Genomic DNA, 92441 nt, shown 5'->3' on the forward strand with positions numbered 1-92441 from the left:
TGCGGCGCGTGGCGCCGAGCCTGACCTGGCCCGAGGTCCTCGCGCCGGTGCTCGAGTTCTGCCGGGAGCCGCGCCGGGCCGCCGACGCGGAGCACCTGCCCCCGATCGCCACTCCGGAACGCCCGTCGCTGGCCGGTCGGGTGATCTCCGACGTGCGCGCCGTCGGCCACCACCTGCGCGCCGGCGGACCGCGCCAGCTGCTCGCGAAGGTCCGCTGGCGGCTGGCGAGCAACGCGTCGCGTCGTCGCGGCTAGCGGACCGAGCGGAGCTGGACGAACGGGTCGCGGTACGCCTCGGCGCGCCAGTGCGCGACCATGAAGTCCCGCTCGGCCTGCTCGACTCGTGCCGTGCGTGACGCCGACTCGTAGTGGAACAACCGCACGGACGGCGCGACGACCACGCGCCGTCCCGCGGCCCGCACCTTGAAGCAGAAGTCGACGTCGTTGTAGTTCAGTGGCAGGGCGGTGCACAGGCCGCCCACGTCGACGAACAGCCGGCGCGAGGTCAGCAGGCACGCGCCCGTCACGGCGGGGTAGTCCAGGTCCAGGCTGCCCATCCCGAAGTGGCCGGTGCCGTCCGTCTCGAACATGAACGGGTGCGAGGGTTCCCACACGTCGTTGTGCATGACCCCCAGGTGCTGGACCCGGCCGTCCGCGAAGACGAGCTTGGCGCCGACCACGCCGACGCTCGGATCGGCCTCGACCGCGACCATCTGCCGCAACCAGCTCGGGTCGTCGGCCTCGGTGTCGTCGTTGAGCAGCAGCACGAGCTCGCCGGAGGCGACCCGGACGCCCTCGTTGATCGAGCGGGAGAAGTTGAAGTCCCCGGCCACGTGGGTGACCGTGAGGCGGTCGCCCGCCTCGGCACGGACCTCGTCGACCACCTCGGGAGGGGTCCCTTCGCTGGTGACCAGCACGACGTCCCAGGACGGGTAGTCGGTCGTCGCGACGAGCGAGCGAACGCACCGGGTCACGAGGCGGACCCGCTCACCGCGGACCTCGCGCGACGTCCCGGCCGTGGGGATCACCACGCTCACCGTCGGGGGCTCGGGCACGGCGCGCCGCACCCGGACCCCGCCCGGCGGCTCCGCGGCCTCGACCCGCGCGTCGACGCCCGTGCGGCGCAGGTGGCGCTCGACCGCAGCGATGCACGCCGTCGGGTCGGGCTGGGGCGCGTGCGGTCGCGACACGCCGACGAGCGGCAGGTGCTCGACCGTCGCGCCCCGCTCGATGACCCGCAGCTGGGCGTCGCGCTCCTCGACCCCTTCGGTGCCGGACAGGAAGCCCCCGGCGTCCTGCAGCAGCTCACGCCGCACCAGGCACAGCCGTCCGAGGTAGCCCAGGGCCACGTGGTACGCGGGGTTCCAGTCGGGCTTGGTGAAGATCCCCGAGGCTCCCTCGCCCGGCCACTGCTCATCGGTGTAGAGCACGTCCACGTCGGGGTGCCGGGTGAGGTACGTCACCGCCGCCTCGAGCACGCCCGGCTCGACCAGGTCACCCGGCTCGAGGACGCCGACGTAGCGACCCGAGGCCCGGGCGAGGGCGGCGGCCAGCTCGTCCGCGGTGCTCGCGTCCGGCGTCCGGGGTCCGAGCACCTCGACCTGCCGGGCCGATGCGCGCACGGTGCTGAGCGTGGTCGTGACGTCCTGCGCGCGGCCCGGGCCCAGCAGCAGAGAGATGACGGGATGCGTCATCGGCGCCGCATCCGGCGCGCGAGCGCCCGGGCGCTGCGGACCGGGTGGCGCGCCGCGCGCAGCACGCGGCGCGCGTGGACGGTGAGGGTGCCCGGTGGCGTCGGTTCGGGCGCCTGCTGCCGGCGGTCGCGCTCGCGGAGCGCGACGGTCAGGTCGCGCACCATCTCGTCGCGCACCCGCACCGCCTCCCGCTGCACGTGCAGCTCGGCCATGAGCATGTCCAGGCGCCGCTCCAAGGCTTCGTTCTCGGCACGCACCGCATCGGCGTCGGCGAGGGCGTGGACCTCGCGGTCTCGTGCGGCGAGGGCCTCGTGCCAGGCCTCACGCGTCATCGGGTCCACCGCCATGGCGGACAGGTTAGTGGGCAGTGTGTGTTCTCCGGTAGGACGCCGTGAACGTTCCGGGTGCGCCGCGACCCCCGATCTAGAGTTGGGCGGTGCGCGTCGTTCAGGTGTCGGCTCACTACCCCCCCAACTTCGTCAGCGGGGGGACGCTGGTCCCTCAGCGGATCGCCCGACACCTGGCGGCGCAGGGCCACGAGTCCCTCGTCTACGCCGGTCACCTGGACGAGTCACGCGCACCGCTGGACACCTGGGAGGACGTCGACGAGCAGGGGGTCCGGGTCCGCTGGGTCGTCACGACTCCGTGGACGGCGTGGTCGGACCCGCTCAACACGCTGAACCCGGCGGTCGAGGCTGATGCGGAGCGATGGTTCGCCGAGGTCCGCCCCGACGTGGTCCACGTCCACGCGTTGCAGACGCTCGGCGGTGGCGTCCTGCGTGCGGCCAAGCGGTCCGGGGCGGCCGTGGTGGTGACGATGCACGACTTCTGGTGGACGTGCGCCCGGCAGTTCCTCATGCCCGCGGTCGGTCCCGAGTGCAGCCTCGTCGTCTCGTGCGGCTCGTGCCCGTGCGCCGTGGACCACGCCTGGCTCGAGCGGCGCAACAGCGAGCTGCAGGCGTACCTCGAGCACGCGGACCTCGTCCTCGCACCGTCGGAGTCGGCCGCACGCGTGCTGGCCGCGAACGGGGTGGCGGCCGACCGCATCGAGGTCGACGAGAACGGTGTGCAGGGCGTGTCCGGACCGGCGGCCCCGCGGGGGCCCCGGACCGGGCCGGTCCGCTTCCTGTACGCCGGTGGGGACGACCCGATGAAGGGCGTCGAGACGCTGCTGGCCGCGGTTCCGGGACTCCCCGACGACGCCGCGTGGACGCTGGACCTCTACGGCGTCGCGGGGCGGACCGGGCTGCCGTCCGGCGTCCGGGCGCACCCGCCGTTCGGCCGCGACGAGCTGGGTGCCGTGCTCGCCGACCACGACGTGCTGGTCCTGCCGTCGCGGCTGCGGGAGTCGCACTCGATCCTGACCCGCGAGGCCCTGCAGGCCGGCCTGGCGGTGGTCTGCACCGAGTCGCTGGGCCCGGAGGAGGTCGTCGAGCACGGCGTCACCGGGATGGTGGTCCCGATCGACGGCGCTGCCGAGCTGGCCGAGGCGATGGGTGTGCTCGCGCGCGACCCGGCGCTCGTCCACCGGATGGGCGAGGCCGGACGCCGCGTGCGGCTGCGGGACTGGCAGGACCAGCTCGACGGTCTCGAGCGCCGCTACCAGGAGCTCGCGGACGCCGGCGGCCGCTCGCAGACGGTCCTGCACGCGGCGGAGCTCGCCCTGCTGCACGACGTGGTCGTCATCACCGGCATCAACGGTGCGCCGCTGCGCTACCGGGGTCAGCTGCCGGCGGAGGCGCTCGCGCTGCACGGGCACCACGTCGAGGTACGGCACTACCGCGACCCCGAGCTCCCGGACCTGCTGGACAGCGCTGACGCGGTCGTGCTGTACCGGGTGCCCGCGACCCACCAGGTCCTGGACCTGATCGCCGCGGTCCGCCGACGCGAGCGGACGGTCCCGGTGCTGTTCGACGTCGACGACCTGATCTTCGACCCGCAGATGGGTCAGGTCGAGGGGCTGGGCAGGCTGAGCCGCGCCGAGCAGGACCTCTGGTGGCGGGGCGTGGCCCGGTACCGCACCACGATGGAGCAGTGCGACGCCTACGTGGGCAGCACCGCCTTGCTGTGCGAGCGCGCCACCGCGCTCACCGGCATGCCCGCGTTCCGGTTCGCGAACGGGGTCGGCACCGCGCTCGCGCGCGTCAGCGATGCCGAGGTGGACCGGCCCCGGGCCGACGGCCCCCTGCGGATCGGGTACTTCTCCGGGACCAAGACCCACGACGCGGACTGGGCGAGCATCGAGCCGGCCGTCGCCCAGGTGCTGCGGGAGCGCCCGGAGGTCGAGCTGTGGCTCGGCGGCCTGGTGACGCCTGGTCCGCTGCTCGACGACCTGGCGGACCGGGTGCGGCGGCTCCCGATGGTGCCGTGGCACACGTTGCCCGCCTACCTGCGGGACGTGGACGTGAACCTCGCGCCGCTGGTCCTGGGGACACCGTTCAACGAGGCGAAGTCCGCGATCAAGTGGCTCGAGGCGGCGCTCGTGCAGACCCCGACGGTCGCCTCGCCCACCCAGCCGTTCCTCGAGGCGATCACCGAGGGGCGGACGGGCCTGCTGGCGACCGACCACGACGACTGGGTCCGGGCCATCGGTCGGCTGCTCGACGACGACCTGCTGCGTCGCCGGGTCGGGGTGCTGGCCGAGCGCGAGGCCCTGCTGCGGTGGGGCCCGCACCTCCAGGGGCTCGCCTACCAGCGCATCCTGGTCGAGGTCGCCCGGATCCGGCGCGCGGACGGCCCACGCGTGACGTCGTGGGAGCCCGTGCTCGACGACGAGCCGCTCAGCGCCGCCGACGCCTGGGTGGAACCCCTCGTGGTCCCCCGGGTCCGGCAGTCCGACGGCCGGTTGCGGCAACGCTGGCGTGCGGTGCGCCGGGTGTACGCGGCCGGGGGCCCTCGCGAGGTGACGCGGCGCGTCGCTGCACGGCTCCGGGCCTGACGGGCTCCGGAACAGGACATCTCGGGACACCGCGACGGGGCGTCTTGGAGTGCCGCGGGTCGGCGCTTACGCTGGCATGACACCCGTCGAGCGAGGACCAGGATGACCCGAATCCGCACCGTGCTGTCGTCGCTGACCGCACTCGCACTGGCCGCCGTCGGCCTGCTCGTGCCCACGGCCGCCGTGGCGGCCGACCCGGAGGTGTACCCGGTGCCGGCCACCGGGGCGTGGCTGGTGCACGGGCACGGCTGGGGGCACGGGCGCGGCATGTCCCAGTGGGGGGCGCAGGGCGCCGCCGTGCAGGGCGTGCCGGCCGACCAGATCCTCGACTTCTACTACCCGAAGACCGCCACCGCCGACGTCGGCGACCCGACGCTGCGGGTCGGGCTGGCGGCGTACTCGCCGACGCTCTCGGTGACGCTGTGGAACCCCCCGGGCCAGACCGTCGTCACGTTCGTGGGCGTGGAGGAGGGTGACACGGCCGAGACGGCCTGGACCCTGATGGCGCGGCGCTACACGGTGTCGGTCTCCGGCCAGACCGTGACGATCCAGCCGCGCGACACGATCGGCGGCCCGGACCTCAGCCCCATGACGTACACGGGCCCGGTGACGATGTCCACGGGCGACGGCGTGGTGGTCGCACCCGAGCCGACCAGCACCACCGGCACCTGGTACCGCGGGCGCATCGAGGTGCGGCCCGCGACCACCGGCTTCAACGTGACCAACGTGGTGCCGATGGAGGAGTACCTGCGTGGGGTGGTGCCGCGTGAGTCGCCCGCGTACTGGAAGCCCGCGGCGCTCCAGGCGCAGGCCGTCGCCGCCCGCTCGTATGCGCTGTACAAGAAGGAGCACGCCTCGGGGGCGGTCGACCTGTGCGACACGACGGCGTGCCAGGTCTACGGCGGTCGGGCGACCGCGACCTGGAACGGGTCGGCGTCCGACGGCACCGCGACCGCCAAGGAGTCGGTCTCGACCGACCTGGCGATCGAGGCGACCGCGGGACAGGTCCGGACCTACGGCGGCCACACGGCCCTGACGGAGTTCTCGTCGTCGAACGGTGGCTGGACGCGGGCCGGGGGGGTGCCGTATCAGGTGGCGAAGGCCGACCCCTGGACGGGCAGCGCGCCCGGCGACCCGGTGTCGAGCTGGACCACGGCGCTCAGCGTGGAGCGCGTGCAGCGGTCCTGTCCGTCCGGCGGTGACCTGCGCCAGATCGTCGTGCTGTCCCGGGACGGCAACGGGGACTACGGCGGCCGCGTCACGTCGGTGCGGCTCGACTGCACGACCGGCTCCACGACGATCTCCAACCCGGCGTTCGGGATGCGGTCCTCCTGGTGGCAGATCGACACCACACCCCCCGCGCTCGACGGCTTCCAGGCCTCGGCGACGTCGATCGCCAGCGCGGGGTCCGTGACGGTCTCCGCCGTGCCCAACCTCAGCATGGACTACCAGCTGCGGGTCACCGACGAGCGCACCGGGCGGGTGGCGGCGACGGCGACGGCCGAGGCGGTCGCGGGGCAGCGGTTCTCCGTGACGTGGAACGGCCGCACCGACGGCGGGACCGCCGTGGGGGCGGGCCCGTACCGCGTCGCGCTGCGCGGCGTCGACCAGGCCGGACGGGTCTCCGCCTGGGTGTCCGCGCTGGTCCAGGTGGGTACGGCGCCCAACCCCGCCCCGGTCGCGGCGGTGCCGCTGGTGGGTGACGGCGGGTACGTCGCCGTCGCGCCCGTCCGCCTGCTGGACACCCGCGAGACCTTCACCTCGATGGGCGCCCGGCAACGGCAGGACCTCCAGGTCACCGGCGTGGCCGGCCTGCCGACCTCCGGGGTGACCGCGGTCGTGCTGAACGTGACGGCCGTGAACGCCTCGCAGGAGACGCACCTGCGTGCGTGGCCCGCGGGGTCCCCGATGCCCCCGACGTCGATCCTCAACGTCGGGCCCGGCAGGACGCAGGCCAGCATGGCCGTGGTCGCCGTGGGCGGGCAGGGCAAGATCAGCCTGTACAACGCGGCGGGCGTGACCCACGTGATCGTCGACGTCGTCGGGTACTTCAGCACGGCGCTGGGCTCGGCGGCCGGCTACCACGCGGTCGACCCGCTGCGCGCGTACGACTCCCGCGCGAGCGGCCAGTCGCCGCTCGCGCCCGGAACCCCGAGGGCGGTCGACGTCGCGGGCAAGCTCGGCATCGCCCCGACGCAGATCGGTGCCGTCCTGGTGAACCTCACGACCGTGGCGCCCCGTGGCCAGGGGTACGTCGTGGCCTACGGGGGGTCGGCCGTCCCGTCCGTCTCGACGGTGAACCTGCGGCCCGGGGTGGACGTCGCCAACCGCGCGGTCGTGCCGGTGGTCGACGGCCGCATCATGCTGGCGTCGCGGGGCTCGTCCACCGACGTCGCGGTCGACGTGGTCGGGTGGTTCGGCACCGCGGGCAGCGGCGACGGCTCGCTGTACACGCCGGTGCAGCCCGTCCGTCTGCTCGACACGCGCACGTCCTCGGCGCTGCCGCCGCACGGCACCGTCTCGGTCCGGGCGGGCTCGGCGGCACCGGCGGCGGCGTCGGCCCTGAGTGGTTCGGTCACCGTGGTGTCCACCACGGCGACCAGCACGCACCTGCGGACCTGGCCGAGCGGAACGCCGATGACGGCGGCGTCGGACGTCAACGCGGTGCGCGGTACCACGCAGAGCAACGCCGTGGTCGTCCCGCTGTCCAGCGGCAGCTCTCCGGCCGTGTCGATCTACAACGCCGCCGGCAGCACCCAGGTGCTGCTGGACATGACGGGGTACTTCGCGCCGCGGAGCTGAGGGCGCTCAGCCGCCGTGGCTGATGCCCGAGACGGCGGCGAGCACCGCGAGCGTGCCCGCGCCGCCCAGGGCGACCGCCGCCCACGTGCCCCCGCGCACCCGCTCGAGCACGATGGCCCAGCACGCGAGGATCAGCGGCACGAGGCTCAAGCCGTAGCGCGAGCTCACGTCGGGGAAGTACTCGGCCCCGCTCGTGTTGACGAACGCCTGGAGCTGGACCACGGTCGGGTAGGTCAGGAGGCCGACGAGGGTCGCTGCCGGGATCGTGAACGCCCGGCTGGAGGGCCGCAGCCGGAAGAGTGCGACGAATGCCCCGGACGTGACCAGGGCGGTGGCGAGCGGCGTCCAGAACGTCATGGCGAGGCCGGTGAAGTCCGGGTCGAGCAGCACGCGGGCGGACATCTGCAGGCCCTGGAAGAACGTCGAGGTCCACTCGGCCAAGGGTGTGCCGACGATCGGGTCGGTGCTGAAGCCCGCGATCGGGCTGACCCAGTTCGGGTCGCCGCGGTGGGACTGGAAGAGGTCCCAGGCGAAGTACACGACGGCAACCGTCGCAACGATCGAGAGGCCCACGACGGCGAGCGGCCGGGCCTGCGGGGTGCGTCGGCGCAGCACCGCGTAGATCACCGCGACGCCGGCCACGGCGAGCAGGGCATAGGCGTTGAGAGTCTTGGTCGAGGCGGCGAGCGCGGTGAGCAGGACCGGCACCCACAGGCCGTAGCGTTCCTCGCGGAACAGCCGCGCCGCGACGAGCAGCGCGAAGGCGCCGCCCAGGATGGCCGGGGCGTCGTTCGTCACGGTGGTGCCCGAGCCGAGCACCCACGGGGTGCCGACGGCGGTCGCGGCGATGCCCGCGGCGATCGCCGTGCGCACCCCCCACCGGCGCAGCGCGAAGAACAGCATCACGACGCCCGCGGCCAGCCACAACGAGCTGGCGAACCGCGCCGCCGGCACGAAGGTGACGCCCACCACGCTCGCAGCGCGGGCCAGGTAGCCGGTGACCAGGTAGTACACCGGTGGGTGAGCGAAGTTGTACTGCTCGCCGCGCGCGACGAAGTCGGCAGGGTTGGTGGTGCTGTCGCACGGCGGGAGCTTGAGGTTGAACTGCCCGCGACAGGTCCACTCGCGCAGGATCTCGGGCGGGATGGTGTCCCCGGCGGCGGGGATCTTGCCGTGCGAGATGTCCCACGCATAGCCGAGGTGGGTGTGCTCGTCGATCGGCGAGAGGTCGGGTGAGGCGAGCTGCCCCAGGGTGCCGATGACGACCGTGATGAGGCCGAGCCCGACCGCCACGACCGCCGTGATCCAGGTGCGCTCCCGCGCCGGACCCGGGCCGGTCGTCTCGGGCGGAACGGGTGGGGGGGAGTCGTCACCGTCGATGATCGTCTCGCCGTCCGCCGCCACCCGAAGCCTCCCTCGACCCCTGCACCGTGCGGGGTATCCTACGCAAGCCTCGCACAAGTCCCCGCGCCCACAGTCAGCGAGTTCGATGAAGGTCTTCGTCCAGATCCCGTGCCTCAACGAGGAGCACACGCTCCCCTTGGTCCTCGCCACCATCCCCCGCGAGATCGAGGGGGTCGACGAGGTCGAGATCCTCGTGATCGACGACGGCTCCACGGATGCGACGCTCGAGGTCGCCCGCCGCCTGGGCGTCACGCACTTCGTGCACCACACCCGGAACATGGGCCTGGCGCGCTCGTTCCGGGACGGGGTGGACTACGCGCTGCGGCACGGCGCGGACATCGTGGTGAACACCGACGGGGACAACCAGTACCCGCAGGAGCGCATCCCGGACCTCGTCGCCCCGGTGATCGCCGGCGATGCGGACATCGTGATCGCCGACCGGCAGACCTCCACGATCGAGCACTTCTCGCCGTTCAAGAAGCAGATGCAGCGGCTGGGCAGCTCCGTGGTCAACGCTGCCGCGGACACCGAGCTCCCGGACGCTGCCAGCGGGTTCCGCGCCTACTCCAGGGCGTCGCTCCTGCGCCTGAACGTGGTGACCGAGTTCTCCTACTGCATGGAGACGATCATCCAGGCCGGGCACAAGCGGCTGCGGATCGCGAGCATCCCCGTGGTGACCAACGCGAAGACCCGCGAGTCGCGGCTGTTCCGCAACATCTGGCACCACATGTACAAGTCGGCGTCGGCGATCACGCGCAGCTACCTGATGTTCAAGCCCCAGGTGGTGTTCACCACGCTGGCGCTGGTCTTCGGACTCCTCGCAGCGGTGCCGTTCGTCCGGTTCCTGGTGCTGTACGTCACGAGCGGCGGGGACGCGTCCGGCAACGTGCAGTCCCTGATCTTCGGCACGGTCATGGTGGTGGCAGCGCTGCTCTCGGTGGCTCTCGGTGTGCTCTCCGACCTGCAACGCACCAACCGGATCCTGCTCGAGGAGCAGCTCGAACGGCTCAAGGAGATCCAGTACCGGGCCTGACGCGCAGGGGGCCGGTGCGCCGCAGCAGCCCGTCCAGCACGCCCCTGACGGCGAGCCGCGCGCGGCGCCACCGCGGGGGGACCAGCAGCGCGTTGAAGGCGGTGAGCTTGGCCAGCCAGACCAGGTACCCGATCCGCCACGCGACCGGCAGCAGGCCGGACCGCACGAGCAGCACGGTGTTGCGCGCGAGGTAGTAGACCCGCGTGGGGGAGTGCACGTGCACCTCCTGGCGTCGGCCCGGGAGCCGGACCAGCCGGTCGCCCAGCCGGTGGTCGAGGCGGGCCGCGACGACCGCGTGCAGGGTCCAGCCACGACGGCGGGCGCGCAGGCCCCACTCGAGGTCGACGTGGTCGATGAACCATGCCTCGTTCATGCCGCCGACGTCGTCGAGCACGTCCAGCGGGATCAGGCAGCCCGATGCGAGCAGGAAGGTCGCCTCGACCAGGCCGTCGGTGTCGGGCGTGCACGGCGAGCGACGGGGCCCCCAGCGGCTGTCGCGGTAGACCATCACCTCGTCGGCGGAGCGGACGTCGACGCTGACCGGGCCGACCGCGCCCGGGCGGTCGCCGCGGCGCTCGGCGGCCCGCAGCCCGGCGAGCAGCAGCTCGACCATGTCCGCGGCCGGGACGCTGTCCTGGTCCGACAGCAGCACGTGGGTGGCGGCGAGGTCGCGCGCCGCGGCGATGCCCACGTTCTGCGCCGCCGCGATGCCGGTGTTGGTCGCCAACGGCTCGAACCGCACATCGGCCCTGGCGCACAGGTCGCGCAGCCCGGTGACGTCGGGGCTGCCGTTGTCCACCACCACGACGTGCTCGACCTGCGCGCTGAGCGAGCGCAGCAGCGTCCCGGTGAGCTCGAGGTCGGGCCCGAAGGTGACGACGACGGCGACGACGGTGGTCAGCCCAGGCTCCGGCGGTAGGCGAGGGCGGCCTCGAAGGTGGGTAGCGCCCCGGCTGCGGCGGCGTCGGCGAGAGTCGGGGCGGCGGCGTCCTTCTCGGAGAGCTGCGGCACGAGCGGCGCGCCGTCCCGCGCCGTGGTCGGCCAGGTGATCCCGATCTCGGGATCCAGCGGGTGAACGCCGTGCTCGCGACCGGGCGTGTAGGGCGTGGAGCACAGGTACAGCACGGTGGACCCGTCCGCGAGGGACATGAAGGCATGCCCCAGCCCCTCGGACAGGTAGATCGCGCGCCGGTCGACGTCGTCCAGGAGCACCGAGTCCCACTGCCCGAACGTCGGCGACCCGACCCTGATGTCGACCACGACGTCCAGGACCGCCCCCGCTGCGCACGTCACGTACTTCGCCTGGGACGGGGGCACGTCGGCGTAGTGCACGCCGCGCAGCACGCCCGCGGCCGACACCGAGCAGTTGGCCTGCGCGAGGCTCAGGTCGTGACCGACCTCGGCGGCGAACGCCGCACCCTTGAACCACTCGAGGAACACGCCCCGGGCGTCGCCGTGCTGCCGGGGGGTGATCTCCCAGGCCCCGGGGACGTTCAGCTCTCGGTAGGTCATCTGCTCCCTCTCCTTCGACGGGCCCCAGGGTAGCCAGCCAGTAGGCTCCCGGGGATGGCACGAGCGGGCGAGAGGGAGGACTGACGATGCGCTGGCTGGTGGTGGGCGCTCAGGGCATGCTCGGCCAGGACCTGGTCGACGTGCTGCGGGCGGCCGGGCACGAGGTGGTCGGCGTGGACCGGCCGGAGATCGACATCACGGACCCCGATCAGTGCGTCACCCACGTGGCCGGTCACGACGTCGTCGTGAACTGCGCCGCCTGGACGGCGGTGGACGCGGCGGAGGACCACGAGCCCGAGGCCTTCACCGTCAACGGGGTGGGAGCCGCGCACCTGGCCCGCGCAGCACACGGTGCCGGCGCGAGGATCGTCCAGATCTCCACGGACTACGTCTTCGACGGCGACGCCTCGGACCCGTACCCGGCGGACGCCCCCGTCGGGCCGCGGTCCGCCTACGGCCGGACGAAGGTCGCGGGCGAGTGGGCGGTCGCCGCGCACGCCCCCGACCACCTCATCGTGCGGACGGCCTGGCTGTACGGCGCTCGGGGCGCATGCTTCCCCGCCACGATCGCCCGGGTGGTGCGGGAGAAGGGTGGCGCGGACGTGGTCGCCGACCAGGTCGGGCAGCCGACCTGGACCGTGGACCTCGCCCGGCTGATCCTGCGCCTGGTCGAGGCGGAGGTCCCCGCGGGCACGTACCACGGCACGTCGGCCGGCCGGACCAGCTGGTACGACTTCGCCCGGGCCGTGGTCTCGGCGGCGGGCCTCGACCCCGAGACCGTCCGGCCGACCACCAGCGAGGCCTTCGTGCGGCCCGCGCACCGTCCGGCGTGGTCGGTCCTCTCGCACGACGGCCTGGCGGCCGTCGGCGTCGAGGAGATCGGCGACTGGCAGGAGCGCTGGGCCGAGGCCGCCCCGCAGGTGCTGGGGACCTCGACGTGAAGCTCGCGCTGGTCGGCCCGACGCACCCGTTCAAGGGGGGCATCGCGCAGCACACCACGAGGCTGGCCGGGGCGCTGCGGGACGCCGGCGTGAGCACCGCGCTGGTCTCCTGGTCGCGGCAGTACCCCGCGCGGTTGTACCCCGGTCAGCTCACGGTGCCCGACGGCCAGCCCGAGGTGCCCCCGTACGACCGGACGACACGGGACCTCGCCTGGAACCGTCCCGACAGCTGGCTCCGGGTGGCCCGGCGGCTGCGGGCCGCAGACGCGGTGGTGTTCGTGGTGGTGACCCCGCTGCAGCTGGTCGCGTACCACGTGATGCTCTCGGTCCTGGGGCGCGGGACCCGCACCGTCGCCCTGGTGCACAACGTCCTCCCGCACGAGCCCTCCCCGGTCGACCGTCCCCTGGTCTCGGCGTTCCTGCGCCGCGTCGACGCGGTCCTGGTGCACACCACCGAGCAGGCCGAGCTCGCCCGGGAGCTGGGGGCCGCGGACCCGGTGACGATCCTGCTGCCCTCGAACATCGAGGCCCATCCCCACCGGGCGGCTCCCGCACGCACGAGCCCCGACGACCCGCTCGAGGTGCTGTTCTTCGGCCTCGTCCGGCCCTACAAGGGCGTCGACGTCCTGGTGCGCGCGGCGGCCGAGGTGCCCCAGGTGCGCCTGACCGTGGCCGGCGAGTTCTGGAGCGACCCGGCCGAGCTCGCGTCGCTCGCCCACGAGCTCGGTGCGGGTGACCGGGTCTCGCTGCGGGCCGGCTACGTGCCGACCGAGCAGCTCGAGGAGCTGTTCGGCGCCTCGCACGTGGTGGCACTGCCCTACCGGGACGCGACCGGCAGCGGCAACATCCGTCTCGCGCTCGAGCAGGGTGTGCCCGTGGTCGTGACCCGGGTCGGTGACCTGCCCGAGTCGGTGGCCGGAGGCCTGGGCCTGGTCTGCGAGCCCGACGACGTCGCGTCCCTCGCCGAAGCACTCCGCTCGGTGGCCGACCCGGAGGTCCAGGCGGCGCTGGACCGCGCCGTGGCGGCCCGGCCCAGCAGCCACGCGGAGGAGTGGTCGCGCTACGTCGGCGCGCTCGTCGACCTCGCCGAGCCGTGAGCGCCGCGCAGCAGCCTCCGGCCCGGCGGTCGGTCCGGTCGGTCCTCGGCGTCCTGGTCCGCTGGGGTGCCCTGCTCGCCGCCCTCGTCCTGGCCGGGGTCGCCGTGCACGGCCGCTGGCCCGAGGTGCGCGGTCACCTGGCCGACCTCGGGTGGCCGGCGGTCACGGTGGCGGTCCTCGCGGCGATGGCCGCAGTGGCCTCCTCGGGCGAGCAGCAACGCGCGCTGCTCGCCGCGACCGGGGCGAACATCCGGCCGCGCCCGTGGGCCTCGGTCTTCTACCTCGCCCAGCTCGGCAAGTACCTGCCCGGCAGCGCCTGGGCCTACGTCGCGCAGACGGAGCTCGCACGCCAGCGCGGTGTGCGGCGCTCGGCCTCGGTCATGGTCATCGTGCTGGGAGCGGGCATGACGGTGGCCACCGCCGTGGTGGTCGCGGTGCCCGCCGTGGCGACCGGTCGGTTCTCGGACGTTCCCGCCTGGTTGCAGTGGTCCGTGGTCGCCGTGGGGGCCGCGGCGGTCGCCGTGCTCGCCGTGCGTCCCGAGCTCCTCGCCGACCTTCTGGCTCGCCTGCCCCTCGGGTTCCGCGGCCTGCGCCTGCCGGCCCTCGCACGGCATCGCGGACCCGTGCGCACGGCCCTGGGCTGGTCGTTCGTCGCGTGGCTGCTGTATGGGCTGCACTTCTGGTCGATCGTGGCGCCGTTGGGGCTGACGGGCGCGCGCGGGGCGGTCATGGCGCTGGGCACGTTCGCGCTGGCCTGGGTGTGCGGATTCCTGTTCTTCATCGCCCCCGCGGGCGCGTACGTCCGCGAAGCGGTGATCTATGCGGTCCTGGTCGGCGAGATCGGTGCGTCAGCGGCCACCGCGGCCGCCCTGGCCAGCCGGTTCCTCGTGATGGTCGCCGAGCTGATCCTCACCGGGGTCGGTGCCCTGCTCCGTGGGCGCGGCGGCGCACCGGCGAGCCAGGTCGACGCGGTTGACGGCCCGACCGAGGGGACCGACCGCTCGGCGACCTAGGCGTCGCACCGTGGGCGCGTCGCCAGGTTCATCCGTCCAGGTGAGCGGTGACCGAGACGGACCGTCTCGCCCGTTCCTGGTGGTAGGAAGAGCCGTTCGGCCATCGCTCGCTTGGGGGCCTCGTGCGCGCGCTCATCCTCGTCCTCGCTCTCGGTGTCGCCATCGTGCCCGCCGCGCCTGGTGCCGCCGCGCCTGGTGCCGCCGCACCTGGTGCCGCCGCACCCGGCGTCCCGGTCGGTGCCTCGGCGGCCGACGTCCCCACCCCCGACCGCGGCGCGGACCGCCCGGACGGGGCCTCGCCGACGCCGCACCGCACCGGGCTCGAGGAGATCCACCCGGCCGCGCCGCAGGACACCACGATCCCCGGTGAGGTGGTGGTGCGGTTCGCACCCGGCGTGAGCGCCACGCGGCAGGCCGCCGCGCTGTCCGCCGCCGGTGTGAGGACCCGCCGCACCGCATCGCGGGACGGCGCGCTGACGACGACCGTCACCGTGGCTCCCGAGCGGGCCGAGCAGGCGGCGGCCGCGCTGGCCGCCGCGCCAGGGGTGGTGGCCGCCCAGGTCGCGCACCGGAGGTCGGTCGCCGGTTGGACCGACGACCCGCTCCTGGACGAGGCGTGGCCGTACTTCGCCCTGACCGAGCTCCCGCGTGCCTGGGACGCCGACCAGGGCGCCGGCGTCGTGGTCGCGGTCCTCGACACCGGGGTCTCGGCCCACCCGGACCTGGCCGGCGCGTTGCTCCCGGGCGTCGACCTGGTCGACAACGACTCCGACCCCTCGGACCCCAACGGGCACGGCACGGCCGTGGCTGGGGTCGTGGCAGCCCGGGGCGACAACGGTCTGGGGGCGGTCGGCTCCGCACCGGCCGCCTCCGTGCTCCCGGTGCGGGTCGCCGACGCGAACGGCCAGGCCGACGACGCGGTGATCGCCGCGGGGATCGACTGGGCGGTCGCGCACGGCGCGGACGTCATCAACATCTCGCTGGGCGGCCCGTCGGAAGCTCCCGTGCTGCTCGCAGCCATGCGGGACGCCGTCGCCGCTGGGGCCGTCGTGGTGGTCGCGGCCGGAAACGACGGCACCGAGGCGCCGGAGTACCCCGCGGCCTACGCCCCGCTCGTCGACGGCGTGATCGCCGTCGGTGCGACGGACGACGCCGGCCGGATCGAGCACTTCTCCAGCTCGGGCGACTGGGTCACGCTCGCCGCGCCCGGCCGCCAGCTGGGTGCACCGGCGCCCGGCGGCGGATACGTCTGGGCGACCGGCACGTCGTTCTCCGCCCCGCTCGCGGCGGGCGTCGCCGCGCTGGTGGAGGAGGCCGGGACCACCGACCCGGCGGCCGTGCAGCGGGCCCTGACGCGCAGCGCACGGGACGCCGGACCGCGCGGCCTCGACCCGTGGTACGGCGCCGGCGTGGTCGATGCCGCCGCGGCGCTCGGGCTGGTCACGGCCGTCCCGCTGGACCGGGCCACCGGGGACGGCGGACCCGAGGACGGCCTGCCGGGTCAGGCGCAGCCTCTCGCGGCCGGGACCGACCACGAGGCGACCCTCGCCCCCGAGGGCGACGTCGACTGGTACCGCGTCGAGCTCGGCGCGGGCATGTACCAGGCCGTCGTCACTCCCGGTCTGGACCCGGTGACCGGCATCCGGGCCCAGCGCCCGGTCGTGATCGTGCTCGACGCCGCCGGGCACCGGATCGAGTCGACCGCTTCCGCCCCGGCCCAGCCCGTCAGTGCCGCCTTCGCGCTGTCCGGCCCGGGGTCCGTCGACGTGGGCGTGCGCGACACGAGCGGCGTGGTCACCCGCGCCCCGTACGACATCCGCGTGGAGCCCGCATCAGCCGTCGCGCCCTTCACGCGCGATGACGTCCGCACAACCGTGATCGACCCGCGGCTCGCCGTGGCGGACGTCACGGGTGACGGGCGTCCGGACGCGGTGGTCGCCCAGCCCGGTGCCGTGCCGGAGGTGCGCGCCGGACGTGACGGTGGTGCCTTCGGTGACGCCGTGGCGGTCGCCGGGTCGCTCGCCGCTTCGGCCGCCGACCCGGTCAGTGCGGACGTGGACGGTGACGGCCGGCCCGAGGTCCTCATCGCCACCTCCGCCGGCGTCACCGCCATCGACGCAGGCGCCACGGGCCCGACCGCGACGGCGCTGGTGACGGTCCCCGGGGGCGCGAGCGCGATCGTCGCGGGCGACATGGACGGCGACCACGACCCGGACCTGCTCCTCGGCACGGCAGACGGCCTGGTCGTCTACCGCAACGACGCGGGGACCTTCACCCCGGCGGGGACCGTCGGCTCGGTCACGGACCGGTTCGCCGTCGGCGACCTCAACGGCGACGGACTCGGGGACGTCGTCGACGTGACGGGCCAGGTCTTCCTCCAGCGCGGGGACGGCAGCTTCAGTGGACCCACGCCGATCCCCGAGACCTCGACCCAGTTCTGGGGGGTCACCTGTGACATCGCGGTGGGTGACGTCACGGGTGATCATCGCGCGGACATCGTCCGGTCGAGGTTCAGCGACGTCTACGTCAGCGCGGGCCGCGGGGACGGGACGTTCGACGCACCGATCGGGTACTCGGCGGGTTACACCGCGGACGCCATGGCCCTCGCCGACATCGACGGTGATGGGCGCACGGATGTGGCCGTCGGGGACGGAGGGTGGTCCGTGGTCTCGTTGCTCTACCAGCAGGCCGACGGGAGCCTCGGCGCACCGGTGATGGCCGAGACGCCGTACAGCTCGCAGTACTGGCCCGGCTCGCTCCAGGCGGTCGACCTGAACGGTGACGGGGCTGTCGACCTGGCTCTCGCCGGCGCGTACCTGCTGACGGCACTCATCCAGCAGCCTGCCGACCCCGCGCCCTGGTTCGTCGACGCCAGCACAGCCCCGCACCGCGCCGGGCTCGCGGTCCGACCCACGCTGCGGTTCGAGTCCGGCAGAGACCTCGATCCGGCGAGCGTGGCCGGCGCGACGCGCCTGGTCGCCGACGACGGCAGCGCCGTGGCGGTGCACGCGTCCTGGGACGCGACCGCGCACACACTCGCGGTCACCCCGGTCGCCGACCTGCTGGCGGGCCACCACTACGAGCTGGTCGTCGACGGGCTGCGCGACCTCGGTGGCGACACGCAGGCCGAGCCGTACCGCACGTGGTTCACGGTCGCGGCCGGCGGCGACCGGTTCACGCCCGTGACGCCGTGGCGCGTCCTCGACACGCGCCACGGCACGGGCTTCTCCGGCGCGCTCCAGCCCGGGGTGCCACGCACCCTCACCCTGGGGGGCGCCTGGGTGCCACCCGGCACCGACGCCGTCGTGCTCAACGTGACGGCCGTCGCACCGAGCGGGACGGGCAACATCCGGGTCTACCCGACGACCCCGGGCGGGTCGCCGCCCACGGTGTCCAACCTCAACGTCGTGCGCGGGGTGGACCAGCCCAACCTCGTCACCGTGCCGCTCGGTGACGACGGCACGGTCACGCTGCTGGCCTCGGCCGTGCAGACCCACGTCGTGGCGGACCTGGCCGGCTACTACAGCCCGGGCGGGGCCGCGGGGTACACCCCGGCGACCCCGGTGCGGCTGATGGACACCCGCTACGGCACGGGCGGCGTCCCGGCCCGGCGCCTGGCGGCAGGCCACTGGGTCGACCTCCAGGTCACCGGTCGCGCCGGCGTGCCCGCGGACGCCGTGTCGGTGGTGCTCAACGTCACGGGGGTCGCACCCGGCGGCCGCACGAACATCCGGGTCTACCCGACTCCGGCGGCCTCGGAGTCGCAGGACCCGCCGACGGTGTCGAACCTCAACGTCTACGCACGCCAGGACCAGCCGAACCTCGTCACCGTCGCCGTCGGGGACGGCGGCCGGGTGCGCTTCTACACCCAGAGCGCGGACGTCCACCTCATCGCGGACCTCGCCGGGTACTACTCGGCCCACGGCACCACGGGCTTCGTGCCCGTGGACCCGAGTCGGATCGCCGACACCAGGCGCGGGACGGGCATCGCGCACCAGCTGCAGCCCGGTGCCGTGGTGGACCTTGCGGTCGCCGGGCGTGGTGGCATCGCCCCCGACGCCGAGGCAGCCGTGCTCAACGTGACCGCCGTGAACCCGGGCGGGTCCACGAACGTGCGGGTCTTCCCGGCGGGCACCGCCCAGGTCCCCACCGTGTCCACGCTCAACGTGGTGGCGCACCGCGACCAACCGAACCTCGCGGTGCCCCGGCTCGGACCGGGCGGCGGCGTGAGCGTGTACAGCCAGACGGCGCCGCTGGACCTGGTGGTCGACGTCGCCGGCTACTTCACCCGGTGAAGCCCGTCGGGCCTACCGGCCCTGCTCGAGCAGGCCCAGCAGGTACGCCCCGTAGCCGGACTTGACCAGAGGCTCGGCGCGCTCGCGCAGCTCGTCGTCCGTGAGGAAGCCGCGCCGCCAGGCGACCTCCTCGGGCGCACCGATCTTCAGGCCCTGGCGGTGCTCGATGGTGCGCACGTAGTCGGACGCCTCGAGCAGCGAGTCGAACGTGCCCGTGTCCAGCCACGCGGTGCCACGCGGCAGGACGTCGACCTGGAGCCGACCCTGCTCGAGGTAGGTGCGGTTGACGTCGGTGATCTCGTACTCGCCGCGCGCCGAGGGCGTCAGGTCCCGGGCGATGGCGACCACGTCGTTGTCGTAGAAGTACAGGCCGGGGACCGCGTAGCTGGACCGCGGGTGGGCGGGCTTCTCCTCGAGCGAGAGGGCCGTGCCCTGCTCGTCGAACTCCACGACGCCGTACGCCGTGGGGTCCGCCACGCGGTAGGCGAACACGGCGGCGCCGTCGATCTCGTCGAACCGGGACAGCTGGGTCCCCAGGCCGGGGCCGTAGAAGATGTTGTCGCCGAGCACCAGCGCCGAGGACTCCGACCCGACGAAGTCCGCGCCCAGCACGAAGGCCTGCGCCAGACCGTTGGGCTCGGCCTGCACGGTGTACTGGATCGAGATGCCGAACTGCGACCCGTCGCCCAGCAGGCGGTGGAACTGTGGCGCGTCGTGCGGTGTGGTGATGACCAGCACGTCACGGATCCCCGCGAGCAGCAGGGTCGACAGCGGGTAGTAGATCATCGGCTTGTCGTAGACCGGGACGAGCTGCTTGCTGACGCCGAGCGTGATCGGGTGCAGACGCGTGCCGGAGCCGCCGGCCAGGATGATCCCTCGCATGGCAGGTCAGTCTGCCGCACCGGGCGGGCGCGGTCACGCCGTGGTTCGGCGGTTCGACGGGCGCGCCGCGCCCGCGGCTACGATCATGGCTCCCAGGCGTCGAACCCAAAGGGGAACACCGTGATCCGCCTCCGGCCGACCACGCGCGACTACGACTGGGGTTCGCGCACCGCACTTCCCGAGCTGCTCGGCGTGCCCGGCGACGGGCGACCCGTCGCCGAGGCGTGGTTCGGCGCCCACCCGGCCGCCCCCGCGACGGTGCAGACCGCGCCCGGCACGTGGCGGTCCCTGGCCGAGCTCGTGGCCGAGGACCCGACGGGCGCCATGGGGGCCGACGTCGTCGCCCGGTTCGGGGCGTCGCTGCCGTACCTGCTCAAGCTCATCGCCGCCCAGCACCCGCTCTCGCTCCAGGTGCACCCGGACCGCGACCAGGCGCGCGCCGGCTTCGCTGCGGAGGAGGCCGCCGGGGTCCCCCGCACCGCAGCCCACCGGGTCTACCCGGACGCCAACCACAAGCCCGAGCTGCTCTACGCGCTGACCACGTTCGAGGCGATGGCCGGCTTCCGGGCGCCGCGCCGCGCGGCGGAGCTGCTCGCCGACCTCGACACGCCCCTGGTGCGGCGACTGCGGGACATCCTTATGGCGCGACCGGACGCCGAGGGCATGCAGCGCGCGTTCTCGCTCCTTCTGGACAGCGCGACGCGGCCGACGGGGGAGGAGGTGCGTGAGGTCGCCGAGGCGTGCCGCGCACGCCTCGTGGTCGGCTCGCCGTCGCCGCGCGCGGACGGCACGGTGGTGCGGCTGGCCGCCGAGTACCCCGGCGACCCGGGCGTGGTGACGTCCCTGCTGCTCAACCCGGTCACGCTGCAGCCGGGGGAGGCCCTGTTCGTGCCGGCCGGTGCCGTGCACACCTACCAGTCCGGCACCGGGGTGGAGCTCATGGCCAACTCCGACAACGTGCTGCGGGCCGGCCTGACCGGCAAGCACGTCGACATCCCGAAGCTTCTGGCGACCGTGGACTGCGTGGCCGCGCCGCCGATCCGCATCGCTCCCGAGGTCTTCCACGGCGCGACCCGGATCTTCTACGCCCCGGTCGACGACTTCGAGCTCTCGGTGACGGAGGTCTCCGACGGGGCCGAGCACCCGCTCCCCGGCCGAGGTCCCCGGGTGCTGCTGTGCCTGCGGGGCGAGGTCACGGTGCACGGCGCCGAGGACGGCAGCGTCACGCTGTCCCGGGGGCAGGCCGCGTTCGCACCGGCGTCGGACGGCACGCTCTCGGTCGACGGCGATGGCACCCTGGTGCAGGCCGACGTCCCCTGACGGAGGAGTGATGCTCGCCCTCACCCCGACCTCGCGGCGCAACGCGTGGGGGTCCCCGACGGCGATCCCGCACGCCCTGGGGCTCGCGCCGGACGGCCGCGCGATGGCGGAGGCGTGGTTCGGCGCCTACCCCACGGCGCCGAGCGTGGTCGAGGACGCCACCGGCGCCACCACGCTGCCGGCCTGGATCGCCGCCGACCCCGCCGCAGTGCTGGGCCCGGACGTCGTCGCGCAGTTCGGACCCCGACTGCCGTTCCTGGTCAAGCTCCTGGCCGCCGACTCGCCGCTGTCGCTCCAGCTGCACCCCGACGCCGAGCACGCGGCCGCCGGGTTCGCGGCCGAGGAGGCTGCCGGGATCGGCGTGGACGACCCCCGGCGCAGCTTCCCCGACCCCTACGGCCGCCCGGAGGTGCTCTACGCGCTGTCCGCCGTCGAGGCGGTGTGCGGGTTCCGCACGCCTCGGCGAGCGCTCCAGCTGCTGGACGGGCTCGAGACCCCGCTCGCGCGGCACCTGCACGCGATGCTCGCATCGACGCCCGGCGTGGCGGGGCTCGTCGCGGCCCTCGGCCACCTGCTCGACCCGGCGAGCCGGCCCGGCGCGGACCAGGTGCGCGAAGTGGCCACGGAGTGCGCCCGACGCCTGTGGGAAGGGTCCCCGTCGGTCCGCGCGGACCGCACGGTCGTCGTGCTCGGCGAGGAGCACCCCGGCGATGTGGGCGCCGTCGCCTCCCTGCTGCTCAACTCGGTGAGCCTGGCACCGGGAGAGGCGATCTTCATCCCCCCGGGAACGGTCCACGCCTACCTCAGCGGGCTCGCGGTCGAGGTCCTCGCCGCGTCCGACGACGAGGTCCGCGGGGCCCTGACGCTCAAGGCGGTGGACCCACCCGCCCTGCTGCGCGCCGTCGCGCCGGTCGCCGGCGCGCCCGTGCGGCTCGCCCCCGAGACCTTCCGAGGCGCCACGGACCTGTTCCGGGCGCCGGTGACGGAGTTCGAGCTCGCGGTCACGACGGTGGGTCCGGGTCCGGCCCGGCTGCCGGGCGGTGGCCCCCGGGTGCTGCTGTGCCTGGAGGGGGCGCTGACGCTCGAGGGAGCCGCCGGTGCCCTGACGCTCGAGCGGGGGTGCGGCGCGTTCGCGTCCGCGCGTGACGGCGCCGTCCAGGTCACCGGGCGGGGGCGCCTCGTGCAGGTCGCCGTGCCCTGAGGCGGCCGCCGCTCCTCAGGACGGCTGGGACCGCCGCACCTGGATCGCGGCACGCACCTGCAGGCCGATCCGCAGCGCGGTGCGCACCGGCCACTGGTACCAGCGCGGATAGCGCCGCGCGAGGTAGCGGGCCGCCGAGGCGTGGTGCGCCCGGATCATGGCCTCGGGCCGCTCGCGCCACGACGTGCCCTGCGCGTGGGTCACCACGGCCGACGGGACGAACACGCTGCTCCACCCGGCCCGGCCCAGCCGGTCGCCCAGGTCGACGTCCTCGAAGAACATGAAGTACCCGTCGTCGAACCCGCCGACCTGCTCGAACGCGGCACGCCGCAGCAGCAGGCAGGAACCCGACAACCACCCCGCGGTCCGCTCGGCATCGGGGTCAGCACGTTCGGCGTCGAGGTAGGCCGAGGTCCACGGGTTGCCGGGCCACGCCCGCCCGAGGAGCGCGTGCCCGATCCCGCGCCCCAGTCCAGGCAGAGCCCGCGCGGAGGGGTAGGTCGTGCCGTCCGGGTTGAGGACGCGCGGGCCGAGCGCGCCGGCCCCCGGGTGCCGCAGTCCGCCGTCCAGCAGCGCGTCCAGCGCCCCGGCCGCCCAGACCACGTCGGGGTTGGCCACGACGATCCAAGGTGCCGACGAGCCGGCGGCACCGAGGTTGGCGGCTCCTCCGTAGCCCAGGTTCCGCCCGGCGACGAGCAGCTGCGCGCCGTGCCGTGCCGCGACGTCGCCCGCCACCGTCGCGTCGGTGCCGTTGTCGACCAGGACGAGCTCCACCGGCCGGCGCGTCGCGTCGGCCAGCGACGAGGCGAACTCGTCGAGCTCGGGCCCGGGGTGGTACGTCACGCACACCACCCGGACCTCCGGAGCGCTCACGCGCGGCCGCCTGCGCCCGGCGCCCCGCGATCCGGGTCGTCGGGCAAGAGGTTGACGTCGACCCGCTCGGACTCGACCAGGCGGGCGCGGCGTTCCCGGTCCGCGAGCATCGTGGCGGCCCACTCGGCGTTGCCGAGGACCACCGAGCCGTCGGAGGCGAGCGCCGCGAGCGTGACGGCGAGCAGGTCCCTCGGGTCCGCGCCCGCGGCGAGCACGCGCGCCCCCGCGTGTACCCATCCGGCCCGGGCCGTCGCCCAGTCCACCAGCTCCGCGTGCCGCACCTCGGCCTCGGCCAGAGCGAGGCCGTCCGCCGGCGCCGGGGCCCAGGCGCCGGGCCGATCGGGGTAGGTCATGACGGCGGCGTTCGCGTCGATCGCGCCGGGCGGCACGGAGCCGGCGGTCCGGGCCAGGGCGGGCAGTGCCACGACCACGAGGTCGGCCGCGTCGGGCCACCGCTCCGGATCGTCGGTGACGACGGCGGCAGGGCCGTGGTCGACGAGCGTCCCGCCGGCGCGCAGCGCGGCGAGCGACCAGACCAGTCCGCGCCAGTGCGCTGGCAGGTCCACCCGCACCGGGCGGCCCGGGCCGACGTCGAGCTCGTCGACGAGCAGGTGCGTGGTCTTGGTCACCCAGTTCGCCAGGACGAACCCGGACAGCTCGACCCGCTCGTCCTCGGAGTACCAGGTCAGGCACGGGTTGCGGCGGCCCGCAACCCGGGTCAGCAGGGCGGGCAGGGAGGTCACGCGCCCAGGGTACGGGTATCTCTCACCCGGCCCGGAACCGGGCGCCGCAGACCAAATCAGGCAACTAGCACATCCGGGCTTGACTCTTGTGGATGACACGCGTGTAATTCCATGCATGGTGTTCGGCGCCGATCGGCGCGAGCCTGAGGTCTCGGAGGCTGGACAGATGTGGAACGTGCTCGATGACGACGCACCCTTCCCCAGCGACCTCGACGTCCCGGTAGCCCCCGTCCTACCCCTGTTCGGGTCGGACGACCCCGACGAGACCGCCCTGGACTGGCAGGAGCGCGCCTTGTGCGCGCAGACCGATCCTGAGGCGTTCTTCCCGGAGAAGGGTGGCTCGACGCGGGAGGCGAAGAAGGTCTGCACCGGCTGCGAGGTCCGTGCCGAGTGCCTGGAGTACGCCCTGGCCAACGACGAGCGCTTCGGCATCTGGGGAGGCCTGTCCGAGCGCGAGCGCCGCAAGCTCAAGCGACGCGTCGTCTGACCTCGCCGCCGAGGGCCTGACCGGGGATGGCAGGACCGTGGCGCATGATGGGACCCGATGAGAGCCACCCCCCACGACGTGGGCCGCACCACTGTGGTCGCCGTCGTCGTCACCCGGGGATCCACCGCGTTCCTGGCCGAGACGCTCGACGCGGTCGCAGCGCAGACCCGTCCGCCCGATCTGGTCCTGGTGGCGGCGGTCGACGACGTCGACCTGCCCGTCGAGACCGGCGCGCAGCTGGTCCCGAGCACGGTCGCGCGCACCTTCGGCCAGGCGGTACGCGTCGCGCTGGAGCACGCCGAGGCAACCGACGGCTGGCTGTGGTTGCTGCACGACGACTCCGCCCCGGCGCCCGACGCGCTCGCGGCGCTGCTCCGGGCGGTCGAGCTGGCGCCCTCGGTGGCGGTCGCGGGCTGCAAGCAGGTGGACTGGTACACCCCTGAGCTCCTCGTGGAGGTCGGGGTGTCGACCTCGCGGTTCGGGCGCCGGATGACCGGCCTGGACGAGGCCGAGGTCGACCAGGGCCAGCACGACGGTCGTGAGGACGTGCTCGCGGTCGGCCTCGCCGGTGCCCTCGTGCGGCGGGACGCGTGGGACGAGCTCGGCGGCCCGGATCCGGTGCTCGGACCCTACGGCGACGGTCTGGACCTGTGCCGCCGGGCGCGCCTCGCGGGGCACCGCGTCGTCGTCGTGCCCGGGGCCGTCGTCCGCCACGCCCGCGGGACGCTGCGGGGCGCCGACGTCCGTCCCGGCTGGGACGCCCGCCGCGCGGCCCAGGTGCGGCGGGAGGCGTTCCTGCACCAGCAGCTGGTCGGGGTGCCTCTGCCGCTCGTGCCCGTGGTCGCGCTCCTCGCGCTGCTCTCCTCCGTGGTGCGGGCGGCGATGCGCCTCGTGCTCAAGGAACCGCACCTGGTGGTCGCCGAGCTCTGGGCACCGTGGGTGGTGCTGGCCCGGCCGCGGCGGGTCCTGCGGGCCCGCCGGCGCGCGGCCCGCACGAGCACGCTGCGGCGGTCCGCGCTGCGCCCGCTGCAGCACACCACCCGTGAGGTGGTCCGCCAGTTCCGCGACCGCCGCCTGGCCGCCGCCGAGGCGCGCCGGACCCGGACGGCCCCCAGTGAGCTCGAGCTGCGCGAGCTCGCGGCGCTGCGCACCCGCCGCCGGGCCGGGCTCGTCGCGGTCGTCCTCGTCACGCTCGGGCTCACCGCCGTCGTCGTGGGCTCGCAGGTCTCCGCGGTGCTGGGCGGTGCCCGCCTGGTGGGCGGCACGCTGCCGTTCGGTGACGCGGACCTGGGCGGCCTGTGGAGCACGGTCCGGTCCTGGTGGGTCGAGACCGGCCTGGGCAGCCCGGCACCCCCGGACCCGTTCCTGCTGGTGCTCGTGCCGCCCGTCGCGGTGCTCGGGTCGGTGGGTCACGCCGGGGCGGCCCTGGTGCTGGGGGCGCTGGTGCTGTCCGGCGTCGGGGCGTGGTTCGCCGCGGGCGCCGCGACCCGGTCGGTCGCCCTGCGGATGTGGGCAGCGCTCGTGTGGACCGCCGCGCCGCCGCTGCTGACCGGGCTGGACCAGGTCCGGATCGGCGCACTCCTCACCCACGTGGCCTTGCCGTGGGCGGTGCTCGGCCTCGCCTCGGCGCTCGGGGTGGCACGCGTCGACAGCGTGCAGTCCGGCCTGGTCGACGCCCAGCGGGTGGCGCGCGGTGACGACGCCCAGCGGGTGGCGCGCGACGACGACGCCCAGCGGGTGGCGCGCGACGACGACGCCCAGCCGGTGCTGCGCGGGGACCGGGAGGCCGGGACCGCCGTCCCGGAGGAGCCGGAGACCGCCAACGACGATCCGGCGCTCGGCCCGGAACCCGCCACCGCCAAGCATGCGGTCGAGCTGGTCGCGTCGGTCCGACCCACCCGGCTGTCGATCGCGCCGACGCGCCCCGAGCCCGCCCCGAGCCCGGAGACGACCCCGAGCCCCGAGCCCGCCCCGATCCCGGGCCCGGAGACCACCCTGGGCGCGGCCGCCGCGCGGGACGAGGGTGCCCGCCGCCCCGCACCTGCCGCTCCTGCTCTCCCGCGGACCGCGGAACCTTCGTTGGCCGCCGCCGCCGGCGCCGGGCTGGCGCTGTGCCTGGTGACGGCCGGGACACCGGCCCTCCTGCCCGCGGTCCTGCTCGCCGTGCTCGTCGTCGCGCTCGTGCGGCCCCGGCGGCGGCTGTGGTGGGTCGTGGTCCCACCGCTCGCGCTGCACGCCCCCACGCTGGCCACGGTGGTGGCCGACCCGGAGCGGTGGCGCGTCCTGCTGGCAGCTCCCGGGCTTCCCGTGCCGGTGACCGGCGCTCCCGCGTGGCAGCAGCTGCTGGGCTGGCCGTCGGGCCCGGCCGGGCTTCCCGGCGTGCTGCCCGGCGACGCGGCGTGGGTGCCGGGAGGCGTGCTCGTCCTGCTGGCCGTCCTCGCCCTGGCCGTGCGCCCCAAGGCCGTCCGGGTGGTCCGGCTCGGGTGGGTCGCGGCCGCCCTCGGCCTGGCCACGGCGGTGGCGATGAGCCACGTGCTGGTCGTCCCGGCCGGTGACGTGCTCACCGCGCCGTGGAGCGGTGGCGCGGTGAGCCTGACCGTCGCCGGCCTGCTGACTGCGGCGCTCGTCGGCGCGGGCCGGGTCAGCCACCGCCTCAGCACGGCCCGGTTCGGTCTCCGGCACGTGGCGGTGGCGCTGCTCGCGGTGCTCGCCGCCGGCGCGCCCGCAGCACTGCTGGGCGCGTGGGTCGTCCAGTCCCGCAGCACACCCCCCGCGCTCACCGCCACCGAGCAGCCCGTGGTGCCTGCGGCCGGGACGCAGCTGCAGAGCTCGCCGGACGCGGTGCGCGTGCTCCGGCTCGAGGCGGGCGACGAGGTGAGCGCGACGCTGCTGACCGGGGACGGCCGGCAGCTGACCGGGACCCAGCGTGTGCCGATCGCCGACGGCGTGGTGGGTGCGCCTGGGCAGGCCCGGCAGGTGTCGCCGGACGACGCCGACACCGAGCTGGCCCAGGCGGCCGCCGACCTGACCGTGCGCACCGCGTCCGCATCAGGCGAGCTGGCCGACCTCGGGGTCGGCGCCGTCCTGGTACCTCCGGCCCCCGGCGGCGGTTCGGCGAAGCGGACCCGCCTGGTGGGGGTGCTGGACGCGACCGCGGGTCTCGAGCGTGTCACCGAGACCGACGCCGGAATCCTCTGGCGGGTGTCCACCGAGAAGCGCGCCGTCGCGTGGGCACGGCTCGTGCAGGGGACGGCGGACCAGTTCGGTCAGGTGCTGGGCCCCGTCCCCGCGGACGGGCGAGCCGTGGACATCGACGTGCCGTCCGGGCCCGACGGGCGGCTGCTGGTGCTCGCCGAGCGCGCCGATCCCGCGTGGCGCGCCTGGCTGGACGGCGCGCCGCTGCGCGCGGTGGAGACGGGCTGGCGCCAGGCGTTCGAGGTCGGGAGCGGCCGTGGCCACCTGGTGGTCCGCTACCAGCCGGCCGAGCAGCAGCCGTGGCAGATCCTCCAGCTCATCGTGCTCGGCGCCACGACCCTGCTCGCGGTACCGGTGCGACGTCGGAGGTCGCGATGAGACGTGCGGTAGCGATCGTGGTGGCCGTGCTCGGCGCGCTGGTGAGCCTGGCGCTGGTGGCTGGCGTCGTGGTGCTGCCCGGCTGGGAGCCGGTGGCTCCGGTCCCGGCCGCGCCCATGGCGATGACCGTCCCGGCTGCGCCGACCGACCTGGTCTGCCCGGGGCCGGCCAGGTTGGCGACCGAGGCGGAGCAGGGCGGCGACGCGGCGTACGACCCGCAGTTCGACCCGTCCCCGTCCGCCTCCACCACGCGGGTCGGGGCGATCAGCGTCGACCGGCCCGACGGAGTCGCGGTCCCCGCCCTGGTCGAGCCCCTGGGCAGCACGTCGCAGCTCGCCGATCTGACCCCGGCGGCGGGCGGTGGCGCGGTCAGCCTCACCAACCCCGAGGCCGGCGTCGTGGTGCACGCCCAGCCCGATGCGGGCGGGCCTGCCTGGGTCGCGGGCAGCGTCGGGGTCAGCACCGAAGCCGGCGACCTGCGCGGGCTCGCGGGCGCGACGTGCCGGCCCGCCGCCAACGAGGCGTGGCTGGTCGGCGGTGCCACGACCGTGGGGTCCTCCGCCCGGCTGGTGCTGCAGAATCCCGGGTCGACCCCCGCGCAGGTCAGCCTCGAGCTGTGGGGCTCCACGGGACCGGTGGAGCCGGTCGGCTCCGGGCAGTACCTGGTCCCTGCCGGGGCAGAGCGCGTCGTCCTGCTCGAGGGTGTCGCGGCCGAGCAGCCGCGGCTCGTCGTGCACGTGCAGGCTGCCGGTGGCCTCGTGGCCGCGTACCTGCAGGACTCCGAGCTGCGCGGGCTCACCTCCGCGGGACTCGACGACGTGGTGCCGGGTGCCGCGCCGGCCACCCGGCAGGTGGTGCCGGGCGTCGCGCTCGCCGGGTCGCCCGCCGACGGGGCGGATCCCGGTGTGCTCCGCCTGCTCGCCCCCGACGAGGCCGGCACGGCCGACGTGCACGTCCTGGGCCCGGACGGCGAGGTCCCGCTGCCCGGCGGTCACGTGAGCCTGGACGCGGGCTCCGTGCTTGACCTCCCGCTGGGCGGCCTGCCCGCCGGGGACTACACCCTGGTCGTGGACGCGGACGTGCCGGTGGTGGCCGCCGCGATGATCACGCGCGGTCAGGGGGTCGGGGCGGCGCAGGCGTCGGAGGAGACCCCGCTCGACCGGGCCTGGGCCGCGTCCGTCGAGCCGGGCACGGTCGGTCCCGTCGCGCTGCCCGGGCTCGGGACGTGGCACCTGGTGGTCGCGGTCCCGCCCGGTGACTCCGGCCCCGCGGACGTGACGGTCGACGCGGTCTCCTCGGCCGGGGTGACCACGACGAGCACGCCGGTGGTCCCCGGCACCTCCGTGACACTGCAGCAGTCCGACCTCGGGACGGCGTCCGTGGACGGGCTCGTGGTGCGCAGCGACGACCCCCGGGTGGCGTGGGCCGTGGTGCTCGACGTGCGGGCCTCCGACGGGGACCTCATCACCGTGCTCAGCCCGTTGGCCCCTCCGGCGCCCCAGCCCGAGGTCGCCGTCCGGCTCGGCTAGGGCCGATACCCGGGGTCGACGTCCTCCGGGGCCCGGGCCAGCAGGTGCGCGACCTGCTCGACGACCACATCGAGCACCAGGGCGGCCAGGTCGGCGTCGTCGACCGCGCGGATCTCCACCGGCCGCCGGTAGACCACGATCCGAGGGGGCAGGCCCGCATCGGCCGGGAAGTACCTGCCCAGCGGCACGCCGCCGTGCTCCCACGGGGCCGGGTGGGACGGGGGGACGTCCTCCACCGCGAACTCCGTGCCCTCGAGCTGCCGTGCCCAGCGCTGCTCGAGCCGCTCCACGGCGTCCAGCACGTAGTCGTCGAACTTCTCCGCCCGGGTGCGGTGCGCCGGCAGGTCGGGCGGGAGCAGGAGCCCGCGTGGTCCGCGGCCACGCCGATCCCGACGCCGCACCGGTGCCGTGCGGGGTTGACGCAGTCCCCTCCTCACCCGAGTCACTGTAGTCCGGGGGCATCGGCGTGGGGGATGGGGAGCTGTCGGGCCGGGCAGGTACCCTCCTGCTGTGAGGTCCGGACGGCAGTGCACGCGCAGCGCGTGCGGACGCCCTGCGGTGGCGACCTTGACCTACGTGTACTCGGACTCGACGGCCGTGCTCGGGCCGCTGGCCCAGTTGGCCGAGCCGCACTCGTACGACCTGTGCGCCGAGCACGCCGGACGACTGACCGCCCCACGCGGCTGGGAGGTCGTGCGTGTGACGCCGGAGTTCGTGCCGACCGGTCCGAGCCCGGACGACCTGCTCGCCCTGGCTGACGCCGTACGCGAGGCCGGACGGCCGCGCACCGTCCCCGTGCCGCCCGAGCCCGGGGAGGTCCGCCGCGGGCACCTACGGGTGCTGCCCGGCGAGGGGGGACGATGAGCGAGACCCGGTACGGGGTCCCGGACCGGTGCTCGTCGTGCGGGGCCGGGAGGCTCACGCGGCTCCCCATGGTGCTCACCGACGGGACCGACGTGGTGTTCGTCTCGTGCCAGGTGTGCGAGCGCAAGGAGTGGCTCGCGGCCATCGAGGGCGGGTGGAGCTCGCTGCCCATCGAGACGGTGATCGAGCGCACGTCGCGCAGGTCCTGACTGCCCCGGGCTCGCGAACTCTGGCTAGGCTGCGCGGGTGCCGCACACTCCTGATCTCTCATCCCTCGTCAAGGCCTACGACGTCCGCGGCGTCGTCCCGGACGACTGGGGGCCCGACACGGCCGAGGCTCTCGGTGCAGCGTTCGCCGAGGTCGCGGTCCTGCCCGGCGCTCCGGACGGGCCGTTGTCCGCCCGCCCGTCCGTGGTCATCGGGCGCGACATGCGCGAGTCCGGTCCGTCCCTCGTCGACGCGTTCGCCGCCGGTGTCGCGGCCCGTGGCGTCGACGTGGTCCGGATCGGGCTGTGCTCCACCGACGGGCTCTACCACGCGTCCGGGGTGCTGGACGTGCCCGGCGCGATGTTCACCGCGAGCCACAACCCGGCCGTCTACAACGGCATCAAGATGTGCCGGGCGGGCGCCAGGCCGGTGGGGGAGGCCACGGGCCTGGCGGAGATCCGGTCGCTCGCGCAGCACTACCTGGCCGATGGTCTGCCGGAGCCCGCGGACGAGCCCGGCACCGTCTCGGATCGCCAGATGCTGCCGGACTACGCGCGGTTCCTGCGGTCGCTCGTGGACCTGTCCGGCATCCGGCCGTTGAAGGTCGTCGTGGACGCCGGCAACGGGATGGCCGGCCTGACGGCTCCCGCGGTGCTCGGCACGCAGGCAGGCCAGCCCGAGCTGCCGCTGACCGTCGTCCCGTTGTACTTCGAGCTGGACGGGTCGTTCCCGAACCACGAGGCGAACCCGCTGGACCCGGAGAACCTGCGCGACCTGCAGGCCGCCGTGGTCGAGCACGGCGCCGACCTGGGTCTGGCCTTCGACGGTGACGCCGACCGGTGCTTCGTCGTGGACGAGACGGGCCGACCGGTCAGCCCGTCGGCGATCACGGCCCTGGTCGGACTGCGGGAGGTCGCCCGGGAGCTGGGCGAGGGCCGCACGCCGACCGTGATCCACAACCTCATCACGTCGCGGGCCGTGCCCGACCTGCTGTCCGCGGCGGGAGCCACGACGGTCCGCACCCGTGTGGGCCACTCGTTCATCAAGGCGCAGATGGCCGAGCACGAGGCCGTGTTCGGGGGCGAGCACAGCGCGCACTACTACTTCCGGGACTTCTTCTTCGCCGACACCGGGATGCTCGCGGCCATGCACGTGCTGGCGGCGCTGGGGACAGCGACCACGCCGTTCGGTGACCCGATCCCGCTGTCGGCCCTCGCCGAGGCGTACGAGCCGTACTCGGCCAGCGGAGAGATCAACTCGCGCGTCGCGGACGTGCCGGCAGCCCGGGCTCGGGTCGTGCAGGCCTACGTGACCGAGCAGGGCGCCGGCCCGGTGGAGGTCGACGAGCTCGACGGCCTGACGGTCGTGCACTGGGACGAGGCTCCGCGCTGGTGGTTCAACCTGCGGGCGTCGAACACCGAGCCGTTGCTGCGGCTGAACGTCGAGGCCGAGGACGAGGACATCATGGTCAAGCTGCGCGACGACGTGCTCGGTCTCGTCCGGCAGGAGCGGTGACCGTGCCGGGCTGGGCGCGTGACCTGCTGCGCTGCCCGGCGTGTCACGGCGAGCTCGCCGGGTCCGGCCCGCTGACGTGCACGGTGTGCCGCCGCAGCTACCCGGTGCGCGACGGCATCCCGGTGCTGCTGGTCGACGAGGCAACGGAGCACGGGAGCGCCTGATGTCCGAGTCCGGGGGCACCAAGGCGATCATCGCGGCACTGTCGGCGAACCTCGGCATCGCGGTGACGAAGTTCATCGCGTTCCTCCTCACCGGATCCTCGGCGATGCTGGCCGAGTCGGTGCACTCGCTGGCCGACTCGGGCAACCAGCTGCTGCTGATCCTCGGAGGACGGCGCGCGCGGCGCCAGGCCGACCCGGAGCACCCGTTCGGGTACGGGCAGGTCCGGTACTTCTACGCGTTCCTGGTCGCGATCGTGCTGTTCTCGCTCGGCGGCCTGTTCGCCCTGTTCGAGGCATGGGAGAAGTACCGGGATCCGCACCCGATCGAGGGGTGGCAGTGGGTGCCCGTGGCCGTGCTCCTCGCGGCGATGGTGATGGAAGGCGCGTCCTTGCGAACAGCCGTGCACGAGGCGAGGTTGCACAGCGTGGGCGGCTGGTGGCGGTTCATCCGCACGTCGCGCTCACCGGAGCTGCCCGTCGTGCTGCTCGAGGACAGCGGGGCGATCCTGGGTCTGCTGTTCGCGCTGTTCGGGGTCGCCATGACGATCGTGACCGGCGACGGCAGATGGGATGCAGTCGGTTCGGGCGCGATCGGCCTCCTGCTGGTGATCATCGCCGTGGTGCTCGCACGCGAGACCCGGTCGCTCCTTCTGGGTGAGGCCGCCACGCCGGCCCACGTGGCCGCGATCCGCGAAGCCCTGGTCGGAGACGGCGTTCAAACGGTGATCCACCTGCGCACGATGCACCTCGGGCCGGAGGACCTGCTGGTGGCCGCGAAGATCGGTGTCCCAGCCGCGTCGACCGCCGCCGATGTCGCGGCCGCGATCGACGCCGCCGAGACCCGGGTCCGCGAGGCCGTCCCGCTGGCGCGGCTGATCTACCTCGAGCCCGATCTCTCACGCGGGACCTGACGGTGTCGGGGCGCGCGGTAGTGCTGGCCGCCGCGGCCCCCGTGCTGCTCGCCTGCGCCCTGGCGGCCTGTGCCCCGTCGCCGAACGCTGACTCGCCGACGACGGACACTGCCCCGTCGTCGTCCGGCGTCGCCTCGCCGACGGCGCCGTCTGGCACCGCGGGGAGCGGTGATGCTGGGATCGTCGGACCCACCTCGAGCCCCACCTCCGCGTCGCCGTCCGGCTCTCCGCGCTCGGCGCCCTCCGGCTCGCCCGACGCTCTCGCCCCGTGGGCCGCGACGCGCCCGCTGGTCAGCATCTCGCGGATCACGCCGGCGCTCGCCGAGCGGATGTCGGCGTCCTGGCACTCCGGTTGCCCGGTGCCGCTGTCCGACCTGCGGTACCTGCGGGTCCCGTACCGGGACCCGGCCGGCGTCACGCGAACCGGAGAGCTCGCGGTGCACGCGGACGTGGCCCGCGACATCACCGACGTGTTCGTCGAGCTGTGGGAGCTGGGCTACCCGATCACGTCGATGCGGCTGGTCGACGACTTCGGGGGCGACGACGACGCCTCGATGGCCGCGGACAACACGTCGGGGTTCAACTGCCGGATCGTCACCGGCGGCTGGACCTGGTCCGAGCACGCCTATGGGCTCGCGCTCGACCTGAACCCGGTCGAGAACCCCTACGTGCGCGACGGCCGCGTGGCTCCTCCCGCGGCGCTCGCGTACATGGATCGGCCCGACGTGCCCGGCGTGCTCCACGCGAACGACCCCGTGGTCGCGGCCTTCGCGGCGATCGGCTGGACCTGGGGTGGCAGCTGGAGAGGGTCCGTCGTCGACTACCAGCACTTCTCGCTGCGCGGCCGGTGAGTGTGGGCGACGAGCCGGGAGTGGCCCTCGCGGATGTGGGTGGAGGTCGAGCTGGTGGTGGCGATGCCGCGAATGGGGTCGTCGGGCCGGCGCTGTTCAGGCGGTGGGTGCCGCAGGGTCTGGGGGCGGGGCCACTGGTCATGAGGTGGGCATCTGGACCAGGCCGTCGCCGTCGCGGTGTCGTCGGTGGATGGGCCAGGAGCGAACGGGAGGCGGCGGAAGTCGGTCTCGGTGACCACGATGGCCGAATCGTCCGGACACACGATGGCCGAATCGTTAGGGCACACGATGGCCGAATCGTTAGGGAACACGATGGCCGAATCGTCCGGGCAGCCGCCGTCGGAGGTGTGCGAGCAGTCCGGCGGGTGGGTGGGCGCAGCCACTGCCATGGACCGACCTCTCCACTCCCCGCCGGCGCCGTGCGCCATCCGCGCGGCCTTCACTGAGATCACGGGTTGCCGGCGCCGAGATCACGGGTTGCCGGCGCCGAGATCACGGGTTGCCGGGGCCGAGAGGGAGAGCGGGCTGGGCCGACTGACGCCGTGGGCCGCCCCATCGGCTAGGTCTGGGGCCCGCAGCGCCCGGTTCGTCCCACGCACCGCGGCCACCGGGCGGAGCTCCCTGCGTCGGTGTGCCCCCGGGCGGAGCTCCTTGCGTCCGTGTGCCACCGGGCGGAGATCCCCGCGTCGGTGTGCCACCGGGACGGGCGTCATCGCGTGACGCGACGTCCCCGATGACCGAGCCGTCCTCCCGGCGGAACTCCCACGCTCCTCGCGCCCGGCGGATCCGGATGCCGCGGCGGTGCACGAGGCCGTGGTGGAACCAGCACAGGAGGATGCCGTTGGCGACCGAGGTCCGTCCGTGGTCGACCCAGGACAGCACGTGGTGGATCTCGCCAAGGGTCGGCGGGGCGCCGCAGCCGGGGAACCGGCACGACACGTCGCGGGCGATGACGGCGAGACGCTGCTGCCCGGTGTACGTCCGCTGCGCCCGCCCGACGTCGAGGACCGCGCCGTCCGCCGCGAAGACCACGCGGGTCAGCTCGCCGTCGCACACCAGCCGCGCCAAGGCACTGGGTGGTAGGGGCGTGCCGTCGGACAGCTCGGCGGGCGGAGCGGCGTCGAAGCAGGCGGGATCGACTCGGCCGGCTGCGCCGTCCGGTGCGGCCGCCGCCGCGTCGCCCTGCTGGAGTCTCTCGAGCGTCTCGAGGGGGATGTGCACCATGAGGTGCGGTCGCACCTGGTTGCCGCCACCGGCGAGACCACGGTCCAGGACCAGGTGCGCGGCGTCCACGAGGGCGGCAGCCTGACGTTCCTCCTTGGTGCGGGTGTCGCCCTTCGCCGGGACGCCGGCCACGGCACGGAGCGCCGTGGCGACGAGCTCGGCGTTCTCGAGCGTGAGGAACCCCTGCAGCGCCACACCGTCGGGTCGGCGCGCGAGGCTCACGTACTCCTTGGCGCGCGCGGCGTCGTGCTCGGACTCCGCCGCCGTGGCGTCGACCGTGGCGGCCCATCGGTCCACGACCCGCCGGAACCGGTCGACCGGTGTCCGGGCCGCCTGGGCCAGCAAGGCGGCCTCGTTGCGCTCCGGGTCACCGGACGTCAGCGCAGCCCGGCGCGCGGGCGACGACCCCGCGGCGCGTGCCAGGACCTGCGCGTGCTCGAGGGTGACCTCTCCGTGCTCGACCGCCCGGGCCGTACGCGGGAGATCGCCGTCCAGCGCACGGCCGAGCTCCACCGCGCGGCGCACCGAGCCCCGCGAGGCGAGCTGCTGCCCGGCGACCCACTCGGGGAACGTGCGCGCGGTGCCGGCCGACCACCGGCCGTCGGCCTCGACCCGGGCGAGCACTCGTGCCGCGAGCCCGCGGAGCTGGTCGGCGGCGCGGCAGAGGTCGGCGTGCAGCGCGGGCCCTGTGTGGCTGTCCACCACCGGCTCCAGCGCGACCAGCTCGGCGATCTCGGCGCGGATCCGGCGAACACGCTCCCCGAGGTCCGACCTGCCGCTCGGCCATGCGGGGACCGGCCCCGACCCGGCCTGCAGCCCCGGGACGACGGCACGCGGGGCCGGCGTCGCTCCCGCTCGCTGGTCGGCCACGTGATCGCCCCCTCTTCTTCGCACAAGTGTACGAAGAGGACCTGACGTGGGGGTGCTGACAGCGAATCTGTGGACGACCAGCTCAGCAGCGTGTGTCAGTACGGGTCCGGCACGCCGTGCGGGAGCCGGGCGACCTGGCGCTCCTCCTCGGCCGCGGACGCGGCCCGACGCGCGGCGGTCGCGTACTCACGGTCCCGACGCTCGGCCAGGACGGCCGCGAGGAACCGCTCCGGGTGCGTCCCGAGCGGCGGACCGGGCGCCACGTACTGCTCCACCTGGGCGGCCAGCTCGGTGCCCAGCCTGCTGCGCGACGTGGGGTTCAACCCGGCCGAGCGTCCCAGGAACTGACGCACCGACAAGGCCAGCCCATCCGGGAGCCGCCGGATGTCGCAGGATCGTGCCCACGCCGCGAGCTCCGTCGGCATCACGACCGGCGGCAGGGCGCGTTGGCCGCCACGCACGCGGACCGCGTAGGTCCCCGCGAGCAGGTCGCCGACACGCTTGCCCTTGCGGTGCAGCATCGACGTGATCAGCGCAACGGAGCCCGCGGTCATCCAGAGCTCGAGCACCCCGACCAGCGCGCGGATGACCGCGTGGCGGAAGCGGACCGGGCCGCCGTCGTCACGCACGATCCGCAGCCCGAGCGCGAGCTTGCCCAGCGACCTGCCACGCGACAGCGTCTCCACGGTCGTCGGTATCCCGACCATGATCGCGACCATGACGGCCACCACGAGGGCTGTGCCCGCGGCGGTGTTGGCCCGCTGCCCCGCGGCGAAGGTGACCAGCACGATGACCCACCCGACCACGGCCAGCACGACGACGTCCACGAGTCCGGCGAGCACGCGGCTCGCGAACGAGGCCGGTCGGGCGTCGAGCACGACGCCCTCGCCGATGAGGATCTCGTCCGACATCCCGCCCTCCTTGCGCCCACAGGGACACGCTGCCCGCGGACCCCGCTGTGGCAGGCTACCGGTCGTGGACCTCGACGCGTTCTCCGCCGTGCACCGGGCGAGCTGGGCGCGACTGGCCACGCTGTCCAAGTCCCGGCGGCTGCACGGCTCCGAGGCCGACGAGCTGGTCCGCCTCTACCAGGAGGTGGCCACCCATCTGTCGATGGTGCGGTCCGCGGCGCCCGATCCTGCGCTCATCTCCGAGCTCTCGCAGCTGCTGGCCCGGGCCCGCTCGGCGATCTCCGGATCGCACGACCCCTCCTGGTCGGACCTGTCGAGGTTCTTCGTCGAGACCTTGCCGGCCGCGTTCTACCGCGTCCGCTGGTGGACGCTCGGCGTCGCGGTCGCCAGTGCGGTGCTCGCCGTCGTGGCGGGTGCGTGGCTGGTGCGCTCTCCCGAGGCGCAGGCGGCGATCGGGCCACCGGGCACCCTCAAGGAGATCGCCGACCGCACCTTCGCGCAGTACTACGTGCAGTACGACGGTGCGAGCTTCGCGGCGCAGGTGTGGACGAACAACGCCTGGATCGCGGCGCAGTCCGTCGCGTTCGGGATCACGGGGATCTGGCCCGTCATCGTGCTGTACCAGAACGCGGTGCACATCGGGCAGGTCGGCGGGATCCTCGTCATGCATGGTGGCCTGTCGGTCTTCTTCCAGCTGATCGTGCCGCACGGGCTCCTCGAGCTCACCGCCGTGTTCATCGCGGCCGGGACCGGGTTGAAGCTGTTCTGGACCATGGTGGACCCCGGCGGACGCCCCCGCGGCCGTGCGCTCGCGGCGGAAGGCCGGTCCCTCTTCACCGTCGCGCTTGGCCTGGTGGTCGTGCTCGGGATCTCTGGCCTCCTGGAGGGCTTCGTCACACCGTCGACGGTGCTGCCGTGGTGGCTCAAGATCGTCATCGGAGCCGTGGTCTGGCTCGCCTTCTGGTGGTATGTCGTCGCCCTGGGCAGGCGTGCCGTTCGCGCCGGCGCGACCGGGGACCTGCGTCGCGACCTCGCGGGCGACGAGCTACCGCTCGCGGCCTGAGCCTCACAGCCGCCCGGCGGCCTTGAGCGCGAGGTATGCGTCTGCGAGCCGAGGAGCGAGCTCGTCCGGCAGGGCGTCGACCACCTCGACCCCACGCTGGCGCAGACGCACGAGGACCGCGGCGCGCTCGATCTCGGTCCGCTCGGCGGCGGCGGCGTCGTACACGTCGCTCACCGTCCCCCGGTTCCGGGTCAGCTCGGCCACCTCGGGGTCGGCCACGGAGGCCAGCACGACCGTGTGGTCGTGGGCCAGCGGCCCCACGGCCGGCAGGAGCCCGGTGCTGACCGCCGCCGGGTCGAGCGAGGTCAGCAGCACCACCAGGGCGCGTTGGGAGAGCCGCTGCCGGATGGCGGCAACGGCAGCCGGCCAGTCCGCTTCCACCAGTGCCGGGTCCACGGGCGCGAGCGCGTCCGCGAGCGCCGGGAGCATCCTGCCGCCGGAGGTCCCCGTGACCTGCGCGCGGACCCGACGGTCGTGCGCGATGAGGTCGACGCGGTCCCCGGCGTGCGAGGCCAGGGCGGACAGCAGCAGCGCGGCCTCGATCGAGGCGTCGATGCGTGGCAGGTCGCCGATCCGGGCCGCCGACGTGCGCGACGTGTCCAGCACGATGAGCACACGCCGGTCGCGCTCGGGCCGCCACGTGCGGACCACGACCTCCGAGCGCCGCGCGGTGGCTCGCCAGTCGATCGAGCGGACGTCGTCACCGATGACGTACTCCCGTAGGGAGTCGAACTCGGTGCCGGCGCCGCGGATCTGCACTGCCGTCCGGCCGTCCATCTCGCGCAGCCTGGCCAGTCGCGACGGGAGGTGTCGCCGGGAGGCGAACTCGGGGAGCACCCGGAGGCGTCCCGGGACGTCGGCGGACAGCTGCCGGGCGGCCAGTCCCATCGGCCCGAACGAGCGCACCGTGACCCGGTCGGCAAGGCGGTCACCACGCCGGGTCGGCAGCAGCGGGGTGACCAGCCGCGCGGACTCCCCGGGGGGCAGCGAGACCCGGTGCCGGTTGCCGGTCGCGCCGGCCGAGGGCTGCCAGGCGTCGCGCACCTGACCCCGAAGCCGGCGTCGGCCCTCGTTGGTCACGACGAGCTCGGACCGCGACGGCTGCGTCAACCGGACCGATCCGGGCAGGACACGCCGCACGACGACATCCCGCGGTGAGCCCGCCAGCAGCAGGTCGACCGCCACGGCGAGCACCACGAGCAGCGCCCATCCGAGCACGATCGCGTACACCGGCACGAGCAGCACGGGGACCAGCCCCACAGCCGCCAGCGCCGCGGTCCGCCAGGACAGCGCCATGCTCAGCGGGGGACCGGCACTGCGGCCAGCACGGTGTCCAGCACGCTCTCGGCGGTCACGCCCTCGAGCTCGGCCTCGGCGCGCAGCTGGACGCGGTGCCGCAGCGTCGGGTGGGCGAGCGCCTTGACGTCGTCGGGGGTGACGTAGCCCCGTCCGGCCAGCCAGGCCCAGGCGCGTGCCGTCGCGAGCAGGGCCGTCGCCCCACGCGGCGAGACACCCAGGGACAGCGACGGCGAGGACCGCGTGGCGCGCACCAGGTCGACGGCGTACCCGAGCACCTCGGGTGCGACCTGGACCTGGCCGACCTCGCGGCGGGCCGCGGCGAGCTGCACCCCGTCGGAGACGGGGTGCACCCCGGCGGCCGCGAGGTCGCGCGGGTCGAACCCCGTGGCGTGCCGGTGCAGCACCTCGATCTCCTGGTCCCGCTCGGGCAGGGGCAGGGTGAGCTTGAGCAGGAAGCGGTCGAGCTGCGCCTCGGGCAGGGGGTACGTCCCTTCGTACTCCACGGGGTTCTGGGTGGCGATCACCACGAACGGGTCCGGCAGGTGCCTGGGCCGGCCGTCGACCGAGACCTGGCGCTCCTCCATGGCCTCGAGCAGGGAGGCCTGGGTCTTGGGCGGTGTGCGGTTGATCTCGTCGGCGAGCATGAGGTTGGTGAACACCGGGCCCTCGCGAAATGAGAACTCGGCGGTGCGGGCGTCGTACACGAGCGATCCGGTGACGTCCCCGGGCATCAGGTCCGGTGTGAACTGCACGCGGCTCGTGCGCAGGTCGAGTGCCGCGCTCAGGGCCCGGACCAGGAGGGTCTTCGCCACGCCTGGCACCCCCTCGAGCAGCACGTGCCCTCGGCACAGCAGGGCGATGACGAGCCCGGTCACGGCGGCGTCCTGCCCGACGACGGCTTTGCCGACCTCGGTGCGCAGGGCACCGAGCCCGGCTCGCAGCTCGGGCGACGGGGTGAAGTGCGGGTGTTCGGTCACGTGTGGTGAACCTCGCTCTCGAGCTGGTCGAGCGCCCGGGCCAGGGCCCGCAGCGCCGCGTCATCGGTCGGTGGTGGTCCGTAGAGCAGGTCGGCGACCTGGGCCGGGGGGCGCCCGGTCGCACCGGCGAGCGCATCGATGACGGTGCGCGCGTCGGCGCTGCGGGCCAGGCCCAGGCGGGAGGCCGCGCGCCTCGCGGTGCCCGCGCGCAGCGCGGCTGCGGCGTGACCGCGGGCCCTCGCCCCCCGGTAGAGGCGTCCGCGGCCCACCGTGGTCTCGGCGGCGCGCACCGTCACCGGTAGGGGTTCGGTGACCACCCTTCCGAAGGCTCGGGCGCGCCACAGCGCGACGACGAGCACCAGGAGACCGAGCCACGCAGCGACGGGGCCGGCGAACGGTGGCAGCGCGACACCGATGCCGGTACCGGCGCCGGTCGAGGGGGACAGCAGGGTCGGGCGGTACCACGTCAGCTGGTCGTGCTTGCCCAGCACGCGCAGGGCCAGCGCGGCGTTGCCGGCCTCGGTGACGTGTGCGTTGGTGAGGACGGCGCTGTCGGCGAGCACGCGCACCGTGCGGCCGCCGAGCTCGAGGACGGCGTAGGAGCCCGTGCCCGGGGTTCCCGGGTCGGCGAAGCACACCGTGGCGCGGGTGTCGAGCGCGGCGAGCGCGTAGTCGGACGACGAGACGGCGCGCGCCGCGACGGCGTCGGGGTCCTGGCAGTCCGCGTACCGCACGCCCGGCGCGTGGTCCCAGGCGTTGGCCACCGCGCCGTCGGTCAGCTCCTGGAGGGTCCGGTCGGTGCCGTCCACGACGACGAGATCGGCCGGCGTCCGGGCGAGCCGCTCCAGGTCGGCCTGGTCCAGCGGGAGCGTCTCGACGACCGCGAGGGTCGTCCCGGCCGCTGCGGCCGCGACGGCGGCGTCGACGCTGCGCACCTCCGTGACGTGCACGCCCTGTCGGCCGAGCACCTGCGCGACGGCGCGGACCCCCAGGGGCCCGGGGTTGTTGATCGCGAGGGGGTCGCCTGAGAGGTCGGGTCGGATGAGCACCGAGAACAGCACCGAGATCCCGAGCACCACCGCGATGAGGAGCGGGAGCCGCCAGCGTCGCCACCGCCGGGCGGCGGCGGTCCTGGCACGCTCGCCCCCGATGCGCACCGGCGCGGACTGGTCGGTCACGCCGGTGCCACCTCGAGGGTGCGGGCGTCCGGGCGCGTCCGGGCGATCTCGTCGTCCAGCCCGGCGATCCACCGGTAGCCCGCGCCGTCGGCGTGGGAGTCGCCGTAGCAGACGTCGTCGAAGAGCCGGCCTGCCGCGCGGAGGTCGGCCGCGCGCTCGGGGAAGCGGACCGCGCCGGCCTCCGCGGCCTCGTGGGCGGTTCTGCCCGGTCGCGGGTCGAGGACCGCCCGTTCCTCGAGGGAGCGGAGCAGGGCGCGGAACCGGTCCAGCACCGCGGCGTCGAGGCGGCCGGCCGCAGCGTGGGTGTCGGCGGCGGACCGCAGCTCCGCCGCGCTGCGTGTCTCGTCGGCCAGCACCTCGTGCGAGCCGCGCTCCGTGCCCCGGGATCGGCGCACGGGGCCGGCGACGAGCAGGGCGACGACCGCGACGAGCACCGCGACGCCGACGACGACGGACCCCGCCACCAGCGGGTCCACCCTGGCCAGCGCCGGACCGATGTTGGCTATCTGCTCCTGGACCCATGCCAGGAGCCGCTCGAGCAGGCTGGGTGAGTGGTGGTAGACCGGGTCGAGCAGCTCGGCCTCGAGCCACCGGCGCGCCTGGTCCGCGTCGGGGTCCACCGGCACGTCCGTGCTCAGGGCCGCGAGCAGGCCCGAGACCGGCGCGGTGGCGGTCATGACGCCTCGGCGGCCCGGGCTAGCTCGATGTCCAGGCCTTCCGAGCGCATCCGCACGTCGACGTAGAGCAGCGCGACCACCGGCGCGAGGAAGGCCAGAGTGATGACGACGCCGACCGCCTCGCTCAGCACAGTGAGCGACACCGAGAGCAGGCTGCCCTCGGAGAGCGCCGCGAACGCGGTCACGATCCCGAGCGGCACGGCGACGACCTGCTGGATCACCCCCACGATCAGCAGGGCCAGGAGGTAGATCCCGAGGAGGCGCCAGAAGTGCCCGCGGGACAGCCGCCAGCCGCGTCCCACGGCGGAGCGCAGGGACTGGCCCTCGAGCACGACGGCGGGCGGGATGAGCAGCGTGCGGACCATGAACCAGAGCGCGAAGACGACTGCGCCGAGGGCCCCGAGCAGCGTCAGCACGACGCCGGGCCCGGTGCTCCCCGTGGTGAGCAGCAGGATCCCGGGCAGCAGGACGAGGCCGACGCCGAGCGTCTGCACGACCCCGGCGGCGATCGCGTAGGGGACCAGCAGCAGCGATCGTGTCCAGTAGGACCGCCACACCTCTCCGATGCCGATCTTCTGGCCGATGACCGAGCGGCTCACCGACACGGTGAGGAGCCCGGTGAGCACGGTGTTGGCGACGAACGTCATGGGCCAGACGCCGACGCCCGCCCCCACGCTCGTGGAGTAGAGGTTGGCCATCTGGCCCGCGGAGACGTCGCCGGTGTCCCCGAGCGAGGTGAACAGGTCGGAGAACATCGGGCGGAGCACGGGCATCAGGGCATAGCTGATGGCGACGGCCAGCACGGAGCCGATGGCCACCACGAGCACCGGGAGACCGAACATCACCCGGGGGTTGTCCCGGATCGACCGGAACGCCCCGTCGTAGACCTCCCCGAGCCCGAGGGGCCGCAGCGGCACGATGCCTGGTTGCAGCGGCGCCGGCTGGTAGCCGACGGGTTGCCCGTACTGGGGCTGCCCGTACTGGGGTTGGCCGTACTGGGGCTGCCCGTACTGGGGTTGGCCGTAGGCGGGCTGCTGCTGCGGTTGCCCGTACTGCGGTTGCCCGTACTGCGGTTGGCCGTACTGGGGTTGCCCGTACTGCGGTTGGCCGTACTGGGGCTGGCCGTACTGGGGCTGGCCGTACTGCGGTTGGCCGTCCTGGGGTTGCTGCGCGTCCGGCGGTTGCTGCGCGTCCGGTGGCGGTGGCACCGGCGTGTCGTAGCCGGGGATGCCTTGGGGTTCCCCCCAACCGGACGGAGCCGTCGGGGCCGGTGGCTCACCGGGCTGGCGGTCGTCCGCGTGGTCGCCGGTCGGCTGCGACACCGGTCACCCCCGTTCTTCTCGTCGTGCACGGCCGGCGACCATCGTGCCACGACGCACCCTGGAACGGGCGTGGGTGCACTGGTGATCCTGGGCAGGTGACACCATGGGGGCATGAAGGGACGCATCCTTGTGGTCGACGACGACGTCGCCCTCGCCGAGATGATCGGCATCGTGCTCCGCTCCGAGGGGTTCGAGCCGCAGTTCTGCTCCCATGGCGACGAGGCCATCGGGGCGTTCCGCTCCGGTCAGCCCGACCTCGTGCTGCTCGACCTCATGCTGCCGGGCAAGGACGGGACCGAGATCTGCCGGATGATCCGAGCCGAGTCCGGTGTCCCGATCGTCATGCTCACCGCGAAGAGCGACACCGTGGACGTCGTCCTCGGCCTGGAGTCGGGCGCGGACGACTACATCGCCAAGCCGTTCAAGCCCAAGGAGCTCATCGCGCGCGTCCGGGCGCGTCTGCGTCACACGGACGAGCCGAGCCCCGAGCACCTGACCATCGGAGACCTCGAGGTCGACGTCACGGGGCACCGGGTCTCCCGTGACGGTGAGCTCATCCCGCTCACCCCCCTGGAGTTCGACCTCCTCGTGGCGTTGGCGCGCAAGCCGTGGCAGGTCTTCACGCGTGAGGTGCTGCTCGAGCGGGTCTGGGGATACCGGCACGCCGCCGACACCCGGCTCGTCAACGTGCACGTGCAACGCCTGCGTTCCAAGATCGAGCACGACCCGGAGCACCCGGAGATCGTGGTGACCGTGCGCGGCGTCGGCTACAAGGCGGGCCCGGCCACGACGTGAGCGGGACCTTCGTGCCGAGGCTGAGGCGCACGGTGCGCCTCAGCTGGTGGCGCACCCTCGGCGCGTTCCGGTCCGGGGTGCACCGTTGGCGCGCGTCGCTGCAGATCCGTGTCGTGACCTCGACCCTCGTCGTGGGCACGGTGGCGCTGCTCGTGCTGGGCGGGTACCTGTCCGGGTGGATCCGCGACGGGCTCTTCGACGAGCGCGTGGGTCAGCTCCTCGAGGAGAGCGCTCGAGCGGCCCAGCAGGCGCAGAGCAACTTCAACGCCGCCGGAACCCCGACGCCGGCGGAGGTCAGTGCCCTCATGCGGGACCTCGTCTACCGTCTCCAGTCCAGCGGTTCGGGACAACCGGAGGTGTTCCTGCGCCGGGCACCCGGTGACTCGCCGATCCTGGTGAACGACCAGGTCACCAACGAGGCCTTGACCGGCTTGATCACCCCCGAGCTCCGAGCGGCGGTGCAGTCCTCCGACAAGCAGACCTGGATGTCGGTCGCGATCCCGCAGCCTGACGGCGTTCGCGACCCGGGGATCCTCGTGGGCTCCCTGGTGAACGTGCCGACGGCAGGTACGTACGAGCTGTACTTCCTGTACAGCCTCGCAGCCGAGCAACGCACCTTGGCGTTCGTCCAGCAGGTGCTGGCCGCTGCGGCGGCCGGTCTCGTGGCGCTGATCGGCGTCATGACCTTCCTGGTGACCCGGCAGGCGGTGCGCCCCGTGCGCGGTGCGGCGAGGGTTGCCCAGCGGTTCGCCGACGGGCACCTCTCGGAGCGGATGACCGTCAAGGGCGTCGACGAGATGGCCACCCTGGCGCGCTCGTTCAACGACATGGCCGGCTCGCTGCAGGACCAGATCGGCCGGATGGAGGAGATGTCGCGCATGCAGCGCCGGTTCGTGTCCGACGTCTCGCACGAGCTGCGCACCCCGCTGACGACCATCCGGATGGCAGCCGAGGTGCTCTACGCGGCGCGCGTGGACCTGGACGCAGGTGCGGCCCGTTCCGCCGAGCTGTTGGCCACCCAGCTGGACCGGTTCGAGGAGCTGCTGGCGGACCTCCTGGAGATCTCCCGGTTCGACGCGGGCGCGGCAATGCTCGATGCGGAGAGTGTCGACGTGCGCGACGTGGTGACCACGGCCATCGAGCAGGCGGGACCGTTGGCGCAGCGCAAGGGCGTGTGGCTGCGTGTCGAGCTCCCCGCAGAGCGAGTGGTCGCAGACGTGGACCCGCGCCGCGTCGAGCGCGTGCTGCGCAACCTCCTGGTCAACGCGATCGAGCACGCCGAGGCGCGGCCGGTGGAGGTCCGGCTCGCGCAGGACAACCGCGCGCTCGCGGTGAGCGTGCGTGACCACGGCGTCGGCATGACCCCGGAGGAGGTGGCCCACGTGTTCGACCGGTTCTGGCGCGCCGACCCCGCGCGGGCCCGCACCACCGGGGGCACCGGGCTGGGTCTGGCGATCTCGATCGAGGACGCCCATCTGCACGGCGGACGCCTGGAGGCCTGGGGCAGGGAGGGGCACGGTGCGGTGTTCCGCCTCACCCTGCCGTTGCGCGCCGGTCTGACGATCGGGGACCCCCCGCTGCCGCTGGCGCCACCCCGCGAACCACGTGAGGTCGCGCCCACCGACCGGCTCGGCCCGGCCGCGGTCCCGGACCTGGACCCCTTGGAGGCGCCGTGAGACACCGGTTGTGGGCCCTCGCGCTGGCCTGTGCCGTGAGCCTGGCCGGCTGCGCGGCGATCCCGACGTCCGGCCCGATCCAGACGGGCGACGTGGCCCTGAACGATCCCGGCCCGCCGATCCCCGTGGCCATGGAGCCGCCGCGGGACGGCACCCCGGAGACGATCGTCTACGGGTTCCTGGCTGCGAGTGCGGCAGGACTGTCCGACCAGTTCGTGGGCGCCCGCAAGTACCTCACCTACCAGGCCGCCTCGACCTGGGTGCCGACCTCGCAGCTGCTGGTGTACCCGTCGACCGGCAAGCTGACGGTGGACCCCGAGAGCGACGGCAAGGTCGTGGTGCGCGTCCCGGTGCAGGGCTCCCTGGACGACGCAGGCGTGTACACCGAGGCCCCGCCCGGCGGTGAGCAGGAGCTCGCCATGGAGCTGACCCAGAACGTCGACGGCCAGTGGCGGATCTCCAGCCTGCAGAACGTCGTGGTGATGTCCTCGATCGACTTCACGACGTACTACCGCCAGGTCCCGGTGTACTTCGCCTCGAAGGACGCGACGCACCTGGTCCCCGACGTGCGCTGGGTGCCGGCCAGCGGGGCGGCCAGCGCGGCGGCCCGCGCCCTGCTGGCCGGGCCCTCGCCGTGGCTGCGCGACGCGGTGGTGTCGGGGGCTCCGGAGGGGACCCGGCTCGGTTCGGCCGGCGTGGAGATCGGCGCGGACCAGACCGCGACCGTGGACCTGAGCGCGGCCGCCGGGACGGCGAACGCCGACCAGCGCAACCTGCTCATCGCCCAGCTCACCGCGACCCTCAGCGGGCTGCCCGCGGTGGTGTCCTCCGTCGAGGTGTCCGCCGGCGGCGGCAAGCCGTGGGAGGCCACCGGGCGCACCGACATGGTCCGCAACCCGGAGCCCGACACCGGCCCGTACGTGATCGCGGGGAACGCGCTCCAGGTGCTCGACGGGGACAAGCTCACCCCGGTGGAGGGTGTGGCGCCCCTGCCTGTCGGGGCGGCCGACCCGGCGCTGTCGCAGGACGGCGAGGTCCGGGTCGTCGTCGTGGACGGGACGCGCCTGCTGCGCCTGCCGGCCGACGGCTCGCCCCCCGTGCAGATCCTGGCGGGTCCCAACCTGCTGTCGCCCTCGATCGACCGGTTCGACTGGATCTGGACCGCCCGGTCCGACCAGCCTGGGCTGGTGGCGGTGTCCGCGTCCGGTGACGCGGTCCCGGTGTCGGCCGACTGGTTGGCGGGCTCGCAGGTGATCTCGATCGCCGTCGCGCGCAGCGGTTCGCGGATCGCGGTCGTCCACCAGGGGGATGACGGGCGTCCCGTGATCGATGTCGCAGCGATCCTGCGGGACGGGTCCGGGCGGCCCCAGCGGCTGGGCCCCACGTTCCAGGTCGGCCAGTCGATGAACGGTGCGAGCCAGGTCGAGTGGATGGACGAGAGCACCCTCGCCGTGCTCGGCCTGAGCGGCTCGCTCGTCGTGCCGACCACGCACATGGTCCCGGTGGGTGGGCAGACCGACCCGCTGCCGCTGGTCGACGGCACGGTCACGATCGCTGCCGGGCGCGGCGCGCGGGCGCTGTACCTCGCCGACTCCGACGGCCAGCTGCTGTGGCGGCAGGGTGCGGCGTGGGTGCCGGTCGCCTCGGGTGTGCAGGATCCCGTCTTCCCGGGTTGACCGGCCCGGGCCCGGTTGTGCATGACGGTCGATCGACCGGGCCGGTGGCGAGGATGGGCGGGTGCGCACCCGGCTGCTCCAGGAGGTTCTCGGCCTGGTGCTGCCGGTGTGCTGCGCGGGCTGCGGGACAGCGGAGGTGCCGTGGTGCGAGGGCTGCGCGGAGCACCTCAGGGTGGTCGGGCGACGTGAGGACGCCCTGCCCCGGCTGGCGCGCGCGGAGGGCAGCCCGCCGCTGCCGGTGTGGACCGCGGGGTCCTACGCCGGTCCCGTGCGTCGCGCAGTGCCCGCCTGGAAGGACGGCGGCCGCGCCGACCTGACCGACGTCATGGTCGCCGCCGTGCGCAGCGCCGCGGCGCAGGCAGCCGAGGCCCTGGCGGGCGTGGAACACCTGCGGGTGGTCCCGGTGCCCTCCCGCGCGGCCGCGGTGCGCCGGCGCGGCATGGACCTGGTGGGAGCGCTCGCGGCAGGGGTGTGTGCGGAGCTCGGCGCAGCACCGAGGGCCGCGGTGAGCCGAGCGGTCGGCCGCTACGGCGGCCGTGACCAGGTGGGCCTGGGAGCCCGGGCGCGCGGCCGGAACGCCACGGCGTTCCGACTGCGACACGCCGACGCGGACGTCCCGCACCTCCTGGTCGACGACGTCGTGACCACCGGCGCCACGCTCGCGGCCTGCGAAGACGTGCTCGCCCGGGCGGGCGTCCTGGTGGTGGGAGCCGTTGCGGTGGCCGCCACGCCGGGGATCACCCGCCCAGCGCTTCACCCTGGGCAGGAACAGGATTAACGTCAGTACATGGAGCAGCTCCGCAGACCGGGTCGGGTGACCCGGGGCGGGGCTGTACGTGTCTGGCCCGCCGTGCAGGCGTGGCCCCGAGCGTGTGGGGGGTGGTGCCTGCCGTCCGCCCCATGAGGGTCTCACCGTCGTTCCCCCCTGGACGGTTCGTCCGCCCTACCCCTGGAGGTTGCACCATGGAGATCGCCGTCGTCGGACGTCATGCCGAGGTCTCGGACCGGTTCCGGCGCCACGTCGAGGACAAGCTGGCCAAGGTGTCCCAGCTGGCACCCCGCGCCCAGCGCGTCGATGTCGAGATCACCCATGAGAAGAACCCACGCCAGTCCGGCACGAGCGAGCGTGTGGAGCTGACGGTTCGGGGGAAGGGGCCGGTGGTGCGGGCGGAGGCGTCCGCGGACGACCCCTACGCCGCGCTCGACCTGGCCAGTGCCAAGCTCATGGAGCGGCTCCGGCGGGCCCGGGACCGGCACAAGGACCGCCGCAAGGGGACCGGACTGCCGGACCTCGCGGCCCAGCCGGCGGTCGAGGAGGAGCCCCCGACCCTCGAGGTCGGCGCCGAGCCCACGGTGACGGCCGACGGCGCCGTGGAGATGCCCTGGGGTGACTCGCCGGTGGTGATCCGCGAGAAGCTGCACCACGCGGAGCCGATGAGCCTCGACGACGCGCTCTACGAGATGGAGATGGTCGGGCACGACTTCTTCCTCTTCGTCGACGCGGAGACGTCGCTGCCGTCGGTCGCCTACCGGCGCCGTGGCTGGAGCTACGGCGTGATCCGGCTCGACGCCCCTGTGGCCGTGCCCGCGGCCGCGGTCTGAGCCCCGCGTGTCGGTGGTCCACGGCACCATGACCTCGTGGCCCCCGACGAGCTGAGCCTGTCCCAGGCGCGCCGCACCGCGCTGCGTGCCCAGGGCCTGGACCGTCCCCGGCGGCCGCGCGCCGGGGACGGTCCGTCGATGCGGCACCTCATGGCGGTCGTGGAGCGCACCGGCCTGCTGCAGATCGACTCGGTCAACGTGCTGGCCCGGGCTCACCTCATGCCGGCGTTCTCCCGACTCGGCCCCTACGACGTGTCGTTGATCGACCGCGCGTCCGGACGGCGGCCCCGTCGCCTCGTGGAGGCCTGGGCGCACGAGGCGTCCTACGTCCCGCCGAGCACGTGGCCGATGCTGGGGTGGCAGCGGCGGTCCTGGCGGGACCGGTGGTGGGGGGAACGGGACGGCTTCGTCCGGGAGCACGCGCGCGAGCTGGACGAGGTCCGCCGGATGGTGCGTGACGAGGGGCCCGTGACGGCCTGCCAGGTGCACGCGCGGTTCGCCGACCACCACCCGCACACGGGGGGTGGCTGGTGGGACTGGTCCGTGGCCAAGCGGGCGCTCGAGCGGCTGTTCTTCGTCGGCGAGGTCGCCGTCGCGGGCCGGACCACGTCGTTCGAGCGCCGCTACGACCTGCCTGCACGTGTCCTGCCGCCCGACGTCCTGGCAGCCCCGGAGCCCGCAGAGGCGGACGCGGTGCGCGCCCTGGTGGAGATCGCGGCGCGGGCGCACGGCGTGGCGACCGTCGGGTGCCTGGCCGACTACTTCCGGATGAGCACGGCGCGGGCAGCGGCCGCCGCGGACGAGCTGGTCGAGTCCGGCGTGCTCGTGCCGGTGCGAGTCCGCGGGTGGGCGCGACCGGCCTATCGGCACCGCGACGCCACGGTGCCGCGCCGGGCGACCGGCGCCGCGCTGCTGTCCCCGTTCGACCCGCTGGTCTTCGAGCGTCGGCGGCTGCAAGAGCTGTTCGGGACCCGGTACCGGATCGAGATCTACACGCCGCGGGACAAGCGGGTGCACGGCTACTACGTGCTCCCGTTCCTGCTGGGGGAGCGCATCGCCGCTCGCGTCGACCTCAAGGCGGACCGCCGGGCCGGCGTCCTCCTGGTGCAGGCGGCCCACCGCGAGGAGCACGACGACCGTGTGGTCCCGTCGCCCGGCGAGGTCGCGGCCGCGCTCGCCGCGGAGCTGGCGCTCCTGGCGCACTGGCTCGGTCTGGCGGGCGTCGAGCTCGGCGACCAGGTGCACGGGGACCTGGTGGGGCCGCTCGCCGCCGAGCTGGGGACGGCGGTCGGGCGGTAGCGGGCGACGGCGTCGTGACCGACGGCTCAGCCCCGGTGCGGCTCGCGCGCGGGCCACCACCCCCGGCCTAAGCCAAGCTACCCGGCGGGCCGCCGCGGTCACCACACCTGGGCCGGGTCCCGCACGGGGCCATCGACCCCGTCGACGCGCACCTGGCACCCGGCTCGCGAGTCCCGACAGGCGGTGGTGGGGTCCGCTGTGCGTCCGCGACGTCGTCGGGGCCCGAGTTGCGCCTACCATGGCTGCTGGTCCGCAACGGCAGCGATGGGTGCCGGGGCGGCCTCGTCGCGTGCCGACCGGTGCGCGGCACCGCCGACCATGGAGCGAGAGTGCCACTTCTCGACCGGATCCTGCGGATGGGTGAGGGCCGGGTCCTGCGGCGCCTGGCCGGGATCGCCGACCAGGTCAACGCCCTCGAGGACGGTTTCGTCGCGCTGAGCGACGCCGAGCTGCGCGAGGAGACCGATCGGTTCCGCGCGCGGCTGGCCGACGGCGAGGACCTCGACGCGCTGCTGCCCGAGGCGTTCGCCGCGGTGCGCGAGGCCGCGAAGCGCACCCTGGGTCAACGGCACTTCGACGTGCAGCTCATGGGCGGCGCGACCCTGCACCAGGGCAACATCGCGGAGATGAAGACCGGTGAGGGCAAGACCCTCGTCGCGACCCTCCCGTCGTACCTGAACGCGCTCACCGGCAAGGGTGTGCACGTCGTCACGGTCAACGACTACCTGGCGAGCTACCAGAGCGAGCTGATGGGGCGCGTGCACCGGTTCCTCGGCCTGACCACCGGCTGCATCCTGTCCGGGCAGACTCCGGAGCAGCGCCGCGTCGAGTACGCCGCGGACATCACGTACGGCACGAACAACGAGTTCGGGTTCGACTACCTGCGCGACAACATGGCCTGGCGCCCCGAGGACCTGGTCCAGCGCGGCCACCACTTCGCGATCATCGACGAGGTCGACTCGATCCTCATCGACGAGGCGCGCACCCCGCTGATCATCTCGGGTCCCTCGTCCGGCGATGCGAACAAGTGGTACTCCGAGTTCGCCAAGCTCGTCCTGCGCCTCAAGCGCGAGGAGGACTACGAGGTCGACGAGAAGAAGCGCACCGTCGGTGTGCTGGAGTCGGGGATCGAGAAGGTCGAGGACTACCTCGGCATCGAGAACCTCTACGAGTCCCTCAACACCCCGCTGATCGGCTTCCTCAACAACGCCATCAAGGCCAAGGAGCTGTTCACGCGGGACAAGGACTACGTCGTGATGAGCGGCGAGGTGCTGATCGTCGACGAGCACACCGGGCGCATGCTGCCCGGGCGGCGCTACAACGAGGGCATGCACCAGGCCATCGAGGCCAAGGAGGGCGTGCAGATCAAGGCGGAGAACCAGACCCTCGCCACGATCACGCTGCAGAACTTCTTCCGGCTCTACGACAAGCTGGCCGGGATGACCGGTACCGCCCAGACCGAGGCGGCCGAGTTCATGAGCACCTACAAGCTCGGCGTGGTGCCGATCCCGACGAACATGCCGATGATCCGCGCCGACCAGTCGGACCTCGTCTACAAGCACGAGGAGGCCAAGTTCGACGCCGTCGTGGCGGACATCGTCGAGCGGCACGCCAAGGGGCAGCCCGTGCTCGTCGGCACGGTCAGCGTCGAGAAGTCCGAGTACCTGTCCAAGCTGCTGCGCAAGCAGGGTGTCCCGCACGACGTGCTCAACGCCAAGGCGCACGCGCGCGAGGCGTCGATCGTCGCCCAGGCCGGCCGCAAGGGCGCGGTCACGGTGGCGACGAACATGGCCGGCCGCGGCACCGACATCATGCTGGGCGGCAACGCCGAGTTCATGGCCGTGGAGGAGATGACCCGTCGCGGTCTGGACCCGGCCGCGCAGCCGGAGGAGTACGAGGCCGCCTGGCCCGAGGTCCTGGCGGCCACCCAGAAGTCCGTTGCGGACGAGCACGAGGAGGTCCTCGAGCTCGGCGGGCTGTACGTGCTCGGCACCGAGCGGCACGAGTCACGGCGCATCGACAACCAGCTGCGCGGACGCTCCGGACGACAGGGCGACCCGGGGGAGTCCCGGTTCTACCTGTCGATGACCGACGACCTCATGCGGTTGTTCAACTCCGGGCTGGCCGAGTCGATGATGAACCGGGCCGGGTTCCCCGACGACCTGCCCATCGAGTCCAAGATGGTCACCCGCGGCATCCAGAGCGCGCAGTCGCAGGTCGAGGCCCGCAACTTCGAGATCCGCAAGAACGTCCTCAAGTACGACGACGTGCTGTCCCGCCAGCGCGAGGTGATCTACGACGAACGCCGTCGGGTGCTCGAGGGCGAGGACATGGCCGAGCAGATCCAGCACTTCGTCGCCGACGTGCTGACCGGCTACGTCCAGGCGGCGACGGCCGAGGGCACCCCCGAGATGTGGGACCTGGACGCCCTGTGGACGGCCCTGCGGGCGGTCTATCCCGTGTCGATCACCGCCGACGAGGTGATCGAGGAGGCCGGCTCGCTGCCGCGCCTGACGCCCGAGCTCCTCATCGAGGAGATCACCTCCGATGCGAAGATCGCCTACGCCGCGCGCGAGGAGGAGATCGGCGAGGAGAACATGCGCACGCTCGAGCGGCGCGTGGTGCTCAGCGTCCTGGACCGCAAGTGGCGCGAGCACCTGTACGAGATGGACTACCTCAAGGAGGGCATCGGCCTGCGGGCGATGGCCCAGCGCGACCCGCTCGTCGAGTACCAGCGGGAGGGCTTCCAGCTCTTCGAGGCGATGAACGACGCGATCAAGGAGGAGTCGGTCACCTACCTGTTCAACCTCGAGGTGAAGGTCGCCGAGGAGGGGGAGCAGGCCGAGGGTGGCGCGCCGGAGCCGTCGGCTGAGGTCCAGGCCGCTGCTCCCGCGGGGCCGGTCGAGGAGCGCGCGGCGCCGGAGCCGGGCGAGGCGCCCGGCGCACCCCCGGCTGGCCGGGCTGCCCCGACCCGGGCCCGGAGGGCCACCCCGACGCTGATCGCGCAGGGCCTGGACGGGCCCGAGCGGCGGGTGCCGCTGTCCTACTCCGCGCCGAGCGTGGACGGTGACGCAGCGCCGGAGGTGCGCGCAGACCAGGGCGCCCAGTCGCCGGAGAAGGATGGCCAGACCTACCCCGGGACGCCGCGCAACGCGCAGTGCCCGTGCGGGTCGGGCAAGAAGTACAAGCTCTGCCACGGCAAGAACGAGGCTTGAGCGCGTCAGCCGATCTGCAGCACGGTGGCCCGCCACCGTCTCCGGTGGACCTGGAGGCGGAGGGCAGCGGCGCGAACCCGCGCGCCGTCGTGCACCACGACGCACGCCTCCGCCGCGCGCGGTGACACGCGGTACACCCGGGTGGACCGTACGGTGGCGCGCCGGCGGTGCGGCGGCGCGCCGGCCACGCGTGCGCTGAGCTGGTCGAACACCTCGGGTGCCAGCCACCGGGCCAGCTGAGCCACCGGGCGCGTGCCGGACAGCGCCTCGACGGCTGCGAGGACGATCGCGCCGGCGATCGGGGCCGGATCGGGCAACCGGGTCCGGGTTGTGGGGTCGGACGGGGGCACGGGCCAGTCCTCCTCGGCCGCGGGCATGAGGACGGAACGCGTCACCGGGTGGCGCAGCACGACCTCGCGCGGGTCGGGCTGCGTGCGGGGCTCGCAGACCGGGGGCAGCAGCAGGTGGGGGCGGCGGATCGCCGTGCTCACGCGCGGCACCGCGAGGGTCGTCGCCCCGGTCACGCCGGTTCCCCCACGGGCTGCACGAGCACTTGCCCGGGCAGCAGCAGACCCGGGTCAGGACCGATCGTCGCGCGGTTCGCGGCGTACCAGGCGGGCCAGGCGGCGGCGACCTCGGCGTCGGACGCCCCGGGCGGGAGGTGCGAGGCAGCGATCGACCACAGGCAGTCCCCGCGGCGCACGGTGACCCTCGCGCGCTCCGCGGCCTGCGTGGCCGACCGTGTGGTGGCTGCGCCGGCGGGCGTCGGCCGGGTTGCCGAGACCGGGTGTGCCGGTCGTCCGGACGCCTGGGGCTCCGGCGTCGTCGAGGTGTGCGGGGCCGGGACCGGGTGTGCGGTCGGGACGCCGTGGGCGGTGGGTCCCTCAGCGGAGGCCGACGCGGCGGTCGGGGAGCTCGCTCGCCGGCCGAGCGGCTGGTCGACCAGATCGGGGGCCTGCGCGGTGATCTGCCATCCGAGGTCCGGCGGGGTCTCGGCCAGCGCCGGCGCGGACAACCCGCTCAGGCCCAGGCTGATCCCGACCACCAGGACGCGGCGCAGCCCGCGCGGGGTCAACCGGGCGCCCACGCGCTCGACGGCCACCCACCTCCGGCCGACGGCGCCCGACACGGCGCCGAGCAGCACGGCCGTCATGCCGACCGCCAGGACGAGTGCCGCAGCCGTTCCCAGGCCGAGGACGGCCGTGGCCACGCGCTCGTCGATCGTGGCGGTCCGCGGCGCCGCGTTCACGAGCGCGCGCGTCAGCGCCGTGGCGGCCGCGAGCGCCAGCGCCCACGCCGCGACTGCTCGCGTCAATGAGAGGCGTCCCGACTTGATCGTGTTTGATCTCGTTTGAGGCATGAGGCGCAGGTTAGCCGCACTCGGCCCGTCATGTGTGGGTTTGTGGACGGAGCCGTCGCGGGGCGGTGCCGCGTCAGACCTCGTGCTCCGCCAGCTCCCGGAACTCGTCTGGCATGCCGCGGTGGGTCAGCAGCGCCGGGGCGTAGCCCACCGCGTCGCGGCCGAACCTGGTCCGGATCGCGTCCATCGAGGCGTCGACGGCCCACCGGGCCGCACCCGGGGGTGAGCCGGGGCGCCACGGGTCCGGAGGGTCGAGGTCGAGCTCCAGCTGGAGCACGCGCTGGTCGCAGAGCCGGGACACGGAGACGGCCAGGAGGGTGATCTCCGCACCGGCCTGGTCGGTGATCGCCGACCAGGCGAGGCGTTCCGCGACCTCGGTGAGCGTCAGCGTCGTCGCGACCGGCTGCGTGAGGGTCAGCGACCGGGTGACCGAGCGCATCGCGGTGAACCGCACCCGCACGGTCACGGTGCGCCCGGCCCGCCCGCCCTCGCGAAGGCGGCGGCTGACCCGGTCCGCCAGGTGGGCGAGGGTGGCCCGCACCAGCTCGCGCGTGGGCCGGTGGCGCCCGAGTGCGGACTGGGCCCCGACCGAGTGCGCGTGCCGCCCGCCGGCGACCCGGCGCGGATCCTCGTCCACGGCCATCGCGTGCAGCCGGTGCCCCACGGCGTGACCCAGCAGCCGCTCCACGACCGGGGACGGCGTCGCCGCAAGGTCGCCGATGGTCCGGATCCCGCGTGCGGCCAGGCGCTGCGCCGTGACCGGCCCGACGCCCCAGACGAGGTCCACGGGCAGCGGGTCGAGGAACGTCCGCTCGCCGCCCGGCGGGACCACGACCAGGCCGTCCGGCTTGGCCACCTGGGAGGCGATCTTGGCGAGGTGCTTGGTGCGCGCCGCGCCGACCGAGATCGGCAACCCGACCTCCTGCCGCACCCTGCGTCGCACGAGTGCCCCGATCGCAGCGGCGTCGCCGAACAGGTGCTGCGCACCGGAGATGTCGCAGAACGCCTCGTCGATCGAGATCCGCTCGACCAGCGGGGTGACGTCCGCGAGCACGTCCATCACGCGGTCGGCGATCGGCTGGTACTTCTCGACGTGGCCCGTCACGAACACCAGGTCCGGGCACAGCCGGGCTGCGCGCCACCCGGGCATCCCGCCCGCGACGCCGAAGGCCTTGGCCTCGTAGGAGGCCGCGAGCACGACGCCGCCGCTCGGGCTGCCGCCCACCGCGATCGGGCGGCCGCGCAGCTGGGGCGTGAGGAGCTGCTCGACGGAGGCGTAGAACGCGTCGAGGTCCGCGTGCAGGATCGTGGGTCCCGGGCCCATGGCTCCAGGATAGTCGAACACCTGTTCGATTCGCACGGTCTGAGGTTCGACCGGCTGTCCGCCGCTAGCGTGTCCCTGTGCGCTGGGATGCCCTGTTCGCTGATCTCGAGGCTCGGTTGGATGCCGCCGCGGTGGCGGACCGCGTGGACGAGATCGCCGAGCGCACCCGGGTCGAGCGTGCGACCGTGGGGGTGGTGGACCGCCTCCGGGCACAGTCCGGACAGGTGGACGTGCTGCTCCGGGACGGTTCGAGCGTCTCCGGTGCGGTCAGCGACGCGGGGCCCACGTGGTTCCTGCTGGCGGACGGCCCCCGCGAGCACCTCGTCCCTACCGCGGCGGCGGTGGCGGTCGGTGGCCTGACCGACCGCGTGGAGCCGAGCGCCGGGGCGGTGCTCTCCCGGCTCGGCCTCGGTCATGTGCTGCGTGGCCTGGCCCAGGACCGCACCGTGGTCCGGGTGCGAGCGGCCGGGCTCGTCCTCGTCGGCCGCGTGGACGCGGTGGGGTCCGACCACGTCGACCTCGCAGCGGTGGCCGCGGACACCCTGCGACCGACCGGGCACCGACGCGCCGTGGCGACCGCGCTGATCGACGTGCTCACCAGGGCCTGAGGGCCGCGCCGCCGGTCGTCGGGGCTGTGGTGCCGGGACCCGACGGCGCCCTCGCCGCGTGGGTCGCCGGGTGCGGGCTCCCCGCACCCGCCGCGGGCCGCGCCGGCGCCTCAGACGTCGTGCTGGCCGCCGTCCTCGTCGCCCCGGCCGTCTGGCGCCACCTCGGCGGTTCCCATGTCTCGTTCACGTTCGATGCGCTGCCGGGTCTCGGCGTACATCCGCTGGATGTAGGCCTCCAGCGCGTCGGCCTCCACGCGCCACTGGTTGCGACCGCCGATCTGGATCGCCGGTAGGTCTCCGGAGTTGACCAGCGCATAGGCCTGGGACGCAGAGATGTTGAGCACCTCGCACACGTCCGGGAGCTTGAGGAACCTCGGTGGCACGGCGCCAGTCTGGCACGGCATCGGCTGGCGCGATGAGCCGTCCACAACCCCCCACGCGTACCCGGCATACCCGGCATGATGTGCGTGGCACACGGAGGGGGCAGGCATGACCACGGAAAGTCCGGCAGCGGTCCGGCTGCGCAGGCCCGGGTGGCGGGACCCACGGCTGCTCGCGGGCCTGGCGCTGGTGGCGCTGTCGGTTGCGCTGGGCGGCTACGCCGTTGCGACGGCCGGGCGGACGGTGCCCGTGCTCGCCACGCCGCGCGCCCTGGTGCCGGGGGACGAGGTCGACCCGGGCGCGCTCACGGTCCGGGAGGTGCGCCTCGCCGAGGCGGGGGCGCTGTACCTGCGCGCGGACCGCGAGCAGGAGGACCACCTCGTCGCGGTGCGGGCGGTGGGACCCGGAGAGATCGTGCCGCTCGCGGCCGTCGCGCCCGCAGCCGCGCTCGACCTGCGCACCGTCTCCGTCACGCCGCGAACGGCCGTGCCGACCGGTGTGGTCGCGGGCTCGGTGGTGGACCTGTGGTTCGTGCCGCGTGCCGGGGACGGCGACGAGGTGCCGCACCAGCTCGCCGGCGGCCTGACGGTCGTGGACGTCACGGATGCACGCGGCGCCCTGTCCGTCGGCGGCTCGGTGACCGTGCACGTCCAGGTGCCGGTCGACCAGCTTGCCGACGTGCTGGGTGCGCTGGCCGCCGACGGCTCGGTCGAGGTCGTCCCGGTGGCCGGGGTGGTGCCCGCGTCGTGACGGCCGTGCTGTGCGCCGTCCGGGGTGCGGGCGAGACCGCCGTCGTCCGTGCGCTGTCCGCCGCCGGGGGCCTGACCGTCGCCCGGCGGTGCGCGGATCTCGCCGAGCTGCTGTCCTCCGCCGCCGCGGGCCACGGGCGGGTCGCGGTGATCTCGGCTGACCTGCCCGGGCTCGACCGCGAGGCGGTGCGGCACCTGCACGGCTCCCAGGTGTGGGTCGTGGTCCTGTCCGACGACGCCGTCGGGTGGGACGCCGGGCGGTGTGCTCGGCTGGGCGGGGACGCGGTCGCGCCCGGCGACCGACCCGAGGAGATCGTCGGCGCGGTCCGCGGGGTGTCGGGCCGTGGTGAGTCCGGGCCCGGGGCGCCGGATGCACCGATCGCGCGTGTGCCCGAGCCTGCCCGGGCCCCGGGGCGGGTCGTCGCGGTGTGGGGTCCGACCGGAGCCCCTGGGCGGACCACGGTGGCCCTCGGGCTCGCCGAGGCGTTGGCCAGGGAGGGTTGCCTGCTGGTCGACGCCGACCCGTACGGTGGCACGGTCGCGCCCGCGATCGGCATGCTCGACGAGGCGCCGGGCATCGCCGCTGCCTGCCGCACCGCCGCGACCGGGCGACTGGACCGCCTGGCCCTCGGGGCCCTGACCCCGGTGGTCGCCCCCGGGCTGCGCGTCCTCTCGGGCATCACCAGGGCCGACCGGTGGCCCGAGCTGGCGCCGGCGCACCTCGAGGAGGTCTGGACGGTGGCGCGGCAGCTGGACCCGTGGGTGGTCGTCGACTGCGGCTTCTGCCTCGAGCGCGACGAGGCCCTGAGCTACGACACGCGCGCGCCGCAGCGCAACGGCGCCACCCTGTCCGCACTCGCCGAGGCCGATGTCGTGATCGCCGTGGGCGCGGCCGACCCGATCGGGCTGCAACGCCTGGTCCGTGGCCTGATGGAGCTGGACGACCTCGATCTGGCCGCCGAGCGGATCGTCGCCGTGTCCAAGGTCCGGGCGAGCGTCGCCGGCAACCGGCCCGTGGAGGCCGTGCGGGGCGCCTTGGCGCGCTACGCGGGCGTCACCGACGTGCAGCTGCTGCCCTGGGACCCCGGCACCTGCGACGCGGCCGTGCTCGCCGGGCGTCTGCCCGGCGAGGTGGGCCGCGGCTCGGTCCTGCCCGAGGCGCTCGCACAGCTCGCCGGAGCGTTGCGCTCGCGCGTGGTGGCCGGCGCGGCACACTGAGGCCGTGCGCATCTACCTGCCTGCGACCGTGACCGAGCTCGGCGACCCCGACGGGCTGGTGGCCCGTGTCGTCCACGCCGTGACCCCCGCACTGCGGGCCGCACTGCCGGACGAGGACGAGGAGGGCCTGGAGTTCGCCGCCCAGCTGCTCGCCGCCGACGACTCCTTGGACCTGCTGGGCGAACGCCCGGACGCGCCGTTGCGTCGCGTGGTCGTGGCCGCAGACGTCCCGCAGGAGGCCGTGGCGCCCCTGGCAGACGACGACGCGGCGCCCAGCGCCGTCCGGCTGCTGACGGCGGTCCCATGGTCGGACGTCGCGTGCGCGCACGTCGACGAGGTGGCGGCCGCCGAGGACGTCACGGCCGCTCTGGCCGGTGACGAGGACGCCGCGGACCGGCTGGCAGACCGGGACCTGCTGTGGTTCGACGTGGGTGAGCTCGCCCGGCTGGCCGCCGGCCACGAGTGAGGCGTGGCCGGCCGCCGGCCGGGCGGTCGGTCACAGTGATGGCTGCAGCAGGTCCACGACCAGCTGGTGGAGGGCACCGTTGGTGGCCACGGCGTTGCCGCCGAACGGACCGGGCTCGCCGTCCAGCGAGGTGAACCGGCCGCCGGCCTCGACCACGATCGGCACCAGGGCGGCCATGTCGTGCAGCGCGAGCTCCGGCTCGGCTGCGATGTCGACCGCACCCTCGGCCACCAGGCAGTAGGACCAGAAGTCTCCGTATGCCCGGGTCCGCCACACCGTCCGAGCCAGGTGCAGGAACCCGGGCAGGCGGCCCGTCGCCTCCCAGCCGGTCAGCGACGAGTAGGACAGCGACGCGTCCGTGAGGTCACGGACGCCCGACACGTGCAGCTGGGTCGCCGCGGCGAGTGACCGCCCCGTCCACGCCCCCGACCCGGAGGCGGCCCACCAGCGTCGGCCCAACGCCGGCGCGCTGACCAGCCCGAGGACCGGCTCGCCGTCGTCGATGAGGGCCAGCAGCGTCGCCCAGACCGGCACGCCGCGGACGAAGTTCTTCGTGCCGTCGATCGGGTCGACCACCCACCGGCGCGCGCCGTGACCGGTGAGCCCCATCTCCTCGCCGAGCACGGCGTCCCGCGGCCGGGCTCGGCCGAGCTGCGCGCGCACGACGTCCTCCGCGCCGCGGTCCGCGTCGGTGACCGGCGTGGTGTCCGGCTTGGTCTCCACACGCAGGTCCTGGGCGCGGAACCGGCTCATCGTCAGGCCGTCGACCTGGTCGGCGATCACGTGCGCCAGCCGCAGGTCGTCGTCGTACCGGCGTGCCTGGGGTGGGCTCATGCCTGCACGCTAGCGTGCCGCGTCGCTCTCCCCGGCGCGGGAGGCCAGGAGTCGGCGCAGCGAGTCGACCCGGGTCTCCCGCCCGGCGCGATCCGGCTCCGTGCCGGCCTCGGCGACCCACTCGTCCAGGGCGCAGTCCGGAGCGTCGGCGGCGTGCGTGCACCCGCGCGGGCAGCGTTCCTCGGCGACGTCCGCCAGGTCGTCGAAGGCGGCGAGGATCCGGTCGGGCTGCACGTGCGCGAGCCCGAACGAGCGCACCCCTGGCGTGTCGATCACCCACCCACCGTCGTCCGGGAGCCGGAGCGCGACCGCTGACGAGGAGGTGTGCCGCCCCCGCCCCGTGACGTCGTTGACGTGGCCGGTGGCGCGGTCGGCGTCCGGCACCAGCGCGTTGACGAGTGTCGACTTGCCCACCCCGGAGTGCCCCACCAGCACCGACAGTCGTCCGGCGAGCCGTTCCCGCACCTCCTCGAGCCCGTCGATCGCGCGGGCTGCACCATCCGGGCGCCGCCCCACGACCACGGTGCGCACCCCGAGGGGTGCGTACATCGCCACCATCGGCTCGGGTTCGGCCAGGTCGGCCTTGGTCAGGCACAGCAGCAGGTCCATGCCGGCGTCGAAGGCCGCCACCACGCAGCGGTCGATGAGCCGGGTGCGCGGTGCCGGGTCGGCCAACGCCGTCACCACGACGAGCTGGTCGGCGTTGGCCACGATCACGCGTTCGACGGGATCGGTGTCGTCCGCGGTGCGGCGCAGGACCGTGGTGCGTTCGGCGACGCGCACGATGCGCGCCAGCGTGCCCGGTCGCCCGCTCGTGTCGCCGACGATGTCGACCTGGTCGCCGCACACCACGCGGGTACGACCGAGCTCGCGGGCCTTCATGGCCTGGACCTCACGCGAGCCGTCCGACATGAGCAGCGCGTATCGCCCGCGGTCCACACCGGTGACCGTGGCGCGCTCGGCATCGGCGTGCTCGGGGCGCTGCTTGGTACGCGGCCGGGAGCCGCGCCCGGGGCGCACCCGCGCGTCGCGCTCGTCGTACTCGCGCCCGCTCACGGGTGCGGAATCGCCGGTCGGTCGGTCATCGCCTCACGCCTCGAGCCCGAGCATGCGCGTCCACAGGTCCACGAACCCGGGCAGCGTCTTGCGCGTGGTCGTGACGTCGACCACCTCGACGCCCGGTACGCGCAGGCCGACGAGCGCGCCGGCGGTGGCCATCCGGTGATCGCGGTACGTCTCCCACACCGCGCCGTGCAGCGTGCGCGGGGTGACCACCAGGCCGTCAGAGGTCTGCTCGACCTGTGCCCCGACGCGAGTCAGCTCGGTAGCGAGCGCGGTCAGCCGGTCGGTCTCGTGACCGCGGATGTGCCCGATCCCGCGCAGCCTCGTGGGGGAGTCCGCGAGGGCGGCAAGGGCAGCAACGGTGGGCGCGAGCTCGCTCGCGGTCCGGAGGTCGACGTCGACCCCGTGCACCTGTCCGGTCCCCGTCACGGCCAGCGCGTCGCCGACCCGTTCGGCACGCCCACCCATCGCCTCGAGGAGCTCAGGCAGCATCGCGCCGGGCTGGGTGGTGCGTCCCGGCCACCCGGAGACCCGCACGGTCCCCCCCGCCACGAGGGCAGCGGCGAGGAACGGGGCGGCGTTGGAGAGGTCGGGCTCGACACGCAGGTCGCGGCCCGCCACGGGCCCTGGGTGGACCTGCCAGATGTCGGGACGCGAGTCGTCGACCCGGACGCCCGCCTCGTGCAGCACCTCCACGGTCATCGCGATGTGCGGCAGGCTCGGGAGGGTCGTGCCCGTGTGCCGGACCGTCAGGCCGTCGGGGAGCGCCGCGGCGCTGAGCAGCAGGCCTGAGACGAACTGCGAGGACGTGCTCGCGTCGACGTCGACGGCACCACCGTGCAGCGGCCCGCGGACGGTGAACGGGAGCGCGGCCCGCCCGCCGTCGTCGACCCGAGCGCCCAGCGTGCGCAGCGCGGCCAGGACGGGGCCCATCGGCCGCACCCGTGCCTCGGGGTCGCCGTCGAAGTGTGTGGTGCGACCGGTCAGGGCGGCCACGGGGGGCAGGAACCGCATCACGGTGCCGGCCAGGCCGCAGTCGACCCGCGCCTCACCGTCCGCCGCGAGCAGGGGACCTGCCCGGAGCCCCTGCGGGGTCCAGGTCATCTCCTGCGCCCCGAGGGCGGTGAGCCCCGCAGCCATCAGCTCCGTGTCCCGTGAGGCGAGCGCACCGCGGAGCATGCTGGGTCCGGCAGCGAGCGCCGCGAGGACCAGGTACCGGTTGGTCAGGGACTTCGAGCCCGGCACGACGACCACGGCGTCCAGCGGGGCGTCGGCGGTCGGGGCGTGCCAGGTCATGCGCGCAGGCTACCGGGCGCGCCCCGGCTGCCGAGGGTCTCAGGACGCCCGGGAGCGTGCCTGGGCCGCGAGAGCCGAGGCACGGGCGGCCGCCACGCGGGCCTCGCTGCGCGCGGCACGCGCCGCGGCCCGGGACCGCCGGGCGGCGTCGCGGGCGAGGAGGCCGGCCTCCTGCCGGGCCGCACGCGCGGCAACCCGCGCCTGGCGACGGGTGGTCGCCGTCGCGTGCTCCACGGTCCGCCGGGCGGTCGCCGCGCCGTGCTGCATCTCGCGCTGCAGGGCGCGATCGACGCGCGCGTGCTCGACGCGCCAGGCCATGGACGGCCGGCCTTCGTGGTCGATACCCGCGAGCAGGGCCCCACCGAGCATCGAGACCGCGCGGACCAGGTGCTCGCGCTCCTCCGCCGGCATCGACCGGAGCGCGCCGGGGCTGGTGGGCGCGTAGGCGACCACCAGGGGCGCGGTCAGGCCCGCGAGGGTCAGCGCGCAGGTCCGCGGTGCCTTGCCCGCGACGAGCAGGACTGCGGCAGTCGTCATGGCACCGCCGTGCGCGCGTGCGATGAGCCGCAGCCGCTTCTCGTCCGGAACCGGGGGCAGCCCGGCGCGCCCGGCGAGCCGGGCCCAGGTCGACCGGACCTTGGCGGTGTGTGAGGCGGGGTGGCGCAGTGCGCTCCACCCCTCGACGGCGAACCAGGTGGCGAACAGCGACCTGGCGACCCGGCGGACCACCATGGATGTGCCTCCCTCGTGTGGCGCGGATCACGATCAGGTTCCACGCTAACGCCTCCGGCCTCTGCGGGCACGGGAATGTGACCGCGCCGTGCCCGCGTTGGGCATGGCGTGAGCATCCTGTGCCCTGAGGTGCGCCGCGGCGGCGCGCGCGGTCTAGGCTCGTGGCCGATGAGCGAGGAGACCAATCGCGCGCCCGAGGTCGAGCCTGCCGAGGACCGTGCCGCGCGCTTCGAGAACGAGGCCCTGGCGTACGTCGATCAGCTGTACTCGGCTGCGTTGCGCATGACACGCAACCCCACCGATGCCGAGGACCTGGTCCAGGAGACGGTCGCCAAGGCGTTCGCCGCGTTCCACCAGTACAAGCCGGGGACGAACCTCAAGGCGTGGCTGTACCGGATCCTGACGAACACCTTCATCAACACCTACCGCAAGAAGCAGCGCGAGCCGCAGCAGTCCTCTGGCGAGGAGATCGAGGACTGGCAGATCGCGCGAGCCGCGTCGCACACCTCGACCGGGCTCCGCTCGGCGGAGGCCGAGGCGCTCGACGCCCTGCCGGACTCCGACGTCAAGGAGGCCCTGGCCGCCATCGGCGAGGACTTCCGGATGGCGGTCTACCTGGCCGACGTCGAGGGCTTCTCCTACAAGGAGATCGCGGAGATCATGGGTACGCCGATCGGCACGGTGATGTCGCGGCTGCACCGTGGCCGCCACCAGCTGCGTGAGCTGCTCACCGACTACGCGCGTGAGCGTGGCCTCGTCCCGCAGGGAGGTGACTCGTGAACGACGACCGTCCGGCCGACTGCGCTGAGGCGTTGGCCAGGTTGTTCGACTTCCTGGACTCCGAGATCGACGAGATCGACGGGGACCGCATCCGCCAGCACCTGGCCGACTGCGACGGGTGCCTGCACGAGTACGACATCGAGCACCACCTCAAGACCCTGGTGCGCCGGTCCTGCAGCGACGCGGCGCCCGCGGAGCTGCACGTGCGCATCCGTCAGCAGCTGACCGTGCTACGGGCCCGGATGGAGACCTCGGGCTGAGACGACGGCGGGCGGCGGACCGCCGGTCCGCCGCCCGCACGTCTCAGGCGTTGGGTCGCCTGCCGTGGTTCGCCGCGTTCCCCTTGCGGGAGCGACGCTTGCGGCCTCGCTTGCTCATCAGTGCTCCTTTCGAGCGGCGTCCATGGTCCCATACCCGCGGTGTCGACGCGTCCGCGACCCTCAAGTCGGACGCGTCGTCGTCCGATGGTGAGGTGTGACCGCGAAGCCTCAGTCCGTGATCCCGCTGCTGCACGCGTTGGTGTCCAGCGGAGGCTCCGACCTCCACTGCAAGGTGGGCTCTGCGCCCCGCCTGCGCGTCGACGGTCGCCTGCGTCGCCTGCAGGTCCCCGAGCTCAGCCCGGAGGACACGGCGGCGATGGTGGCCGAGGTGATGCCCGAGGTGCTCACCGCCGAGTTCGCCGAGCAGCACGAGGCCGACTTCGCCTACTCGCTGGCCGGCGTAGGACGGTTCCGCGTCAACGCCTTCCGCGCCCGTGGCGCCTCGGGTCTGGTGTTCCGGCGCGTGTCGGTGGGGGCCCAGAGCCTGGTCGAGCTCGGCATCCCCGAGGTGGTCGGCGAGCTGGCCCTCGAGCCGCGGGGCCTCGTGCTCGTGACCGGTCCGACGGGCTCCGGGAAGACGACGACGCTCGCCTCGCTCGTGGACCTGATCAACACCTACAAGGAAGTCAACATCGTCACGATCGAGGACCCGATCGAGATCCTGCACTCGGACAAGAAGGCGATCGTGTCCCAGCGCGAGGTCCGCTTCGACACCGCGGACTTCACCACCGCGCTGCGCGCGGCGATGCGCCAGGACCCCGACGTGATCCTGGTGGGCGAGATGCGCGACACGGAGACGGTGCGCGCCGCGCTGTCCGCCGCGGAGACCGGGCACCTGGTGATGTCCACCCTGCACACGATCGACGCGCAGGAGACCGTGAACCGGATCGTCGACTTCTTCCCCCCGCACGAGCAGAAGCAGATCCGTGGCGCCCTCGCGCAGGCGCTGCGGGGGATCGTCTCCCAGCGTCTGCTGCGCAAGGCCGACGGGACGGGACGGGCGGCGGCCATCGAGGTCATGGTCAACACGGGTCGCACCGCCGACGCCATCGTCGAGCCGTACGACAACCCCCCGCTGATCGACCTGATCGCCGAGGGCGAGTACTACAAGATGCAGACCTTCGACCAGCACCTGTTCCAGCTCGTCAGGGACGGCGTCGTCACCTACGACGACGCCTGCGGGGTGGCCACGAACCCCCAGGACCTCACGGTGGCGCTGCGCGGCGCCGGCGTCGAGTACTGAGGTCCCGCGCGCGTCAGACCGCGTCGTCCGGGAGGTCCAGCCAGCGGTTCCACCCCGCGTGCAGGACGAGCCAGGCCATCAGGCCGTACCCGGCCTGGCCCGGCGTCCGCCCGTCGCGTTCGGCGAGGTCGGCCAGCCACTGGTCGTGGCGCGCCAGCGGGCCATAGGTCTCGACGTAGGGCACCCGGCGCCGGCCGGCGACGTCGGCGAACGCCGCCGACAGCTCGGCCTGCGGGTCCGGGTCTCCGACCGCCGGCGGCGGCCCGACGACCAAGCACCGGATCCGCATCCCGTCGGCGACGTCCAGGATGTTGGCCAGGTTGAGCCTGCTGCGAGCCGTCGAGATCCCGGCACCCAGGTCGGCCTGCCCGAGTGCGACGACCATCCGGTGCCCCTCGGGCGGGCTGGGGTCCGGCAGCCGGAGGGCGACCTCGGCCTCCCATCGCGCGGCCAGCGCCGTCGTGGTCTCGTCGGGGACCGCGAGCGTGAGCATCGTCGGGCGCGGCTCGAGCGGCGTCCTGGCGGCCACGCGTCCGACCCAGCCCAACGCTCGGGGGTCACCCTCTCCGGCAGCCAGCTGGTCGCCGACCACCACGATGCGCTGCGCGCCGTCCACCGTCGCCTCCTCCACGCGTGCCGTAGCCCCCAGTCTGGCCGAGCCCGCCGCCCCGCTCCTGCGCGCCGCGCCGCTCGCCCCCCCGCCCGAGGAGCGCGGGCGGTCAGCGGGCGAACGCCTGGGCGACCAGGGCCTGCTGCTCGGCGGCGTGGACCTTGGCCGACCCCGCAGCGGGCGAGGCCGAGGACGGTCGCGACACCCGCCGCACGTCGCGACCCAGCGAGCGGGTCAGGCGCACCTTGACGTAGGTCCAGGCGCCCTGGTTGGCGGGCTCTTCCTGGACCCACACCAGCTCGGCAGGGCCGTAGGGCGCGATCGCCTCAGCGACGGCGGACCGGTCCAGCGGGTAGAGCTGCTCGAGCCGGATGATCGCCGTGCGGGTGTCGCCGGTCTTCTCGCGGTGCGCCAGCAGGTCCCAGTAGACCTTCCCGGAGCACAGCAGCACGCGGTCCACCGCGGCGTCGGCGGGCAGCCGCTCCTCGGGGACCACCGCGCGGAAGGTGCCATCGGTGAAGTCCTGCACCGCGGAGGTCGCGGCCTTGAGCCGGAGCATCGACTTGGGCGTGAACACCACCAGCGGCCGCCGCGGGCGCTGGTACGCCTGCTGGCGCAGCAGGTGGAAGTACGACGCCGGGTTGCTGGGCATCGCCACCGTCATGTTCTGCTCGGCGGACAGCTGCAGGAACCGCTCGATGCGGGCCGACGAGTGGTCCGGCCCCTGGCCCTCGAACCCGTGCGGCAGGAGCAGCACGACCGACGAGCGCTGCCCCCACTTCTGCTCCGCGGAGGAGATGAACTCGTCGACGATGGTCTGCGCGCCGTTCACGAAGTCGCCGAACTGCGCCTCCCAGAGCACGAGTGCGTCCGGGCGCTCGACGGAGTACCCGTACTCGAAGCCCATCGCCGCGTACTCCGACAGGGACGAGTCGTAGGTCCAGAACTTCGCCTGGTCGGCGGAGAGGTACAGCAGCGGGGTCCACTCCGCGCCGGTCTGTCGGTCGTGCAGGACGGCGTGCCGCTGCACGAACGTCCCCCGGCGGGAGTCCTGCCCTGCGAGCCGGACCGGGGTGCCCTCCATGAGCAGGGACCCGAAGGCCAGCAGCTCTCCGAAGCCCCAGTCGATGTTGCCCTCGCGGGACATCTGCTCACGTGTCGCGAGCAGCTTCTCCAGCTTGGGGTGCACGGTGAAGCCCTCGGGCGGCCGCACGTGCGCGCGGCCGATGCGCTCGAGCACCTCCGGTTCGACCGCGGTGCGCCAGCCGACCATGGTGCCCGCGTCCTCGAGCTGGGACTCGGGCTTCTCCAGGCCGGCGACCGGCTCGGACTCCGGGGACGGGGTGTAGACCTCGCGCATCTCGGAGAACACCCGCTCGAGCTCCGCCTGGTAGTGCGCGAGCGCCTCGGACGCCTCGTCGACCGTGATGTCGCCCCGGCTGACCAGGGCCTCGGTGTAGAGCTTGCGGGTGGACCGCTTCGCCTCGATGAGGTTGTACATGAGCGGCTGCGTCATCGACGGGTCGTCGCCCTCGTTGTGGCCGCGCCGGCGGTAGCAGATCATGTCCACGATCACGTCGCGGTCGAACTGCTCGCGGAAGTCGAACGCCAGCTCCGCCACCCGGACGCAGGCCTCCGGGTCGTCGCCGTTGACGTGGAAGATCGGCACCTGCAGGCCCTTGGCCACGTCGGTGGCGTAGTGCGTCGAGCGGGACGATGACGGCCCGGTGGTGAAGCCCACCTGGTTGTTGACGATGACGTGCACCGTGCCGCCGGTCCGGTAGCCGCGCAGCTGGGCGAGGTTGAGCGTCTCGTACACCACGCCCTGGCCGGCGAAGGCCGCGTCGCCGTGGATGAGCACGGGAAGCACGGAGAACCCGTCGCCCCCCAGGTCGATCCGGTCCTGCTTGGCCCGCACGATGCCCTCGAGCACCGGGTCGACAGCCTCCAGGTGCGAGGGGTTCGCGGCCAGGTAGACCCGGGTGGTCGCGCCGGACTCGGCGGTGAACACGCCCTCGGTGCCCAGGTGGTACTTGACGTCGCCCGAGCCCTGCACGGACCGCGGGTCGGCGTTGCCCTCGAACTCGGCGAAGATCTGCGAGATCGACTTCCCCGCCAGGTTCGCGAGCACGTTGAGGCGGCCGCGGTGCGACATGCCGACCGCGACCTCGTCCAGGCCGCCCTCGGCAGCGCGGGACAGCACGGCGTCCAGCAGGGGGATGAGGGCCTCGCCGCCCTCGAGCGAGAACCGCTTCTGGCCCACGTACTTGGTCTGCAGGAAGGTCTCGAACGCCTCAGCCGCGTTGAGGCGACGCAGGATGCGGAGCTGGTCCTCGCGCGGGGTGCGGGCGTAGCCGGCCTCCAGCCGCTCCTGGAGCCAGCGCCGCTGGCGCGGGTCCTGCAGGTGCATGTACTCCGCGCCGACGCTGCGGCAGTACGAGTCGCGCAGCAGGCCCAGGATGTCGCGCAGGGTCGACTTGCTCTGTCCGGTGAAGCCCGCGGTGGGGAACACGCGGTCCAGGTCCCACAGCGTCAGGCCGTGGTTCTGGATGTCCAGGTCGGGGTGCCGACGCTGGCGGTAGGCCAGCGGGTCGGTCTCGGCCATCAGGTGGCCGCGCGAGCGGTAGGAGTGGATCAGCTCGGCGATGCGGGCCGGCTTGGCGGCCTCCGCGTCGGCGTCGACGGTGTTGTCCCGTACCCATCGAACGGGCTCGTACGGGATCCGCAGGGCCGCGAACGCGCGGTCGTAGAAGCCGCCCTCGCCGAGGAGCTTGCCGGCCACCACGCGCAGGAACTCCCCGGAGTGGGCCCCCTGGATGATCCGGTGGTCGTACGTCGAGGTGAGCGTGAGGACCTTGGACACACCGAGCCGGGCGAGCTGCTCGTCCGAGGCGCCCTGGAACTCGGCGGGGTAGTCCATCGCCCCGACGCCGATGATCGCGCCCTGGCCTGCCATGAGGCGTGGCACGGAGTGCACGGTGCCGATCGTGCCCGGGTTGGTCAGGCTGATCGTGGTCCCTGCGAAGTCGTCGGGCGTCAGCTTGTTGTTCCGGGCACGACGCACGACGTCCTCGTACGCGGAGACGAACTGGCCGAAGTCCAGCTCGTCCGCGTGCCGGATGTTGGGGACCAGGAGCTGGCGCGTGCCGTCCGGCTTGGGCAGGTCGATCGCCAGGCCGAGGTTGACCACACCGGGGTCCACGACCGCGGGCTTGCCGTCCTCGAGCCGGTAGCCCTGGTTCATCGCGGGGATCTCGGTGAGGGCTTCCACCACGGCGTAGCCGATCAGGTGGGTGAAGGAGACCTTGCCGCCGCGGGTGCGCGCCAGGTGGTTGTTGATGACGATCCGGTTGTCCACCAGGAGCTTGGCCGGGACCGTGCGCACCGACGTCGCGGTGGGGACCTCGAGGCTGGCCTCCATGTTCGTCACGACGCGTGCGGCCGGGCCGCGCAGGCGCTGGACCACCGGCTCCGGACGGCTGGTGTGCTCGAGCCGCGCGGCCGGCGGGTTGGCGTAGGCCGCCGTGGCCGGTGTCGCGGCGGCGATCGGCCCGGTCGCCGGGGGAGCTTCCCGGGGCGTGCGGGGCACTGCTTGACCGGCGGCGCGTTCCGAGCGCGGCTCGGGCTCCGCGGACGCGACGGCGCGCTCCGAGCGCTGGGCCGGGTCCTGGCCACGGGGTGCGGCCGTGGTAGCGGGCCCTGCCGCGCCGCGCGCCGTGGCGCCCGAGGCGCTCTCGGTGGCGGCCCTCACGGGCTGCCCGTCGGCGTCCGGGGGCTCGAGCGGGCCGTCCTGCCCGTCGGCGGTGTCCGAGGTGCTTCCGTTGCGGGTGTCCCGGGCGGGCCGGTAGTCCTCGAAGAAGTCCCACCACGCCGGGTCGACCGAGTTCCGGTCGGCCAGGTACTGCTCGTAGAGCTCGTCCACGAGCCACTGGTTCGCACCGAACGCCGCTGCGACGGCCTCGCTGCCTGTCTGCTGGGACACCCGAGCGCCCTCTTCTCAACCCCGGACCTTCGGCCGTTGCGCGGCCGCTTGCGCATGTCCAGCCTAGGCCACCGCGGGAGTGGTCGCCTCCGTCACGCGGGGGAGCGGGCGGTGTCGGACGCGAGTCTCGATGAACCGTCGTGACCAGGCAACACGGCGGCAAAGACGAGTGCCGTGACACCAAGATCGGACCCGTGGACCGTCATGTGACGTCGCGGCGCACGGTGGTCACCCGACCGATGCCGGCGAGCAGCAGGCCGTAGCCGACGAGCACGAGAAGGCCCTGCCACCAGGGCAGCATCTGCCCTCCGGCCAACGAGGTGTACAGGCTGGCGCCCGTGATCGCCTCGCCGGCGGCCCCGGGCAGCCACTGGGCCACGCCGGGCGCATGCACGGCGACCAGGCCGATGCGCACGAGGGGCTCGACGAACTGCGTGAAGGCCAGCAGCACCACGATCGCCGCGACCTGGTTGGGCAGCACCGCGCCGAAGCCGACCCCGACCATGCACCACACCGTCATGGCGAGCACGGACAGGCCGATCGCCCTCCACACGGTCGGCTCCCCGAGCATCGTCGCGTCCCCGCGGATCCCGAGGACGGTCGCGCCGGCCAGGACGGTCGCCGCCGTCCCCGCCAGGCCGAACAGCACGCCCACCGGCAGGCTCGCGACGAGCTTGGCGACCAGGACCCTGCCGCGCCGCGGCTCGACCAGGTACGTGAGGGTCGTCGTCTTGTGACGCACCTCGCCCGTGATCGACAGGACGCCGACGATCACCGGGAAGACGTAGGCGAGGGCGGGTGCGAGCGTGTAGACCGTCCGGGCGATGTCGAGCGGGTCCAGCTGTGTGGTGGTCGTCGACCCGGTCACGCTCGTGGTGGTCCCGCCGTCCACCGTGAACGAGAACGCCATCGTCGCGCCGAGGAAGACCATGTAGGCCGCCATCGCGGCGAGCAGCACCCACCAGATCCGGGTCGTGACGAGCTTGCGGAACTCGGTGCGCAGCGTCGCGGTCACGCGGCGACCTCCTCGGCGGTGAGCTGGAGGAAGACGTCCTCCAGGCCCCGGTCCCGGGGGCTGAGCTCGTGCAGCTCGAGCCCGGCCGCGAACGCCGCCGAGCCCACCTCCGCGGCGGACACGTCGCGCAGCAGGACGGCCCCGTCGCGCCCGTCCACCGGCGAGGCTGCCGCGGGCCAGCGCCGCGCGACCAGCGCGCGCAGCCCCGCGGCATCCGGGGAGACGACCATCACCTGGCTGCCGGCGAGGTCGCGCAGCCCCGCCATGTCCGACGCGTGCACGAGCCGGCCCTTGGCGATGATCACGACGTCGTCCACGGTCTGCTGGACCTCGGACAGCACGTGGCTGGACACCAGCACGGTGCGCCCCTGGCCCGCCAGGTAGCGCAGGAAGCCGCGCAGCCAGGCGATGCCCTCCGGATCCAGGCCGTTGGCGGGCTCGTCCAGGATCATGACCTGCGGATCGCCGAGCAGCGTGGTGGCGAGCCCGAGCCGTTGGCGCATGCCCATCGAGAAGCCCCCGACCCGGCGGTGGGCCACGGGTGCGAGCCCGACCGTCTCGAGGACCTCGTCGCACCTGCTGTCCGGGACGCCGATCTGCGGCGCGTAGACGCGCAGGTGGTCCCGCGCCGAGCGACCCGGGTGGAAGCTGGTCGCCTCGAGGGCCGCTCCCACCACGCGGGCCGGGTGCTCGATGTCCGCATAGCGCCGGCCGCCCACGGTTGCCGTGCCCGAGGTCGGCGCGGCGAGCCCGAGCAGCACCCGCAGCGTGGTCGTCTTGCCGGCGCCGTTCGGTCCGAGGAACCCCGTCACGCGTCCCGGCGCGACGGTGAACGACAGGTCGTCGACGGCGCGGACCGGACCGAACGTCTTGACCAGGTGCTCGATCCGCAGCTCGCCGGGGGAGGTCGCGCTGATCACGCCGGACACTCTAGGGGGAGGTGGGGGCTCCAGGAGGCTGGATCGGGAGCCGGACCTGCATGTCGCAGCCCTTGTCGCTGTCGACCACCTCGACCGTCCCGCCGTGCAGCTGCACGGCCCACCGCACGATCGCGAGGCCGAGCCCGGTGCCGCCGGTGCTGATCTGTCCGGTGACCGCCGGCACGTTGCCGCGCGTGAACCGTTCGAACACCCGGGCCCGGTCCTCCCGGGGGATGCCCGGGCCCTGGTCCACGACGTCGAGCACGACCTCCCGCCCCTCGCGGCGTGCGGTCAGTGCGATCCGGCCGCCGCGAGGGGAGTGCCGGACGGCGTTCTGGACGAGATTGGTCACCACCTGGTCCAGCCGCTTGGCGTCGCCTGCCACGGTGAGGTCACCGGGCTCCACCTCGACGGCCAGGTCGAGCTCCTTGGCCGGTGCGATGAGCCGGGCACCCTGGACGACGTCGTCCAGGAGCTCGCGCACCTGGATCGGCGCCACCTCCAGGCCCACCGCCCCGGCCTCGAGCCGGGACAGGTCCAGCAGGTCGGCGACGAGCGAGCCGAGCCGTTCGGTCTGGTGCAGCGCGGCGCCGAGCGTCTCCGGGTCGGCGGGACTGACGCCGTCCACGAGGTTCTCCAGCTGCGCCTGCAGTGCGGCCACGGGGGTGCGCAGCTCGTGCGACACGTTGGCCACGAGCTCGCGGCGCAGCAGGTCGGCCTGCTCGAGGTCCTCGGCCATCGTGTTGAACGCGGCCGCCAGCCGGCCGACCTCGTCGTGGCTCGACGCGGTCACCCGGCGGCTGTAGTCGCCCTGCGCCATGGCCTGGGCGGCGGCCGTCATCTCCCGCAGCGGCGACGTCATGCCGTGCGCGAGCACCTGGACCGCGATGAGGGACACCACGACGGCGAGCGGCAGCGTGCGGGTGGGGCCGAGGTGGTTGTACAGGCCGATCCAGGTGATGAACGCGGCGAGCGTGACGGTCGCCGTGACCAGTACCCCCAGCTTGATCTTGATGGTGGTGAAGCGGTCCAGCGGCCGGACGTCGAGCCGCGTGCGGACTGCGTGCCGGGGGGCCGTCATCAGTCCTCGGCCGGCTCGAACGCGTAGCCCACGCCGTGCACCGTGCGGATGAGGTCCGGGCCGAGCTTGCGTCGCAGCGCCTTGACGTGCGAGTCGACGGTGCGGGTCCCGCTGGCGTCGATCCAGTCCCACACGTCCGCGAGCAGCTTCTCTCGCGTCAGGACGGTGCGCGGGCTCGACGCCAGCGTCACGAGCAGGTCGAACTCCGTCGGCGTGAGGTGCACCTGCACCCCGGCGCGGGACACCCGGCGCTGAGCGCGGTCGATCAGCACGTCGCCGAGCTGCTGCGGGGGTTGTGCGGGCGCGGCCGTGGCGAGCTGCTTGGCCCGCTCCACCCGGCGCAGCAGCACCTTGGTCCGGGCCACCAGCTCCCGCATCGAGAACGGCTTGGGCAGGTAGTCGTCGGCCCCCACGCCGAGCCCGATGAGCATGTCGGTCTCGTCGTCGCGGGCCGTGAGCATGATCACGGGGACCGGCCGCTCGGCCTGCACGCGGCGGCAGACCTCCAGCCCGTCCATGCCCGGCAGCATGACGTCCAGGACGATGACGTCCGGCTGGAGCCGCGCCGCGGCCTCCACCCCGGACGGGCCGTCCGCCGCCGTCTCGGCCTGCCATCCCTCGGCACGCATCCGGTGGGCGACGGCCGTCGCGATCGCCGGCTCGTCCTCCACCACCAGGACCAGCGGCGTCTCGCGCGTCGCAGCATTGGCATCCATGCGCTCAGCGTGGCACACCCCGTATGCTCGCCACACGACAACCTGCTGGAGGCCCGCCACGTGCTGAGCGAGTGGCTCATGGTGCTGCTCGGCGTGGTCCTGACGGCCGGGACGGCACTGTTCGTGGCCGCGGAGTTCGCGCTGGTCACCCTCGACCCCGGTGTCGTGGACCGCGAGCTCGAGCACGACTCGTCGGCGTCGGGCCGGGGCGTGCGCCGCGCGGTCGCCTCGCTGTCGACCCAGCTCTCCGGTGCGCAGGTCGGCATCACCGCCACGACGATCCTGCTCGGCTACACGACCCAGCCCGCGATCGCGGACCTCGTCGCGCGGCCGCTGGGGCGCACGGCACTGGCGCACTCGCTGGCGACCGGTCTCGCCGCGCTGCTCGCACTGGTCCTCGTCAACGGGTTCTCGATGCTGCTCGGCGAGCTCGTGCCGAAGAACATCGCGCTGTCCACGCCGCTGGTCACCGCGCGCGCGGTCGCGCCGGTCCAGCTCGCGTTCACCGCCGCGCTGCGACCGGTGATCGCGATCCTGAACGGCACGGCGAACGCCATCCTGCGCCGGTTCGGTGTCGAGCCCCGGGAGGAGCTCTCCGGGGGGCGCTCCGCCCAGGAGCTCGTCGCGCTGGTTCGCCGCTCGGCGCAGGCGGGCACGCTGGACCAGGGCACCGCGGTGCTGCTCACCAACTCGATCGAGCTCAACACCCTGACCGCGGTGGACGTCATGACGGACCGCACCCGGATGGAGGTCGTGGCCCGGGACGACTCCGCTGCGGACGTGGTCGCGGCGGCCCGGGCCACGGGCCACTCACGGTTCCCGGTGATCGACGGCTCGCGGGACGACGTGGTGGGCCTGGTGCATCTCCGGCGCGCCATCGCGGTGCCGTACGAGCGGCGCGCGGAGGTACCGGCGGCGGCGCTCATGGACCCGGCACCCCGGGTCCCGGAGACCGTGCGCCTGGGACCGCTGCTGGTCGAGCTCCGCGGGCAGGGCCTGCAGATGGCGGTCGTCGTGGACGAGTACGGCGGGACGGCGGGGGTGGTCACCCTCGAGGACGTGATCGAGGAGATCGTCGGGGACGTCGCGGACGAGCACGACCCGGCCGGCGCAGGCGTGTACCGCGTCGGGACCTCCTGGTCCGTGCCCGGCCTGCTGCGTCCGGACGAGCTCGCCGAGACGACCGGCGTCAGGGTCCCTGAGGACCCGGCCTACGAGACGCTCGGCGGCCTGGTGATGGCGCGCCTGGGCAGGCTCCCGGCACCCGGTGACGAGGTGGTGGTGGACGGGGTGCGTCTGCGCGTGCAGCAGATGGACGGTCGGCGGGTCGCGCGGCTCGGCGTCCGGCCACCCGAGCGTCCGGTGGCCCCAGCGGAGGCCGGCGGGTGAGCACGGCGACCGCCCTCGGTGTGGGGCTGCTCCTGCTGGCGGGCAACGCCTTCTTCGTCGGGGCGGAGTTCGCGATCATCTCGGCGCGGCGCAGCGCCGTCGAACCGCGTGCGGAAGCGGGGTCGCGCCGCGCCCGCGTCGTGCTGTGGGCGATGGAGCACGTCTCGCTCATGCTCGCCTGTGCGCAGCTCGGCATCACGGTGTGCTCGACGTCGCTCGGCGTGGTCGCCGAACCCGCCATCGCGCACGCCGTGACGGGCCCGCTGACCTCCGTGGGGCTTCCGGCGGCCGCGGCCCACCCGGTGGCCCTCGTGCTCGCCCTCGCCGTGGTGGTGTACCTGCACGTGGTGCTGGGGGAGATGGTCCCGAAGAACCTCGCCGTGGCGGGGCCGGACCGCGCGGTGCTGTGGTTCGGGCCGGTCCTGGTCGGCGTGGCCCGGGTGGTGCGCCCGGTCATCACGGTGCTGAACTGGCTGGCCAACCACCTGGTCCGACAGATCGGGATCGAGCCCAAGGACGAGGTCGCGTCCGCGTTCACGGCCGAGCAGGTGCACTCCATCGTGGAGCGCTCGCAGGCCGAGGGGCTCCTGGAGGACGAGCACGGGCTGCTGACCGGTGCCATCGAGTTCTCCGACCGGACCGCGCTCGAGGTGATGGTCCCCGTCGCGGGCCTCGTGTCGCTCGACGTCGGCGCCACGGCGGCCGACCTCGAGCGGGAGGTCGCGCGCACCGGGTTCAGCCGGTTCCCCGTCGTCGACGCCGCGGAGCCCGTGGGCTACCTGCACCTCAAGGACGTGCTGTACGCCGGTCCCGCGGAGCGCGAGCAGCCCATCCCGGCCTGGCGGGTGCGCGAGCTGGCCCTCGTCCGGCCGGACGACGAGGTCGAGGAGGCGCTCGTGGCGATGCAGCGCTCGGGGTCGCACCTGGCCCGCGTGGTCGACGCCGCCGGCGGCACGCTCGGCGTGGTCTTCCTGGAGGACATCCTCGAGGAGCTGGTGGGGGAGGTGCGGGACGCCATGCAGCGCGGTCGGCTGGGACGCCCCGAGGGTGGCGCGGCGTGACGCGTCCGTTGTGTGCGGATGTGACCTAGGCGACGTCGTGGCGGCTTGGTTCGGGACCGGCGCACCCGTTACCCTTTCGTAATCGCCTGCACGGTCGTCAGATCCCCCTGGCCGGGCGGGCCCCCAGGTGCGTGAGGTCGGAGGCGGAGTGCGGCAGGAGCAGAACCCCGTAGACGCTCCGGCCTCCCGTCGGGACCTGCACCCCCGGCGGGAGCGACGCACTCGGCGATCACGATTGAAGCCTCGGCCGCACACGCTTGCCCGCGCCCTGGTCGTCGGCGCGATCGGGGGCGCGACCATCGCGGTTCCGATGTTCGGGCTGACCGCGCCGTCCGCGGTCGGCACGCCCGTGGTGCGGGCCACTGCGGACGCCCCGTCGACGGCGGAGATCCTCGCGTCGGCGCCGCAGCAGACCACCCCGACCTCGGTGCTGGCCCCCGCGGCCACCGGGTTGCGCGACGTCGACCAGGTCAGTCGTTCGCTCACGCGCGACCCGCTGCCGAGCTGCACCGGCGTCGTGGTGGAGACGTCCGGGAACGGCCAGATCCCGGCCAAGGACCTGTGCACGCTGTGGGACGGCGTGCACATGCTCCGCGGCGACGCGGCCGTGGCGCTGACCGAGCTGAACTCGAACTTCAAGGCTGCGTTCGGACGTAACCTCTGCCTGACCGACGCCTACCGCACGCTCGCGGTGCAGCGCCGGCTCGCCTACACCAAGCCGGGTCTGGCCGCCATGCCAGGGACCTCCAACCACGGCTGGGGCCTGGCGATCGACCTGTGCGGCTCGGAGACCGGTTCCTCGTCCGCGATGGCGTGGCTGCACAAGAACGGGCCGGCGTACGGCTGGGACAACCCCGCCTGGGCGCGACCGGGCGGCTCCGGTCCCCACGAGCCGTGGCACTGGGAGTACGTGCCGGGCACCACCGCGATGGGCACCAACTACAGCTGAGCGTGCCCCCTCACAGGAGGGTCAGGCCCCAGGTCACCTCGTGGCTCGTGCCGGGCTCGAGGCGGATCAGGCGGTCACCGGTCCGGAACGCGTCGGCGATGCAGCTCATCGGCTCGGCGGCGAGCCCCGTGCGTCGCCACGCGACGGCGCTCAGGTGGTCGCCCGTGCACGCCTGCCAGGCGTCCATCGACTCGTCCATCCAGACCGCTGCGGTCCGCCCGTCGGCGCCGGTGAGCCGGGCCCAGGACAGCCCGTCCGCGTCACGCACGACATCGAGGTAGGCGTCGTCGAGGTCGAGCTCACGGGCAGAGCGGGGGCGGCGCAGGTCGAGGTCACCGTCCGCGGGCTCGGTCCCCACCGGGAGCAGCCGATCGTCGACGACGACCTTCGTGGCGGCGTCCAGGCTGAACGTGCAGTCGTCCAGCGACCCGTCCCCGGGCGACAGCCACGGGTGGAAGCCGATGCCGTAGGGGGCAACCCCGCTGCCCAGGTTGGTCGCGCCGGCCTGCACGTGCAGGCCGGCCGCGGTCAGGCGGTAGGTGACGCGGAGCAGCAGGTCGAAGGGGTACCCGCCGCTCGGGGCCAGGCGCACCTCCAGGCTCACGGACGACTCGTCGCGCTCCGTCACGGTCCAGCGCTGCCACATCACCAGGCCGTGCAGCGCGGTCATCCGGCTCGGCTCGGTGATGTCGAGCTGGTGCTCGACGCCGTCGAACGTGTAGCGCCCGTCGCGGATCCGGTTGGGCCAGGGGGCCAGGACGCTCCCGTGACCGGCCGGGGCGGGCTCGTCGGGCCCGAACGGCGTGATGACGTCGCGGCCGTCCACGCTGTAGGTCCGCAGCTTGGCCCCGACGTCGGTGACGGTCGCACGCTGGCCGTCGAGCGTCAGGGGGATCTGGATACCGGACAGCGGGGCAGGTTCGCGATTCACGGCCCTACGTTATCGGTCGCAGGCGCCGGGGTCGGTCGCTGCGAGGGCCGTGTGCAACCCTGCCGGCGCTCGTCCCTCAGGACGCCGACTGCGGGATCTCTGCCGCGAGCTTGTCGAGCTGGTCGGACAGGGCCTGCAGAGCGCCGGAGAGCTGTTCCGGCGCGTTCTTGGCGGCATCGGTCACGGCCTTCTTGGCCTGGTCGAGCGCCGTGCGGGCCTGGGTGAGGGCTTCCTGCCCTGCGGACTTGCCCTGGTCGGCGACGGTGCGGGCCTGGTCGATCGCGTCGGTGGCCTGGGCGATGGCGTCCTTGGCCTGCGCGCCGGCGGCGCCGAGCTCGTCGGCCTGGGTCTTGGCCTGGTCCACGGCGTCGCGCGCGGAGCTCACGCCCTGGCTGATCGACGAGCCGATCTTGGTCCAGTCGACCGAGCCGTCGTTGGCGCACCCGGAGAGCAGGACGGCGGTCGCGGCGGCGGCGGTCAGCACGGCGGTGAGTCGGCGGGGCATGGGACCTCCAGGTTCGGTGCTCCGCCCAGTCTGACAGAACGCGTGGCGGAACGACGGTGCCCCGCCCGCGGCGGCGGGCGGGGCACCGAGAGAGCCGGGCGGTGCCCGGGCTCAGGGGCGGCGAGGTGATACCGCCGGGATCACGGAACGGTGACCTCCTCGGCCTCCCGCGCCGCGCTGCGGACCCGGACCTCGCTCAGCGAGGTGCCGTAGTACGCAGCGGTCATCAGATCCTTCATGTCGTCGAGCATCGGCATGCGGGGGTTGGCCGGTGCGCACTGGTCCTCGTAGGACCGCATCGCCAGGTCGTCCAGCTTGCCGATGAACAGGTCCTCGGCAACCCCCTGCGCCGCGAAGGAGGCGGGGATGCCCACCTTCTCGCGCAGCTCCTCGACGGCCTTCGCGTACGACTCGACGCCCTCCTCCGGGGTGGCGGCCGGCAGGCCGAGGTGCTTGGCGATCTGCTGGAACCGCTCCGGCGCGACGTAGTGCTCGTACTTCGGCCAGCTCGTGAGCTTGGTCGGGACCGTGCCGTTGTAACGGATCACGTGCGGCAGCAGCGTGGCGTTGGTCCGGCCGTGCACCAGGTGGAAGGTGGAGCCGATGGTGTGAGCCATCGCGTGCACGATCCCGAGGAAGGCGTTGCCGAACGCCATGCCCGCGATCGTGCCCGCGTTGTGCATCTTCTCCCGGGCCAGCGCCGCGGACTCGCCGCCGGTCACCGACTCCTCGAGGTTCTCGAAGATCAGCTTGATCGCGTGCAGGGCCATGCCGTCGGTGAAGTCGTTCGCGTACACCGACACGTACGCCTCGGTGGCGTGGGTCAGCGCGTCGAACCCGGAGTCGGCAGCGAGGAAGCCGGGCATCTTGCCGGTCAGGACCGGGTCGATGATCGCCACGGTCGGGGTCAGCGCGTAGTCCGCCAGCGGGTACTTCACGCCCGTGTCCTGGTCGGTGATCACCGCGAACGGCGTCACCTCGGCGCCCGTGCCGGACGTCGTCGGGATGCAGACCAGCTTCGCCTTCTCCCCGAGGGTCGGGAACTTGAAGGCCCGCTTGCGCACGTCGAAGAACTTCTCGCGCATGTCGGCGAAGACGACCTCGGGGTGCTCGTAGCGCAGCCACATCACCTTCGAGGCGTCCATCGGGGAGCCGCCGCCCAGGGCGATGATCGTGTCGGGGCCGAACTCGCGCATCAGCTCGGTGTTGCGGTCCACCGACGCGATCGACGGCTCGGGCTCGATGTTGTCGATGATCTGCAGCGCCACCTTGTCGGGCCGGCGGTTGAGCACGTCGATGATCCGGTCGACGAAGCCCAGCTTGGTCATCGTCGCGTCGGTGACGATGGTGACGCGCTCGACGCCGTACATGTCCTCCAGGTAGCGGATCGCGTTCGGCTCGAAGTACGTCTTGGCCGGCACCTTGAACCACTGGAGGTTGTTGTTGCGCCGGCCGATCCGCTTGATGTTCACCAGGTTGACCGCCGAGACGTTGTTCGAGACCGAGTTGTGCCCGTAGCTGCCGCAGCCGAGCGTCAGGGAGGGGATGAACGAGTTGTAGATGTCGCCGATGCCGCCGTGCGACGACGGCGAGTTCCAGATCACCCGGATCGCCTTGACCCGGCTGCCGAACTCCTCGGCGAGCTCGGCGTCCTCGGTGTGGATCGCGGCGGAGTGGCCCAGGCCGTCGAACTCGACCATCTGCTCGGCCAGCTGCAGTCCGTGCTCGCGCGTCTGGGAGCGCAGGACGGCCAGCACCGGGGCGAGCTTCTCCCGGGTCAGCGGCTCGGCCGGTCCGACCTCGCCGACCTCGGCCACCAGGATCGAGGTGTCGGCGGGCACCGCGAAACCAGCCATCTCCGCGATCCGGACCGGGCTCTGGCCGACCACGGCGGCGTTGAGCTTCGCGCCCGCGCAGCTCGCGTCGTCGGCGGTGACCCCGAAGATGAGCTGTTCGAGCTTGGCCTTCTCCTCGGCGTCGCAGCGGTAGGCGTGCAGGCGGGCGAACTCGCCCATCGCGGCGTCGTAGATCTCCGTGTCCAGGATGGCGGCCTGCTCGCTCGCGCAGACCATGCCGTTGTCGAAGCACTTGGACATCACGATGTCGTTGATCGCGCGCTTGAGCTTGGCCGACTTCTCGACGTAGGCGGGCACGTTGCCGGCGCCGACCCCGAGAGCCGGCTTGCCGCACGAGTAGGCGGCCTTGACCATCGCGTTGCCCCCCGTGGCCAGGATCAGCGCGACCCCGGGGTGGTTCATCAGCGCGTTGGTGGCCTCGATCGAGGGCTGCTCGATCCACTGGACGCAGTCCTCGGGCGCGCCGGCGGCGACCGCGGCGTCGCGCACGACGCGCGCCGCGGCGACCGAGGACTGCTGGGCGCTGGGGTGGAAGGCGAAGATGATCGGGTTGCGTGTCTTGAGCGCGATGAGCGACTTGAAGATCGCGGTCGACGTCGGGTTCGTCACCGGGGTCACGCCGCAGACCACGCCGACCGGCTCGGCGATCTCGACGATGCCGTGCAGGTCGTCCCGGCCGACGATGCCGACGGTCTTGAGCTCGGCCATCGAGTTCGTGACGTGCTCGCAGGCGAAGATGTTCTTGACGGCCTTGTCCTCGAACACCCCGCGCTGCGTCTCCGCGACGGCGGCCTTGGCGAGCTGACCGTGCTGGTTCAGTGCCGCGACGGAGGCCTTCTTGACGATGTGGTCGATGTCGGCCTGGGTGAAGGACGCGTAAGCCGCCAGGGCCTTGGTCGCACCGGCGACCAAGGTGTCGATGGCCGACTCGAGCGTGGCCGGCTCGGCGGTGGACTTCGCGCGGGTGGGTCGTGTGCTCACTGGGAACTCCCGGTCGATTCGGACATGTCCGGATCGCCCTTGACCCACCGACGACGCTAGGTGCTTTTCGGCGCTGGAGGCTGTGCCAAAGGTCCTCGCCGCGCCACCTGAGCGGGGGGCGAAAGTCCTGGGCGTGTCGGCCGTCGGTGGGCCGGACCCCAGGTGAATGGCGGTTTTCTCGCGGTGCGCGAACGGCTGGCACTCATGCGAGACGAGTGCTGGCACTCTTGCCGAAGGAGTGCTAGAACAGGACTCGTGGACCGAGCCCGTCGGGCGCCCGCCCGGCGGGGACGTGACGAGCCCCGGAAGGTCCGGGGCGCTTCGAGGAGGTGCACTCGTGGCCACCCGTATGTTCCCCTTCGCCGACCCGACCCGGCTGATGGACGAGGTCTTCGGAACTCTGCGTGACGCGCCCACAGTCGCGTCGATGCCGATGGACCTCTACCGCACCGGCGACCACTACCTGCTGAACATCGACCTGCCCGGCGCCGACCCCGGCTCGGTGGACGTGGCGGTCGAGGACCGCACGCTGACGATCCGCGCCGAGCGCAGCGCGCGCACCGAGCCCGACGTGCAGTGGCTCGCGCACGAGCGCCCGACGGGCACCTACGTGCGCCAGCTGAACCTCGGCCGTGGGCTCGCGCTGGACCGGATCGAGGCCAGCTACAGCGACGGCGTGCTCTCGCTGACCATCCCGGTGGCCGAGGAGGCCAAGCCGCGCAAGATCGAGATCCAGCACGCGGCCTCGCCGACGTCGATCACGGCGGAGGCGTCGCACTGAGGCGCGTCACCGCGGGGCCGGTCCGGCCGGCCCCGCGGTCGTGCGCGCTGCCGACGGGCCGTGCAGCGCCGCGGCGATCCGGTGCGCTGCCTCCTCGACCAGGCTTGCGGGCATCGCGAGGTTGAGCCTGACGAAGCCGCGGCCCGCCGTCCCGCACCGCGCACCGTCGACGGTGGTCACCCCGCTGGCCCGGCGCAGCCAGCGCGCCAGCTCGCCCGGCGCCAGGTCGCCGGGCACCGCCGCTCCGCGCAGGTCGAGCCACGCCAGATAGGTGCCCTCCGGGGCCCGGAAGCCCACCTCGGGAGCCTCGGCAGCCAGGACCTCCGCGAGGAGCCGCCCGTTGGCGCCGAGGTACACCAGGAGCTCGTCGAGCCAGGCCTCCCCGTCGTCGTAGGCGGCCATGGCGGCGACCGCACCCAAGGTCGAGACGCCTTCCGCCGTGTGCGGCACCGCGTCCCACGCGGCGAGGTGCTCGTCCGAGGTGAGGAGCACCTGGGCGCACTTCAGCCCCGCGACGTTCCACCCCTTGGAGGCCGCCGTCGCCGTCACGCTGTGCTGGGCCGCGGCGGCGGAGACCGAGGCGTAGGGCACGTGGTGGTGCCCGGCGTGCACGAGGGGTGCGTGGATCTCGTCGGCGAACACCGTGGCTCCGCGGGCCTCGACCACGGCGGCGAGCGCGGCGAGCTCGTCGCGGGTGTGCACCCGGCCCGTGGGGTTGTGGGGGTTGACCAGGACGACCATGCCGCCCTCGGCCAGCGCGGCGTCCACCGCCTGCAGGTCCAGGACGGCGCGACCGCGGTCGTCGGTGACCATGGGCACCTGGACGACCTCGCGGCCCCAGGACGCCGGAAGGTCGACGAACGGCATGTAGGCGGGTGTCGGGAGCACCACCGGAGCGTCGGGCGGCATGAGGTGCGCGACCGTGAGCTGGAGCGCCTGGACCACGTCGGGCACCAGACGGACCCGCTCGGCGTCGACGTCCCAGCCGTACCGCCTGCACTGCCAGTCGGCGCAGGACCGGGCAGCGCCCGATCGCTCGTACGGCGGGAGGTAACCGGTCAGCCCGCGGTCGACGGCGTCGTGCAGAGCGGCCGTGACCATTGGTGCGGTGCCGAGGTCCGACTCGGCCACCCAGGCGGCGATCTCGCCCCTCGTCCCGGTCCACTTCAGGCTCCCGCGGGCGCGCAGGACGGTGGGGTCGTCTGTCAGGTCGAGAGGGGCCATGCCCTCAGTCTGCCCCGAAGGTGATCTTCCGTGACCAGCGCCGCGCACCGGGCGGACTCGTGCATCCGGGTGAATTCGGGCACGGATCCCTGCCGATGCCTTGCTCTCCGGCTCCGCCGGATGTGAGCGTGGTCGCGTCAGCGACAAAGGCAAACCCATCGCGAGGTGGGGACGCAAAGCCGACGGGACCCTCGCGGTCGGCCGGGCTACCGAACGACGAAGGAGAGCGCCATGTCCGCGCACACCACTGTTCCTGCGAGCCGCACCGAGCCGGGCCGCGGCGCCCTGCTCACGCCCTCCGAGGTCGCGAGCATGTTCCGCGTCGACCCCAAGACCGTGACGCGGTGGGCGAAGGCGGGCAAGCTCTCGGCGATCCGGACCCTCGGTGGCCACCGCCGCTACTCCGAGGAGGAGGTCCGCATGCTGCTGGCGGGCATCCCGCAGCAGCGCGACACCGGTATCTGAGCCACACCGGTATCTGAGCCACACGGCACCGCGCCCCCGGGCAGGATCTGACCGGGGGCGCCGTCGCGCGCGGCCCCGGACGGAGGTGTGATGGGCAGGGCACGGGACGCCGTGAGGCATGCTCGACGAGTCGCGTCGCCGGCGGCGTCGCGACTGCGTCGCGAGCTCCAGTGGCGCCGGGCGCGGGTGGGGCGGCTCCTCGTCGGGGACGGCCGGGCCCAGCCCTGCCGGGTGGCCGAGCACGCGACGCCGCTCTTCCGGCCGCTGGCCGGCCTGGACGAGGAGCTCCAGCGCGGCAAGGTGGTCAACCTGCGGCTCGCCGCCGCGCGGCTGGACGGCCTCGTGCTCCCGCCGGGCGCGGTGTTCTCCTTCTGGCGCCACGTCGGCAGGCCCAGCCGCTCGCGCGGGTTCGTCGACGGCCTGGTGCTCGACCACGGCTCGCTGTCCGCCGGGGTGGGTGGCGGGATGTGCCAGCTGACCAACCTGCTGTACTGGATGACGCTGCACACGCCGCTCGAGGTCACCGAGCGCTGGCGGCACAGCTACGACGTCTTCCCCGACGCCGGACGCACGCAGCCGTTCGGCAGTGGTGCGACGTGCTCGTGGCCGACTCTGGATCTCCAGGTCTCCAATCCGACCGCCGCCACCTTCCGGCTCGAGGTCGGCGTCACGGACACCCACCTCGAGGGGCGGTGGACGTCGGACCGTCCCGTGGGGCTGCGGTACGAGGTGTACGAGGCGGCTCACGTCATGGAGCCCACGATGACGGGTGCCTTCGTGCGGCGCAACGTGCTCAGGCGCCGCGTGTTCGACCTCGACGGTGCCCAGGTCGCCGACGAACCGGTGGCCGAGAACCACGCGCTCATGCGCTACCGGCCGTTCCTGCCCTCGGGCGACGCTTGAGCCGGCGGGCCCGGGTCAGCCCGGTTCGGCCACGGACGCCGGGGCCACCGACCGGCCGCGCACGTGTTGAACCCGGCTGAGCACGAGGTCCAGGACGACGCCGAGGACCAGACCGCCGACGGTGCCCACGACCACGGCGCCGCCGGGGTGGCCGCCGAACCAGGCCCCGGCGCCGGCCCCGAGCACCGCCGAGTACGCCGCCCACGTCGTGGACCCGATGCCGGCGAGCAGCATGAAGCTGCGCCTCGGGTAGCCGAGCGCGCCGGCCGACATGCTCACCGCCACGCGCGCGACGGGCACGAACCGGCCGGCGAGGATGAACGACCGCCCGCGGTGGGTCAGCGAGCGCTCGGCCCATGCCAGCGTCTGCGCGCCGCGGCCGCGGCGCAGGAGCGGCATGCGGTGCACGTCGATCCGCGCGCCGATCCCGTAGGCCACCAGGTCGCCGACGAAGGCGCCGGCAGCCGCGACGAGGACGACGAGGGCGAGGTCGGGGGAGCCGGTGGACGCCGCCAGCGCCGTCAGCCCGACGGCCGCGACCTCGCTCGGCATCGGGGGGAAGAACCCATCGATCAGGGCGAACACGAACATCCCCGGGTACACCACCCAGGAGGTCGCCAGGGACAGCAGCCAGGCGTCCATGAGGCGGCCCTCCCGCCGTCAGGCATCGTGACGCTCACCACGTCACCGCTGGTCACAGGGGTGGCTGGTTCCGGAAAGCCGGTGACCAGCCGCGACGTACCGCTTGGTGCGATCGCTCCACCGGCTAGCGGGTGGTCGCTCCACCGCCGAAGGTCAGGGTAGCGCCCGCGCCGACTGAGTGCCGCGAGCCGGGCCGGTCACACCGAGCGTCGAAGGCATGCGGCCCGCGGGCGTTGTGGGAGGCTCTCGGGTGGCGAACATTCGCTAGAGGCACGGGGGAGGGGCGTTGTCCAGGAGTAGGCGGCCATCACTGAAGGACGTTGCCCGTGAGTCAGGTGTGTCTTACCAGACCGTGTCTCGCGTGATCAACGGGGGCGGGCGGGTCTCAGACGCGACCAGAAGTCGCGTCCTAGCCGCCATCGCTGAACTGGGCTATCGGCGCAACGAGGCCGCCCGGGCGCTCGTGACGAGCCGGTCCCGCACGATCGGCATCGTGGCCGACGCGTCTCCGAAGTACGGTCCGGTCAGCACTCTGGCGGCAGTGGAGTCGGCGGCGCGCGATGCGGGGTGCACGGCCTTGGTCTCGACGGTGAGCTACCCCGCGCCTCGGGTCGTTGACGAGATGTTCGCGGGGCTCGTCGAGCGTGGTGTGGAGGGCATCGTGGTGATCGCGCCACGGGTGTCCCTGGCCAGCGTCACGCAGGAGGTCCGCGCCTCGATCCCGATCGTGATGCTGTCGCCGGGTGAGACCAGCCAGCCGGGGATCACGATCTTCTACGAGGACCAGGAGCTTGGTGCGCGGCTGGCCACCACCTCGTTGAGCTGGGCCACCGTGAGTTGGCGCACCTCGCCGGCAGCCAGGAATGGCTCGACGGCCAGGTGCGCTTGCGCGGGTGGCAGGCCGAGCTGCGCGCGCACGCGTTGCCTGCCCCGCCGGTGCGGTACGGCGACTGGACCGGTGAGAGCGTATGCCGGATCGGTCAGCGCATGGTGGCGTCAGGACTACCAAGTTCGATCTTCGTCGCCTCGGATCTCATGGCGTTGGGCTTCTTGCGAGCCTTGCACGAGAACGGGGTGCGGGTGCCCGAGGACATCTCCGTCGTGGGGTTCGACGACAACGAGTTCGCGCCTCAGGTCTACCCACCTCTGACCACCGTGCGCCAGTCGTTCGCGACCGTGGGCGCCCGATGCATGGAGATCCTGCTGGGGCGCATCGAGGGCCGCGACGTCGACAACACGCCGGCCGTGCCCGAGCTTGTCGTGCGCGCCTCGGCGACCTCACCGCGCACGGCCTGACACCGCCGGGCCGTCGGCCCGCGCGGTGCCCTCAGAGCGAACGCTCGCCCTACTCCCGCCACCCATGCTGAGAGCGTGACCGAAACGTTATGGGCGAACGTTCGCTCTCAGCCTTGACATGCGGCAGGGCGAACGTTCACACTCGTGGCGTCAGGCGGGCCCCAGATCAACCGTCGCTTCCTTCCCCAACGGGAGCCCGGGAGGTCACGCGTGAGTGTTCACGGCACGGCTCCGCAGATCTCGTCTCGAAGAGGAGTACGGAAGATGCGCAATCACAAGGTCGTGAGCGTCGCGTTGGGCGCGCTGCTCTGCGTCGTCTTGGCGGCGTGTGGCACGACAACCGGCGACAGCGCCAGCGACTCCGGCGGTGGCTCGGACCCGCTCGCGGGCCTCGACGCCAGTTCGCTCGTTCCTGAGCAGGTTGTCGCCAAGGGCCCCTACAACGAGACGTCGGCGACCCCCGACGACGTTGCGCTCACGAGCGACGACGAGGCGCGCATTCGCGACGCCCAGATCAAGGTCGGCATCGTGATGCAGACGATGGACATTGAGTGGTCTACGGAGCAGGTGCGGGGAATCACCGACCAGGTGGCACAGCTTGGCGGAGCGGTCGTGGGTACCTGCAACGGGTCGTGGGCCGTCGACAAGCAGACGGCGTGCATCGACGACATGATCACCAAGGCTCCTGACGCGATCATCAGCATCCCCGTCGACGATGTGGGAATGGCCCCGGCGTACGCCAGGGTCGCAGCCGCTGGCATCAAGTTGATCTTCATTGACAACATCGCCAAGGGGCTGGAGTTCCCAACCCAGTACCAGGGGCTCGTCACGGCCGACAACCGCGGCAACGGTGAGGCGGCAGCACAAGCTCTGGCTGAGTACCTGCCGGAGGGTGCAACGGCCGGCGTGCTGGACTACGGGGTTGACTTTGAGACGACAAAGGAGCGCACCCGGGGTTTCCAGGAATGGATGGCGGCCAACAGGCCGGACGTGACGGTCAAGGTCGCAGAGTTCCAGGATCCCGCCAAGGCAGGGGACATTGCTGCGAACTTCTTGACGGCCAACCCGGACGTCGCCGGGATGTTCACGGTGTGGGAAGTTCCCGCTATGGGCATCATCACGGCCCTGCGCGGCCAGGGCAAGACGATGCCGATCACGGTGGTCAACCTCGCGTCCGACATTGCGCTTGACATGGCCAGTGGCGGAATGGTCAAGATGATCGGTGCGCAGCGCCCCTATGACGAGGGGGTCGCTGAGGCAAACATGGCGGCTCGCGCCGTCGTCGGAATTGACAACCCGGCCTTCCTCGCCTTTCCGGCTACCCCAGTGATTCAGAACAACCTGCTCACGGCCTGGAAGTCAGTGTACAAGTCCGACGCGCCTTCCGAGATCGTCGACGCGTGCGCTGGAAGCTGCAAGTAGAAGATCGTCAGGCGGCTCACGTCCACGACACCAGTCCGCGAGAGGGGTGGTCCCCAATGTGCCCAAACAACCGTTCGGAGTTCCAGGCAATGGGTGCGCAGGTGACAGAGTCAGAGCCTCTCATCTCGATGACTGGGATCGTGAAGCGCTTCGGAACCGTTGTGGCACTTCGTGGGGTGGACTTTGAGCTGATGCCTGGAGAGGTGCACGGGCTCCTCGGCCAGAACGGCGCCGGCAAGACGACGCTGATCAAGGTTCTTGCCGGGATTGAGGCGGCCGATGCGGGCGAGTTCCGCATCGCTGGCGAGCGTGTGCACCTCTCCGGGGTCGCCGACAGCAAGGCCCGAGGCATCTCGGTCGTGCACCAGTCCCTGAGCCTTGTTCCAACACTCACGGTGGCAGACAACATCTTCCTCGGCTCTGAGTCGGTCCGCGCAGGTCATCTGCTCGATCGACGCAGGATGGAAGTCCGCGCGGCCGAGGTGCTGGAGCACTACGGGATCCCCCTCCGGCCGAGCCAGCCGGTCAGCACACTGACATTCGCCTATCGACAGCTGCTCGAGATCGCAAAGGCCCTGGCGGCAGACTCCCGGGTGTTGATCTTGGACGAGCCAACATCTTCCTTGACCAAAGCCGAAGAGCCCATCCTGTTCGGGGCGGTCCGAGAGGTTAGTCGCAGGGGGATCGGCGTAATCTATGTCTCGCACCGGCTGTCAGAGATCATGGAGTTGACCGACCGCGTGACGGTCTTCCGGGACGGGGCCAACGTGGGGTCGTTCGGGACCTCCCAGACGAGCATCCCGGAGCTGGTCGAGTCGATCGTTGGGTCTCGCCTGGACAAACTCGACACCAATCGTGCCGGTTCCCGCACGGAGGGCGACCCCAAGCCCGAGGTGCTGAGCCTGCGGGACGTGCACTCTCCCGGCGTCCACGGAGCCTGCCTCGCGGTGGCGGCGGGTGACGTCGTCGGTCTCGTCGGCACGACTGGGAGCGGGCGCACCGAGATCCTCGAGACCATCTTCGGTGCGCGGCCGATTCGCCGAGGCTTCGTCACCTACCGTGGAGAAAGCTTCGCCCCCCGGTCGATTCACGACGCAATCGCCAAGGGCATCAAGCTCGTCCCGGAAGACAGACACCGCTGGGGCCTCGTCCTCGGCCACAGCATCGAGCGCAACATCGCCATGGCGAACCTTCCCCGTTGGCGCCGGTGGCGCTTCCTGTTCCGCGGCGATGAGTCCCGGAGCGGTGCCGAGGGCGTCCGTCAACGCCTCAAGATCAAGGCGCCGTCAATCGACGTCCGCGTTGAAGATCTTTCGGGCGGCAACCAGCAGAAGGTAGTGATCGGAAAGTGGCTCGACGGGGGCACCGAGCTGCTCCTTCTCGACGAGCCCACGGCGGGCGTCGATGTCGGTGCCCGCGCGGACATCTATCGGATCATCCTTCAACTCGCCGACGAGGGGAAAGCTGTAGTGGTGAGCTCCTCCGACTATGACGAGCTGCTCCAGCTGTGCTCATCATTCGTCTTCATTGCAGATGGTCGCGTCTCGAGTCCCATTGATCGAGCTGACGTCGTTGACGAGCGCGATTTGCATCGCCGACTCGAAGAAGCCCGGAAGGAGTTCTCCCGATGACCGCACAAATCGCGCGAGTCGACTTGCCCACGGAGGGGACGGTGAGGCGGTGGATCAGAGAGACGGATCAGCCCCTGTTCTTGTATGTCTCGTTCGCAGTGCTCATCTCGGCGTTCTCCCTCGCAACGCCGATCTTCCTCACAGCCAGCAACCTGCTGAACATCGCGAATCAGACCGCCCTCGTGACCATCATGGCGATGGGCGTGGCGTTCGTCATCATCACTGCGGAGATCGACCTCTCAGTTGGATCGACACTTGCGCTGTCGGGAGTGTGTGCCGCACTCTTCATGCGTGACGCCATAAATAACTGGCTCCTCGCAGCAATTGTCGCGATCGCTGTCGGCGCGATGGTCGGCGCGGTGAACGGAGTGCTCGCGGTGCGGATCCGGATTCCTTCGTTCCTCGTGACGCTCGGCACCCTCTCCATGGCGCGAGGCATCACGCTACTCGTCACTGGCACCTCCCCCGTGCTCGTCAACAACGAGACCTTCTGGTCCGTGTTTGCCGAGGGAACCTTCATCGGTATCGCGGCTCCAATCCTCTGGACCGTCCTCGTCGTTGCTATTGCATGGGCGGTCTTGCACTACGGAATCTTCGGTCGACAGCTGTACGCGACGGGCGGCAACATCGACGCCGCGCGCTTCTCGGGTATCAACACGAGGCGGGTCAAGACGGTGGCGTTCATCGTCTCGGGCGCGCTTGCGGGACTGGCTGGAACAATTGTCGCGGCGCGAGGCCACGCCATACGGCCGGACGTCGGGGCGGGTGTCGAGCTCGACGTCATCGCGGCGGTGATCCTCGGCGGGGTAAGCCTCTTTGGCGGCAAGGGGAAGATCTACGGAGTCATTCTTGGCAGTCTGATCATCGGGATCTTGAACAATGGTCTCGTGCTCCTGGGTGTCGACCCATCGATCCAGCTCACGATTAAGGGCTTCCTCATCGTCGTCGCGGTGGCATTCGCCAAGCGCTGACCCATTGTGTGCCTGCGAACACGGAGTAATCCAACCAAGAAGAAGGGAACGAGAGATGCCTCTCATCACTGACCACACCGGTACCCCGGTCAAGCACGGTCGCGAGTTCGTCAACGGGGTGCGGCTCCACTACATGATCGCCGGCGCGGGAGAGCCGCTCTTCCTCCTGCACGGCGTGCCGAAGACGTCGTACCACTGGCGGCATGTCATCCCGCTGCTGACCCGGCACTTCACGGTGATCGCCCCGGACCTTCGGGGCCTCGGTGACTCCGAGCACACCCCCGACGGCTACGACATGAAGAACATGGCCGAGGACATCGCACAGCTGGCGAGCGCGCTCGGGTATGAGCAGTTCCTGCTTGCCGGTGAAGACTGGGGCGCCTCGACCGCCTACCAGCTGGCGGCACAGTACCCGGAGCGCGTCAAGAAGCTCATCTACCAGGAGATGGTGCTTCCCGGGTACGGGCTTGAGGACTACTCCTTCCTGACGAAGGAGAACGTGGAGTCGTACGTCTGGCTGTGGCACATCAACTTCTACAGCGTCCGCGACTTCCCGGAGTTGCTCATCACTGGCAAGGAGCGGGAGTACTTCGCCCACTTCATCAAGCACGAGACCGTCAACCCGGCCGCCATCACCCCTGACGCGCTCGACGAGTACGTCCGCTGCTACTCATCGCCTGGGGGGCTCCGCTCGATGTTCGAGATCTACCGCGCGACTCTCAAGGACGCTGACCAGAACCACGATTCGGCGAAGACCAAGATCACGATGCCGGTCCTGGCCGTCGGTGGCGAGAAGTTCATCGGGACCGACAACGAGCGGCAGATGAAGGAGGTTGCGACCGACGTCCGCGGTGTCGTGCTGCCGTGGGGCCACCAGCTCGCTGAGGAGTGCCCCGAACTGCTCGTTGAGGCCTACCTCGACTTCCTCAAGGACTGAAGGTTGGGGCGCTGTGCCCCTGAGCGTGGCTCGGGGCACAGCGCACGACCCTCTCGGCTCGCGAGGTGGCTCGAGCCAGCAGCAGGTCATCAGGGGCGTGATCATCGTGCTCGCGGTGGCGCTCGCCCGGAACAAGTAGCACTACCAACCCAGAAAGGAAGGGGAGCA

Annotated in this window: 82 protein-coding genes, 1 pseudogene and 1 riboswitch (1 of these 84 only partly in view); of the genes and pseudogenes, 47 read left to right on the plus strand and 36 right to left on the minus strand. The window is 73.2% G+C overall.

Annotation, left to right across the window (positions count from 1 at the left end):
• Nucleotides 1-254 carry the 3' end of a glycosyltransferase family 4 protein gene (locus tag Q6348_RS15245; RefSeq protein WP_304602245.1) on the plus strand. 1114 nt of this gene lie to the left of the window's left edge, so the window shows 254 of its 1368 coding nt (coding positions 1115-1368); its start codon lies beyond the left edge, outside the window; the stop codon is at nt 252-254.
• Here Q6348_RS15245 and Q6348_RS15250 read toward each other — a convergent pair.
• The gene (locus tag Q6348_RS15250; RefSeq protein WP_304602246.1) at nt 251-1693 is read right to left on the minus strand and encodes a glycosyltransferase family 2 protein; all 1443 of its coding nucleotides are present in this window, start codon (nt 1691-1693) and stop codon (nt 251-253) included. The two genes, Q6348_RS15245 and Q6348_RS15250, sit on opposite strands and share 4 nt — an antisense overlap.
• The gene (locus Q6348_RS15255; protein ID WP_304602247.1) at nt 1690-2040 is read right to left on the minus strand and encodes a hypothetical protein; all 351 of its coding nucleotides are present in this window, start codon (nt 2038-2040) and stop codon (nt 1690-1692) included. The genes Q6348_RS15250 and Q6348_RS15255 overlap by 4 nt, the downstream gene beginning before the upstream one ends.
• A gap of 89 nt (nt 2041-2129) precedes the next feature.
• On the opposite strand from Q6348_RS15255, the gene Q6348_RS15260 reads away from it, so the two are divergent.
• Nucleotides 2130-4631, plus strand: a complete 2502-nt coding sequence (locus Q6348_RS15260) for a glycosyltransferase (protein WP_304602248.1) — start codon at nt 2130-2132, stop codon at nt 4629-4631.
• A 102-nt stretch (nt 4632-4733) separates the two neighbouring features.
• Complete coding sequence (locus Q6348_RS15265) at nt 4734-7433, plus strand: SpoIID/LytB domain-containing protein (protein ID WP_304602249.1); 2700 nt, start codon at nt 4734-4736, stop codon at nt 7431-7433.
• Between the two features lie 6 nt (nt 7434-7439).
• Here Q6348_RS15265 and Q6348_RS15270 read toward each other — a convergent pair whose 3' ends face one another.
• The gene (locus tag Q6348_RS15270) at nt 7440-8837 is read right to left on the minus strand and encodes a hypothetical protein (RefSeq protein ID WP_304602250.1); all 1398 of its coding nucleotides are present in this window, start codon (nt 8835-8837) and stop codon (nt 7440-7442) included.
• An 85-nt stretch (nt 8838-8922) separates the two neighbouring features.
• Here Q6348_RS15270 and Q6348_RS15275 point away from each other — a divergent pair, with 85 nt between their 5' ends.
• Nucleotides 8923-9870, plus strand: a complete 948-nt coding sequence (locus tag Q6348_RS15275; RefSeq protein WP_304602251.1) for a glycosyltransferase family 2 protein — start codon at nt 8923-8925, stop codon at nt 9868-9870.
• Here the strand turns inward: Q6348_RS15275 and Q6348_RS15280 are convergent.
• A complete protein-coding gene (locus tag Q6348_RS15280) occupies nt 9845-10771 on the minus strand; it encodes a glycosyltransferase family 2 protein (protein ID WP_304602340.1) in 927 nt (308 codons plus the stop codon). The genes Q6348_RS15275 and Q6348_RS15280 overlap by 26 nt on opposite strands.
• Nucleotides 10768-11382: a dTDP-4-dehydrorhamnose 3,5-epimerase family protein gene (locus Q6348_RS15285; RefSeq protein ID WP_304602252.1), complete on the minus strand. Its 615-nt coding sequence runs from the start codon at nt 11380-11382 to the stop codon at nt 10768-10770. The genes Q6348_RS15280 and Q6348_RS15285 overlap by 4 nt, the downstream gene beginning before the upstream one ends.
• An 86-nt stretch (nt 11383-11468) precedes the next feature.
• On the opposite strand from Q6348_RS15285, the gene rfbD reads away from it, so the two are divergent.
• The 4 genes from rfbD (at nt 11469) to Q6348_RS15305 (ending at nt 18728) form a co-directional block, all read left to right on the plus strand.
• The gene (gene rfbD / locus Q6348_RS15290; RefSeq protein WP_304602253.1) at nt 11469-12323 is read left to right on the plus strand and encodes a dTDP-4-dehydrorhamnose reductase; all 855 of its coding nucleotides are present in this window, start codon (nt 11469-11471) and stop codon (nt 12321-12323) included.
• Nucleotides 12320-13420, plus strand: a complete 1101-nt coding sequence (locus Q6348_RS15295) for a glycosyltransferase (RefSeq protein WP_304602254.1) — start codon at nt 12320-12322, stop codon at nt 13418-13420. Before rfbD ends, Q6348_RS15295 begins: the two co-directional genes overlap by 4 nt.
• Nucleotides 13417-14433 (plus strand): lysylphosphatidylglycerol synthase domain-containing protein, encoded by a 1017-nt coding sequence (locus tag Q6348_RS15300; protein ID WP_304602255.1) that lies wholly within the window; start codon nt 13417-13419, stop codon nt 14431-14433. Before Q6348_RS15295 ends, Q6348_RS15300 begins: the two co-directional genes overlap by 4 nt.
• Before the next feature lie 122 nt (nt 14434-14555).
• A complete protein-coding gene (locus Q6348_RS15305) occupies nt 14556-18728 on the plus strand; it encodes a S8 family serine peptidase (RefSeq protein ID WP_304602256.1) in 4173 nt (1390 codons plus the stop codon).
• A gap of 12 nt (nt 18729-18740) precedes the next feature.
• Here the strand turns inward: Q6348_RS15305 and rfbA are convergent, their stop codons facing one another.
• Nucleotides 18741-19610: a glucose-1-phosphate thymidylyltransferase RfbA gene (rfbA, locus tag Q6348_RS15310; protein WP_304602257.1), complete on the minus strand. Its 870-nt coding sequence runs from the start codon at nt 19608-19610 to the stop codon at nt 18741-18743.
• Nucleotides 19611-19730: 120 nt separating this feature from the next.
• On the opposite strand from rfbA, the gene manA (Q6348_RS15315) reads away from it, so the two are divergent.
• Both manA (Q6348_RS15315) and manA (Q6348_RS15320) read left to right on the plus strand, forming a co-directional pair.
• Nucleotides 19731-20930, plus strand: a complete 1200-nt coding sequence (gene manA, locus Q6348_RS15315; protein WP_304602258.1) for a mannose-6-phosphate isomerase, class I — start codon at nt 19731-19733, stop codon at nt 20928-20930.
• Between the two features lie 10 nt (nt 20931-20940).
• Nucleotides 20941-22131 (plus strand): mannose-6-phosphate isomerase, class I, encoded by a 1191-nt coding sequence (gene manA, locus Q6348_RS15320; protein ID WP_304602259.1) that lies wholly within the window; start codon nt 20941-20943, stop codon nt 22129-22131.
• Between the two features lie 15 nt (nt 22132-22146).
• Here the strand turns inward: manA (Q6348_RS15320) and Q6348_RS15325 are convergent, their stop codons facing one another.
• Entirely contained in the window at nt 22147-23004 is an 858-nt protein-coding gene (locus Q6348_RS15325) for a glycosyltransferase family 2 protein (protein ID WP_304602260.1), read from the minus strand.
• Entirely contained in the window at nt 23001-23747 is a 747-nt protein-coding gene (locus tag Q6348_RS15330) for a TIGR03089 family protein (protein WP_304602261.1), read from the minus strand. Before Q6348_RS15330 ends, Q6348_RS15325 begins: the two co-directional genes overlap by 4 nt.
• A 166-nt stretch (nt 23748-23913) precedes the next feature.
• On the opposite strand from Q6348_RS15330, the gene Q6348_RS15335 reads away from it, so the two are divergent.
• From Q6348_RS15335 to Q6348_RS15345, 3 genes are read left to right on the plus strand one after another with little or no spacing between them, the layout of a single operon-like run.
• Nucleotides 23914-24234 (plus strand): WhiB family transcriptional regulator, encoded by a 321-nt coding sequence (locus Q6348_RS15335; RefSeq protein WP_304602262.1) that lies wholly within the window; start codon nt 23914-23916, stop codon nt 24232-24234.
• Between the two features lie 57 nt (nt 24235-24291).
• The gene (locus Q6348_RS15340) at nt 24292-27807 is read left to right on the plus strand and encodes a glycosyltransferase (protein WP_304602263.1); all 3516 of its coding nucleotides are present in this window, start codon (nt 24292-24294) and stop codon (nt 27805-27807) included.
• Nucleotides 27804-29336, plus strand: coding sequence for a DUF5719 family protein (locus Q6348_RS15345; RefSeq protein ID WP_304602264.1), 1533 nt, complete (start codon nt 27804-27806; stop codon nt 29334-29336). The genes Q6348_RS15340 and Q6348_RS15345 overlap by 4 nt, the downstream gene beginning before the upstream one ends.
• Here Q6348_RS15345 and Q6348_RS15350 read toward each other — a convergent pair.
• Nucleotides 29333-29695, minus strand: coding sequence for a metallopeptidase family protein (locus Q6348_RS15350; RefSeq protein ID WP_434062012.1), 363 nt, complete (start codon nt 29693-29695; stop codon nt 29333-29335). The two genes, Q6348_RS15345 and Q6348_RS15350, sit on opposite strands and share 4 nt — an antisense overlap.
• A gap of 151 nt (nt 29696-29846) precedes the next feature.
• Between Q6348_RS15350 and Q6348_RS15355 the strand changes: the two genes are divergently transcribed.
• The 6 genes from Q6348_RS15355 to Q6348_RS15380 all read left to right on the plus strand — a co-directional run bounded on the left by Q6348_RS15355 (nt 29847) and on the right by Q6348_RS15380 (nt 33848).
• Nucleotides 29847-30200, plus strand: coding sequence for a DUF3499 domain-containing protein (locus Q6348_RS15355; protein ID WP_304602266.1), 354 nt, complete (start codon nt 29847-29849; stop codon nt 30198-30200).
• Nucleotides 30197-30409, plus strand: a complete 213-nt coding sequence (locus Q6348_RS15360; RefSeq protein WP_304602267.1) for a hypothetical protein — start codon at nt 30197-30199, stop codon at nt 30407-30409. The genes Q6348_RS15355 and Q6348_RS15360 overlap by 4 nt, the downstream gene beginning before the upstream one ends.
• A 37-nt stretch (nt 30410-30446) precedes the next feature.
• Entirely contained in the window at nt 30447-31922 is a 1476-nt protein-coding gene (locus Q6348_RS15365) for a phosphomannomutase/phosphoglucomutase (RefSeq protein WP_304602268.1), read from the plus strand.
• Complete coding sequence (locus Q6348_RS15370; protein WP_304602269.1) at nt 31919-32086, plus strand: Trm112 family protein; 168 nt, start codon at nt 31919-31921, stop codon at nt 32084-32086. The genes Q6348_RS15365 and Q6348_RS15370 overlap by 4 nt, the downstream gene beginning before the upstream one ends.
• The gene (locus Q6348_RS15375) at nt 32086-32997 is read left to right on the plus strand and encodes a cation diffusion facilitator family transporter (RefSeq protein ID WP_304602270.1); all 912 of its coding nucleotides are present in this window, start codon (nt 32086-32088) and stop codon (nt 32995-32997) included. Before Q6348_RS15370 ends, Q6348_RS15375 begins: the two co-directional genes overlap by 1 nt.
• Nucleotides 32998-33356: 359 nt before the next feature.
• Nucleotides 33357-33848: a M15 family metallopeptidase gene (locus Q6348_RS15380; protein WP_304602271.1), complete on the plus strand. Its 492-nt coding sequence runs from the start codon at nt 33357-33359 to the stop codon at nt 33846-33848.
• A 492-nt stretch (nt 33849-34340) separates the two neighbouring features.
• Here Q6348_RS15380 and Q6348_RS15385 read toward each other — a convergent pair whose 3' ends face one another.
• Together Q6348_RS15385 and Q6348_RS15390 are read right to left on the minus strand one after the other, a co-directional pair.
• A complete protein-coding gene (locus Q6348_RS15385; RefSeq protein WP_304602272.1) occupies nt 34341-35942 on the minus strand; it encodes an HNH endonuclease signature motif containing protein in 1602 nt (533 codons plus the stop codon).
• Nucleotides 35943-36037: 95 nt separating this feature from the next.
• A complete protein-coding gene (locus Q6348_RS15390; protein WP_304602273.1) occupies nt 36038-36853 on the minus strand; it encodes an RDD family protein in 816 nt (271 codons plus the stop codon).
• Between the two features lie 64 nt (nt 36854-36917).
• Between Q6348_RS15390 and Q6348_RS15395 the strand changes: the two genes are divergently transcribed.
• On the plus strand, nt 36918-37916 hold the full coding sequence (locus Q6348_RS15395; RefSeq protein WP_304602274.1) for a stage II sporulation protein M: 999 nt from the start codon (nt 36918-36920) through the stop codon (nt 37914-37916).
• A gap of 3 nt (nt 37917-37919) precedes the next feature.
• On the opposite strand, the gene Q6348_RS15400 is transcribed toward Q6348_RS15395, so the two are convergent.
• The 5 genes from Q6348_RS15400 to Q6348_RS15420 are packed head-to-tail and all read right to left on the minus strand — an operon-like array spanning nt 37920 to nt 43255.
• Nucleotides 37920-39212, minus strand: a complete 1293-nt coding sequence (locus tag Q6348_RS15400) for a DUF58 domain-containing protein (RefSeq protein ID WP_304602275.1) — start codon at nt 39210-39212, stop codon at nt 37920-37922.
• 2 nt (nt 39213-39214) lie between these two features.
• Nucleotides 39215-40192 (minus strand): AAA family ATPase, encoded by a 978-nt coding sequence (locus Q6348_RS15405; protein WP_304602276.1) that lies wholly within the window; start codon nt 40190-40192, stop codon nt 39215-39217.
• Nucleotides 40189-41370 (minus strand): DUF4350 domain-containing protein, encoded by a 1182-nt coding sequence (locus tag Q6348_RS15410; RefSeq protein ID WP_304602277.1) that lies wholly within the window; start codon nt 41368-41370, stop codon nt 40189-40191. Before Q6348_RS15410 ends, Q6348_RS15405 begins: the two co-directional genes overlap by 4 nt.
• Complete coding sequence (locus Q6348_RS15415) at nt 41367-42047, minus strand: DUF4129 domain-containing protein (RefSeq protein WP_304602278.1); 681 nt, start codon at nt 42045-42047, stop codon at nt 41367-41369. Before Q6348_RS15415 ends, Q6348_RS15410 begins: the two co-directional genes overlap by 4 nt.
• Nucleotides 42044-43255 carry a glycerophosphoryl diester phosphodiesterase membrane domain-containing protein gene (locus Q6348_RS15420; RefSeq protein ID WP_304602279.1) on the minus strand — a complete coding sequence of 404 codons (1212 nt, stop codon included), beginning with the start codon at nt 43253-43255 and terminating at the stop codon, nt 42044-42046. Before Q6348_RS15420 ends, Q6348_RS15415 begins: the two co-directional genes overlap by 4 nt.
• Nucleotides 43256-43480: 225 nt before the next feature.
• Between Q6348_RS15420 and mtrA the strand changes: the two genes are divergently transcribed.
• The 8 genes and pseudogenes from mtrA to Q6348_RS15725 all read left to right on the plus strand — a co-directional run bounded on the left by mtrA (nt 43481) and on the right by Q6348_RS15725 (nt 53632).
• Nucleotides 43481-44164 carry an MtrAB system response regulator MtrA gene (gene mtrA, locus Q6348_RS15425; protein ID WP_304602280.1) on the plus strand — a complete coding sequence of 228 codons (684 nt, stop codon included), beginning with the start codon at nt 43481-43483 and terminating at the stop codon, nt 44162-44164.
• Between the two features lie 11 nt (nt 44165-44175).
• Nucleotides 44176-45840 (plus strand): MtrAB system histidine kinase MtrB, encoded by a 1665-nt coding sequence (gene mtrB, locus Q6348_RS15430; RefSeq protein WP_304602281.1) that lies wholly within the window; start codon nt 44176-44178, stop codon nt 45838-45840.
• Complete coding sequence (locus tag Q6348_RS15435; protein ID WP_304602282.1) at nt 45837-47516, plus strand: LpqB family beta-propeller domain-containing protein; 1680 nt, start codon at nt 45837-45839, stop codon at nt 47514-47516. Before mtrB ends, Q6348_RS15435 begins: the two co-directional genes overlap by 4 nt.
• 61 nt (nt 47517-47577) lie before the next feature.
• Nucleotides 47578-48294, plus strand: a complete 717-nt coding sequence (locus tag Q6348_RS15440; RefSeq protein ID WP_304602283.1) for a ComF family protein — start codon at nt 47578-47580, stop codon at nt 48292-48294.
• 185 nt (nt 48295-48479) lie between these two features.
• A complete protein-coding gene (hpf, locus tag Q6348_RS15445; RefSeq protein ID WP_304602284.1) occupies nt 48480-49118 on the plus strand; it encodes a ribosome hibernation-promoting factor, HPF/YfiA family in 639 nt (212 codons plus the stop codon).
• A 36-nt stretch (nt 49119-49154) separates the two neighbouring features.
• Entirely contained in the window at nt 49155-50417 is a 1263-nt protein-coding gene (locus tag Q6348_RS15450; protein WP_304602285.1) for a winged helix-turn-helix domain-containing protein, read from the plus strand.
• 356 nt (nt 50418-50773) lie between these two features.
• Nucleotides 50774-53236, plus strand: a pseudogene (secA, locus tag Q6348_RS15455) (preprotein translocase subunit SecA); the annotation flags it as partial.
• A gap of 264 nt (nt 53237-53500) precedes the next feature.
• A complete protein-coding gene (locus Q6348_RS15725) occupies nt 53501-53632 on the plus strand; it encodes an SEC-C metal-binding domain-containing protein (RefSeq protein ID WP_434062013.1) in 132 nt (43 codons plus the stop codon).
• 5 nt (nt 53633-53637) lie between these two features.
• Here Q6348_RS15725 and Q6348_RS15460 read toward each other — a convergent pair whose 3' ends face one another.
• The 3 genes from Q6348_RS15460 to dinB all read right to left on the minus strand — a co-directional run bounded on the left by Q6348_RS15460 (nt 53638) and on the right by dinB (nt 56316).
• Nucleotides 53638-54123 carry an Rv3235 family protein gene (locus Q6348_RS15460; RefSeq protein ID WP_304602287.1) on the minus strand — a complete coding sequence of 162 codons (486 nt, stop codon included), beginning with the start codon at nt 54121-54123 and terminating at the stop codon, nt 53638-53640.
• A gap of 29 nt (nt 54124-54152) precedes the next feature.
• Nucleotides 54153-54947 (minus strand): LysM peptidoglycan-binding domain-containing protein, encoded by a 795-nt coding sequence (locus tag Q6348_RS15465; protein ID WP_304602288.1) that lies wholly within the window; start codon nt 54945-54947, stop codon nt 54153-54155.
• A gap of 118 nt (nt 54948-55065) precedes the next feature.
• On the minus strand, nt 55066-56316 hold the full coding sequence (gene dinB / locus Q6348_RS15470; RefSeq protein ID WP_304602289.1) for a DNA polymerase IV: 1251 nt from the start codon (nt 56314-56316) through the stop codon (nt 55066-55068).
• Nucleotides 56317-56393: 77 nt separating this feature from the next.
• On the opposite strand from dinB, the gene Q6348_RS15475 reads away from it, so the two are divergent.
• A complete protein-coding gene (locus Q6348_RS15475) occupies nt 56394-56924 on the plus strand; it encodes a hypothetical protein (RefSeq protein ID WP_304602290.1) in 531 nt (176 codons plus the stop codon).
• Between the two features lie 110 nt (nt 56925-57034).
• On the opposite strand, the gene Q6348_RS15480 is transcribed toward Q6348_RS15475, so the two are convergent.
• Complete coding sequence (locus Q6348_RS15480; protein ID WP_304602291.1) at nt 57035-57307, minus strand: helix-turn-helix transcriptional regulator; 273 nt, start codon at nt 57305-57307, stop codon at nt 57035-57037.
• A gap of 106 nt (nt 57308-57413) precedes the next feature.
• On the opposite strand from Q6348_RS15480, the gene Q6348_RS15485 reads away from it, so the two are divergent.
• The 3 genes from Q6348_RS15485 to Q6348_RS15495 are packed head-to-tail and all read left to right on the plus strand — an operon-like array spanning nt 57414 to nt 59738.
• Nucleotides 57414-58055: a hypothetical protein gene (locus Q6348_RS15485; RefSeq protein ID WP_304602292.1), complete on the plus strand. Its 642-nt coding sequence runs from the start codon at nt 57414-57416 to the stop codon at nt 58053-58055.
• Nucleotides 58052-59272 (plus strand): CpaE/TadZ family protein, encoded by a 1221-nt coding sequence (locus Q6348_RS15490; RefSeq protein WP_304602293.1) that lies wholly within the window; start codon nt 58052-58054, stop codon nt 59270-59272. Before Q6348_RS15485 ends, Q6348_RS15490 begins: the two co-directional genes overlap by 4 nt.
• Nucleotides 59273-59276: 4 nt before the next feature.
• Nucleotides 59277-59738, plus strand: a complete 462-nt coding sequence (locus Q6348_RS15495; protein WP_304602294.1) for a DUF6912 family protein — start codon at nt 59277-59279, stop codon at nt 59736-59738.
• A 30-nt stretch (nt 59739-59768) separates the two neighbouring features.
• Here Q6348_RS15495 and hisN read toward each other — a convergent pair whose 3' ends face one another.
• The 4 genes from hisN to Q6348_RS15515 are packed head-to-tail and all read right to left on the minus strand — an operon-like array spanning nt 59769 to nt 63662.
• The gene (hisN, locus tag Q6348_RS15500) at nt 59769-60572 is read right to left on the minus strand and encodes a histidinol-phosphatase (RefSeq protein WP_304602295.1); all 804 of its coding nucleotides are present in this window, start codon (nt 60570-60572) and stop codon (nt 59769-59771) included.
• A 9-nt stretch (nt 60573-60581) separates the two neighbouring features.
• A complete protein-coding gene (gene rsgA, locus Q6348_RS15505; RefSeq protein ID WP_304602296.1) occupies nt 60582-61628 on the minus strand; it encodes a ribosome small subunit-dependent GTPase A in 1047 nt (348 codons plus the stop codon).
• Nucleotides 61629-61661: 33 nt separating this feature from the next.
• Nucleotides 61662-62930: a 3-phosphoshikimate 1-carboxyvinyltransferase gene (gene aroA, locus Q6348_RS15510; RefSeq protein WP_304602297.1), complete on the minus strand. Its 1269-nt coding sequence runs from the start codon at nt 62928-62930 to the stop codon at nt 61662-61664.
• A 39-nt stretch (nt 62931-62969) separates the two neighbouring features.
• Nucleotides 62970-63662 carry a DoxX family protein gene (locus Q6348_RS15515; RefSeq protein ID WP_304602298.1) on the minus strand — a complete coding sequence of 231 codons (693 nt, stop codon included), beginning with the start codon at nt 63660-63662 and terminating at the stop codon, nt 62970-62972.
• Between the two features lie 168 nt (nt 63663-63830).
• Between Q6348_RS15515 and Q6348_RS15520 the strand changes: the two genes are divergently transcribed.
• Both Q6348_RS15520 and rsrA read left to right on the plus strand, forming a co-directional pair.
• Entirely contained in the window at nt 63831-64442 is a 612-nt protein-coding gene (locus Q6348_RS15520; protein ID WP_304602299.1) for a sigma-70 family RNA polymerase sigma factor, read from the plus strand.
• Nucleotides 64439-64702 (plus strand): mycothiol system anti-sigma-R factor, encoded by a 264-nt coding sequence (gene rsrA / locus Q6348_RS15525; RefSeq protein WP_304602300.1) that lies wholly within the window; start codon nt 64439-64441, stop codon nt 64700-64702. The genes Q6348_RS15520 and rsrA overlap by 4 nt, the downstream gene beginning before the upstream one ends.
• 43 nt (nt 64703-64745) lie before the next feature.
• Here the strand turns inward: rsrA and Q6348_RS15730 are convergent, their stop codons facing one another.
• The gene (locus Q6348_RS15730) at nt 64746-64820 is read right to left on the minus strand and encodes a 50S ribosomal protein bL37 (RefSeq protein WP_098459088.1); all 75 of its coding nucleotides are present in this window, start codon (nt 64818-64820) and stop codon (nt 64746-64748) included.
• Nucleotides 64821-64916: 96 nt separating this feature from the next.
• On the opposite strand from Q6348_RS15730, the gene Q6348_RS15530 reads away from it, so the two are divergent.
• A complete protein-coding gene (locus tag Q6348_RS15530; RefSeq protein ID WP_304602301.1) occupies nt 64917-66005 on the plus strand; it encodes a type IV pilus twitching motility protein PilT in 1089 nt (362 codons plus the stop codon).
• A 13-nt stretch (nt 66006-66018) separates the two neighbouring features.
• Here Q6348_RS15530 and Q6348_RS15535 read toward each other — a convergent pair whose 3' ends face one another.
• The 6 genes from Q6348_RS15535 to Q6348_RS15560 form a co-directional block, all read right to left on the minus strand.
• Entirely contained in the window at nt 66019-66621 is a 603-nt protein-coding gene (locus tag Q6348_RS15535) for a GDSL-type esterase/lipase family protein (protein WP_304602302.1), read from the minus strand.
• 103 nt (nt 66622-66724) lie between these two features.
• Complete coding sequence (locus Q6348_RS15540; protein ID WP_304602303.1) at nt 66725-70597, minus strand: multifunctional oxoglutarate decarboxylase/oxoglutarate dehydrogenase thiamine pyrophosphate-binding subunit/dihydrolipoyllysine-residue succinyltransferase subunit; 3873 nt, start codon at nt 70595-70597, stop codon at nt 66725-66727.
• Between the two features lie 202 nt (nt 70598-70799).
• A complete protein-coding gene (locus Q6348_RS15545) occupies nt 70800-71612 on the minus strand; it encodes an ABC transporter permease (protein ID WP_304602304.1) in 813 nt (270 codons plus the stop codon).
• On the minus strand, nt 71609-72532 hold the full coding sequence (locus tag Q6348_RS15550; protein WP_304602305.1) for an ABC transporter ATP-binding protein: 924 nt from the start codon (nt 72530-72532) through the stop codon (nt 71609-71611). Before Q6348_RS15550 ends, Q6348_RS15545 begins: the two co-directional genes overlap by 4 nt.
• Before the next feature lie 10 nt (nt 72533-72542).
• Nucleotides 72543-73613 (minus strand): HAMP domain-containing sensor histidine kinase, encoded by a 1071-nt coding sequence (locus Q6348_RS15555; protein ID WP_304602306.1) that lies wholly within the window; start codon nt 73611-73613, stop codon nt 72543-72545.
• On the minus strand, nt 73613-74329 hold the full coding sequence (locus Q6348_RS15560) for a response regulator transcription factor (RefSeq protein ID WP_304602307.1): 717 nt from the start codon (nt 74327-74329) through the stop codon (nt 73613-73615). The genes Q6348_RS15555 and Q6348_RS15560 overlap by 1 nt, the downstream gene beginning before the upstream one ends.
• 78 nt (nt 74330-74407) lie before the next feature.
• Here Q6348_RS15560 and Q6348_RS15565 point away from each other — a divergent pair, with 78 nt between their 5' ends.
• From Q6348_RS15565 to Q6348_RS15575, 3 genes are all read left to right on the plus strand, one after another.
• Entirely contained in the window at nt 74408-75718 is a 1311-nt protein-coding gene (locus Q6348_RS15565; protein ID WP_434062014.1) for a hemolysin family protein, read from the plus strand.
• Nucleotides 75715-76779 carry a hemolysin family protein gene (locus Q6348_RS15570; protein WP_304602308.1) on the plus strand — a complete coding sequence of 355 codons (1065 nt, stop codon included), beginning with the start codon at nt 75715-75717 and terminating at the stop codon, nt 76777-76779. The genes Q6348_RS15565 and Q6348_RS15570 overlap by 4 nt, the downstream gene beginning before the upstream one ends.
• Before the next feature lie 235 nt (nt 76780-77014).
• Nucleotides 77015-77728, plus strand: a complete 714-nt coding sequence (locus Q6348_RS15575) for a M15 family metallopeptidase (RefSeq protein ID WP_304602309.1) — start codon at nt 77015-77017, stop codon at nt 77726-77728.
• Nucleotides 77729-77738: 10 nt separating this feature from the next.
• Here Q6348_RS15575 and Q6348_RS15580 read toward each other — a convergent pair whose 3' ends face one another.
• The 3 genes from Q6348_RS15580 to adhE all read right to left on the minus strand — a co-directional run bounded on the left by Q6348_RS15580 (nt 77739) and on the right by adhE (nt 82001).
• Nucleotides 77739-78659: an aldose 1-epimerase family protein gene (locus Q6348_RS15580; protein WP_304602310.1), complete on the minus strand. Its 921-nt coding sequence runs from the start codon at nt 78657-78659 to the stop codon at nt 77739-77741.
• Between the two features lie 76 nt (nt 78660-78735).
• On the minus strand, nt 78736-79164 hold the full coding sequence (locus Q6348_RS15585) for a hypothetical protein (RefSeq protein ID WP_304602311.1): 429 nt from the start codon (nt 79162-79164) through the stop codon (nt 78736-78738).
• A 140-nt stretch (nt 79165-79304) separates the two neighbouring features.
• On the minus strand, nt 79305-82001 hold the full coding sequence (adhE, locus tag Q6348_RS15590; RefSeq protein ID WP_304602312.1) for a bifunctional acetaldehyde-CoA/alcohol dehydrogenase: 2697 nt from the start codon (nt 81999-82001) through the stop codon (nt 79305-79307).
• Nucleotides 82002-82338: 337 nt separating this feature from the next.
• Between adhE and Q6348_RS15595 the strand changes: the two genes are divergently transcribed.
• Entirely contained in the window at nt 82339-82782 is a 444-nt protein-coding gene (locus Q6348_RS15595) for an Hsp20/alpha crystallin family protein (protein ID WP_304602313.1), read from the plus strand.
• A gap of 6 nt (nt 82783-82788) precedes the next feature.
• Here the strand turns inward: Q6348_RS15595 and Q6348_RS15600 are convergent, their stop codons facing one another.
• Nucleotides 82789-84006 (minus strand): MalY/PatB family protein, encoded by a 1218-nt coding sequence (locus Q6348_RS15600; protein ID WP_304602314.1) that lies wholly within the window; start codon nt 84004-84006, stop codon nt 82789-82791.
• A 138-nt stretch (nt 84007-84144) separates the two neighbouring features.
• Nucleotides 84145-84220: riboswitch (cyclic di-GMP riboswitch) on the plus strand.
• A 17-nt stretch (nt 84221-84237) separates the two neighbouring features.
• Here Q6348_RS15600 and Q6348_RS15605 point away from each other — a divergent pair.
• Both Q6348_RS15605 and Q6348_RS15610 read left to right on the plus strand, forming a co-directional pair.
• Nucleotides 84238-84471 carry a BldC family transcriptional regulator gene (locus Q6348_RS15605; RefSeq protein WP_304602315.1) on the plus strand — a complete coding sequence of 78 codons (234 nt, stop codon included), beginning with the start codon at nt 84238-84240 and terminating at the stop codon, nt 84469-84471.
• Nucleotides 84472-84561: 90 nt separating this feature from the next.
• Nucleotides 84562-85374, plus strand: coding sequence for a VanW family protein (locus Q6348_RS15610; protein WP_304602316.1), 813 nt, complete (start codon nt 84562-84564; stop codon nt 85372-85374).
• 15 nt (nt 85375-85389) lie between these two features.
• Here Q6348_RS15610 and Q6348_RS15615 read toward each other — a convergent pair whose 3' ends face one another.
• Entirely contained in the window at nt 85390-86016 is a 627-nt protein-coding gene (locus tag Q6348_RS15615) for a DedA family protein (protein WP_304602317.1), read from the minus strand.
• A gap of 837 nt (nt 86017-86853) precedes the next feature.
• On the opposite strand from Q6348_RS15615, the gene Q6348_RS15620 reads away from it, so the two are divergent.
• From Q6348_RS15620 to Q6348_RS15645, 6 genes are all read left to right on the plus strand, one after another.
• Nucleotides 86854-87312 (plus strand): substrate-binding domain-containing protein, encoded by a 459-nt coding sequence (locus Q6348_RS15620; protein WP_304602318.1) that lies wholly within the window; start codon nt 86854-86856, stop codon nt 87310-87312.
• Between the two features lie 264 nt (nt 87313-87576).
• Complete coding sequence (locus tag Q6348_RS15625) at nt 87577-88734, plus strand: substrate-binding domain-containing protein (protein ID WP_304602319.1); 1158 nt, start codon at nt 87577-87579, stop codon at nt 88732-88734.
• Between the two features lie 101 nt (nt 88735-88835).
• On the plus strand, nt 88836-90365 hold the full coding sequence (locus tag Q6348_RS15630) for a sugar ABC transporter ATP-binding protein (protein ID WP_304602320.1): 1530 nt from the start codon (nt 88836-88838) through the stop codon (nt 90363-90365).
• A complete protein-coding gene (locus tag Q6348_RS15635; protein ID WP_304602321.1) occupies nt 90362-91336 on the plus strand; it encodes an ABC transporter permease in 975 nt (324 codons plus the stop codon). The genes Q6348_RS15630 and Q6348_RS15635 overlap by 4 nt, the downstream gene beginning before the upstream one ends.
• A 55-nt stretch (nt 91337-91391) precedes the next feature.
• Complete coding sequence (locus tag Q6348_RS15640; RefSeq protein ID WP_304602322.1) at nt 91392-92273, plus strand: alpha/beta fold hydrolase; 882 nt, start codon at nt 91392-91394, stop codon at nt 92271-92273.
• A 13-nt stretch (nt 92274-92286) separates the two neighbouring features.
• A complete protein-coding gene (locus Q6348_RS15645; protein WP_304602323.1) occupies nt 92287-92412 on the plus strand; it encodes a hypothetical protein in 126 nt (41 codons plus the stop codon).
• The last annotated feature ends 29 nt before the right edge of the window (nt 92413-92441 follow it).

The organism is Actinotalea lenta, from assembly GCF_030586465.1.
GTDB classification, from domain to species: Bacteria; Actinomycetota; Actinomycetes; order Actinomycetales; family Cellulomonadaceae; genus Actinotalea; species Actinotalea lenta.

Coding starts and splice junctions, on each gene's coding strand:
- Q6348_RS15250 (WP_304602246.1), bottom strand. CDS start 1,693: ATGACGCATCCCGTCATCTCTCTGCTGCTGGGCCCGGGCCGCGCGCAG.
- Q6348_RS15255 (WP_304602247.1), bottom strand. CDS start 2,040: ATGGCGGTGGACCCGATGACGCGTGAGGCCTGGCACGAGGCCCTCGCC.
- Q6348_RS15265 (WP_304602249.1), top strand. CDS start 4,734: ATGACCCGAATCCGCACCGTGCTGTCGTCGCTGACCGCACTCGCACTG.
- Q6348_RS15275 (WP_304602251.1), top strand. CDS start 8,923: ATGAAGGTCTTCGTCCAGATCCCGTGCCTCAACGAGGAGCACACGCTC.
- Q6348_RS15285 (WP_304602252.1), bottom strand. CDS start 11,382: ATGACCTACCGAGAGCTGAACGTCCCCGGGGCCTGGGAGATCACCCCC.
- rfbD (WP_304602253.1), top strand. CDS start 11,469: ATGCGCTGGCTGGTGGTGGGCGCTCAGGGCATGCTCGGCCAGGACCTG.
- rfbA (WP_304602257.1), bottom strand. CDS start 19,610: ATGCGAGGGATCATCCTGGCCGGCGGCTCCGGCACGCGTCTGCACCCG.
- manA (WP_304602259.1), top strand. CDS start 20,941: ATGCTCGCCCTCACCCCGACCTCGCGGCGCAACGCGTGGGGGTCCCCG.
- Q6348_RS15335 (WP_304602262.1), top strand. CDS start 23,914: ATGTGGAACGTGCTCGATGACGACGCACCCTTCCCCAGCGACCTCGAC.
- Q6348_RS15340 (WP_304602263.1), top strand. CDS start 24,292: ATGAGAGCCACCCCCCACGACGTGGGCCGCACCACTGTGGTCGCCGTC.
- Q6348_RS15345 (WP_304602264.1), top strand. CDS start 27,804: ATGAGACGTGCGGTAGCGATCGTGGTGGCCGTGCTCGGCGCGCTGGTG.
- Q6348_RS15360 (WP_304602267.1), top strand. CDS start 30,197: ATGAGCGAGACCCGGTACGGGGTCCCGGACCGGTGCTCGTCGTGCGGG.
- Q6348_RS15375 (WP_304602270.1), top strand. CDS start 32,086: ATGTCCGAGTCCGGGGGCACCAAGGCGATCATCGCGGCACTGTCGGCG.
- Q6348_RS15390 (WP_304602273.1), bottom strand. CDS start 36,853: ATGTCGGACGAGATCCTCATCGGCGAGGGCGTCGTGCTCGACGCCCGA.
- Q6348_RS15400 (WP_304602275.1), bottom strand. CDS start 39,212: ATGGCGCTGTCCTGGCGGACCGCGGCGCTGGCGGCTGTGGGGCTGGTC.
- Q6348_RS15415 (WP_304602278.1), bottom strand. CDS start 42,047: ATGACCGCCACCGCGCCGGTCTCGGGCCTGCTCGCGGCCCTGAGCACG.
- mtrA (WP_304602280.1), top strand. CDS start 43,481: ATGAAGGGACGCATCCTTGTGGTCGACGACGACGTCGCCCTCGCCGAG.
- hpf (WP_304602284.1), top strand. CDS start 48,480: ATGGAGATCGCCGTCGTCGGACGTCATGCCGAGGTCTCGGACCGGTTC.
- dinB (WP_304602289.1), bottom strand. CDS start 56,316: ATGGGCCCGGGACCCACGATCCTGCACGCGGACCTCGACGCGTTCTAC.
- Q6348_RS15485 (WP_304602292.1), top strand. CDS start 57,414: ATGACCACGGAAAGTCCGGCAGCGGTCCGGCTGCGCAGGCCCGGGTGG.
- hisN (WP_304602295.1), bottom strand. CDS start 60,572: ATGAGCCCACCCCAGGCACGCCGGTACGACGACGACCTGCGGCTGGCG.
- aroA (WP_304602297.1), bottom strand. CDS start 62,930: ATGACCTGGCACGCCCCGACCGCCGACGCCCCGCTGGACGCCGTGGTC.
- Q6348_RS15515 (WP_304602298.1), bottom strand. CDS start 63,662: ATGGTGGTCCGCCGGGTCGCCAGGTCGCTGTTCGCCACCTGGTTCGCC.
- Q6348_RS15520 (WP_304602299.1), top strand. CDS start 63,831: ATGAGCGAGGAGACCAATCGCGCGCCCGAGGTCGAGCCTGCCGAGGAC.
- Q6348_RS15555 (WP_304602306.1), bottom strand. CDS start 73,613: ATGACGGCCCCCCGGCACGCAGTCCGCACGCGGCTCGACGTCCGGCCG.
- Q6348_RS15560 (WP_304602307.1), bottom strand. CDS start 74,329: ATGGATGCCAATGCTGCGACGCGCGAGACGCCGCTGGTCCTGGTGGTG.
- Q6348_RS15565 (WP_434062014.1), top strand. CDS start 74,408: ATGGTGCTGCTCGGCGTGGTCCTGACGGCCGGGACGGCACTGTTCGTG.
- Q6348_RS15585 (WP_304602311.1), bottom strand. CDS start 79,164: ATGCCCCGCCGACTCACCGCCGTGCTGACCGCCGCCGCCGCGACCGCC.
- Q6348_RS15600 (WP_304602314.1), bottom strand. CDS start 84,006: ATGGCCCCTCTCGACCTGACAGACGACCCCACCGTCCTGCGCGCCCGC.
- Q6348_RS15605 (WP_304602315.1), top strand. CDS start 84,238: ATGTCCGCGCACACCACTGTTCCTGCGAGCCGCACCGAGCCGGGCCGC.
- Q6348_RS15610 (WP_304602316.1), top strand. CDS start 84,562: ATGGGCAGGGCACGGGACGCCGTGAGGCATGCTCGACGAGTCGCGTCG.
- Q6348_RS15615 (WP_304602317.1), bottom strand. CDS start 86,016: ATGGACGCCTGGCTGCTGTCCCTGGCGACCTCCTGGGTGGTGTACCCG.
- Q6348_RS15625 (WP_304602319.1), top strand. CDS start 87,577: ATGCGCAATCACAAGGTCGTGAGCGTCGCGTTGGGCGCGCTGCTCTGC.
- Q6348_RS15635 (WP_304602321.1), top strand. CDS start 90,362: ATGACCGCACAAATCGCGCGAGTCGACTTGCCCACGGAGGGGACGGTG.
- Q6348_RS15640 (WP_304602322.1), top strand. CDS start 91,392: ATGCCTCTCATCACTGACCACACCGGTACCCCGGTCAAGCACGGTCGC.